Source organism: Streptomyces sp. NPDC050564 (assembly GCF_044457265.1).
In the GTDB taxonomy this organism is placed as follows: domain Bacteria; phylum Actinomycetota; class Actinomycetes; order Streptomycetales; family Streptomycetaceae; genus Streptomyces.
The window spans coordinates 1-115,343 of record NZ_JBITGS010000006.1 but is presented as its reverse complement, the minus strand read 5'-3'; the positions used below and the strand labels follow the sequence as shown (position 1 = coordinate 115,343).

The following is a 115,343-nucleotide window of genomic DNA, read 5'->3' as shown; positions in this document are numbered from 1 at the left end:
CGCGATCAGCTCATGGCCGAGGCAGACGCCGAGCACACCGTGGCGGTGACCGCGGATCACCTCGGCGGTGAGCTCCCGCAGGAACCGCATCTTCGGATCGGTCACGTCCGAAGGGTCACCGGGTCCGGGCCCCAGCACGACCGGCCCCTCGTGCGCGAGAACCGCCTTCCGAAGCCCCGGCTCGTCGTAGCGCCGAACCGTCACCTCCAGCCCACTCGACCGCAGCACATGCGCGAGCATCGCCGTGAAGGTGTCCTCGCCGTCCACGACCAGGGCATGTCCCCGCAGCGAGTCGGCCCGCTCCTGCATACGCAGCCAGAACGGCGCGAGCGAGGCCCGCCGTCCGTCGAGCGCCGCCTGCACACGCGGGTCGTCGCCCAGCTTCGGCCGTACACGCTCCTCGCGGGGCCTGGTCTCCACGACTCCCAGCGCCGCCAGCACCCCCGCCGCCTTCGCATGGGTCTCGGCGACCTCGCTCGCCGGATCCGATCCCCGTACGAGCGTGGCGCCCACCGGCACCCGCAGCCGCCCGTCCGCGTCGATGTCGGCGGTGCGGATGAGGATGGGGGAGTCGAGCGTCTGCGCCCCACCCGCATCCCGTCCCACGAGGGCCAGCGCACCCGCGTAGTAGCCCCGCCCACCGATCTCGTGCCGCTCGATCACCCGGCACGCGTTCTGCACCGGCGACCCGGTGACGGTCGCCGCGAACATGGTCTCCTTCAGCACCTCGCGCACATCCAGTGAGGAGCGCCCACGCAACTCGTACTCGGTGTGCGCGAGATGGGCCATCTCCTTCAGCCGCGGACCGATGACCACCCCGCCCATGTCGCCGACCGTGCACATCATCTTGAGCTCCTCGTCGACCACCATCGACAGCTCCTCGATCTCCTTTCCGTCGGCAAGGAAGGCGAGCAGATCTTCGGGGGTCGGGCCCGTTGCCGGGTAGCGGTACGTGCCGCTGATCGGGTTCATCACGACGGTTCCGCCGGACATCCGGACGTGCACCTCCGGACTCGCGCCGACCAGCGTCCGGTCCCCGGTGTGCACGACGAACGTCCAGTACGCGCCCCGCTCACCGACGAGGAGCCGGCGGAACAGGGCGAGGGCGTCGGCCCGCCCGAACCCCGGGATCTCTCCGTCGTACGTACGCCGGATCACGAAGTTCGCGCCCTCGCCCCGCCCGATCTCCTCGCGCAGCACCCGCCCGACGATTCCGGCGTACTCCTCATCGGCGACGTCGAAGCCCCCGCCGTCGACGCGCACCTCGTGCGACGGCAGCTGGGACAGCGCCTGCTTCAGGGGCAGTTCGTACGTCTCCTCGGGGGTGAGCACCGCGAGGGGCGTGCCGTCGTCACGGACGTCGAAGCCGCGCTCCCGGATCTGGCGATAGGGGATGAGCGCGAGGCCCTCGTCGGGGATGTCGGCGAGGCGCTCGTGAGGGGTGACCGGGCCGAGCAGCACCTCGACCACGTCATGGTCGTGGCCGGGGGTGCGGCGGCGCAGCAGGGCGAACGGACGGGGATCGTCCAGGAGGTCGAGCAGGTTCATCGGTCCTGTTCCTTCTCACTCGGAGAGGAACGGGCTCCGGAAACACCGAAGGCCGCCCCTCGGGCGGCCTTCGCGAAGTCTTGCGTACGCGCAGTCAGTGGGCCGCCGGATGAGCGGTCCACCACCAGTTCTGGATCGAGTGCGCGAACATGCGCCGCACCTTACCCGACGTCGGGGGCCGGGCAACAGCGTGAACCATTCCCGCGCCGCGTTCCTACCGATCGGTCACCGGCCATGGATGGCATGGCCAGGAAACCCGACCGAGGAGAGAGCCATCCACGCAGCACGTTCACCCCAGTTCCGCCGAGGCGGCGCCCGTACGCTCACGGTGCTCGCCGCGGCCGCGGTCCTTGCCGCCGGCGCGCTCGGCCCCGCCGACGCCATCGAGTCCGACGACACCATCACGGTCGCGTACCGCGGCCACGAGTTCACCGTCCCCGCCTCCTGGCAGGTCGTGGACCTGGACAAAGATCCCGATGCCTGTGTCCGGTTCGACCGGCACGCCCTGTATCTCGGCACGCCCGGCGACCAGCAGAACTGCCCGGCGGGAGCCACCGGACGCACCGAGGCGCTCCTCATCCAGCCCGGCTCCGGCGGTGGCAGCACCGTCACCGAGAACCGCACAGCGGGGACGTACCGGGTCACCGCCGACGGGATCATCGTGACCGCCACGTACGGGGAGGACCGTACGAAGATCCAGGACATCCTGGGCAAGGCGGGTCTGCCCGTCGCCGCCGCGCAGAAAGGGCCGACCGCCGGGGCGCCCGAGGCGGCCGCCCTCCCCGCCGACGCGACCTCCTTCCGGGGCGAGGGCTTCGACGCCTGCACCGCGCCCGGTCAGTCGGCGATGGACGCCTGGCGGGACGACTCCGACTACGGAGCCGTCGGCGTCTACATCGGCGGGATCAACCGCGCCTGCGCCCAGACCCACCTCACCGCCGGCTGGCTGCGCAAGCAGTACGCGAACGGCTGGCGGTTCTTCCCGCTGTACGTCGGCCGGCAGCCCACCTCCGACGGAGGCAGCTGCGGGGGCGGCTGCGCGGCGATCACCGACCCCGTGCCGGAGGGCACCGAGGCCGCCGACGACGCGGCCAAGCAGGCGACCGCGCTGGGCTTCGGCAAGGGCACGGTGATCTACGACGACCTGGAGAACTACACCCCCGGAGGCTCCTTGACCAGCCAGGTGCTGGGCTACCTCGACGCCTACACGAAGCGGCTGCACAAGCTCGGCTACCGCTCCGGCGCGTACGGCAACACCTCGTCCCTGGTCACCGACCTGGTGGCCAACAAGAGCCGCGTCACCCTGCCCGACGTGATCCACTTCGCCCGCTGGGACGGCCGGTCGACGACCGCCGACTCGTCCATCCCCGCGAGCCAGTGGGCGAAGCACCAGCGCATCCACCAGTACCTGGGCGACAGGACCGAGACCCACGGCGACGTGACGATCTCCATCGACCGCGACCGGCTCGACGTGGACTAGCCCGATCCCCGCTCCGGGCGGCCGCGAAGACCTGTCGCACGGCCGCTCGGAGCGTCCCCGATCGAGCGCGCCGCGTCTCAATTGATGAGCACGTGAAGGGACGCCCGACACGACCCCGTAATGTTGTGGAGGTGACCGTGAACGCTAAGTCCAGCGCAAGCGCTGGCAACACCTGGCGAAACCTGCCCGCGGCGCAGCAGCCCGAGTACCCCGATGCCGAGGCTCTGCGCGATGTGATCGCGGACCTCGAGTCGTATCCGCCGCTCGTCTTCGCGGGCGAGTGCGACCAGCTGCGTGCCCGGATGGGAGCCGTCGCCAAGGGCGAGGCGTTCCTCCTCCAGGGTGGCGACTGCGCCGAGGCCTTCGACGCCGTGTCCGCCGACCACATCCGTAACAAGCTCAAGACCCTGCTCCAGATGGGCGCCGTGCTCACGTACGCCGCCTCGGTGCCGGTCGTGAAGGTCGGCCGTATCGCCGGCCAGTACTCCAAGCCGCGCTCCAAGCCGACCGAGACCCGCGACGGCGTGACCCTGCCGACCTACCGCGGCGACTCCGTCAACGGCTTCGACTTCACCGAAGGGGCCCGCATCCCGGACCCCGAGCGCCTGAAGCGGATGTACAACGCGTCCGCCTCCACGCTCAACCTGGTGCGCGCCTTCACCACCGGCGGCTACGCCGACCTGCGCCAGGTGCACGCCTGGAACCAGGACTTCGTGAAGTCGTCGCCCTCCGGCCAGCGCTACGAGCAGTTGGCGCGCGAGATCGACAACGCGATGAACTTCATGCGGGCCTGCGGGACCGACCCGGAGGAGTTCAAGACCGTCGAGTTCTACTCCTCCCACGAGGCACTGCTCCTCGACTACGAGTCGGCGCTGACCAGGGTCGACTCGCGTACGGGCCATCTGTACGACGTCTCGGGCCACATGGTGTGGATCGGTGAGCGCACCCGTCAGCTGGACGGCGCGCACATCGAGTTCGCCTCGAAGATCCGCAACCCGATCGGGATCAAGCTGGGCCCGACGACCACGGCCGAGGACGCGCTGCAGTACATCGACCGCCTCGACCCGGAGCGCGAGCCGGGCCGCCTCACCTTCATCGTGCGGATGGGCGCGGACAAGGTCCGCGACAAGCTGCCCGAGCTGGTCGAGAAGGTCACCGCCTCCGGTGCGACCGTGGCCTGGGTGACCGACCCGATGCACGGCAACACCTTCGAGGCGGCCTCGGGCCACAAGACCCGCCGCTTCGACGATGTGCTCGACGAGGTCAAGGGCTTCTTCGAGGTCCACAAGGGTCTGGGGACGCACCCGGGCGGCATCCATGTCGAGCTCACCGGTGACGACGTCACCGAGTGCGTGGGCGGCGGCGACGAGATCTTCGTCGACGATCTGCACCAGCGCTACGAGACGGCCTGCGACCCGCGCCTGAACCGCAGCCAGTCCCTCGACCTGGCGTTCCTGGTCGCCGAGATGTACCGGGACCAGTAGCGGATCAACAGCCGTTTGGGCTGTTACGGCATGTGAAGTGGGGCGCGGATCACATACGATCCGCGCCCCCTCGCACTTTTGCGGTTCCTGAGAGACGGGTAAGGTTAGGTTAGCCTCACCGATCATCGGGATGGCGTGACCTGGAAATCCCGTCGGGAGGTGGACCGCGTGTACGTCTGCAACTGCTTCGGTGTCACCGAGGCGCAGGTGAAGAAGCACGCGGAGGACGGTGCCTGCACCCCTCGCCAGATAGCGTCGGCGTGCAAGGCGGGCACGGACTGCGGGTCGTGCGTCCGCCGGATTCAGGCTCTGCTGGGCCGGGGTGCGTGCCCGCGCCGTGAGCTGGCTGATGAGGGCAGGCCGGTGCTCTCCGAGGTGCGGGTGTCCGCGTCTCTGGATGAAGCCGCCTAGCTCTCCGGCTGCTCGATCACCTGCGCGATGTACAGCGCCTCGCCGAGCTTCTCGATCAGTTCCAGCTGCGTGTCCAGATAGTCGATGTGGTGCTCCTCGTCCGCGAGGATCGACTCGAAGATGTTCGCGGACGTGATGTCGCCCTTCGTGCGCATCACCTCGATTCCGCGCTTGAGGCGGTCGATCGCCTCGACCTCCACCTGCCGGTCGGCCTGGAACATCTCGGTGACGGTCTGCCCCACCCGGACGTGGAACAGCCGCTGGTAGTTCGGCAGGCCCTCCAGGAAGAGGATCCGGTCGGTGAGCACCTCCGCGTGCTTCATCTCGTCGAACGACTCGTGGCGGGTGTATTTCGCGAGCTTCGTCCAGCCGAAGTTCTCCTGCATCTTCGCGTGCAGGAAGTACTGGTTGATCGCCGTCAGCTCGCCGGTCAGCTGCTCGTTGAGGAATTCGATGATCTCGGGGTCGCCCTGCATCGCAGAGGCTCCTTCCAAGCGGGGGACTGGGCAGATTGGGCCGCATCTTCGCACCGGCACAGAAGGTCGTCCAGTAAGTGCATGCTTAGTGGGAGTTGTCCGATTCCGACCAGGGCTGGTCATGTGCACTGTCCCGGGTCTGTCAGGATGGAGTCATGGGTCAGCCGGTGGAGCGTGAATCTGGAGAAGCGGCGCAGTCGGAGCTTCCGCCGGGGCAGCGACTTCAGCGAGGCTGGCCGGTCACGCACTACGGGCCCGTACCCAAGTTCCGCCCCGAACGCTGGGAGTTCAGGGTCTTCGGTGCCACCGCCGACGGCGAGAAGCACTGCTGGACGCATGAGGAGTTCACGGCCCTGCCGTATGCCTCCGTCGTGGCCGATCTGCACTGCGTCACGAAGTTCAGCATGCTCGGGGCCGAATGGGGTGGCATCCCCGCTCGTACGATCCTGGAGATCGCCCCGCCCGCGCCCACCGTCACCCATGTCATGGTCTGGGCCGAGTACGGATTCAGCTCCAACCTCCGTCTGTCGGACTTCGCCTCGGACCGCACCATCTTCGCGACGCACAAGGATGGCGAGCTGCTGACGGCGGAGCACGGCTTCCCACTTCGCCTCATCGTGCCGCACCTCTACGCCTGGAAGGGCCCCAAGTGGGTGCGTGGCGTCGAGTACATGACGGCCGATCGCCGTGGCTTCTGGGAGGAGCGCGGCTACCACAACGTCGGCGACCCCTGGCGCGAGCAGCGCTACTCCTACCAGGAGGAGCCCGGGGACGGCCCCGAGCTCTGACTCCTGCTACGGCCGCCGGTCAGTGGTGGTACTGGTGCACCACCGCGTGTCCCTTGCCGCGGCCGATCATCCACTTGTTGACGGGCGTCGTGACCACGAAGGCGATGGCCAGTGAGATGGCCAGGGCGCCCCAGAACAGCAGGTCGGCCAACTGTGCGTCCATCGCGTCCGGCCACAGAGCGATCACGCCGTTGTCGATCAGCTCCATCACCGCGATGGACAGAGTGTCCGCGGCGAGCGCGACCCGGAACGCCGTCCCGAAGTCGACGCCGGCCTTGAGCACTCCGCGCAGCGTGAGCGAGTAGCCGAAGACGAACGCGAGCACGATCGCCAGGACCATCGTCGGCGCGTTGCCCCAGCCGAACGCGGTGCCGATCACCATGCCCAGCACCTCGCCGATGGCGCAGCCGGTGAGGCAGTGCAGAGTGGCCTGGGCCGCCATGGACCAGGCGACCTTGCCGCCCGTGTCATGGGTGTGTGCGTGTACCTCGTGCTGCGGGTGTGTGTCGTGCTGCGCGTGCGTGTCGTGCTCCATGCTGACCCCCAACGCCGGATGGCGGTTCCTGTCTCGTACAAGACAGGAACCGTATACCCCCTGGGGGTATTCCTCAACGGGGTCAGCCGTCGCGCAGTTTCTTCAGGCGCTCGACATCCGCCGCGTGCCCCTCCTTGCCGCCGGGCGTCTCGATGATCAGGGGTACGCCCTCGGTGGCGGGGTGGGTCATCAACGCACGGAACGGGTCCTCGCCGATGTGGCCGGAGCCGATGTTCTCGTGGCGGTCCTTGTGGGCGCCGACCACATCCTTGGAATCATTGGCGTGGATCAGCTTGAGCCGGCCCTCGCCGACCGTGTCCACCAGCAGGTCGAGGGTTTGATGCATCCCGCTCGGCCCGGTGAGGTCGTGGCCGGCCGCGAAGATGTGGCACGTGTCGAGGCAGACGCCCAGCTTGGGGTGGGCGTCGAGCGCCTCGAAGTACGGCCCGAAGTCCCAGGTCCGGGAGCACAGGGAGGCGCCTTGGCCGGCCGTCGACTCCAGCAGGAGGTACGGGTCGTCGTCATGGGTCAACTCGTCCAGCAGCGGCAGCATGTACCCACGCACCTGCTTGAGGGCGACGGACCGCTCCCGGCCGCCCGTGGCGCTTCCCGTGTGCACGACCACACCCAGGGCGCCGATCTCCCGCCCGCGCCGCAGCGAGTGCCGCAGTGACTCCACCGACTTCTCGACCGTCGCCTCGGTGTGCGAGCCGAAGTTGATCAGATACGGGGCATGGACGTACGCGGGGATCGACCCGGCGGCGCAGGCCGCGCGGAACGCCTCGTCCTGCTTCGGGTTTCCGGCGGGCGTCGCCCAGCCGCGTGGGTTGGCGACGAAGACCTGGACGGTCTCGGCCCGGAGATCGCGGGCGTAGGAGAGGCCGACGGAGTCAAGGCCGCCGGCCACCGGGACATGGCCGCCGACGGGGTTGCGGAGCTGCTTGCTGGTCACACCCATCAGGGTGTCACGTGCGCCAGGGGGCTCCGTCGGCGGACCTCAAGGCCGTGAATCCCTCGGACTCGGCGGACCTCGAAGCCGTGAAGAATCACAGACTCAGCGGATCTCGATGGTGATCGTCGACCCCTTGGGCGCCGTCTCGCCACCCTCCACCGACTGACTCTTGACGTGGTCCCCGAAGAGCCCGAGCAGGCCGCGGTCCTCGTTGACCTTGAACCCGGCGTTCTCCAGCGCCTTCTTCGCGTCGTCCACGCTGTCGCCCACGACATCCGGGACCTCGACCATCTCGGGGCCCTTGGAGACCGTCAGCGTCACCGTGTCGCCGGCGGCGGCCTCGCGACCCGGCGCCGGCGACTGCCCGGCGATCTGGCCCTTGTCGAACTCCGAATTGACCCGCTCCGAGGAGATCTTCACCTTCAGACCCGAGTCCTCGAGCTCCGCCGTGGCGTCCTCCACCGACGAGCCGGTGACCTCGGGCACCTCCACCGGGCTGCCCTTGCTGACGACGAGTGCGATGGCCGAACCCGCGCGGCGCTTGGTCCCCGCTTGCGGGTCCGTACTGATCACAAAGCCCTTGGGCACGTCCTCATTGAACTCCCGGGTGACCATGCCCGCGGCGAGGCCATCGCCCTTCAGCACATCCTTCGCCTTGAACAGGGCGAAGCCCTTGAGATCGGGCACCTTCACCGTCTCCGGGCCGTCGGAGATGGTCAGCGTCACCGAGTCGTTGTCACGGATCCGGGCGCCGACCTCGGGGTCGGTGCTGATGACGGTGCCGCGCTTCACGGTGTCGCTGTACTGGTGCTTGACCTGACCGACGTCGAGCCCGGCCTGCGTCAACCGGTCCTTGGCCTCGGCCTGGGTCTTCGCGAGGATCGGCGGGACCTTGGTGAACTGGCCGGAGTTGATGTACCAGACGCCGGCGCCGAGGCCCAGCGCCAGCACGACGGCGGCGACGATCGCCAGCATCGTGCGCCGGGGTCGCGTGGCACGCCGGGACGGAGCGGTCGGGCCGGACTCGAACCGACTGGTCTGCTCGAACCGGCTGGTCCGGTTGAGGGCGGCGTCCTCGTCGTCCTCGTTCACCGGCAGCAGTCGCGGCACGGACAGCGAGCGCGGGATCACACTCGTACGGTCCTCGGCATTGTCGTGGCCCAGGGCGAGGGCGCCCGGCGGGACGGCGTCCAGCTGCTCGACGGTGAGCTGGGCGCGCGCCTCCAGCGCCAGGCCGAGCAGCGCCACCGCGTCGTGCGGGCGCACCTCGGGATTGCGGGCGGTCGCCGTGGTGACCAGCTCGTCGAGCTCGTAGGCCAGCCCCGGCACCGCGGCCGACGGCGGCGGGACGTCCGCGTGCAGATGCTGGTAGAGCACCTGGGCGGGGGAGTCCCCGGAGTGCGGCTTGTCGCCGGTGAGCATTTCGTAGAGGACGACCCCGCACGCGTAGACGTCGACGCGGGTGTCGGCGGTGCCGTGCTCGATCTGCTCGGGGGCGAGATACGAAACGGTGCCGAGGACGGTCCCCGTCGTGTTCGTCACGGTGTCCACGGCCCGTACGAGACCGAAGTCCGCCACCTTGACCCGGCCGTCGTCCCCTATGAGGACGTTCTCCGGCTTCATGTCGCGGTGCACGAACCCGGCGCGGTGCGCGGCGCCGAGGGCGGCGAGCACCGGCTCCAGGATGTCGAGCGCGGCCCGCGGCTGCAGGGCGCCGCGGTCGCGCAGTACGTCGCGCAGGGTGCACCCGGCGATGTACTCCATGGCCAGATAGACGTACGACCCGTCCGCCCCCTGGTCGAAGACCTGCACCACATTGGGGTGCGCGAGCCGGGCCACCGACTTGGCCTCGCGGATGAAACGCTCGACGAACGAGCCGTCGGCGGCCAGCGTCGGGTGCATCACCTTGAGCGCGAGCACGCGGTCCAGGCGGGTGTCCAGGGCCCTGTAGACCGTGGCCATCCCGCCGACCGCGATCCGTGCGTCAACGCGATAGCGGCCGTCGAGCACCTGCCCGACAAGCGGGTCGTGAAGGGTCGTATCCACGCAGGTGAGTGTACGAGCCGCCACTGTCACGCCGCCCCGTTCAGCCGATACCGGAGCGCGACTGCAGCCGACCTGTGACGCACATCGCACGCGTGCACGGATGCCGAGGAGAGGCCCGCTGCCGCGGGCTCGGCCGCAGACGACCAGGGCGAGATCGCCCTGCGGAGACCCGCACTTCCCAGCCAACCGGAAACGGGGGTGCGTGGGTGGGAGGAGTACCCGCCGCGGCGGGCACTCAGAAGGCGGGCCTCTCCGGATCCAAGCTGGCCAAGCCCTCCGCAGGAGACGACGCCTCGGCGAAGTGCCGCCTAGGAATCCGCCCCGCACGGCGGGCGAGCCGCCCCGCGTCCACCGCGTGCTTCATGGCCTCCGCCATCAGGACAGGCTCCTGCGCCCGCGTCACCGCTGAGGCAAGCATCACACCCGCACACCCCAGCTCCATCGCGAGCGCCGCATCGGACGCCGTGCCGGCCCCCGCGTCCAGAATCACCGGCACGCGCGCGTGCTCCACGATCAACTGGAAGTTGTGCGGGTTCCGGATCCCCAGCCCGGACCCGATGGGCGAGCCGAGCGGCATGATGGCGGCGCAGCCGACGTCCTCCAGCTTCCGCGCCAGGACGGGGTCGTCGTTCGTGTACGGCAACACGATGAACCCCTCGTCGACGAGCGTCTCCGCGGCGTCGAGCAGCTCGATCGGGTCGGGCAGCAGCGTGCGCTCGTCGGCGATGACCTCGAGCTTGACCAGGTCCGTGCCCAGGGCCTCACGCGCGAGACGAGCGGTCAGCACGGCCTCGCCCGCGGTGAAACAGCCCGCCGTGTTCGGCAGCACGCGGATGCCGAGCTTGTCGAGCACGGACAGAACCGAGCCGTGCACGGACGCGTCCACGCGCCGCATAGCGACCGTCGTCAGCTCCGTTCCGGAGGCCACCAGCGCGCGCTCCAGCACATCGAGGCTGGGCGCACCGCCCGTGCCCATGATCAGCCGGGACGAGAAGGACGTACCAGCGAGGACAAACGGATCGTCGGCCATGGGTCAGCCTCCCTGCACGGCGGTGAGGACTTCGACGCGGTCTCCCTCGGACAGGGCGGTGGACGACCACTGAGTGCGCGGGACGACGGTTTCGTTGAGCGCGGCGGCCACGCCGGACGGGGCGGCGGTGAGGGTCGCGACGAGCGTGTCGAGAGCGGTCCCCGTGGTGATCTGCTGCCGCTCTCCGTTGACGAAGATGTTCATGCGGGCTGCTCCGTGAGGGCGGCGGCGCCGAAGCGCCGGGGGGTGAAGGGGCGGGCCACGTCGGGGAGTTCACCGGTGGTCAGGACGTGCGCCATGGCGTCACCGGTGACGGGCGTGAGGAGCACCCCGTTGCGGTAGTGCCCGGTGGCGAGGAGGAGGCCGTCCAGCGCGGTCGGTCCGAGGAGCGGAGCGTTGTCGGGGGAGCCGGGGCGCAGCCCCGCCCGGGTCTCCGTGAGCGGCAGCTCGGTGATCCCCGGCACCAGCTCATGGGCGTCGCGCAGCAGCTCGTACACGCCGCCCGCGGTCACCGTCGTGTCCCAGCCCAGCTCCTCGCTGGTCGCGCCCACGACGAGTTCGCCGTTCTCGCGCGGCACCAGATAGACCTGGCTTCCGCGCACGACGGCGCGGACGGTTCGGTTCAGGAAGGGCGCGTACCGGTTCGGCACGGTCAGCCGCAGTACCTGCCCCTTCACCGGCCGCACGGGCGGCAGTACGTCGTCGGGGACGCCCGCCAGACGACCGCTGAGACTGCCTCCGGCGAGCACGACCTGACCGGCGGCCGGCTCGGTGCCGTCCGTGGTGACGACTCCGGCGGCCCGGCCCCCTACGACGCTCAGCCGCTCCGCCCAGGTCCGGTGGAACACCACCCCGGCCCGCTCGCACGCCGTGACCAGGGCCTTGGCGAGCCGGCGCGGATCGATCTGATGGTCGCCGTCGACCCGCAGACCACCGCGTACGCCGGGTGCGAGCATCGGCTCCAGACGGCGGCACTCGCGCCCGCTCAGCCACTCCGAGTCGAGCCCCGACTGCCGTTGCAGGGTGTGCAGTTCCCGCAGATGCGCGCGGTCATCGGCGTCCAGCGCGACGGCCAGCGTGCCGCACTGGCGGTAGCCGAGGTCCTGGCCCGTCGCCTCGGTGAGCTCGGCGGCGAAGTCCGGATAGCGGCGCGCGGAGGCGAGGTTGAGGCCCAGCAGGGTCTGCTCGCCGTAGTGCAGTTCGGTGACGGCGGCGAGCATCCCGGCCGCGACCTGGGCCGCTCCGCCGCCCGGTTCGGGATCCACCACGGCGGTCGTGAACCCGCGTTGCGCGGCCCGCCAGGCCGTCACCAGCCCGATGATTCCGCCCCCGATGACGAGGACGTCTGACGTACGCGTAGGCGACATGGGCGTCCAGCCCCTCCCTTCGCCGGCATGACCCGGATCAGGTTCGTACGGTCGGAGGCCGTCCCAGCCTCCCTCTCAGCCCGGTGCGTCCGGGCTCCCGCGAGTGCTTTACGTTGGCCACCCTAGCCCGCCGCCACCTGTCTCAGTAAGGGAGCCTCCGCCCATGCCCCGCTCGCTCGACGGCCTCGTCCTCGCCCCGGTCGCAGACCAGGCGCCAGGTCAGGTGGGTACCCGCACCCGGTTCACGTACCACGAGAAGGACGGCGAGATCTGGGCCGAGTACGCGGGTGGCGATGTCGTACGCGGGCATCTCGTGGGTACTCGTGAGAGGGACCGCCTCGACTTCCGGTATGTGCAGCTGAAGCGCGACGGCGGCACCTCGTCGGGGCACTGCGTGTCCCGCGTGGTCGAGCTGGCCGACGGGCGGGTACGCCTGGAGGAGACCTGGGAATGGGAGTCGCAGACGGGCAGCGGGACGAGCGTGGTGGAAGAAGTGGACGAATGAGCGTGGGAGGAGTGGACGTGCACTGTGCAACAGGTCACTGAGCACGTCCCCTGACTGACAAATTGTCAGTTGTCTATGGTGATCAGGTGAGCGAGCAGACGCAGGCGCAGTCGCAGGGGCGTACGGCACGGCGAGTCGTCGTCGTGGGCGCGGGCATGGCCGGCGTGCAGACCGCGGTCGCCCTGCGCGAACAGGGCTTCACCGGCAGTGTGACGCTGATCGGCGCGGAGCCCCATCAGCCGTACGACCGGCCACCGCTGTCCAAAGCCGTCCTGCTCGGCAAGGCCGAGGGCTCCGCCTTCGATGTCGACTTCGAGGCACTGGACATCGAACTGCAGCTCGGACGCGAGGCGCTCGGCCTGCGCCCCGAGGACCATGAGCTGGACACTGCCACCGGGCCCGTGCCGTACGACGTCCTGGTCGTCGCGACCGGCGCGGAACCGATTCAGCTGCCGGGCGCGGAGGGAGTGCCCGGGGTCCATCTGCTGCGCACCCTGGACGACGCCGAGCGGCTTCGTCCCGTCCTCGCGCAGCAGCACGACATCGTGGTCGTCGGGGCCGGCTGGATCGGCGCCGAGTTCGCCACGGCGGCGCGCGAGGCGGGGTGCGCGGTGACGGTCGTCGAGGCCGCCGACCGGCCACTCGCCGGCGCGCTGCCCGCCGAGGTGGCGGCGCCGATGGCGGCCTGGTACGCGAGCAGCGGGGCGTCCCTGCGTACGCACGCGCGCGTGGAGCGCATCGAGCCCGGCGCGGTGGTGCTGGACGACGGTTCCCGCGTTCCCGCGGGCGCCGTGGTCGTCGGCATCGGCGCGCGCCCCGCGACCGCCTGGCTGGCCGGCTCCGGCATCGCGCTCGGCGCCCACCGCGAGGTGGTGGCCGACGACCACCTGCGCACCTCCGTACCGGACGTCTACGCGGTCGGTGACTGCGCCTCCTTCCCGTCGGGAAGGTATGAGAACCGCCTGCTGGTCCACCACTGGGACAACGCCCTCCAGGGTCCGCGCACGGTCGCCGCGAACATCATCGGCGAGGCTCCCGCCGCGTACGACCCCGTCCCGTACTTCTGGTCCGAGCAGTTCGGCCGTTTCGTCCAGTACGTGGGCCACCACGCCCCCGCCGACACGACCCTCTGGCGCGGTGACCCCTCCGCGCCCGCCTGGACGGTCTGCTGGCTCCGCGACACGCGCCTGGTCGCCCTCCTGGCGGTGGGCCGACCGAGGGATCTGGCCCAGGGCCGCCGGCTCATCGAGGCGGGCACCCCGATGAACCCGGAACTTCTGGTGGACCCGTCGAAACCGCTGAAGGCGGCGACGGCGGCGTAGCCGACCCCTCTTCAGCCGCCGGAGGAACCCCCGATTCGGCGGAGCCGGAGGACGTTTCGGCGCGACCGCTGGACGGCGGGGCGCCCCGACCGCGGATTCCGGTGGTGTTTCCGGCAGTGCCGAGCGGCGGAAACCCACCCGATCGCAGGAGCGCGGGACCCCGGCTCCGGCGGGACTCGGGTACCGAGTGTCAGTCCGGGATGGCAGGCTTGTCCCGTGACCGAGATTGACGCAAAGATCGATGCTCTCGTCCCCGCCTGGCTCACCCTCCCCGACATCGCCGAACAGCTCGGCGTCGAGGTGACCCGCGTCCGGCAGCTGGTCAAGGAGGGCCAGCTGATCGCCGTACGCCGTGGTGAGAACCGCGCGCTGCACGTCCCCGCCGCCTTCATCGACGGGGACAAGGTCGTCAAGGGCCTGTCCGGCACCCTGACGCTCCTGCGGGACGACGGCTTCACCGACGAAGAGATGCTCGAGTGGCTCTTCACCCCCGACCCGACCCTGCCCGGCACACCCGCGCAGGCTCTCAGCGAGAATCGCGGCACGGAGGTGAAGCGCCGCGCCCAGGCGCTCGCCGTCTGACCTGACAACCGTCCGGCGTACGGACCACGGCGGTCACCGGCCGAACAGCCACCGGATCATCGTGGTCCGGACGCGCCGAAAGGCCACGGGACCACTGCGGTCCGTACGCGCCGAAAAGCCACCGGACCACCGTGGTCCGTACGCGCCGAAAGGCCACGCGGCCGCCGTGGTCCGTACGCACCGACAACGGGGGATATACGCATGCCCGAGAACGCCGCCACCATCGCACGCGCCCAGCTCGCCGACGCCCGCGTCTACCTGTGCACGGACGCTCGCAAGCGCCAGGGCGACCTCGCCGAGTTCCTGGACGCCGTCCTGGAGGGCGGGGTCGACATCGTGCAGCTGCGCGACAAGGGCATGGAGGCGGCCGAGGAGCTGGAACACCTCCAGGTCTTCGCGGACGCCTGCGCACGCCACGGCAGGCTCCTCGCGGTCAACGACCGGGCGGACGTCGCCCACGCGATCGGCGCCGACGTACTGCATCTGGGCCAGGGCGACCTCCCGGTCCCCGCGGCCCGCGCCGTCCTCGGCGACGACGTCCTGATCGGCCGCTCCACCCACGCCGAGTCCGAGGCCGCGGCCGCCGCCGTCCAGGAGGGCGTGGACTACTTCTGCACCGGCCCCTGCTGGCCCACCCCCACCAAGCCGGGCCGCCACGCACCCGGGCTCGACCTGGTCCGTTACACGGCCTCGCTGGGCACCGACCGTCCCTGGTTCGCCATCGGCGGTATCGACCTCGGCAACCTCGACGAGGTGCTGGAGGCGGGTGCCCGGCGTGTCGTCGTCGTACGGGCGATCACCGAGGCGGACGACCCGGGCGCGGCGGCGGCAGAGTTCGCGAAGCGGCTTCGTCACGCATAGTCATCCGGTGGTCGTGCGGAGCAACCGTCCCGCTCCGCCGTCCGATAAATGTCCGAGGGGTGGACAAGAAGTCGACAAAGCGGACAAATCTCATCGGTTCGGTTGGGGGACCGGCGCCCCCTGGCTAACCTGCGGGTATGGCCCTCGGATCTGCTTCCACCAGGACTGATCGCGCACGCACCGTGCGCGACATGCTCGCGACCGGCAAGAAGACGTACTCGTTCGAGTTCTCCGCGCCGAAGACCCCCAAGGGCGAGCGGAACCTGTGGAACGCCCTTCGCCGGGTCGAGGCCGTCGCTCCCGACTTCGTCTCCGTGACCTATGGGGCCGGCGGCTCCACGCGTGCGGGCACGGTCAAGGAGACCCAGCAGATCGTCGTCGACACGACGCTCACCCCGGTCGCCCACCTGACCGCGGTCAACCACTCCATCGCCGAACTGCGCAACATCATCGGCCAGTACGCGGACGCCGGTATCCGCAACATGCTCGCGGTCCGCGGCGATCCGCCCGGCGATCCCATGGGCGAGTGGGTCCCGCACCCGCGGGGCCTGACCTACGCGGCCGAACTCGTGCGACTCATCAAGGAGTCGGGCGACTTCTGCGTCGGCGTCGCGGCCTTCCCGGAGATGCACCCTCGGTCCGCCGAATGGGACCTGGACGTTGCGCGCTTCGTCGACAAGTGCCGTGCCGGCGCCGACTACGCGATCACGCAGATGTTCTTCCACCCGGAGTCGTATCTGCGCCTGCGCGACCGCGTCGCGTCGGCCGGCTGCGAAACCCCGGTGATCCCCGAGGTCATGCCGGTGACGAGCGTGAAGATGCTGGAGCGGCTCCCGAAGCTCAGCAACGCTTCGTTCCCTGACGCCCTGAAAGAACGGATCCTCACAGCCAAAGACGATCCGGCGGCTGTACGCTCCATTGGCATTGAGTTCGCGACGGAGTTCTGCGCGAGGCTGCTGGCCGAGGGAGTCCCCGGATTGCACTTCATTACGCTGAACAACTCCACGGCGACGCTGGAAATCTACGAGAATCTGGGCCTGCACCACCCACAGCAGGCCTAGACCGGTCGCACCCGCGTACGACAGACTGCGTAGCGGCCACTGGGAGAGGGGCGTACATGGGCTGGACGGTCCTCTATATCGCGTTCGGCATTGTCGCGCTGTGGCTGCTCGGCGAGGTGCTGCTGCAGTACAAGGCGCGGCTGCGCTACCGACTGCTCGCCTTCGTCGGCTTCCTCGGTGTGGTCCTCGGTGTGCTGATGCCCTCCGTGGTCGTCATCGGCCTGGGCGCGGCCGCCTTCGCGGTCGGCCAGACGTACGTCACCCTGTCGTTCCGCCGTGGTTTTGCCCAGGGTTGGGCCCTCAATGGCCGCTCCGCGCCCAGCAAGCGCCGCCGCGGCGAACCGGAGTACCAGGACCCGACGCTGGAGGTCTCCGACCTCGAAGCGACCGACGGCGCCGCCCATCAGCAGGACGACGAGTACGCCGGAGAGGACGACGTCTTCTCGCCCGCGTCGTCCGACCGGTTCATGCCGCAGGGTTCCGGTCAGCCCGCGGCCGCCGAGACCACCGCCGTGTACGAGCCGCAGCCGCTGCCCGACGACACCGGCTCGTACGGCATCTACAGCGGCGCCTCGTACGCGGGCGCCGCAGACCAGTCCTACGCCGGCGCCGCCCAGTCCCAGGACCAGCAGGCCTACGCGACGGCCGGGCACAACCAGGACCAGCAGGCCTACGCGACGGCCGGGCACAACCAGGACCAGCAGGCCTACGCGTACGACAGCTACGCCGGCTACGACCAGCAGCAGTACGCCTACGGCAACGGCCAGCAGCAGTACGCCGCCTACTCCGACCCGTACAACGGCACGCAGACCTACACCGGTACCTCGTACGACACCACGTACGGCGGCGACCAGCAGCAGTACACGCAGCAGCATGGCTACGGTCAGGATCAGTACGCCACCGGCACCTACGGCGGCGAGACCCCGGCCGGCGGTGTCTGGGTGCCGCAGCAGCGCACCACCGACGACCCGTACGGCGGCGAACTCCCGCCCGAGCAGCCCTATCCGTACCAGGGGAACGGCAACGGCACGGGGTACGACGAGCAGTACCGCTACTGAGGCCCGCCGCCTGGACCGCTGAGACCCTCGCCGCCCGGGCGACCGCCGCTCCGGCAGCGCACCGGCATGCTCACTGCGAGCCCCGGAACTCCGGCCCCTCGACGATCAGCCCGGCCACCAGCGCTCCCGACATGCCCGCATGCGGGAGCCCGCCGCCGGGGTGCGCCCAGCCGCCCGCCGCGAACAGCCCCGGCATACGGGTGCCGTTCGAAGGGTGCAGCAGACGGCCGTCCGCCGCGGCGAGCGCCGGGGCGGGCACCGCGCCGCCGTCCGCGCCGGTGGTCTCCGCGATGTCGGCCGGGGTGCGGACCTCGTGCCACAGCAGGCGGTCGCGGAGGCCGGGTATGGCGCGCTCGGCGACGTCCAGGACCCGCTCCACCTCCGACTCGGACACCGCAAGGCCCGAGGGCACGGTGACGGTCAGCGTGGCCGCTTCGTGCTCGGCGTCCGGTACCAGCGCGGGGTCGTCGGGGCGCGACACCATGACGGTGGGCGCGGCCGGGAGTCCCGGGTGCTCACCGAAGAGCCGGCCCAACTCGTCCTCGCGGTCGGCCGTGTGGACCACCGTCCGATGCGCCACGCCCTCGGGCCGGCCACCGCGCAACGCCAGGAGTACGGTCAGCCGGCTCGGCGCCCCGTGCTGCGGCGCGACCTCGCCGGCCCCGCGCAGCGCCGTCCCCGGGACGAGGCTGTCCAGCACGCCGGGCGCCACGCCCGCGACCACGAAGTCGGCGTCCTCGACCGTGCCACCCCCACTGAACGCCTGGGAGGTGCCCCCAGCGAGTTCCACGCCCGCCGCCCGGCCGTCCTTCTCGACGATCCGCTCGACCGAGGCATCGAAGCGGAACTCGACTCTGCGGGCGAGGCACCGCTCGTACACCGCGCGCGCCAACTCTCCTATGCCCCCGCGCACATACCAGGTGCCGAAGGCGTGCTCCATGTAGGGCAGCACGGCTGCGGCGGCCGGGGTGGTGCGCGGATCGAGCCCGCACGCGAGGGCGTGGCTCTCCAGGAGGGCCGCGAGGCGTGGATCGCGCAGCTCCCAGGCGGCGACCTCCGCGAGGGTGGTGGCCCTGCGGGTGCGCAGCAGCTTCTTGTGCGGGACCGAGGGGTAGGGCTCACGGTCGGCGAGCACCTGCCAGTTGGGCCACAGCGGCTCCTCCAGGAGCGGTCGGCGCGTGCGGTCCCAGGCTTCGCGGGCGCGCACCAGGAAGTCGCCCCACCGCTTGCCCGCGCCCGTTCCGAGGGCTTCGTCCAGCGCGGTGACGACTCCGGCGCGCGAGGCGTTCGGCAGGGACACCTGCGTGCCGTCGGCGAAGAGATGCCGGGACGAGGGGTCCACCTGGACCAGCTCGACGCATTCCTCCAGCGGCTGCTTGCCCGTCTTGACGAACAGGTCGCGGTAGACCGCGGGCAGCGGCAGCAGCCCCGGGCCCGTGTCGAAGGCGAAGCCCTCGCGCTCGAAGCGGCGCACCGCACCGCCGTACGTCGCCGCGCGCTCGTACACCACCACCCGGTGGCCCGCGACGGCCAGCCGGGCGGCGGCCGCCATCGCGCCCATCCCGGCGCCGATCACCGCAATTCGTGCCATGCCCGGGACTTTATCGGCCGCCACCGACAGTCCCGTCCGCGGAGGTCAGTCGGATGGTGCGCCCGTCCGCGCCGCCAGCCGTTTCTCCTCCCGGCGCTGCGCCCGGCGGCGCAGGAACCGTCTGATCCGCGAGACGAGGAAGAAGAGCACCACAAGGCCGGCGAGCAGCAGGACGCCCGCGATGACCGCCGCCGCCTCGGGGTGGAACATCGCGAAGGTGAGGATCCCGGCGACGCCGAGATCCTCGGCGGTGCTCATCACGAAGTTGCTGAACGGTTCCGGCGAGGTGTTGATCGCCATCCGTGTCCCGGCCTTGACGGTGTGACTCGCGAGCGCCGTCGAACCGCCGATCGCGCCCGCGGCCAGATCCGAGAGCGAACCACTCTGCCCGGCGAGCAGCGCCCCGACCCAGGCGCCTGCCACCGGCCGGATCACGGTGTGCACCGAGTCCCACACCGAGTCCACGTACGGGATCTTGTCGGCGACCGCCTCGCAGAGGAAGAGAACGCCCGCTGTGACCAGGATCTCAGGGCGCTGAAGGGACTCCGGGACGTCGTCGCTCAGACCGGTCGCGCCGAAGACGCCGAGGAGCAACACCACCGCATACGCGTTGATGCCGCTGGCCCAGCCGCTGGTGAAGACCAGAGGGAGTACGGACACGGACGCGATCGTAACCAGTCGACAACGGTGCGCCCTGGGCATGAGTGCGCAGGACTGAGTATCCGTACCTAGTGAGTGAGATGAGTACCCGCGCGGATGGGCCCGACCTGCGCGAACGGGAGAGTGGAGGCACGGAAGAGGGCGCGGTTCCGGTACCGCCGACACGGGGCGGCGGAACGGATCTCGCGCCCTTGGCCGCTCCTTCCGCCGACACGGTCGGCGGGAGCGAGGCACGGGGGAACCCGGGGGACGACCGAACGGGGGCCCAACGGGGGGTATGGGGAGGCACGGGGGAGTACGGCGAAGCGCCGGTTCGAGGTGGCCCGCGGGGGACGCGGCCACATCGGACCGGCGCTTTCGTACGCGCTGCGCGTCCCGGCTCAGCGGTTGCCGCTGACGCGCCCCTGGAGCAGCCGGGACAGCGCCGCGTGGACGTCGTCCAAGGAGCGCTCCGGCTGGAAGGCCTGCCAGTCCAGGGCGGCCACCAGAACCATGCCGACCAGCGCGGACGCCGTCAGTGGGATGTCGATCTCGTCGCTGAGCTCACCGTTGGCCACACCGTCGCGCAGCACGTCCTCGACCACCGCGACGGCCTCCTGCCGGACCACCATCAGTGTGGACTGCCAGGTCCGGTTGGTGCGCCACAGCTCGGCCACGTACAGCTGGGTGAAAGCCGGGTAGCGGTCGATGAAGACGAGCCCGGCCCGGATCATCGCGTCCAGCGCGTCGACCTTGCTGCCGCCGTTGCGCGCGGTCTTCTCGGCCGCCTCCCGGAGAGAGGCGGTGAGCAGTCCCACGCCGTGCCGCAGCAGCTCTTCGAAGAGGACCGATTTGCTCGCGAAGTTGTAGTAGACCGTGCCCTTCGCGACCCCGGCGCGCTCGGCGATCTCGTCCACCGTGGTGGCGGAGAAGCCCTGTTCGGCGATCAGGGTGACGGCTGCCTCGTAGAGCTTCTGTCGGGTCGCCTCGCGACGGCCGCCGCCGCTCGCCGTGGTGCTGCTGCTTTCCATGGCCCCGATTGTCACAGGAGCCGCTGCGTGGACCGTCACAGGCTCAGCTCCGGGTGCAGCCGGTCGAGGGTCCACACCTGCTTGCGGCGCGCGGACAGGGCGGTGAGCGCGAGGGCGCCCGCCGTGAAGGCCACCAGGACGGCGCACGCCTGCCACACCGGGCCGAGGCCGCCGCCCGTGATGAGCCTCCTGAGGGCCTCGACGACGTAACTCATCGGCAAGAAGGGGTGGATCGCGTTGAAGAAGCCCGGACTGGTCTGGACGGGGTACGTGCCACCCGCCGACGTCAGCTGGAGCATCAGGAGGGCGAGCACGAGGATCCGGCCCGCCGCTCCGAAGCGTGCGTTCAGCCACTGCACGATCGCCGCGAAGCACGCCGTCACCAGGAACAGGAAGCCAACTGCCCCGGCCGCCCGCGCCATCTCCAGGCCGATCGCCCAGTGGAGCACGGACATCAGGGCCGCCGTCTGCAGTACGCCCACGGCGGCCACCGGCAGCCAGCCCGCCAGCGCGATGCGCCAGGCCGAGGCGCTCGCCGCGAGCGCACGCCGGTTGAGCGGCTGGATCAGCATGTACGCCACCATCGCGCCCACCCACAGGGACAGCGGGATGAAGTACGGGGCGAAGCCGGTGCCGTAGTTCGGGGCCTTGTGCAGGTCCCTGGAGGCGAGCTGTACGGGGTCGGCCATGACCTGGGTGCGCTGGTCGCGGTCCTGCTTGTCGTAGTCGGGGATCTGATCGGCGCCGTCGTGCAGTCCGCCGGCGAGCTTCCCGGAGCCGCCCACGAGCTTGTACATCCCCCCGTCGAGGTCGCTCGCGCCCGTCTTCAGCCTGCCGACGCCCGTGTCCAGGTCCGCCGCGCCGGTCTTGGCCGTGCCGAGCCCGGTGTGCAGCTTCTTGCTCCCCTTGGCGACCTTCTCGGCACCCTCGTTCAGCTTGTTGATCTTGGAGACGGCGTCGTCGAGGTCCTCGGAGAGATGCGGTGAGCGGTCGGCGAGAGCCTGGGCCTGTTTCTGGAGCGTGGCCAGGTTCTTGTCGAGCTTTTCGAGATCGCCGTTCTGGTCGTCGATCAGCGTGTTCACGTCGTCGGCGACCTGGGCCACGTCCGCGGCCGCCTCCTTGGCCTTCTTCAGGTCGGGGCACGCGGCGTCGGGGAGCGGCAGGGTCTCGCAGCGCGCCTTGTAGACGGCATTCAGCGCGGTGGAGGCCGTGTGGGCGCTCTTGGCCGCGGCCGGGGCCGTCTCCACCAGGGTGTCGAGGTTGTGGCGGATCCCCGCGGCGGAGTCGGCGACGAGCTGAGCCGTGTCGCCGATCGACTTCTCGTTGTCCTTCAGGAAGGGGCCCACCTTGCCCGCGACCCCGTTGACCTTGTCGGCCAGCGACCGCGTGCCGTCCGCGACCTGCCGCGAACCGTCCTCCAGGTCCCCCGCGCCCTTGTTGAGCTTCTTCAGGCCCCCGGAAAGCTTTCCGCTGCCCTTCTTGGCCTCCTTCAGGCCGTCCGCGAGATCTTTGGAGCCCTTCTTCGCCTTGCCGATCCCGCCCTCGAGCGTGTCGGCGCCCTTGGCGGCCTTCTCGGTCGCCCCGTGGATGTCCGAGAACGAGATGAAGATCTTGTCGAGGAAGGACCGCGAGGTCTTGGTGGAAGCGGCCGTGCGCACCTCGCTGAACACCGTCCGGGAGATCTGCCCGACGATGTAGTTGTTCGCGTCGTTCGTACGCACCTGGAGCGCGCCCGTCTCCGGTGTGTCCCCGGAGCTGGAGGCGATCCGCTCGCTGAAGTCGCCCGGCATGGTCAGCGACAGGTAGTACGTGCCGTCTTCGACGCCCTTACGGGCCTCGGCGGCGCTCACCTCGTGCCACTCGAAGGTGTCGCTGTCGCGCAGCCCCTTGGTGATGTCGTCGCCCGCCGCGATCTTCTTGCCCGCGACGCTCGCCCCCTTGTCGTCGTTCACGAGTGCCACGGGGATGCGGTCCAGGCGGCCGTACGGGTCCCAGAACGACCACAGGTAGAGGGCGCCGTACAGCAGCGGCAGCAACAGGAGCGCGGCCAGCGCGGCACGCGGGAGCTTGCCTCGGCCGAAGCGCCTGAGCTCAAGCGCGGCCAGTTTCGGCGAGCGCATCGGCCGTCTCCTTCTGCTCGTTGTGCTGCTGGTTCTTCTGGGGGTTGACGACGGTGGCGCCCTGGGGGGCCTCGCTGCACACCGCCACGACGGTGGTGCCGGACTCGGTGAGCGACTTCAACAGGGCCCAGGCATCATCCCGTTCGGCGTCGGAGAGCTTGAGGTCGGTGTCGTCGACGCCGAGCAGACCCGGCCGGCCGATGAGGGCCAGCGCGACGGACAGCCGCAGGGCTTCGAGTCGCTCCAGGTCGCGTACGGCGGTCCGGGAGCCCTTGGGCAGGGACTCCTGGTCGAGCCCAGCGGCGGCCAGAGCGGTGTCGATCCGCAGCTTCGCCTCGGTCACTCGCTCGGCGCGAGGTCGTAGCAGTCCCCGCAGCGAACCTCGGAACCGCCGCTGCAGCAGCGCCCGTTCACTCAGGTGCTCCCCGACGGTCAGGGCCGGGTCGAGGTCCGTGACGCCAGGCACGTGTGCGAGCGCGCTCGCCCGGCGCACCGCGGCCATCTGCTTCGGCAGCCTCCCCCCGCCCACGGTGGCCGTCCCCTCGGTCGGCTTCATCCGGCCCGTGAGCGCAAGCAGCAGGCACGTACGGCCGGATCCCGAGGGCCCCTCGATCGCGATCAGCGAGCCGGGCTCCGCGTCGACGAAGACTCCGCGGAACGCCCAGCCGCGGGGCCCCTCGAGTCCGAAGTCCTCGGCCGTGACGCCCAGTCCGTGTGGACTGTCCACAGCTTCCCCATTCCCCTGGAACTACTTTTGAACTGACTGGTCAGTGCAAAAACTAACCCGAACCTACGGTCGAAGCAAAAGACCCGAACCTACGATCGAAGCAAAAGGCCAGGTCAGAACGGATTGTCAGTGGCATACCTCACGATGGGCACATACGGCCACAGTGCCGTCACACAGACGACAGGAGGTTCGTCATGGCCAGCTCTTCCGCAGCCGCCGCCCACCGGCGCCGCGCCACCGGCCCTGCCCCCTCACTGACCGGCCCGGCGAGCGACGTGCACCCCGTGCTGCGCCGGGCCACGGCCCCGCCCGCCGCCCTCGAACTGCTCGCCCAGGCACGCGCCGGACTCGACGAGGCGACGGCCCTCGAAACACCCAACGAGCGGTATGCGACGGCCCACTTGGCCGCCCTGCGCACCGCCGCCGCCGTCCTTGCCGCGCGGGGCCGCCCGGAGCCCACGGCGCGACGCCGGGCCCGGATCCGGAGCGCCTGGGAAGTGCTCCCCGAAATCGCGCCCGAACTCACCGAGTGGAGCGCCCTGTTCGCCTCCGGAGCCACCCGCCGCGCCCGCGCAGAGGCGGGCATCCAGGGCGCGGCCGGCAGCCGCGATGCCGATGACCTGATACGGGACGTGGCGATGTTCCTGCGCCTCGTCGAGCGGATGCTCGTGCTGCAGCCCGTGCTGCCCCAGCCCCGACAGGGTGCGGACCGGGAGGTGCCGGACGCGGGCTGACCGGTGCGGGAGCCGCGCGGCGACGTATCGGCGACCGTGCGCCCACCACGCGATCCGCCGCGTGAGACGGAGGATCGGCCACTGCGGCGGAGGCAATAGGGTGGAGGCGCCCGCGGCCTTCCCACCGGGAGGCCCCGAAGAATGCTCCGCCGTGCAAGAGGCGGTGCCGCGCCGAGGAGTCAACTGCCGTGTCGGACCCGATGCGCCCCCGCGCTTCTCTCCGTACCGCCGTGGTCTGGGAGGTCCTCAAGGACGCCCTGGACCGCCGGGTCAAGGCCACGGGGCGGGAGTCCCTCGACGTACTCGACACCGGGGGCGGCAGCGGCAACTTCGCGGTGCCGGTGGCCCGCCTCGGCCACCGAGTCACGGTCGTCGACCCCAGCCCGAACGCGCTGTTCGCGCTGGAGCGCCGGGCCGCCGAGGCCGGCGTCGCCGACCGCGTGCAGGGCGTCCAGGGCGATGCGCACGGTCTCTTCGACGTGGTCGGCCGTGGTGGCTACGACGTGGTGCTGTGCCACGGCGTCCTGGAATACGTGGACGACCCGGCCGAGGGCGTGCGCAACGTGGTGGACGCGCTGCGCCCCGAGGGAGTGCTCAGCCTCCTCGCCGCGGGCCTGGGCGGAGCCGTGCTGGCCCGCGCCCTGGCCGGGCACTTCAACGAGGCCAGGCAGGCGCTCGATGACCCGGACGGACGCTGGGGCGAGGGTGATCCCGTACCCCACCGCTTCACGGCCGATCAGCTCACCGCCCTGGTCGAGGGCGCCGGCCTTCGCGTCGCTGCCGTACACGGTGTCCGGGTCTTCGCCGACCTGGTTCCGGGGGTGCTCGTGGACACCGAACCGGGGGCCCTGGAAGCACTGCTGAAGCTGGAAGCGGCGGCCGCCGAGCTCGCCGCGTTCCACTCCGTGGCGACGCAGCTCCATGTGCTCGGTGAGGCCCAGGGGGCTGCCGAGGGCTGAGCCGCCTCCCGTGGTGCGCCGCTGATCAGGGGCTTGGCGGCAGATGGAGTACGCCACAGACCCCCCGATCGGGTGCTCGGCGCCGTATGATCGAGGGAGACCGTCCGGCATGACGGACCGTTCGCTGGGGAATGCACGCCCCAGTGGATCGGGGTGCCATGGCGGGTTCCGGTTGGCGAATTGGCGTAGAGGGGCGGGTTTCACGGGGGCGATTCCCTGCCTATCCTGAAGGGGACCCCCGGTCGCCCCGGCGACTGCACGATGAGGAGGACTCCGTGCCGCTCTCGGAGCACGAGCAGCGAATGCTCGAGCAGATGGAGCGAGCGCTGTACGCCGAAGATCCCAAGTTCGCGACAGCGCTTGAGGGAAGCGGGCTGCGTACGTACACCCGACGACGGGTATACCAGGCGGTCGCGGGCTTCCTGGTGGGTATCGCGCTCCTCATGGCCGGAATGGTCGCAGTTCAGATCTGGCTGAGTGTGGTGGGATTCCTCGTCATGCTGGGCTGTGCGGTGCTTGCCGTCACCGGTTGGCGCAAGGCTCCCAAGCCGGGTGAACAGCCGGCAGCGCCCGGCACCCCCGCCGCTCGCCGCCAGGGCCGACAGCGCCGTTCCCTGATGGACCGCATCGAACAACGCTGGCAGCGTCGCCGCGACGAACAGGGCCACTAGCCCTCCGAGCGCCGCAACCGAAGACATCCTACGAGGGGGTGTCCGCCCGACCCGGGCGGACACCCCCTCGCGTATGCCCCGAAGCCCCCGGCGCCGTAGCTGTCTTGTGGTCGCCGGTGCCGTCTCAGCCGTCGTAGCTGTGCCCACCCGTGCCGCCAGGGGCGGCACGGGTGGGCACAGCGGCACCCCGTAAGCGCGGGGCTGCGCGACCCGCCCCTACCCCAGCCACGGCGCGGGGGACCTTCGCTGCAACGGCACCCGGCGCTGGTGGCTGCGCCCACCCGTCCTGCCCCGCGGGACGACTGCCCACAGCGGTAGCGGTGACGGAAGCGCACGCGCACGGCGCCGGCGGTCGACGGCTGCCCCGATGCAGCCGTCGGCGCGCGAGCGGCGAGTGTGGTGGTGGTAAGCCCACGGCCCCCGCCCCGGGTCGGGACAGGGGCCGGAGGACGTTACCCGGCGGTCAGCCGTTCTGGCCCGAAGGGCGGCGTAGCAGGGTCTCCCTTCGGGCCGCCAGGCGGGCCCTGAGCGTCGTCCAGCGGGCCGAGGCGGCCCAGACCACGCGGATGGCCGAGCGGGGCGCGAGGAGGGCGCGCAGGCGGCCGGCGCGGCTCGCGGAGGTGCGCAGGGCGTCCGCAATGCGCCGCGCGTCGTCCGCGAGGCCCGCCACCGGTCGCGGATGCGGTGCGTAGAGCACTTGCTCCACAGCCGCGGCCAGCCGGTGCACCGCGTCCGACGCCGTCGGATCGAGACCGCCGAGACGGACGATCCGCGCGGCGGCCTTGCGCGGCGTCTGCGACTCGTCCGGCGCGATCCCGTAGTCCCACGCCGTATCGGTCACCTCCTGCCAGGCCCCCAGCGTGTACGCCGCCGCGTCCGCATCGGTGCGGCCGTGCCCGCCGAGCCGAACGGAGCGCATCCGGATCCGCCACAGCATCGGCAGCAGCGGCACTCCCAGGATCAGGAGGCCTGCCAAGGCAATCCCAAGGATCTTGAACCACGGCCAGCTGTCGTCGTGGGAACCCACCGCCGCCAGTGAGGACTCGCTCGGGCACGCCTCCAGCTTCCGCTGTTGCGCCGTGCAGCTCTCGCTGGTCGACGGCGCGGCGGAGGGCGCCGTGGAGGACGAAAGCGTCGGCTTCGGCACGTTCGGTACATCGGTGCCGGGTGTGTCCGTCTGGGTGTACTGCGGCACCGTGCCACGGTTCGGGGTGGGCTCGAAGCGGGTCCAGCCCACTCCCTCGAAGTAAAGCTCGGGCCAGGCGTGCGCGTCCCGCAGCCCCACCGACATCGAACCGTCGGCCTGCGGGGTGCCCGGTGTGAAGCCCACCGCCACGCGGGCCGGTATCCCCAGCGTCCGGGCCATCGCGGCCATCGCGAAGGAGAAGTGGACGCAGAAGCCCTCCTTCTCCTTCAGGAAGCGCGCGATCGCGGCGGAGCCGCTGCCGACCTGCACCTGGGTGTCGTACCGGAAGTTGCCGCTGACGGCGAAGTAGTCCTGGAGCTTGACCGCCTGCTCGTAGTGGTTGGTCGAGCCCTCGGTGACCTTGCGCGCGGTCGCCGCGACCACCGGGGGCAACGACCCCGGCACCTTGGTGAACTCGCTCTTCAGCGCCGCCGACGGCTCCGGCGCGCTCGCGAGCTGTGCTGCCGTCGGCTGCACGATCAGGCTCGTGACCTCGTACTGCGCGCCGCGCGTGTTCTGGCCGCGGTCTCCCACGAGCGTGCGCCCCACGGGCTCGTACCGCCAGCTGCCCTTGATCTTCACCTGGCTGGCCGGGTACGGCATCGGGAGCCAGTCCTGCGCGTACCAGTCGGCCGCCGAGATACGGGTCAGGATCGAGGCCCGCTGGACGTCGCTGCCGAGACCGATCGGCGTCGGGAGCGTGTCCGGCACGTCCTGGATGTGCCGCTGGGCGGGCTTCCAGGCCGTGCCGTCGAAGTCGTCGAGGGAGACGATCCGCAGATACAGGTCCTGGGTGTCGTCGGTGTTGGTGCGGTAGGACATGACCTGGCGGTCCTCGTCCACGTTCAAGCTGTCGCGGAGCGAGACCAGCGGGTTCACCGCGGAGATCGTGCCGCCGCCCCCGGAGCCCGTGCCCACGCCCGTCCCCGTGCGGCCCAGCAGACCGCCGTCGAGGGCGGGCAGGCCCAGCGGCACCACCAAGGCGATGCCCAGGGCGACCGCGCCGATGCGCCGCCCGGTGCGAACCGGTGCGACGGCGCCGGTTGCGGAATCGGGGCCCGGTGTGCGGGGCGCCCCGCCGAAGACACGGCCCCACTGAGAGAGCCGGTCGCGGCCCTCGGCCAGCAGCAGCATCAGATAGCCGGCGGCTGCGAGCAGGAACCAGAGCCATGCGGCGCCGCCTCCGGAGAGCCCCGCGGCGACCGAGTACAGCGCGAGCAGCGGCAGTCCGGCGGGGGCCGCGCTGCGGTACGTGACCGCGAGCGCGTCGACCGCGAGCCCGATCACCAGGACGCCGCCGACCAGCATCAGCCGGATGCCGTCGGACAGCGGCGCCGGAATCGAGTACCGCCCGACGTCGTCGGTGCCCGCCTGCAGCAGGACTCCGAATCGGTGGAAAGCCTCGGGGCCCGGGACGATCCCGACGACGGCCTGCTGGCGGGCGAAGGACAGCGTGAGCAGCATCAGCGTCACCAGCGCCTGCACCGCCACGGTCAGCGGCCGGGCCAGCGGAACCCGCCGGGTCAGCGCGCCCACTGCGGTCTGCATCGCCAGCAGGAACGCGGCCTGGAAGATCCAGGTCGCCGGGTCGACCAGCGGCAGCAGGGCGCAGGCAGCCATCAGCGTGGCCGCCGCCGCGCACAGTGCCAGTCGCGCGCGCCCGCTCATGAGCCGTCACCCCCCGCCGTACTCCCCGTCGACGCCATGTGCGTGCGCTGTCGGTCCGCCTTCCGCCACAGGTCGGCGAGCCCCGCCCCCCGCGGCACCATCACGGCGGTCCAGCCCGCCTCGCGCAGCATGCGCAATCGGTCCTCGCTCTGGTCCAACGGGCCGGGGATGTCCGTCGGTTCCCGTACCCAGGTCTCGCTGTCCAGCAGGAAGGCGACGGCCCCGCCGCTGCGCTGGCGCATCTTGCCGAGCACCGTCGCCTGCTCCTCGTCCAGATCGCCGAGGAAGGCGATCAGCAGCCCCTCGTTCCCACCGCGCAGTACGTCGTACGCCCGGGACAGGCCCGTGCCGTCGGAGTGGTCGATGACGGCGAGCGTGTCCATCATCAGCCCGGCCGCGTCCGCCGATTCCTGGCTGGCGCCCGCGAACCCGTCGGCGCCCTCGCCGGGCACCGAGCTGCCCGTGTCGGTCAAAAGCCGTACCGAGAAGCCCCGTTCGAGCATGTGCACCAGCGTCGACGCCGTGCCCGAGACGGCCCACTCGAAGGCCGAGTCCGGGCCCGCGCCCTGGAAGGCGATGCCCCTGGTGTCGAGCAGCACCGTGCAACGGGAGCGCTGGGGCTGCTCCTCGCGGCGGACCATCAACTCGCCGTAGCGCGCGGTCAGGCGCCAGTGCACCCGGCGCAGGTCGTCGCCGTAGCGGTACCCGCGCGGGATGATGTCGTCCTCGCCGGCCAGCGCCAGCGAGCGCTGCCGTCCGTCGCCGTACCCCTTCGCCTCGCCGGTCAGCCGCACCGGCGGCAGCGCCTCCACGCGCGGGATGACCGTCAGGGTGTCGTACGTCGAGAAGGAACGGGTCAGCTCGCACATCCCGAAGGGGTCGGTGAGCCGCAGCTGCAGCGGTCCCAGCGGATAGCGGCCGCGCAGGTCCGAGCGCACGCGGTAGGACACCTCGCGGCGGCCGCCCGCCTCGACCCTGTCCAGGACGAACCGGGGCCGCGGACCGAGCACGTACGGCACCCGGTCCTGGAGCATCAGCAGTCCGGTGGGCAGCCGCGAGACGTTGTCCATCCGCAGATGGACGCGGGCCTCGGAACCGGCGGGCACGCGCGCGGGGGAGAGCCTGCGGCTGCCCGCGACCCGGTAGCGGGTGCGGTACAGCACGGTCGCGCAGACCAGCGGCAGGACCGAGAGGAGCAGCCCGACCCGGAGCAGATCGCTCTGCCCCAGGACGTACGCGCAGATCGCGGCGGCGACTCCGGCGGCCAGGAAGGAGCGCCCGCGCGTGGTGAGTCCGGCGAGCGCGGTGCGCAGCCCGCCCTTGTCCTCCTCGGCGGTGTGCCCCGTGCCCCCTTGCGCCATCACAGCCTCCGGGGCGGCTGCTGGCCGTAGGCGGTGGCGCCGCGGCCCATCGTGAAGCCTGCCTGCTGCTGGGGAGCCGCGGGCACCGGGGTGCGCTGCAGGATCTCCTGAACGACCTGCTCGGCCGTACGACGGTTCAACTGCGCCTGGGCCGTGGGCAGCAGGCGGTGGGCCAGGACCGCCACGGCGAGCGCCTGGACGTCGTCCGGCAATGCGAACTCCCGGCCGCTGAGGGCGGCGGACGCCTTCGCCGCGCGCAGCAGATGCAGCGTGGCACGCGGCGAGGCGCCGAGTCTGAGGTCGGGGTGCGTGCGCGTGGCCGCGACCAGGTCCACCGCGTAGCGCCGCACCGGGTCGGCGACATGGACGGTGCGGACCGCGTCGATCAGCTTCACGATCTCGTGCGCGTGCGCCACCGGCTGGAGGTCGTCCAGCGGGTTCACCCCGCCGTGGATGTCCAGCATCTGCAACTCGGCGTCCGCGCTGGGGTAGCCGATGGAGACGCGGGCCATGAAACGGTCGCGCTGAGCCTCCGGCAGCGGGTAGGTGCCTTCCATCTCGACCGGGTTCTGCGTGGCCACCACCATGAAGGGGCTGGGCAGTTCGTAGGTCTGCCCGTCGATGGTGACCTGGCGCTCCTCCATCGACTCCAGGAGCGCGGACTGCGTCTTGGGCGAGGCGCGGTTGATCTCGTCGCCGATCACGATCTGGGCGAAGATCGCGCCCGGCTTGAACTCGAAGTCCCGGCGCTGCTGGTCCCAGATGGACACACCCGTGATGTCCGAGGGCAGCAGGTCGGGCGTGAACTGGATACGCCGCACCGAGCAGTCGATGGACCGCGCCAATGCCTTGGCGAGCATGGTCTTGCCGACGCCGGGGACATCTTCGATCAGAAGATGCCCCTCGGCGAGCAGCACGGTCAGCGAAAGCCGTACGACCTCAGGCTTGCCTTCGATCACTCCTTCCACCGAACTGCGGACACGCTCCACAGTGGCGGTCAGATCCGTAAGGCTCGCTCGATCGTCATAGGTCGTCACCCGGCCCTCCTCGGCCCGTTCTCGGGCCGACGCCCTGTGCGGACCGGCCCACCCCGAAACACGGACACCACGCGCGAATAGTTCCGCGTGACGCCACACCCGCATTCTTGTTGCCGTTACCGGTTCGTGTCACTCGCCTGTGGATAACTGGCCGCGATATGTCAGGTCTTACGGCCCTTTGGGCGCCGGAAAGCCGGGGTTTTTCGTGAAGAGAGAGTCCCACGAGGCACCGACGGCGGGCGATCGGGGTTCGGCGGAGCCGGTCAGGTGGGGTCGATCTCGCGCAGCAGACCGGTCTTGACGTCGAAGACGAAGCCGCGTACGTCGTCGGTGTGCGGGAGGAACGGCGAGGTCCGCACGCGCTGCATCGACTGCCGTACGTCCTGTTCGACGTCGCGGAAGGCCTCGACCGCCCAGGCGGGGCGCTGGCCGACCTCCATCTCCAGCTCGTGCCGGAAGTCCTCGGTGAGGGACTCCAGGCCGCAGCCGGTGTGGTGGATGAGGACCACGCTGCGGGTGCCGAGCGCCCGCTGACTGATCGTGAGTGAGCGGATCACGTCGTCGGTGACGACGCCGCCCGCGTTGCGGATGGTGTGGCAGTCGCCCAGCTCCAGGCCGAGTGCGGCGTGCAGGTCGAGGCGGGCGTCCATGCAGGCCACCACCGCGACGTGGAGGACGGGACGGGCGTCCATCCCGGGGTCGGTGAAGGCAGCGGCGTACTGCTCGTTCGCCTCGACGAGGCGGTCTGTGACGGCGCCGCCATCGGCTATGGCGCCTTCGGGCTCAGTGGGAACGGATGCAGAAGTCGTCATAGCTATGACGGTACTGGTCACGTGGGGTCCGGTCCTGCTGTGAGATCGGGAAAACAACGTCATCGCGTCCTCTTGTGAGGTAACCCACACGGGTGGCGTAAGTGCACCCTTCCAGGTGATTCTTTCCGATATACCGCTTCGCACGCGTCGGGCCTCGCGACGCGCATGCCGGTTGATTGACCGCGAGACGCCGTGGACTAAAGTGACGCGAAGCGGGAGGCGAGGCTCTCCCTGCTGGTGTTATCCCCCGGAGACCCGGCGATTTTCCGGCGTCTCCCCGCGTGCGCGGCGCGTACGTACGGCTCGGCCTCCTCCCGCTCCCGGTCGGCTGACGCCACTCACCCGGCGCCAGCAGGCCTCCCCTTCTCGAGCGGGCGGGGACCCGGCGGTGCGTACGGGCGCGCCGGACCTGAGAGGGCCCCTTGAGTCAGAGTCGACACGTCCCGGTGATGCTCCAGCGGTGCCTGGACATGTTGGCCCCGGCCCTCACCGAGCCGGGAGCCGTCGTCGTCGACTGCACCCTGGGACTCGGCGGTCACAGTGAGGCGCTGCTCGCCCGGTTCCCCGAGGCCCGGCTCGTGGCCCTCGACCGCGACAAGGAGGCGCTGCGGCTCTCCGGGGAGCGGCTCGCCCCCTTCGGCGAACGCGCCACCCTCGTGCACGCGGTCTATGACGAACTCCCCGACGTGCTCGACCGCCTGGGCATCCCCCGCGTCCAGGGCGTCCTCTTCGATCTCGGTGTCTCCTCGATGCAACTCGACGAGGCGGACCGAGGGTTCGCGTACGCGCAGGACGCCCCGCTCGACATGCGCATGGACCAGACGACCGGCATCAGCGCGGCCGAGGTGCTCAACACCTATCCGGCCGGCGAGCTGGTGCGGATCCTGCGCGCGTACGGCGAGGAGAAGCAGGCCAAGCGGATCGTGTCCGCGATCGTGCGTGAACGCGAGAAGGAGCCGTTCAGCAACAGCGCACGGCTGGTCGAGCTGATCCGTGACTCGTTGCCCCAGGCGGCCAAGCGCACCGGCGGCAACCCCGCCAAGCGCACCTTCCAGGCGCTGCGCATCGAGGTGAACGGCGAACTCAGCGTTCTGGAGAGGGCGATTCCGGCGGCCGTGAAGGCGCTCGCCGTCGGTGGCCGCATCGCCGTGCTGTCGTACCACTCGCTGGAGGACCGGCTGGTCAAGCAGGTGTTCGCGGCCGGCGCCGCCACCACCGCGCCGCCCGGTCTGCCGGTCGTCCCCGAGCGCTACCAGCCCCGCCTCAAGCTGCTCACCCGCGGTGCCGAACTTCCCACGGAGGAAGAGGTCGCCGAGAACCGGCGAGCGGCTCCCGCCCGGCTGCGGGGGGCGCAACGCATCCGGGAGGACGCCGAGTGAGGCGCGGGGAGAGGGAGGGCGCGTGAGCAGGAAACCGGAGCTCAGGGGGCGGGCCGCCCGGCTCGCGCGGCTGCTGCCGGCCGGTGCCGGACAGGCGGCCCGTACCCCCTTCGTCCTGTTGGTCGTGCTCCTGCTCGGCGGCGGTCTCATCGGGCTCCTCGTGCTGAACTCCGCGCTCAGCGAAGGAGCGTTCCGCCTGGACGACCTCCAGAAGGACACCAAGAGCCTCACCGACGAGGAGCAGGCCCTGCAGCGGGACGTGGATGCCTACTCCGCCCCCGACGCCCTCCAGCGCCGCGCCCGCGAACTGGGCATGGTCCCCGGCGGCGACCCGGCCTTCCTCAACCCCGACGGCACCGTCAAGGGCGTCCCGGGAGCCCCCGCCCAGCGGTCCTCCGCATCCACCCCGATGATCCTCGCGCCCGAGGTCCTCGCCTCCGCCCTGAGCCGGCCCCCGAATCCCGCCCCGCAGCCGTCCGCGGCCGCGCCCGCCCTCCAGGCTCCCGCCCCGTCCGCACAGCCCTCCACCAACCCCGGCAGGTGACGGAAGTGTCCGACAGGGAACCGCCGCGCCGCCGCGTGCCCGGCCCCGCCAGGCCCGTACGCCCCGGGGGCCAGCGGCGCCCGGGCCCCGGTGCCCGCCCCGCCCGCCGCCCGAGCCCATCCGGGCCGAGCGGCCCCCGCGTCATCCGGCTCGGCAGTCCCCGCCCCCGCCTGCGCATGGTCAGCCTCGGGCTCACCCTGGTGATGGTCGCCTTCGTCGTACGGCTGCTCCAGGTGCAGGCCGTGGACGCGAGCACGTATGCCGCGAAGGCCGAACAGAACCGGTACGTCGGGCGCACGCTGGCCGCCGAGCGCGGCGGGATCACCGACCGTAACGGCGTCGAGCTGGCGACGAGTGTGGACGCGTACGACATCACGGCCGATCCGACGATGTTCACGACAGAGGCGACGAAGGTGAGCGACGCGCCCGAGCAGGCCGCGGCGCTGCTCGCCCCGATCCTCGGCCAGAGCATGGACGCCGTCGCCGCGAAGCTGAAGGCGAAGAACACCCGCTACACCCTGCTCGCGCACCGCCAGACCCCCCAGGTCTGGAAGCAGATCAAGGACCTGAAGACCACGCTCGGGGCCAAGGCGGAGACGGACAAGAGCACGGTCAACGTCCTCGCGGGAGTCCTCGCGGTCCCGGCCAGCAAACGCGTGTATCCGAACGGTGACCTCGCCGCCGGGATACTGGGCTGGGTCAACGCCGACGGCAAGGGCGGCGGCGGCATCGAGCAGCAGCTGAACAAGGAGCTCGCGGGCAAGGACGGCAAGATCCGCTACGCCCAGTCCGGTGGGCGCCAGGTGCCCACCGTGGGCTCCACCGAGACACCCGCCGTGGCCGGTTCCGACGTCGAGCTGACCATCGACCGGGACATCCAGTGGGCCGCGCAGAACGCGATCACCGAGCAGGTGAAGAAGTCCAAGGCGGACCGCGGGTACGTGATAGTGCAGGACACCCGGACCGGCCAGATCCTCGCCATGGCCAACTCGCCCGGCTTCGATCCGAACGACCTCTCCCAGGCCAACTCCGCCGCCATGGGCAACGCGGCCCTCCAGGATGCCTACGAGCCCGGCTCCACAGCCAAACTCATGTCGATGGCCGCCGTCCTCCAGGAGAACGTGGCCACGCCCGACACACATGTGGTCGTGCCCAACCGGCTGCACCGCGGCGACCGGCTCTTCCAGGACGACATCGACCACTCGACCTGGTACCTGACGCTGAACGGCGTACTCGCCAAGTCCAGCAACATCGGCACCATCCTGGCGACCGGCCAGCTCGGCAAGACACAGAAGGAGGCCAACCGGGTCCTCTACTCGTATCTGCGCAAGTTCGGCATCGGCAGTCACACCGGGCTCGGCTTCCCCGGTGAGACCGCGGGCATCCTCGCGCCCCCCGACACATGGTCGACGTCGCAGCAGTACACCATTCCTTTCGGCCAGGGCGTGTCGATCAATGCGGTGCAGGCGGCCTCCGTCTACTCGACGATCGCCAACGGCGGCGTACGCATCGAGCCGACGCTGGTGCGCGGCACGAGGGGGCCCGACGGCCGCTTCACCCCCGCCGCCCAGCCCAAGAAGACAAGGGTCGTGAGTGAGAAGACCGCGAAGACCCTCGCCCAGATGCTGGAGTCCGTCGTGGACGACGAGCAGGGCACCGGCATCAAGGCGCGTATCCCCGGCTACCGAGTCGCAGGCAAGACGGGTACGGCCAACCGCGTGGATCCGGCCACCGGCAAGTACCACGGCTACACCTCGTCATTCGCCGGATTCGCACCCGCGGACAACCCGCGCGTCACCGTCTACTGCGCCCTCCAGAACGCCACCAGGGGCAGCTACTTCGGAGGCACGACCTGCGGACCCATCTACAAGCAGGTCATGGAGTTCGCCCTGAAGACCCTCCAGGTCCCGCCCACCGGGGCGAAGGCCGCGAACCTTCCCGTCAGCTTCAAGCCGTGATCCACTGCGACCGCACGCCCTGATCAGCCCCCACGCACAACGGACCAGGAACAGCTCGTGACAACGATCACCCCGGCCTCCGGGAACCAGCCCCCGCCGAACCCCTCGCTTCGCTCCGGCGGGGGTGCGCCCGGTACGCTCACCGCCGTGCCACACGCTGATCAGTCCCAAACCACCCAGAAGGGCGTTCCTGTGACATATCCGGGGCCGCCGCGACCGGTTCACGTCTCCGCCACACCCCTCGCGGAACTGGCCGATCAGCTGGGTGCCACCGCGCCGGCGTCGACCCCTGAGGTCACGGGCATCACCCATGACTCGCGGGCCGTGCGTCCCGGCGACCTGTACGCCGCACTGCCCGGCGCCCGCATGCACGGCGCCGACTTCGTGACCCAGGCGGCCGGTCTCGGTGCCGTCGCCGTGCTGACCGATCCGACGGGCGCCGAGCGCGCCGCCGCCACGGGCCTTCCCGTCCTGGTGGTCGACGATCCGCGCGGGCGGATGGGTGAGCTCGCGGCCACGATCTACGGCCACCCCGGGCGCGACCTGCTCCAGATCGGCATCACCGGCACCTCCGGCAAGACCACGACGGCGTACCTCGTCGAGGGCGGCCTGAAGAGGGTCCGCTCCACCGGGCTGATCGGCACGGTCGAGATGCGCATCGGCGACGAGCGGATCAAGTCGGAGCGCACCACCCCCGAAGCCACCGACCTCCAGGCCCTGTTCGCGGTCATGCGCGAGCGCGGGGTCGAGGCGGTCGCGATGGAGGTCTCCAGCCACGCGCTGGTCCTCGGCCGGGTCGACGGCTGCGTCTTCGACATCGCCGTCTTCAACAACCTCAGCCCGGAACACATGGAGTTCCACTCCGACATGGAGGACTACTTCCGGGCCAAGGCGCAGCTGTTCACACCGAAACGCAGCAAACTCGGCGTCATCAACCTCGACGACGAGTACGGCCGCAGGCTCGCCAAAGAGGCCACCGTCCCGGTGGTCACCTTCTCCGCCGAGGGGCACCCCGACGCCGACTGGCGCGCCGAGGACGTCGAAGTCGGCCCCATGGACTCGACGTTCACCGCGGTCGGCCCCAAGGACGAGCGGATCTCCGCCAGGTCGCCGCTCGCGGGCCCCTTCAACGTGGCCAACACGCTCGCCGCGATCGTCGCCCTCGCCGTCGCCGGGCTCGACCCGCAGACCGCCGCCGACGGCATCGCGGCCGTGCCGGGTGTCCCGGGCCGCCTGGAGCGCGTGGACGTGGGCCAGTCCTACCTTGCCGTCGTCGACTACGCCCACAAGACGGACGCCGTCGAATCGGTCCTGCGCGCCCTGCGCAAGGTGACGAGCGGTCGTCTGCACGTGGTGCTCGGCTGCGGCGGCGACCGGGACCGGACCAAGCGGATGCCGATGGGCGCGGCCGTGGCGCGGCTCGCCGACACCGCTGTACTGACCTCCGACAACCCCCGCTCCGAGGACCCCCTCGCGATCCTCGCGACGATGCTCGCCGGCGCCGCCGAGGTGCCGGCGCACGAGCGCGGTGAGGTCCAGGTCTTCGAGGACCGGGCCGCAGCCATCGCGGCCGCCGTCGCCCGCGCAGAGCCGGGCGACACCGTGCTGGTCGCGGGCAAGGGCCACGAGCAGGGCCAGGACATCGCCGGGGTGGTGCGTCCCTTCGACGACCGCCAGGTGCTTCGCGAAGCTATCCAGAAGACCCAGGGATGAACTTGTGATCGCCCTCTCTCTCGCCGAGATCGCAGCAGTCGTCGGCGGGCAGACGTACGACATACCGGATCCGGCGGTACAGGTCACCGGACCGGTCGTCAAGGACTCCCGTGAGGTGGAGTCCGGCAGCCTCTTCGTCGCCTTCGTCGGCGAGCGTGTGGACGGCCACGACTTCGCCGAGGCGGTGATCGAGGCCGGCGCGGTCGCCGTGCTGGCGTCCCGCCCCCTCGGCGTGCCCGCGATCGTCGTCGCGGACGTACAGGCGGCGCTCGGCGCTCTCGCGCGTCATGTCGTCGAACGGCTCGGCGCGACCCTCGTGGCCCTCACCGGTTCCGCGGGCAAGACCAGCACCAAGGACCTGATCGCCCAGGTGCTGCGGAGCAAGGCGCCGACTGTCTTCACGCCCGGCTCGCTGAACAACGAGATCGGGCTGCCGCTCACCGCGCTCAGCGCCACCGAGGAGACCAGGTTCCTGGTGCTGGAGATGGGGGCGCGCGGCATCGGCCACATCCGCTATCTGGCGGACCTCACCCCGCCGAAGATCGGCCTGGTCCTCAACGTCGGCACCGCCCACATCGGCGAGTTCGGCGGCCGCGAGCAAATCGCGCAAGCAAAGGGCGAGTTGGTCGAAGGGCTCCCGGAGGACGGCACCGCGGTCCTCAACGCCGACGATCCCCTCGTACGCGCCATGGCGTCCCGTACGAAGGCCCGCGTGATCCTCTTCGGAGAGTCCGACGAAGCGGACGTACGCGCCGAGAACGTCCGTCTCACGGAGACTGGACAGCCTTCCTTCAGCCTTCGCACACCCTCCGGGTGCAGTGACGTGACCATGCGCCTGTACGGTGAGCACCACGTGTCGAACGCGCTCGCCGCGGCCGCCGTCGCCCATGAGCTGGGCATGTCCGCAGACGAGATCGCCCGTGCGCTCTCCGAGGCGGGCTCCCTCTCCCGCTGGCGGATGGAGGTCACCGAGCGCCCGGACGGCGTGACGGTCGTCAACGACGCCTACAACGCGAACCCCGAGTCCATGCGAGCCGCCCTGCGCGCGCTCGCGGCCATGGGCAGAGGACGTCGTACGTGGGCGGTGCTCGGTCAGATGGCCGAGCTCGGGGACGAGGCGCTCGCCGAGCACGACGCGGTCGGACGGCTCGCCGTCCGGCTCAACGTCAGCAAGCTCGTCGCGGTCGGGGGCAGGGAAGCGTCCTGGCTCCAACTGGGCGCATATAACGAGGGTTCGTGGGGTGAGGAGTCGGTGCACGTGTCCGACGCACAGGCGGCTGTCGACCTGTTGCGCAGTGAACTGCGCCCAGGGGACGTCGTACTCGTGAAGGCGTCCAGGTCGGTCGGGCTCGAACGGGTGGCGCAGGCGCTGCTCGACAGCGGTGCCGAGGGTGAGGTTGCCGCCCGATGATGAAGCAGATCCTGTTCGCAGGTGTCATTGGCCTCTTCCTGACCTTGGTCGGCACCCCGCTGCTGATCAAGCTCCTGGCCCGCAAGGGCTACGGCCAGTACATCCGTGACGACGGGCCGAAAGAGCACCACAGCAAGCGCGGTACGCCGACCATGGGTGGTATCGCCTTCATCCTCGCGACGCTCATCGCGTACTTCATGAGCAAGGTGATCACCGGCAAGCCGCCGACCTTCTCCGGACTGCTGGTGCTCGGCCTGATGGCGGGCATGGGCCTGGTGGGCTTCCTGGACGACTACATCAAGATCGTCAAGCGTCGGTCGCTCGGTCTGCGGGCCAAGGCGAAGATGGCCGGCCAGCTGACCGTCGGTATCGCCTTCGCGGTGCTCTCGCTGCAGTTCGCGGACAACCGCGGCAACACCCCGGCCTCCACGAAGCTCTCCTTCGTCCAGGACTTCGGCTGGTCCATCGGCCCGGTGCTGTTCGTGGTCTGGGCGCTGTTCATGATCCTCGCCATGTCGAACGGCGTGAACCTCACGGACGGCCTGGACGGTCTCGCCACCGGCGCCTCCGTGATGGTCTTCGGCGCGTACACGTTCATCGGCGTCTGGCAGTTCCAGGAGTCCTGCGCCAACGCGACGACCCTGACCAACCCGGCCGCCTGCTACGAAGTACGCGATCCACTCGACCTCGCGGTCGTCGCCTCCGCGCTGATGGGCGCCTGCTTCGGCTTCCTGTGGTGGAACACCTCGCCCGCCAAGATCTTCATGGGCGACACCGGTTCGCTTGCTCTCGGCGGAGCGCTCGCGGGTCTGGCGATCTGCTCCCGCACCGAGTTCCTGATCGCGCTGCTCGGCGGTCTCTTCGTCCTGATCACCATGTCGGTCGTCATCCAGGTCGGCTCCTTCCGCCTGACCGGCAAGCGCGTCTTCCGCATGGCACCCCTCCAGCACCACTTCGAACTCAAGGGGTGGTCCGAAGTCCTTGTGGTGGTCCGCTTCTGGATCATTCAGGGCATGTGCGTCATTGTGGGTCTGGGCCTCTTCTACGCAGGATGGGCAGCCAAGAAGTGACCGACTGGCAGGGCAAGAACGTCACCGTCGCCGGGCTCGGCGTCTCCGGCATCCCGGCGGCCAAGGTGCTGCACGGCCTCGGCGCGGTCGTCACGGTCGTCAACGACGGCGACGACGAGCGCGCCCGGGCCCAGGCCGCGGAGCTGGAGGCGCTCGGCATCACCGTGCGCCTCGGTGACGGCGCGACCCTGCCCGAGGGAACCGAGCTCATCGTGACCGCGCCGGGCTGGAAGCCGGACAAGCCGCTGTTCGCCACGGCCGCCGAGGCGGGCGTCCCGGTCTGGGGCGACGTCGAACTCGCCTGGCGGCTGCGCGGCCCCGACGCCGCGCCCTGGCTCGCGGTCACCGGCACCAACGGCAAGACCACGACCGTCCAGATGCTCGCCTCGATCCTGAAGGCGGCCGGACTGCGCACGGCGGCGGTCGGCAACATCGGCGTCTCGCTCCTTGACGCGGTGCTCGGCGAGGAGAAGTACGACGTACTCGCCGTCGAACTCTCCAGCTATCAGCTGCACTGGGCGCCCTCGCTGCGCGCCCACTCCGCAGCCGTACTGAATCTGGCGCCCGACCACCTCGACTGGCACGGCTCGATGGAGGCGTACGCCGCCGACAAGGGCCGTATCTACGAAGGCAATCGAGTCGCCTGCGTCTACAACGTGGCCGACAAGGCCACCGAGGACCTGGTGCGCGAGGCGGACGTCGAGGAGGGCTGCCGGGCGATCGGCTTCACACTCGGCACCCCTGGGCCGTCCCAACTCGGCGTCGTGGAAGGCATCCTGGTCGACCGCGCCTTCGTCGAGAACCGGCAGAAGAACGCCCAGGAGCTGGCCGAGGTGTCGGACGTCAATCCGCCGGCGCCGCACAACATCGCCAACGCCCTTGCGGCGGCGGCCCTGGCGCGCGCCTTCGGGGTGCCCGCCCAGGCGGTACGCGACGGGCTGCGGGCCTTCGAGCCGGACGCCCACCGCATCGCGCACGTCGCCGACGTGGACGGGGTCGCGTACGTCGACGACTCCAAGGCGACCAACACACATGCCGCGGAAGCCTCTTTGGCGGCGTACGAGTCGATCGTGTGGATCGCGGGCGGGCTGGCCAAGGGCGCGACCTTCGACGAGCTGGTCGCCAAGTCGGCACCGCGGCTTCGGGGCGTTGTCCTGATCGGTGCCGACCGTGCCCTCATCCGGGAAGCGCTCGCGCGACACGCGCCGGAAGTACCCGTCGTCGACCTTGAGCGGACCGACACTGGGGCGATGCTCGCGGCGGTTCAGGAGGCACGGGGGCTCGCTCGCACCGGCGACACGGTGCTGCTGGCCCCGGCGTGCGCGTCCATGGATATGTTCGCCAACTACAACAAGCGCGGTGACGCTTTCGCGGAGGCGGTTCGCGAACTCGACGCCGTCGACGGCTGACCCGGGTCCGCCTCGCCTGACGGCGCCGGGCACACCTGGGAGGGACGCGTGACACGGATCCGGCTGGGGCTTCGTCGGCGGCTATCCGCCGGTGGCACGGCGCTGTGCCGGCCCGTCCCTCCCTCAGTTCCCGACCGGCCCGGGGGGACGCCCGACGGGAAGCCCTCCCACAGCGTGGCAGGTGCCGCCGATGCCCGGTAGCCGCACCGGCCGGCCTCCCGTGCGGCGGACCACCGGGCGGCCCCCCGTCGCCCGGGCGTCGCGCGAGAATCCCGTACGACGCCTCTACATCCGCGCCCGCAAGGCCTGGGACCGGCCGCTGACCGCGTACTACCTGATCCTCGGTGGCAGTCTGCTGATCACCGTGCTCGGGCTGGTGATGGTGTACTCGGCGTCGCAGATCACGGCGCTGCAGCTGTCGCTGCCGGGGTCGTACTTCTTCCGCAAGCAGTTCCTGGCGGCCGTGATCGGCGGGGTGCTGCTGCTCGTCGCCTCGCGGATGCCGGTGAAGCTGCACCGGGCGCTGGCGTATCCGATGCTGGCCGGGTCGGTCTTCCTGATGATCCTGGTGCAGGTGCCCGGGATAGGAGTCGCGATCAACGGCAACCAGAACTGGATCTCCCTCGGCGGCTCCTTCCAGATCCAGCCCAGCGAGTTCGGCAAGCTCGCCCTCGTGCTGTGGGGCGCCGACCTGATCGCCCGCAAGGAGGACAAGCGCCTGCTCATGCAGTGGAAGCACATGCTGGTGCCGCTCGTCCCGGTGGCGTTCATGCTGCTCGGGCTGATCATGCTCGGCGGCGACATGGGGACGGCGATCATCCTCACCGCGATCCTGTTCGGACTGCTGTGGCTGGCGGGCGCGCCGACCCGGCTGTTCGTCGGCGTGCTGTCCATCGCCGGCATGCTCGGTGTGATCCTCATCAAGACCAGCCCGAACCGCATGGCCCGGTTCTCCTGCATCGGCGCCACCGAACCCGGCACCGGCGTCACCTCGTGCTGGCAGGCCGTGCACGGGATCTATGCGCTCGCCTCCGGCGGACTCTTCGGTTCCGGACTCGGTGCGAGCGTGGAGAAATGGGGCCAACTGCCCGAAGCCCACACCGACTTCATCTTCGCCGTCACCGGTGAGGAACTGGGCCTCGCGGGGACGCTGTCGGTACTCGCCCTCTTCGCGGCTCTAGGCTATGCGGGTATCCGCGTGGCCGGACGCACGGAGGACCCCTTCGTGAGGTATGCCGCGGGAGGCGTGACCACCTGGATCACGACCCAGGCCGTGATCAACATCGGTGCGGTACTCGGTCTGCTGCCGATCGCCGGAGTCCCGCTCCCGCTGTTCTCCTACGGGGGTTCCGCCCTGTTGCCGACCATGTTCGCCATCGGGCTGCTGATCGCCTTCGCGCGGGACGACCCCGCTGCGCGGGCGGCGCTCGCGATGCGGCAACCTCGCTTTGGTAGAAAGCGGGCTGCGGTGAGAGGCTCCGTGGGGGCCGCGGGGCCTCGGAGATGGAACACGATGCGACGGCGCGCCGCGGCGCGTTCGTCCGGAGAGCGGTGAATTTCGGTGCATGTCGTACTCGCCGGCGGGGGGACCGCCGGCCACATCGAGCCCGCGCTCGCCCTCGCGGACGCCCTGCGCAGGCAGGACCCGACCGTGGGGATCACGGCCCTGGGCACGGAACGCGGACTTGAGACCCGACTCGTACCCGAGCGCGGATACGATCTCGCGCTGATCCCCGCCGTCCCGCTGCCGCGCAAGCCCACGCCCGAGCTGATCACCGTCCCCGGACGGCTGCGCGGCACGATCAAGGCGGCCGAGCAGATCCTGGAGCGCACCAAGGCGGACGCGGTCGTCGGCTTCGGCGGCTACGTCGCCCTGCCCGGCTACCTCGCGGCCAAGCGCCTCGGCGTGCCGATCGTCATCCACGAGGCCAACGCCCGGCCGGGTCTCGCCAACAAGATCGGCTCCCGATATGCCGCCCGGGTCGCCGTCTCCACGCCGGACAGCAAGCTGCGCGACGCCCGCTACATCGGCATCCCGCTGCGCCGCTCCATCGCCACCCTCGACCGTGCCGCCGTGCGCCCCGAGGCGCGCGCCGCGTTCGGCCTCGACCCCGCGCTGCCGACCCTGCTGGTGTCCGGCGGCTCGCAGGGCGCCCGCCGCCTCAACGAGGTGGTCGAGCAGGCGGCTCCGTACCTCCAGCAGGCGGGCATCCAGATCCTGCACGCGGTGGGCCCGAAGAACGAACTGCCGCAGGTGCATCAGATGCCGGGGATGCCCCCGTACATCCCGGTACCGTACGTGGACCGGATGGACCTCGCGTACGCCGCGGCCGACATGATGCTGTGCCGCGCGGGCGCGATGACCGTCGCCGAACTCTCCGCCGTCGGGCTGCCCGCCGCCTATGTCCCGCTGCCCATCGGCAACGGCGAACAGCGGCTGAACGCTCAGCCGGTGGTCAAGGCCGGCGGTGGCCTCCTTGTCGACGACGCGGAGCTGACGCCCCAGTGGGTGCAGCAGAACGTGCTGCCCGTGCTCGCCGACCCGCACCGGCTGTACGAGATGTCCCGTGCCGCCAGCGAGTTCGGCCGCCGGGACGCCGACGACCTGCTCGTCGGCATGGTGTACGAGGCGATCGCCTCTCGCCGTCACTAGCACCGCATGAGGGAAGGCAGGGAGCGTGGCCGGACCGAACACCGCCGAGCGCGGCGAACGGCAGAAGCTGGAGTCCGGCCCGCCCCGGCCGCCCCGTCTCGGGCGGCTGCGTCGCCTTCGTGTGCTCATCATCCTTTTGATCGCCGCGGTGTTGGGCGGAGCCGCTTCGTTCTGGGTCCTGTACGGCTCGCAGTGGCTGCGCGTGGAACGCGTATCGGCTTCCGGGATGCGAGTGCTGACGGCCGAGCAGGTGCGAGAAGCGGCCGATGTTCCGGTCGGATCCCCACTGATTTCCGTCGACACCGACGCCATTGAGGAACGACTGCGCCAGAAATTGCCCCGAATTGACTCGGTTGATGTCGTCCGTTCCTGGCCGCATGAAATCGGCCTGAAAGTGACCGAACGCACTCCGGTCCTGATTGTCGAAAAAGGCGCAAAGTTCGTCGAAGTGGACGCCAAGGGCGTGCGATTCGCCACGGTTTCCGACGCTCCGAAGGGCGTGCTCACACTGGAATTGGCGGTCTCCCGGTCGGTGGGGCTGCGCCGCTTCGGCACCGACCGGCTGGTGCGCGAGGCGGTGCGGGTCGCCGGCGACATTCCGGCCGCCGTCGCCCGTGACACTCGTACCCTCAAGGTCCGTTCCTACGACTCCATCTCGCTGGAGTTGAAGGGCGGCCGCACCGTCGAGTGGGGCAGTGGCGAGAAGGGTCGCGCGAAGGCCAGGACACTCACCGCTCTCATGAAAGCCGCTCCCGGCGCCCGGCACTTCGACGTAAGCGCTCCCACCGCTCCTGCGTCATCGGGGAGTTGACGCACATCCGCGCAGGCCAGCACCCTGGTTGGGCAGCGCTACGCCTGATCACATAGGGTGAAAAGAAAAACGGGAGGTTCGGCGTGTTCGTTGAACGTGCGCCACTTGTCGACTTAGTGTCCTGTTCGGAAGAGTCCAAGGAACAGACACACTGGTAACCCTAAACTTCAGCGTTAGGGTTCGGGTCGGCGTTCGGACCGTCCCATTCGGCATCAGTCGTCGGATCGCGAGCGTGCGAGGCGACGACACGTAACTCGAGGCGAGAGGCCTTCGACGTGGCAGCACCGCAGAACTACCTCGCAGTCATCAAAGTCATCGGTGTCGGCGGCGGTGGTGTCAATGCCATCAACCGGATGATCGAGGTCGGTCTCAAGGGCGTCGAGTTCATCGCCATCAACACCGACGCGCAGGCGCTGTTGATGAGCGACGCCGACGTCAAGCTCGACGTCGGCCGCGAACTGACCCGCGGACTCGGCGCCGGAGCCAACCCGGCCGTCGGCCGCAAGGCCGCCGAGGACCACCGCGAGGAGATCGAGGAGGTCCTCAAGGGGGCCGACATGGTCTTCGTGACAGCCGGTGAAGGCGGCGGCACCGGCACCGGCGGCGCACCCGTCGTGGCCAACATCGCCCGCTCGCTCGGCGCCCTCACCATCGGCGTGGTCACCCGCCCGTTCACCTTCGAGGGACGGCGCCGGGCCAACCAGGCCGAGGACGGCATCGCCGAACTCCGCGAAGAGGTCGACACCCTCATCGTCATCCCGAACGACCGGCTGCTGTCCATCTCGGACCGCCAGGTCTCGGTCCTCGACGCCTTCAAGTCGGCGGACCAGGTCCTGCTCTCCGGTGTTCAGGGCATCACCGACCTCATCACCACGCCGGGTCTGATCAACCTCGACTTCGCCGACGTCAAGTCCGTGATGTCCGAGGCGGGTTCGGCGCTCATGGGCATCGGCTCGGCCCGCGGCGACGATCGCGCGGTGGCCGCGGCCGAGATGGCGATCTCCTCGCCGCTCCTCGAAGCCTCCATCGACGGCGCCCGCGGCGTCCTGCTCTCCATCTCCGGCGGCTCCGACCTCGGCCTGTTCGAGATCAACGAAGCCGCCCAGCTGGTCAGCGAGGCCGCGCACCCCGAGGCCAACATCATCTTCGGTGCGGTCATCGACGACGCCCTCGGTGACGAGGTGCGGGTCACCGTCATCGCCGCCGGCTTCGACGGCGGTCAGCCTCCGGCGAAGCGGGACAACGTGCTCGGCGCCTCGTCCGCGAAGCGCGACGAGCCCGCCCCGGTGCGGCCCTCCGAGAGCCGCCCGTCCTTCGGCTCGCTCGGCAGCGTCACGCCGAAGGAGGCCCCGGAGCCCGCCCCGGAGCCGGTCGGCGAGATCCAGGTCTCCCCGCCGGTCCCGCCGTCCCGCGCCTACTCGGACAGCGCGGCCGAAGAGCTGGACGTGCCGGACTTCCTGAAGTGATAGGGCAGCGCTCCGAAACGAGCACAGTGAGCGGCGCGCACTTCGCCTTCACCGACCGGTGGGGCGGGGTGAGCGCCGTTCCGTACGAGGAGCTCAACCTCGGCGGAGCGGTCGGCGACGACCCCGACTCCGTACGGACCAATCGCGAACTGGCCGCCAAGGCGCTCGGTCTCGACCCGGCCCAGGTGGTCTGGATGAACCAGGTGCACGGGCCGGACGTGGCGGTGGTGGACGGGCCGTGGGTCTCTTCGGGGATTCCGTCCGTCGACGCGATCGTCACCGTGCGACGGGGGCTCGCCCTCGCCGTTCTCACCGCCGATTGCACACCGGTCCTGCTGGCCGATCCGGTCGCCGGAGTCGTGGCCGCCGCCCACGCGGGACGGCCCGGCATGGTCGCCGGAGTCGTTCCCGCCGCCGTACGGGCCATGGTCGAACTCGGCGCCGAGGCCGACCGGATCGTCGCCCGCACCGGCCCCGCCGTCTGCGGGCGTTGCTACGAAGTGCCGGAGCGGATGCGCGCCGACGTCGCCGCCGTCGAACCGGCGGCGTACGCCGAGACCAGCTGGGGCACGCCAGCGGTCGATGTGACCGCCGGAGTGCACGCGCAGTTGAAACGGCTCGGGGTGCGCGACCGGGAGCAGTCGCCGGTGTGCACGCTCGAATCGGGGGACCACTTCTCGTACCGGCGCGACCGCACCACCGGGCGGCTCGCCGGCTATGTCTGGCTGGACTGATGGGGCATGACGGACCGTAAGGCTCAACTCGCCGAAAATCTGGCGAAAGTGGAACAGCGCATCACGGCGGCGTGCATCGCCGCCGGGCGCAAGCGCGAAGAGGTGACCCTGATCGTGGTCACCAAGACCTACCCCGCGAGCGATGTGCGGATCCTGTCGGAACTCGGTGTGCGTCACGTCGCCGAGAACCGGGACCAGGACGCGGCGCCCAAGGCCGCTGAATGTTCGGATCTGCCCCTCTCGTGGCATTTTGTCGGTCAGTTGCAGACCAACAAGGTGCGTTCCGTGGTCGGTTATGCGGATGTCGTGCAGTCCGTCGATCGTTCCAAGCTCGTCACAGCTCTGTCGAAGGAAGCGGTGCGAGCGGAGCGCGAGGTGGGCTGTCTCCTCCAGGTCGCGTTGGACGCGCAGGAGAGCGGGAGAGGGGAGCGGGGTGGCGTAGGGCCCGGCGGAATCGAAGAGTTGGGCGACCTCGTCGCTCGGGCTCCGGGGCTCCGGCTCGACGGGCTGATGACTGTCGCGCCGCTCACCGGACCGTACGCGGGGCGCCAACAGGCGGCGTTCGAGCGGCTGATGGATTTGTCGACTGTCCTGCGCCGCGCTCATCCGGCTGCGAACATGGTCTCGGCAGGGATGAGTACGGACCTCGAACAGGCCGTGGCAGCCGGAGCGACACATGTACGCGTCGGTACTGCGGTACTCGGAGTCCGACCCAGGCTCGGGTAACGTCGCCAAGAAGTCGGACCACAGCAGAAAATATGGTCATTACCGCCACAGGCGGGCATAACGACCTCGTGGATCGCGGGCACTTGGCAATTCGTCAGCCGATCCACCACAGAGCGGAGGACTCAGAGCATGGCCGGCGCGATGCGCAAGATGGCGGTCTACCTCGGCCTCGTGGAGGACGATGGGTACGACGGCAGGGGATTCGACCCCGACGACGACTTCGAGCCCGAGCTTGACCCGGAGCCCGAGCGGGACCGTCGGCGACACGAGTCGCCACACCAGTCACATCAGACACATCAGTCTCAACGGGACGAATCGGTGCGAGTGGTGCAGCCTCCGGCGCCGCGCGATCCGGTGCCGCATTCCGCTTCGCTCGCCGCGGAATCCGCGCGTCCGGCGCGAATCGCCCCCGTGGCGTCCATCACACAAGAACGTCAAAGCCTGGAGAAGAACGCCCCGGTGATCATGCCCAAGGTCGTGTCCGAGCGAGAGCCCTACCGGATCACCACACTGCACCCCCGGACCTACAACGAGGCCCGTACCATCGGGGAACACTTCCGTGAGGGCACCCCGGTGATCATGAATCTGACTGAGATGGATGACACAGATGCGAAGCGACTTGTCGACTTTGCGGCCGGTTTGGTGTTTGGTCTCCACGGCAGCATCGAGCGGGTGACGCAGAAGGTGTTCCTGTTGTCGCCTGCTAACGTCGATGTCACGGCGGAGGACAAGGCCCGCATCGCAGAGGGCGGGTTCTTCAACCAGAGCTGAGACGCAGGACCGGAATGACGCACGGAAACAGGGGAGAGGGAAGCACGGATCATGAGCGTGGTCGGGCAGGTTTTCTACATCGCGCTGATGTGCTTCCTCATCGTGCTGATCTTCCGGTTGGTCATGGACTACGTCTTCCAGTTCGCCCGCTCATGGCAACCCGGCAAGGCGATGGTGGTCGTTCTCGAGGCCACCTACACTGTCACCGATCCACCGCTCAAGCTTCTGCGGCGGTTCATTCCGCCGCTGCGTCTCGGGGGCGTGGCGCTCGACCTGTCCTTCTTCGTACTGATGATCATCGTCTACATCCTGATCTCCGTCGTGAGCCGGCTGTGAACGATACGGTCTTGCCGAATGCCGACGACTACGTTGAGGTGAAGAGATGCCGTTGACCCCCGAGGACGTGCGGAACAAGCAGTTCACGACCGTCCGCCTCCGAGAAGGCTATGACGAGGACGAGGTCGATGCCTTCCTCGACGAGGTCGAAGCCGAACTGACGCGACTGCTCCGCGAGAACGAGGATCTGCGCGCCAAGCTGGCCGCTGCCACGCGCGCGGCCGCGCAGAACCAGCAGCAGGGCATGCGTAAGCCGCCCGAGCAGCAGGACCAGCAGCAGGGCCCCCCGCAGGGCATGCGCGGTCCGGGCGCTCCCGTGCCCGCCGGCATATCGGGCCCGCCGCAGCAGCAGATGGGTGGCCCCATGGGTGGCCCGCCCCAGCTGCCGAGCGGTGCCCCGCAGCTGCCCGCCGGCCCCAGTGGCCAGGGCGGTCCGCAGGGTCCGGGCCCCATGGGCCAGGGTCCGATGGGCCAGGGTCCGATGGGCCAGGGTCCCGGCCAGATGCAGCCGCAGATGCAGCAGATGGGTGGCCCGATGGGCGGTCCCATGGGTGGCCCCATGGGCGGTCACGGCCCGCAGATGCCGCAGCAGGGCCCCGGTGGCGACAGCGCCGCGCGTGTCCTCTCGCTGGCTCAGCAGACCGCCGACCAGGCGATCGCCGAGGCCCGTTCCGAGGCCAACAAGATCGTCGGCGAGGCTCGCAGCCGCGCCGAGGGTCTGGAGCGCGACGCCCGTGCCAAGGCTGACGCCCTGGAGCGGGACGCGCAGGAGAAGCACCGCGTCGCGATGGGCTCCCTGGAGTCCGCTCGCGCCACGCTGGAGCGCAAGGTCGAGGACCTGCGCGGCTTCGAGCGCGAGTACCGCACGCGGCTGAAGTCCTACCTGGAGTCGCAGCTGCGCCAGCTGGAGACGCAGGCGGACGACTCGCTCGCTCCGCCGCGCACCCCGGCCACGGCGTCCCTGCCCTCGCCCTCCGCGCCCTCGATGGCCCCGGCAGGCGCCAGCGCGCCGTCGTACGGCGGCAACCAGGGCATGGGTGGCGGTCCGGCACCGGCTGCGCCCTCCTACGGTGGGCAGCAGCAGATGTCTCCGGCCATGACCCAGCCGATGGCTCCGGTGCGGCCCCAGGGGCCGTCGCCGATGCAGCAGGCGCCCTCGCCGATGCGCGGGTTCCTCATCGACGAGGACGACAACTGACGGCCTTTAGTACGCCTTAGGCGTCGGCAGCGTTCAGGGCGGGGCCCCCGGATTCCGGGGGCCCCGCCCTTTTGTGCGGTCGTTGGGGCATCTGTACGTGGGTACGCAACGCCGAAGGCCCGAGGCCGCCGGATTTCTGGCGGGCTCGGGCCTTCTTGGTGTGCGTGGGAAGGGCTGGGGTGGGGTTTGTTTCGCCCCCTCCGCCCCTGCCCGTCCCGTATCCGGGGGCTGCGCCTCCAGACCTCCCGGGTTGTGTTTCGGCTGCGGGTGGTGGGGGCTTGTCGCGCAGTTCCTCGCGCCCCTTCAAGGGGCGGCGTGGGCGAGAAGCCCTGGCGCCGCCCCCCAGGTGCTACGCCTTGCGGAGGCGGAACGTCAGGGACAGGGCGTCGTCCGTGAACGGGGTGCCGTAGGTGTCGTCGGCCTCGCCCTGGGCGAAGTCCGTGGCGAGGACTTCGTCGGAGATCAGGTCGGAGTGTTCGGACAGGGCGGCGATGACGGCCGGGTCCGTGGCGGTCCAGCGGAGCGCGATGCGGTCCGCCACGTCGAGGCCGCTGTTCTTGCGGGCCTCCTGGATCAGGCGGATCGCGTCACGGGCGAGGCCCGCCTGACGCAGCTCCTCCGTGATCTCCAGGTCCAGCGCGACCGTCGCGCCCGAGTCGGAAGCCACCGACCAGCCCTCGCGCGGGGTCTCCGTGATGATCACCTCGTCCGGGGCCAGCGTCACCGTCTCACCGTCGACCTCCACCGACGCCGTGCCCTCGCGCAGAGCCAGCGACAGCGCCGCCGCGTCCGTCTCGGCGATGGCCTTCGCGACCGCCTGGACGCCCTTGCCGAAGCGCTTGCCGAGCGCGCGGAAGTTCGCCTTGGCGGTGGTGTCGACCAGTGAGCCGCCGACTTCGGAGAGCGAGGCGAGGGAGCTCACGTTCAGCTCTTCCGTGATCTGCGCGTGCAGCTCGCGGTCGAGCGTCTCGAAGCCCACCGCCGCGACCAGCGCGCGGGACAGCGGCTGGCGCGTCTTCACGCCCGACTCGGCGCGCGTGGCGCGGCCGAGCTCCACGAGACGGCGTACCAGCACCATCTGCTTCGACAGCTCGGGGTCGATGGCGGACAGGTCCGCCTCCGGCCAGGAGGAGAGGTGCACGGACTCCGGGGCGCCCGGCGTGACCGGGGCGACCAGGTCCTGCCAGACCCGCTCGGTGATGAACGGGGTCAGCGGGGCCATCAGGCGCGTGACCGTCTCCACGACCTCGTGCAGCGTGCGCAGCGCGGCCTTGTCGCCCTGCCAGAAGCGACGACGCGAGCGGCGCACGTACCAGTTGGACAGGTCGTCGACGAACGCCGAGAGGAGCTTTCCGGCGCGCTGGGTGTCGTATGCCTCCAGAGCCTGCGTCACCTGGTCGGTGAGTGCGTGGAGCTCGGAGAGCAGCCAGCGGTCGAGGACCGGGCGGTCCGCCGGGGCCGGATCGGCCTCGCTGGGCGCCCAGTTGGAGGTGCGGGCGTAGAGGGCCTGGAAGGCGACCGTGTTCCAGTAGGTGAGGAGGGTCTTGCGCACCACCTCCTGGATCGTGCCGTGGCCCACGCGGCGCGCTGCCCACGGAGAGCCACCCGCCGCCATGAACCAGCGGACCGCGTCCGCGCCGTGCTGGTCCATCAGCGGGATCGGCTGCAGGATGTTGCCCAGGTGCTTGGACATCTTGCGGCCGTCCTCGGCGAGGATGTGGCCCAGGCACACGACGTTCTCGTACGAGGACTTGTCGAAGACCAGCGTGCCGACGGCCATGAGCGTGTAGAACCACCCACGCGTCTGGTCGATGGCCTCGCTGATGAACTGCGCCGGGTAGCGGCTCTCGAAGAGTTCCTTGTTCTTGTACGGGTAGCCCCACTGCGCGAACGGCATCGAACCCGAGTCGTACCAGGCGTCGATGACCTCCGGGACGCGGGTCGCCGTCTGCTGACACTGGGGGCAGGCGAACGTGACCTCGTCGATGTACGGGCGGTGCGGGTCCAGGTTCGACTGGTCGGTGCCGGTCAGCTCCGTGAGCTCCGCGCGGGAGCCGACGCAGGTGAGGTGGTCGTTCTCGCAGCGCCACAGCGGGAGCGGGGTGCCCCAGTAGCGGCTGCGGGAGAGCGCCCAGTCGATGTTGTTGTTCAGCCAGTCGCCGAAGCGGCCGTGCTTGACCGACTCCGGGAACCAGTTGGTCTTCTCGTTCTCCTGGAGCAGGCGGTCCTTGATGGCCGTGGTGCGGATGTACCAGGACGGCTGCGCGTAGTAGAGGAGCGCGGTGTGGCAGCGCCAGCAGTGCGGATAGCTGTGCTCGTACGGGATGTGCTTGAAGAGCAGACCGCGGTTCTGGAGGTCCTCGGTGAGCTTTTCGTCCGCCTTCTTGAAGAAGATGCCGCCTACGAGGGGGACGTCCTCCTCGAAGGCGCCGTCGGGGCGGACGGGGTTCACCACGGGCAGGCCGTAGGCGCGGCAGACCTTGAGGTCGTCCTCACCGAAGGCGGGGGACTGGTGGACCAGACCCGTACCGTCCTCGGTCGTCACGTACTCCGCGTTCACCACGTAGTGGGCTTCCGTCCCCGCCGGGAACTCCACCAGCTCGAACGGGCGTTGATACGTCCAGCGCTCCATTTCGGCGCCGGTGAAGGTCTCGCCGGTGGTCTCCCAGCCCTCGCCGAGGGACTTCTCGACGAGGGGCTCGGCGACGACGAGCTTCTCCTCGCCGTTCGTCGCGACCACGTAGGTGACCTCGGGGTGCGCGGCGACCGCGGTGTTGGAGACCAGCGTCCAGGGGGTCGTCGTCCACACCAGGAGCGCGGCCTGGCCGGCCAGCGGACCGGAGGTGAGCGGGAAACGGACGTACACGGACGGGTCGACGACCGTCTCGTAGCCCTGTGCCAGCTCGTGGTCGGAGAGGCCGGTGCCGCAGCGTGGACACCAGGGGGCGACGCGGTGGTCCTGAACCAGCAGGCCCTTGTTGAAGATCTCCTTGAGCGACCACCACACGGACTCCACGTACTCGGGGTCCATCGTGCGGTACGCGTCGTCCAGGTCGACCCAGTAGCCCATGCGGGTCGTGAGGTCGCTGAAGGCGTCGGTGTGGCGGGTCACGGACTCGCGGCACTTGGCGTTGAACTCGGCGATGCCGTACGCCTCGATGTCCTGCTTGCCGCTGAAGCCGAGCTCCTTCTCGACCGCCAGCTCCACAGGGAGGCCGTGGCAGTCCCAGCCGGCCTTGCGCGCCACGTGGTAGCCGCGCATGGTGCGGAAGCGCGGGAAGACGTCCTTGAAGACGCGGGCCTCGATGTGGTGGGCGCCCGGCATGCCGTTGGCGGTGGGCGGGCCCTCGTAGAACACCCACTCGGGGCGGCCCTCGGACTGCTCAAGGCTCTTGGCAAAGATCTTCTGCTCGCGCCAGAAGTCGAGCACGGCGTGCTCGAGGGCGGGCAGGTCGACCTGGGCGGGCACCTGGCGGTACTGCGTCATCGATCTTCCTCCGGCGGACTTTCTGCCTTCCGTCCGGAGGGACGAGAGCCTGTGCTGCTACCTCGTAGCTGCTGCGGACGCCGTGTGCGGCGCGCTCCCGCGGTACCACCCTCCTTGGCTCCCCGGTGCCCGTGTGCGCCGGTGAGCCCCCTCATTGGGGTCGCGATGCCGGATCTACTGGCCCCTGCGGGGCGTTCTGCCGGCGGCTCCGGGGTGATCTTCGCGTCGCGCTCGCCCCCGGGCTTCCACCGTCCCCGGGTCGCTCTTGGCTGCGTACGCCGCTACTCGTCCCCATCCACGCTTCTCGCTCCGCCCAGTGTACGGCGCCGCGGGGACAGCGGCCGACCGGTTTTCCGGGGTGCCGCGGCGGCCCGCACGGTGACCCGAATGGCGAGGCGCGAGTGTCCGGATCCTGGGACGCCGGGCCCGGCGGATTACCGGGCGGGGAGCTGGGCACAACGCATGCAGGCTTGTCGCGCGGGGCCCGCGGGGCGGTCGAATGGATGGCGTGCCCCGTTGCCGCGGGACAGAAGTCGATTTATCGTCCCAGCACGATTCGCGAGCGAAATCACAATATGTGAAGGGGCCGCGGCCATGGTGGCGAAGAAGACCGCCGTACAGCAGTCGGCGTCCGTCAGATCCACGGGTCCGGCGGCCAAGGACGTGGACGGGAAGAAGAGCGCGCAGGTGGCGTCGGTGACGGGCGCCGCCAAGCCGGTGAAGACGGCTTCCAGGACGGCTTCCGAGGCGGCGACCGAGGCGGCGACGAAGACCGTGAGCGGGAAGACAGCCGTGACGAAGACGGTGAACAAGAAGGCGACCGTGACGAAGACGGTGAACAAAAAGGTGGCCGCTACGAAGACGGTCACCAGGAAAGCGGCCGCTACCAAGGCCGCGACGGCCGACGCGGCTCCTTCGAAGACGGCAGCCACCAAAACGGCCGCCCCCAAAACGGCGCCCACGAAGGCGACGGTTACGAAGACGGTCGTCAAGAAGTCCGACGCGAAGAAGACAGCGGCGGCGAAGCAGGCGGCGGCCAAGAAGGCCGCCGGGACCGGGACCACCGGGTCCAAGGCCGCGGCGACGGGCACCGTCTCGGAGGAGACGGCACCGGTGAAGGGCGCCGGGGCGAAGGGCGGCACCACGAAGAGGGCCGGTGCGAGGAGCGCGGCCGGGAAGAGCACCAGTACGGCCAAAAAGGCGGTCGCTTCCGCGGCCGAGGGCGCGGCCCAGGCCGCGAAGACGACGGGAGCCACGACGGTGGTTGCGAAGAAGACTCCTGGCACGGCCACGGCGGCGAAGAAGCCCACCCCGGTCCCGAAGGCGCGGATCGCGGCCGTGGAGCCCGGCGAGCTCGCGGTGCGCCCCGGCGAGGACCCCTGGACCCCGGAAGAGGTCGCGGAGGCGCGCGCGGAGCTGCAGTCGGAGGCGCTGCGGTTGCGTACCGAGATCTCGTCGTCCGAGCAGGCGCTCGCGGGCCTGATGCGCGACTCCGGCGACGGCGCGGGCGACGACCAGGCGGACACCGGCACCAAGAACATCACGCGCGAGCACGAGATGGCCCTCGCGGCCAACGCCCAAGAGATGGTCATCCAGACCGAGCGCGCCCTGGAGAAGCTCGACGCGGGCACGTACGGACTGTGCGAGAACTGCGGCAATCCCATCGGCAAGGCACGGATGCAGGCCTTCCCGCGCGCCACCCTGTGCGTCGAGTGCAAGCAGAAGCAAGAACGGCGTTACTGACCCCACGGTCGAGCGGAAGCGGGAACGCCGTCACCGAAGGGCGCGGGAGGGCTCCTGAGCGCATGGGGCCCGGGAGGTGTGCCGTACCCTCGTCCTCAGTCAGGAACCTAGGTCGAGGGATTCACTCACGTGGCAGAGGCGGAGCGCATCATCGGTACGCCGGACGTCCCAGGAACGGCGGGGGCCGGTCCGGAGCAGTCCGACGGGAACGCGGCGTCGGGCGACAGGTCCGGATCCCACGAGTCGGCCACAGGCGAGCGGTCCGGTACGGACTCGGGCGCGGACTCCGGAGCGGACGGCACGTCGGCCACGGACGAGCGGCCGAAGGGCAAGCGAAGGATCGCTGTCCTGTTCACGGTCGCCGTGCTGGCGTACGCCCTCGACCTCGTGAGCAAGATGATCGTGGTCGCGAAGCTGGAGCACCACGACTCGATCGAGATCGTCGGGGACTGGCTGAAGTTCGAGGCGATCCGCAACGCGGGCGCGGCCTTCGGCTTCGGCGAGGCCTTCACGGTCATCTTCACGGTGATCGCCGCGGCCGTGATCGTGGTCATCGCCCGGCTGGCGCGCAAGCTCTACAGCCTGCCCTGGGCGATCGCGCTGGGCCTGCTCCTCGGCGGTGCGCTGGGCAACCTGACCGACCGGATCTTCCGCTCGCCCGGCGTCTTCGAGGGCGCGGTCGTCGACTTCATCGCGCCCAAGCACTTCGCGGTCTTCAACCTGGCCGACTCGGCGATCGTCTGCGGCGGCATCCTGATCGTGCTGCTGTCCTTCCGCGGGCTCGACCCGGACGGGACCGTCCACCGGGACTGACCCCGCGGGTGGTGCCCTCCACGGGCACTGATGTTCGGGCGGTGGTCAAGTGGTGTCGGACCCGTCCGGCATACTCGACGGGTGAGCACGATTCCCGAGATCCGTACCCTGCCCGTGCCCGACGGCTTGGAGGGCGAGCGCGTCGACGCCGCCATCTCCCGCATGTTCGGCTTCTCCCGCACGAAGGCCGCCGAGCTCGCCGCGGCGGGGAAGGTCACGGTCGACGGCTCGGTGGTCGGCAAGTCCGAGCGGGTGCAGGGCGGCGCCTGGCTCGAGGTCGAGATGCCGCAGGCGCCCGCGCCCGTGCAGATCGTCGCCGAGCCCGTCGAGGGCATGGAGATCGTGCACGACGACGATGACGTGGTCGTGATCGTCAAGCCGGTCGGTGTGGCCGCGCACCCCAGCCCCGGCTGGTCGGGCCCGACCGTGATCGGCGGTCTCGCGGCCGCCGGATACCGGATCTCGACCTCCGGAGCCTCCGAGCGCCAGGGCATCGTGCACCGCCTCGACGTGGGCACCTCGGGCCTGATGGTGGTCGCCAAGTCGGAGTACGCGTACACGTCGCTCAAGCGTCAGTTCAAGGAGCGCACGGTCGACAAGCGCTACCACACGCTCGTGCAGGGCCACCCGGACCCGACCAGCGGCACCATCGACGCGCCCATCGGACGCCACCCGAACCTCGACTACAAGTGGGCGGTCACGGCCGAGGGCAAGCCGTCGATCACGCACTACGACATGGTCGAGGCGTTCCGAGCGGCGTCGCTGCTCGACGTCAAGCTGGAGACGGGGCGCACCCACCAGATCCGCGTCCACATGGCGGCCCACCGCCACCCCTGCGTCGGCGACCTGACGTACGGCGCGGACCCGACGCTCGCCAAGCGGCTCGGCCTCACCCGGCAGTGGCTGCACGCGGTGCGGCTCGGCTTCGAGCACCCCGGCGACGGGCAGTGGGTGGAGTTCGCGAGCGACTACCCCGAGGACCTGCAGAAGGCGCTCGACAAGGTACGCGAGGAGAGCTACGCGTGAGCGCGTCCCACGGGGCGCAGAGCGGCTCGTACGTGCTGCGGGTGGCCGAGGACGCCGCCGACCGCGAGGCGTGCTTCGCGGTGCGCAAGGAGGTCTTCGTCGGGGAACAGGACGTCCCCGAGGACATCGAGTACGACGCGTACGATGCCGGCGCCCTGCATGTGCTGGCCGTCCGGGAGGACGGGGTGCCGCTCGGCACCGGGCGGCTCCTGTACGGCGAGGCGGCGGCCGTGAAGACCGACGGCGACCCGACGGTCGGCTCGCTCGGCCGGCTCGCCGTGACGCGCGAGGCGCGCGGGCTCGGCGTCGGCGCCGCCCTCGTACGCGCCATCGAGGACGCGGCACGCGCGCGTGGACTGGCGGCGGTGGACCTGCACGCGCAGACGCACGCGCTCGGGTTCTACGAGCGGCTCGGGTACGAGGCTTACGGAGAGGAGTTCCCGGACGCGGGCATTCCGCACCGGGCGATGCGGCGCTCCCTGTAAACCGGGCGATGTGGCGCTCTCTGCAGAGGGGATGCCCGTAGTGGGCGTTCTCCTCCCCCTCTCCCGGGCCCGGCCGAGGGGCTGCCGCGCTGGTCGCCGTCGCGGCGGAAGGAATCGGCGCGTGGCACGCTGGAGGTCTGGCCGCCCTTGATCGCCTAGACCTCGCCGGAGCGTTGACCGTGGATCAGTTGGCCCTGCTGTTCATGCTGCTGCTCGGGGCCGTGGTGAGCGTCCCGGTCGGGGACCGGCTCCGGCTGCCGGCGCCGGTGCTGATGACGCTCCTCGGGATCGTCCTGGCCGTGCTGGACTTCGTACCCAACGTGGACATCCCGCCGGAACTGATCCTGCCCCTGTTGCTGCCGCCGCTGTTGTACGCCTCGGTGCGGCGGACGTCGTGGAGACAGTTCGCCGCCAACAAACGGCCGATCTTCCTGCTGGCCGTGGCTCTGGTGTTCGTCACCACCGCGGCCGTGGCGGTCGTCGCCAACGCGATCGTGCCGGGGCTGCCGATCGCCGCCGCCGTGGCGCTCGGCGCGCTCGTGGCACCGCCCGATCCGGTCGCGGCCACCGCGGTCGCGGGACAGCTCGGGCTGCCGCGCCGACTGGTGTCCATCCTGGAGGGGGAGGGGCTCTTCAACGACGTGACGGCCATCGTGCTCTACCACGTCGCGATCGCCGCCGCCATCAGCGGGACCTTCTCGCCCTGGCGCGCCGGGCTCGACCTCGTCCTGTCCGCCGTCGTCGCGCTCGTCATCGGTCTGGCGCTCGGCTGGGTCGCGAACAGGCTGATGGACCTGCTCGGCGACGCCACACTGCAGATCGGGCTGACGCTGCTCGTGCCCTACGCCGCGTACGTCCTCGCCGAGGAACTGCACGGCTCCGGGGTGCTCGCCGTGCTCACCACCGCGCTGTTCCTGGCGGAGTACGCGACCGACGCCGACGACGTCATGACGCGGCTTGCCGGGTACACGTTCTGGGACGTGGTGGACACGCTCGTCACCGGGGTCGCGTTCGGGTTGATCGGTCTTGAGCTGCACAACGCGATCAGGACGGCGGCCGGGCGGTGGGGCGAGATGCTGGGATGGGCCGCCGCCATCGTGGTCGTGGTGGTGCTCGTACGGCTGGTGTGGCTGTTGCCGGCCACCTGGCTGACCAAGCGGCTGCATGCGAAACGGGACTACGACGAGGAGATTCCGACATCGTGGCGGGAGACCGTCGTGATGTGGTGGTCGGGGATGCGGGGGGTCGCGTCGGTCGCCCTGGCACTGGCGATTCCGCTGAAGATGGAGGACGGGTCGCCGTTCCCGGACCGGGACGAGATCGTGTTCATCGCGTTCGGGGTGATCATGGGGACGCTCGTGCTGCAGGGGCTCACGCTGCCCTGGCTGGTCAGGAAGCTCGGGGTGCGGGCCGACACGGATGTCGAGAAGGCCTTCGAGAAGGAGCTGGCGATTCGGGCCGCGAAGGCCGCCAGGCGCAGGCTGAAGGAGATCGAGGAGGTCGAGGAGCTGTCGGAGGAGGTGACCGAGCAGTTGCTGCGGCGGGCCTTCGACATCGGAGTGCGGATCAGTCCCGACATGGGGGACGAGGAGCGCAGGGAGGCCTACGAGCAGCGGGCTCGGCGGGCCAAGAGGATACGGCGGATTCAGAGCGAGATGATGAGCGCGGCCCGGCACGAGGTGCTGTCGGCGCGGAGTGAGGCGGGGGCGGATCCGGAGATCGTGGACCGGGTGCTGCGACACCTGGACGTGCGCAGCTTGCGGTGACGCCGCGCCGGGCTTCGCCAGGTGCGCTCCACCCGCGCACCGCCCGTTTCCAGTGCGTTGACCCGCGGACCGCCTGTTTCCAGTGGGTTGAGATGGGCGGGTCTCCCGTGAGGGTTCTCGCCGTCGGCGGCTGTCGCTCCTAGGATCGGATCATGGCACGCAACGTGGTGATCAGCGGTGGTGGATCGGGGATCGGCCTCGCGGCGGCGCAGGCCTTCGCGGCCGACGGGGATCGGGTGTTGCTGCTCGGGCGGCGAGCCGAGGTGTTGGAGAAGGCCGGGGTGCCCGGGGCGCTCACGTACGCCGCTGATCTGAGTGATCCGCACAGCGTGCGCGGTGTCGCGGAGTTCGTGGGGGACGAGTTCGGCACGGTGGACGTGCTGGTGCACAGCGCCGGCGGCGCCGGGAATCTGGAGCCGAAGCTCGAGACCGAGGACCCGCTCGAAGCCGTCGCGCACAACTGGACCGTCAACTTCCGACTCAACACGCTGACCGCGGCCCTGCTCACGGAGGCCCTGCGGGAGCGGCTGGCCTCGCCCGGCGGACGGGTGCTGTTCCTGAGCTCCATCGCCGCCTACCGGGGATCCGGCAGCGCCGCGTACGCGGCGTCCAAGGCCGCGTTGCACCCGTACGCCTACGATCTGGCCCGGGAGTTGGGTCCGCGGGGCATCACCGTGAACGTCGTGGCTCCCGGCTATGTCGAGGACACCGGGTTCTTCGGCGGCGAGATCGAGCAGGCCCGGCGGGAGCGGCTCGTCGCGGAGACCTCGACGGGGCGGGCCGGTACGCCCGGGGACGTCGCCGGCACTCTTCACTGGCTGGCGTCTCCGAGCGCCGGACACATCACCGCGCAGGTGATCCAGGTCAACGGGGGCGCGGAACGCGGGCATTGAGCCCCCCTCCCGCTCCGGAAGCCGGGGGAACCGCGGCCCGGCCCCGGTCCGGCGGGAGGGTCAATCGCTACCCGGCCCCGTCCGGCCGGCAAGTCAACCGCGGCCCGGCCCCGTCCGCGGTGGCTCGTACACGCTCCGACCGTGATCCGTATGGGCCGCGGCCCCGTCCGCTCCGTCCGATTCGCCGCGCCTCGCACGCGGTACCCGGCCCGGCGGCAGTGCCGCGTCCGCCGTGTTGACACGGGGGAGCGCGTAGGGGTGCTCCTCGGTCAGCCAGCGGATCATCTGCTCGCGGACCGTGACCCGTACCGTCCAGATGTCGTCCGCGTCCTTCGCGGTGACCAGGGCGCGTACCTGCATGGTGTTGGGCGTCGAGTCCGTGACGGCCAGTCCGTAGTCCCGGCCGTCCCAGGCCGGGCAGGCGCGCAGGATGTCGCGCAGCTTCTCGCGCATCGCCTCCACAGGCGCGCAGTGGTCGACGTGGAAGAAGACGATGCCGGTCATCTGGGGGGTGCCACGCGACCAGTTCTCGAAGGGCTTGGACGTGAAGTACGAGACCGGCATGGTGATCCGGCGTTCGTCCCACGTCCGTACGGTGAGGAACGTCAGTGTGATCTCCTCGACCGTGCCCCACTCGCCGTCCACCACGACGGTGTCGCCGAGGCGCACCATGTCGCCGAAGGCGATCTGCAGTCCGGCGAAGAGGTTGGCGAGTGTGGACTGCGCGGCGACACCGGCGACGATGCCGAGGATGCCGGCCGAGGCGAGCAGCGAGGCACCGGCGGCGCGCATCGCCGGGAACGTGAGCAGCATCGACGCGACAGCCACCACGGCGACGATCGCGGACACCACGCGCTGGATCAGCGTCACCTGTGTGCGCACCCGGCGGACCCGCGCCGGGTCGCGGTGGGCGCTGGCATAGCGGGTGTACGAGGTCTCGACGATCGCCGTCGCGATACGCACCACCAGCCACGCGGCGGACCCGATGAGGATCAGCGTCAGGGCCCGGCCGATGCCGACCCGGTGTTCCATCAGCAGTTTCGCCTGGTCGTACGAGCCTCTGAGCAGGGCCGCGAACAGGACGAGCTGGAAGGGGACGCGGCCGCGGCGGAGCAGGCCCCACAACGGGGTGGTCTCGTGATGCCGGTCGTCGGCCCGTCGCAGCAGGTGGTCCACGGCCCACCCGATGAGCAGCGTGAGCACGACCGAGCCACCGACGACGATCAGCGGTCGCAGTACGTTCTCCATGCCTGAGACCGTAACCGCCCGCGGGTGATGATGAACATGTGATCCTGGGGCGGAAGTGGGTACAGTCGCCGCCCGGCGTTGTCGGTGCCGGCTGGCACCATGGGGCTCATGAACATCATGCTCTTTCACTCGACCTACGGGCTGCGGCCCGCGGTGCGCGCCGCGGCGGACCGGCTGCGCGACGCGGGACACGAGGTGTGGACGCCCGATCTCTTCGACGGGCGCACCTTCGAGACCGTGGAGGAGGGCATGGCCTTCAAGGAAGAGATCGGCAAGGACGAGCTGCTCAAGCGCGCGGTCCTGGCCGCCGCGCCCTACTCCGAGCGCGGCCTGGTGTACGCGGGATTCTCGCTCGGCGCCTCCATCGCGCAGACCCTGGCGCTCGGCGACGAGAAGGCCCGCGGGCTGCTGCTCCTGCACGGCACGTCGGACATCGCTCAGAGCGCGTCGGTGGACGACCTGCCGGTCCAGCTGCATGTCGCCGAGCCCGACCAGTTCGAGACCGACGACTGGCTGAGCGCCTGGTATCTGCAGATGCAGCGAGCGGGGGCCGACGTGGAGGTCTACCGGTATGCCGGTGCCGGTCACCTCTACACCGACCCCGATCTGCCCGACTACGACGAGGAGGCGGCCGAGGCCACCTGGAAGGTGGCGCTCGGCTTCCTCGAGAGTCTGTAGAGCCCTACGACGCTGACAGTCTGTAGAGCCCTACGGCCCTTACACCGGGTCGTACGTCCGCTCCACCTTCTGCGTGCCGCTGCGCGTGCGGTACGAACGGACCCAGGACGAGGTCGCGTTCGGGTTCGTGCGGTCGGAGAGCACGTAGTAGTCCATCTGCGCGCGGTCGGCGGTGATGTCCAGGACGCCGTAGCCGTGACGGTCGGTGTCGACCCAGTGGACGTGCCGGTTCGCCGCGCGGATGATCGGCGCGGCCACGGCCGAGACGGTGCCCTCCGGGACCTTGACGATGTCGTCGAGGTTGTCGGAGGTCACCGAGGTGACCACGAACTCCGTGGCGGCCGAGGCGGACAGCGGGTACGTACCGGCGTCGACCGGCACATCGTTGGCCCAGGCCATGTGGATGTCGCCGGTCAGGAAGACCGTGTTGCCGATCGCGTTCGAACGCAGATGCGCGAGCAGTTCGCGGCGGTCGTCCGTGTAGCCGTCCCACTGGTCGGTGTTGAGGGCGATGCCCTCCTGCGGCAGTCCGAGCAGCTTGGCGAGCGGCTTGAGCAGGTCGGCGGGGAGCGAGCCCACCGAGAACGGCGAGATCATCACCGAGTTGCCGACCAGGCGCCAGCGGGTGTCGGAGGCCTTGAGCCCGGCCTTCAGCCAGTCGAGCTGGGCCCGGCCGGTGATCGTACGGTCCGGGTCGTCGACCGAGCCGCTGCCCGTGGACGCCTGCTGCGAGCGGAAGGACCGCAGGTCGAGCAGGGAGAGGTCGGCAAGCTTGCCGAAGCGCAGCCGGCGGTAGGTGGTGCCCGCGATCGCCGGGCGGACCGGCATCCACTCGAAGTAGGCCTGCTTCGCCGCGGCCTGACGGGCCGACCAGGTGCCCTCGGCGCCCTCGGTGTGGTTCACCGCGCCGCCCGACCAGGCGTTGTCGGCGAACTCGTGGTCGTCCCAGATCGCGACGACGGGCGCCTTGTGGTGCAGCGCCTGCAGATCCGGGTCGGTCTTGTAACGGCCGTGCCGGGTGCGGTAGTCGGCGAGGGTGAGGATCTCGTTGGCGGGGGCGTGCGGCCGTACGACCGTGCCGCGCGCCGCGTACTCACCGGACTTGTACTCGTAGATGTAGTCGCCCAGGTGCAGCCAGGCATCCAGGTCGCCGCGCGCGGCCAGGTGGCGGTAGGGCGAGAAGTAGCCCGCCTCCCAGTTGGCGCAGGAGACCACGCCGAAGCGCAGACCGGTCACGGCGGCGTCGGCGGCCGGGGTGGTGCGGGTGCGGGCGACGGGCGAGTCGGTGCCGCCTGCGGAGAAGCGGAACCAGTAGTCCGTGGCCGGTTCCAGGCCGCGGATGTCCGCCTTGACGGTGTGGTCCGAGGCGGCCGTCGCGGTGGTGGAACCCTTGGCGACGATCGTGTTGAACGCCTTGTCCTTGGCGACGGTCCAGCTGACCTCGGTGTCCGGGCCGAGCCCGGAGCCGGGTATCGCCGCGGCGGTGGGCGTCACCCGGGTCCACAGCAGGATGCCGTCGGGCAGCGGATCGCCGGAGGCGACACCGTGCAGGAAGGCGGGGGCCTCGGCGGCTCGGGCCGGCAGAGCGGCCGCGAGCGGGGCGGCGAGGACGGCGGTGGCGGCCGCGGCCTTGACGACCGTACGGCGGCGCGGGGCGCGGGAGTTGACGGCGCCCGAGGAGTCGGATGATCTGAAGCGACTGGTCACGAGCGATCAGGTTACCGATCAGTACAAGCCAAGAGCGGGCGAACTGACAAAAGTTCGCCCGCTCTTCGAGAGCTGGTCGCTCAACGAGCCCGTCGGCGCAGGTCGGTGCTCGGCGCCCGTTGCCGGTGTGCCGAGGCGCCGGTGGCTCAGGCCTTGAGTGCCGCGTCGATCGCCGTGTTGAAGTCCGCGACCGTCATCGGGGCGTTCTGGCCGTCGGAGCCGGTGAGCTTCTTGCCGTTCATCACCAGGCTCGGCGTGCCGTTGACGCCGTCCTTGTTGGTGTTGAACGTCTCGGACATGGCCAGCGCCCAGGCGTCGTACTTGCCGTCCTTGACGGCGCTCTGGAACGCCGTGTTGTTCTTGAGCGCGCCGACCGTGTCCGCGACCTTGATCAGGTAGTCGTCGCTCTTGAACTTGTCGTCCGTCTCCTCGGGGTGGTACTTCGCCGAGTAGAGCGCAGTCTTGTACTCCAGGAAGGCTTCCGGGCTCACGTTCAGCGCCGCACCCAGGGCGCTCATCGCGTTCTTGGAGCCCTCGCCGCGGGAGCCGATCTTGATCTTGCCCTTCTTGTCGGAGTCGCCGTCGAGGAACGTGCCGCCGATGTACTGGATCTTGAACTTCCCCGCGTCGAAGTCCTTCTTCAGGGTGGAGCCGACCGTCTGCTCGAACTGGGCGCAGATCGGGCAGCGCGGGTCCTCGTAGAGCTTCAGGGTCTTCTTCGCGGTGCTCTTGCCGAGAACGACGGTCGTACCGTTCGTGCCCGTGGTGTTGGCGGGCGCGACGACCTTGTCGCTCTTGATGGACTCCCAGTGGCTGGGCTTGTTGTTCTGCACGACGGCGTAGCCGATGCCGCCCGCTATCGCGAGGACGGCGACGAGGGAGCCGGCCACGATGGCCTGCCGCTTGACCTTGTCGCGCTTGGCCTGGCGCTCGCGCTCCAGGCGCAGCTTCTCACGGGCCGCCGTCTTCGCCGCCTGGCTGTTCCGCTTGCTCATATTGGTGATCTCCCTGGGGACGCGCACATGCCGTACGCGGGATACGTATGGGGGGCTGCTGGTGCTCAGGTGCTGTCGCTCAGCGGATGCTGTCGCCCGGGCGGCCTACTGCAGCTCGGGCGGACTCGTTCACGCGAAAGCGACCGAGCACGGCGGTCCACGCCGTCCCAGGGAGTGCACGAACAGGCGTGTAAGGACGGTGGCCGTACGGCCGGTGGGGCGCGGCAGCCGGCGGGCCGGAGCGAGCCGTACGGTCACCGCGGCGACCGCGATCAGCAGCGGCCGGAAGGTGGCGGCGGCCACGGCGCGCAGCAGTTGGTCCAGGGCCCGCTCGCCGCGCCGCAACCAGGCGGCCGCGAGGAGCCCGACGCCGACGTGCGCGCCGAGCAGCAGCCAGGCGGCGGCCGGGTCGGCGTGCGCGAGCAGGGCCGCCGCGCGGTCGGTGCCGGCACCGGTCACCTGTGCCAGCGGGGTGCCCACATTGCCGCCGCCGCACAGGACGTCGAAGCCGACCGAGCGCAGCGGGCCCGCGACCGGTCCGCCCGCCCTGCCGTAACAGACGTGCTGCCCCGTGGTGAACACGGTGTCGGCGGCCAGCTCCAACGGGATCAGCAGGGCCGCGATCCGCCCGAAGCCGCGCTCGCGGCCGGCCAGGGCGTACGCGATGCCGAAGACGGCGGCGGCGATCGCGGCCACGGTGCTCAGCGGCAGCGGGACCCGGGACAGCAGCACGTGCGACGCGGTGGAGAGCGTCACGACGAAAGCCGTGAACAGCGCCGCGCGCACGGCTCTGAGCGGGGTCCCGGATATGTCCATAGCGGAGGAGAGTCTCCCACGCGCTCCCGTAAGGGTCCCCTAAAGGGTTCCTGTGCGTTACGGGAGCGTTGTGAGTGCGTCGGCGGGCGTGCCTACAGGCCCGGAATCCGGCCGTTGCGGAACAGGTCCACGAAGATCTGGTGGTCCTCGCGCGCGCGTGCGCCGTAGCTGTGCGCGAAGTCCACCAGGAGGTCCGCGAAGCCGTCCTCGTCCGCCGCGATCGCAGCGTCGATGGCCCGCTCCGTGGAGAACGGGACCAGTTCCGAGTGGCCGCTCTCGTCGTCCGCCGCCGCGTGCATCGTGGCCGTGGACCGGCCGAGGTCCGCGACGACCGAAGCGATCTCCTCGGGGTCGTCGATGTCGCCCCAGTCCAGGTCCACCGCGTACGGCGACACCTCGGCGACCAGCTGGCCCGCGCCGTCCAGCTCGGTCCAGCCCAGCCACGGGTCGGCGTGCGCCTGGAGCGCGCGCTGGGAGATCACCGTGCGGTGGCCCTCGTGCTGGAAGTACTCGCGGATCGCGGTATCCGTGATGTGCCGGGAGACGGCCGGGGTCTGGGCCTGCTTGATGTAGATCACCACATCGTTCTCCAGAGCGTCGGTGGCGCCCTCCAGAAGGATGTTGTAGGACGGCAGACCGGCGGAGCCGATGCCGATGCCGCGGCGGCCGACGACGTCCTTGACGCGGTACGAGTCCGGGCGGGCCAGCGACGACTCGGGCAGCGTCTCCAGGTAGCCGTCGAAGGCTGCCAGCACCTTGTAGCGGGTGGCCGCGTCCAGCTCGATGGAGCCGCCGCCCGGCGCGAAGCGGCGCTCGAAGTCACGGATCTCGGTCATCGAGTCGAGCAGCCCGAAGCGGGTCAGCGAGCGGGCGTCGCGCAGCGCGTCCAGCAGCGGGCCCTCGGCGGTGTCCAGCGTGAAGGGCGGCACCTCGTCGCTCTTGGCGCCGGTGGCCAGGGCGTGGATGCGCTCGCGGTAGGCGGCGGCGTACACCTTGACGAGCTCGGTGATCTGCTCGTCGCTCAGCGCCTTCGCGTAGCCGATGAGCGCCACGGAGGCCGCGAATCGCTTGAGGTCCCAGGTGAAGGGGCCGACGTACGCCTCGTCGAAGTCGTTCACATTGAAGATCAGGCGGCCCTGGGCGTCCATGTACGTGCCGAAGTTCTCGGCGTGCAGGTCGCCGTGGATCCAGACCCGGGAGGTCCGCTCGTCCAGGTACGGTCCGCCCCGCTTCTCCTGCTCGAGATCGTGGTAGAAGAGGCCCGCCGTGCCCCGGTAGAAGGCGAAGGCGGAGGCCGCCATCTTGCGGAACTTCACGCGGAACGCGGCCGGGTCGGCGGCCAGGAGCTCGCCGAAGGCGGTGTCGAAGACGGCGAGGATCTGCTCGCCGCGTTGCTCGGCGCTGAGCTGCGGGACCGACATCGCTGGGTGCCTCCTGGTGCAGGTGGTGCGTGACGTGGGGGCGGGCGCGCCGCCCCCGGGGACAAGGTGGTCCGTCCACCTCCAACGGACGACGAACCGCCGGAGTGCCCGGACTCCGTCGACGAAGGTACGCCCTGGGATCCGAGTACCCCGGATGAAGGTACGTGTGATCCCCCGCGGAGTGTCAGTGGCCCGGCATAGACTTCGACGCTGTCCCCCCAGACTGTCCGCAGCCTGTCGCCGATCGTTCTTCTTGGAGGCCGAAACCGTGTCGAAGCCGCCGTTCACGCACCTGCACGTCCACACCCAGTACTCGCTGCTGGACGGTGCCGCGCGGCTCAAGGACATGTTCAATGCCTGCAATGAGATGGGCATGACCCACATCGCCATGAGCGACCACGGCAACCTCCACGGGGCGTACGACTTCTTCCACACGGCGAAGAAGTCGGGGGTCACACCGATCATCGGTATCGAGGCGTACGTCGCTCCGGAGTCCCGGCGCAACAAGCGCAAGATCCAGTGGGGCCAGCCCCACCAGAAGCGCGACGACGTGTCCGGTTCGGGTGGTTACACGCACAAGACGATCTGGGCGGCGAACAAGACGGGCCTGCACAACCTCTTCCGGCTCTCCTCGGACGCGTACGCCGAGGGCTGGCTGCAGAAGTGGCCCCGCATGGACAAGGAGACCATCTCCCAGTGGTCCGAGGGGCTCATCGCCTCCACCGGCTGCCCCTCCGGCGAGCTCCAGACCCGGCTGCGCCTCGGCCAGTTCGACGAGGCCCTGAAGTCGGCCGCCGAGTACCAGGACATCTTCGGCAAGGACCGCTATTTCCTGGAGCTGATGGACCACGGCATCGAGATCGAGCGCCGGGTCCGCGACGGTCTGCTGGAGATCGGCAAGAAGCTCGGCATCCCGCCCCTGGTGACGAACGACTCGCACTACACGTACGCGCACGAGGCGACCGCCCACGACGCCCTGCTGTGCATCCAGACCGGCAAGAACCTCTCCGACCCGGACCGCTTCCGCTTCGACGGCACCGGCTACTACCTGAAGTCGACGGACGAGATGTACGCCATCGACTCCTCGGAAGCGTGGCAGGAGGGCTGCGCCAACACCCTCCTGGTCGCCGAGCAGATCGACACGACCGGCATGTTCGAGGCGAAGAACCTCATGCCGAAGTTCGACATCCCCGAGGGCTTCACCGAGGTCACCTGGTTCCAGGAGGAGGTGCGCCGCGGCATGGAGCGCCGCTTCCCCGGCGGCGTCCCCGAGGACCGCCAGAAGCAGGCCGAGTACGAGATGGACGTCATCATCCAGATGGGGTTCCCGGGATACTTCCTCGTCGTCGCCGACTTCATCATGTGGGCCAAGAGCCAGGGCATCGCGGTGGGCCCGGGCCGTGGCTCGGCGGCCGGTTCGATCGTCGCGTACGCCATGGGCATCACCGACCTCGACCCGATCCCGCACGGTCTGATCTTCGAGCGGTTCCTCAACCCCGAGCGCGTCTCCATGCCCGACGTCGACATCGACTTCGACGAGCGTCGGCGCGTCGAGGTGATCAGGTACGTGACCGAGAAATACGGCGCCGACAAGGTCGCCATGATCGGCACGTACGGCAAGATCAAGGCGAAGAACGCCATCAAGGACTCCGCGCGCGTGCTGGGCTACCCGTACGCCATGGGCGACCGCCTCACCAAGGCGATGCCCGCCGACGTCCTCGGCAAGGGCATCGACCTCAGCGGCATCACCGACTCCTCGCACCCGCGCTACAGCGAGGCCGGCGAGATCCGCGGGATGTACGAGAACGAGCCGGATGTGAAGAAGGTCATCGACACCGCCAAGGGCGTCGAGGGCCTGGTCCGGCAGATGGGCGTGCACGCCGCCGGCGTCATCATGTCCAGCGAGCCCATCGTCGACCACGCCCCGGTCTGGGTGCGGCACACGGACGGCGTGACCATCACGCAGTGGGACTACCCGCAGTGCGAGTCGCTCGGCCTGCTGAAGATGGACTTCCTCGGCCTGCGCAACCTGACGATCATGGACGACGCCGTCAAGATGGTGAAGTCCAACAAGGGCATCGACCTCGACCTGCTGGCCCTCCCGCTCGACGATCCGAAGACCTTCGAACTGCTCCAGCGGGGCGAGACCCTGGGCGTCTTCCAGTTCGACGGCGGCCCCATGCGCTCGCTGCTGCGTCTGATGAAGCCCGACAACTTCGAAGACATCTCCGCCGTCTCGGCGCTCTACCGTCCCGGCCCGATGGGCATGGACTCGCACACGAACTACGCGCTCCGTAAGAACGGCCTGCAGGAGATCACGCCGATCCACAAGGAGCTGGAGGAGCCCCTCCAGGAGGTCCTGGCGGTCACCTACGGCCTGATCGTCTACCAGGAGCAGGTGCAGAAGGCCGCCCAGATCATTGCCGGGTACTCGCTCGGCGAGGCCGACATCCTGCGCCGCGTGATGGGCAAGAAGAAGCCCGACGAGCTGGCGAAGAACTTCACCATCTTCCAGGCCGGCGCCCAGAAGAACGGCTACAGCGACGAGGCGATCCAGGCCCTGTGGGACGTGCTGGTCCCCTTCGCCGGCTACGCCTTCAACAAGGCCCACTCGGCCGCGTACGGCCTGGTCTCGTACTGGACCGCCTACCTCAAGGCGAACTACCCCGCCGAGTACATGGCGGGCCTGCTCACCTCGGTCAAGGACGACAAGGACAAGTCCGCGATCTATCTGAACGAGTGCCGGCGCATGGGCATCAAGGTGCTGCCACCGAACGTCAACGAGTCGGTGCACAACTTCGCCGCGCAGGGTGACGACGTCATCCTCTTCGGGCTCGAGGCCGTCCGCAACGTCGGTACGAACGTGGTCGAGTCGATCATCAAGAGCCGCAAGGCCAAGGGGAAGTACGCCTCCTTCCCCGACTACCTCGACAAGGTCGAGGCGGTGGCCTGCAACAAGCGCACCACCGAATCGCTGATCAAGGCGGGCGCGTTCGACACGATGGGGCACACCCGCAAGGGCCTCACCGCACAGTTCGAGCCGATGATCGACAACGTGGTGGCGGTCAAGCGCAAGGAGGCCGAGGGCCAGTTCGACCTCTTCGGCGGGATGGGCGAGGAGGAGACGAACGAGCCAGGCTTCGGACTCGACGTCGAGTTCACGACCGACGAGTGGGACAAGGCCTATCTGCTCGCCCAGGAGCGGGAGATGCTCGGTCTGTACGTCTCCGACCACCCGCTCTTCGGCCTGGAGCACGTGCTGTCCGACAAGGCGGACGCGGGCATCTCCCAGCTCACCGGAGGTGAGCACGCGGACGGCGCGGTCGTGACGATCGGTGGCATCATCTCGGGCCTCCAGCGCAAGATGACCAAGCAGGGCAACGCCTGGGCGATCGCCACGGTCGAGGACCTCGCGGGCTCCATCGAGTGCATGTTCTTCCCGGCGACCTACCAGCTGGTGTCGACCCAACTCGTCGAGGACGCGGTCGTGTTCGTCAAGGGACGCCTCGACAAGCGCGAGGACGTGCCGCGCCTGGTCGCGATGGAGCTCCAGGTCCCGGACCTGTCGAACGCGGGCACCAACGCGCCCGTGATCCTCACCATCCCGGCGGTCAAGGTCACCCCGCCGATGGTCAGCCGCCTCGGCGAGATCCTCAGCCACCACAAGGGCGAGAGCGAGGTCCGCATCAAGCTCCAGGGCCCGCGCAAGACGACGGTGCTGCGGCTCGACCGGCACCGGGTGAAGCCGGATCCGGCACTCTTCGGCGACCTGAAGGTGCTGCTGGGCCCGTCCTGCCTGGCGGGCTGACCCAAGGAGGAGCGGGCTTACACAGTCGCGGACCGACGTACGCGAGGGGCGCATCCGCCAACGGATGCGCCCCTCGGTGTGTCCCTGGGCTTCAACAGCCCGCGCGCCGGGCCTCAGTTGTGGCCGAAGCGCTTTTGCTGCTTACGGGCAACATCCGCGGGGCTGCCCTGAGCGTGCGTGATCGGCGACTGCTGAGGCTCCGCCGAGGAACGCTGCGCCTGCTCGTGGGCCTGCTCGGCCTGCGAGGCGCGGTTCTGCTGGCTGCCCTGCTTGCGGTTCTTGTTCTTGGCCATGGTGATCTGCCTCCTGGGGGGGATCTAGGGGCCAGGGCCGCGACCAGATTCACATAGGCTGACAACCAACGCATTTCGGAGAATTACCGTGCGTAATAAGGCCTGTCGGGGGGTGTTCTCCCGATACGCCACGCCGAAGATCGAGTTCCGGCCGTTAACCTCCGCACGGTCGGGCAGACTCGAAGGAAGCCCGAAGCAAACCTCCCGGAAACCGGAAAGAGGGTGGACCGCGTGGACCGCTGCATCGTCCTGGTGGACGCCGGGTACCTGCTCGGGGCTGCCGCCAGCCTTCTCGCCGGGGAACCCTCTCGCTCCCGGATCACCGTCGACCACGCCGCCCTCATCCAGGGTCTGCGCGAGCGCGCCGAGTCCGACACGGAGCGGCCCCTGCTGCGCATCTACTGGTTCGACGGCGCCCCCGACCGCGTACCGCAGCCGGAGCACCGCAGGCTGCGCGTGATGCCCCGGGTGACGGTGCGCCTGGGCGCGCTGACCCGCAGTGACGGGCGGTGGGCGCAGAAGGGCGTCGACGCCGCCATGCATGCCGAGCTGACCGAGCTGGCGCGCAACCGCGCCTGCTCCGACGTGGTCCTGGTGACCGGCGACGGGGATCTGCTGCCGGGCATGATGGCCGCCAAGGAGCACGGCGTCGCCGTCCACCTGTGGGCGGTACAGGCCGCGGACGGCGACTACAACCAGTCCGAGGACCTGGTCGCCGAGGCCGACGAGCGCCGCGTGCTCGACCGGGCCTGGATCACCAAGGCCGTACGCGCCAAGGAACTCGGCGGGATCTGTGCGCCGCAGCCCGCGCCGCGCCCCGAGATCGCCGCGATCCTCTCCGCGCCGCTGCCCGAGTCGGCACTCACCACGGCGACCGAGCGTCCCGCGCAGGAGGTCGAGCACCACGCGGCGGCCGAGTCGCAGAACGGCACGGAGGAGCGCGTGCCCGCGCCCAAGGGCGTCCCCACGCCCAAGGACCTGGCCGCGCTGCGTGGCCCCGGCACCCAGCCCGCCCAGCATCCCGCCAGCGCCACGCTGCGCTGGTCCTCCGACAAGGGCTGGATCGAGCGGCCCGGGGGCGCCACCGAGTCCGCGGACGCCGCCGTGCTGCCCACGCTCGCCCAGCTCACCTCCGCCGAGCAGCGGTGGGCGGACCGCGAGGAGGACATCACCACCGTCGGCGGCGATCCGTACGAGGTGGGGCAGGTCTTCGCGCGCCGCTGGATGGAGCGCCTCACCGACCCGAGCCATCTGCAGAAGCTGTCCACGATGTACCCGCGGATTCCGCACCGGGTGGACGGCGAGCTGCTGCGCTACGCGGCCCGCTTCGGCCTGCTCGCGCACAAGGACGACCAGATCGACGAGCACGACCGGTACGCGATCCGGGCGGGCTTTTGGCGCGAGATCGACGTGCGCACGGCGGCGGAACACGCTCCCGCGGGGGAGTGAGCAGGAGCCTGTGCCGAGAGTGAGCCTCAAGCGCTCGCCGGGGCTGCGTCGAGGCCCCGGGCGCATAACGGGGCATCGGACCCCGTACTCTCGTCCTTCGTGAGTACGCGCACGGCACAGGCAGTCCGGAACGGACACAAGGGTGATGTCGTGTGCGCCGTGCGCGGTCTGACCAAGACCTATCCGGCGGTGCGCGGACGCCGGGGCACCCCGGCAACGCCCGAGGTGCGGGCCACCGACGGGGTGAGTCTGGACATCCGGCGCGGCGAGATCTTCGGGCTGCTCGGACCGAACGGCGCGGGTAAGTCGACCCTGGTACGGCAGCTGACCGGGCTGATGCGTCCCGACAACGGCAGCGTGGACATCCTCGGCCACGACATCGTGCGCCACCCGGAACGCGCGGCGCGGATCCTCGCCTACCTCGGCCAGGAGTCCACCGCCCTCGACGAACTGACCGTGTCGCTCGCCGCCGAGACGACCGGTCGGCTGCGCGGCCTGGACCTGCGCGAGGCGCGGACCGAGCGGGACGCCGTACTCGACGAACTGGGCCTCGCGCCGCTCGCCTCCCGCGCCCTGAAGAAGCTCTCCGGCGGACAGCGGCGGCTCGCCTGCTTCGCCGCCGCGCTCGTGGGGGCGCGGCCGCTACTCGTCCTCGACGAGCCGACCACCGGCATGGACCCCGTCGCCCGCCGCGCCGTGTGGTCCGCCGTCGACCGGCGCCGCGCGGAACACGGCACGACCGTCCTGCTCGTCACCCACAACGTCATCGAGGCCGAGACCGTCCTCGACCGGGTCGCCGTCCTCGACAAGGGCCGCGTCATCGCCTGCGACACCCCCGCCGGGCTGAAGGAGCAGGTCGCCGGCGAGGTGCGGGTCGAACTCGTCTGGCGCGAGAGCGCCCCGCTCGAGGTTCCCGAGGTCGCCGCGCTGCGCGAACGCGCCGTCGAGTCGGGCCGCCGCTGGACCCTGCGGCTCGCCCCCGAGGAGGCCCGCGCGGCCGTCGCCACGGTCACCGGAGGCGCCGCCTTCGCCGCCCTCGACGACTTCACCCTGGCCACGCCGAGCCTGGAGGACGTGTACCTCGCGCTCGGGGGCAATACGCAGGGGCTGGTGAAAGCGTGAGCGCGAGGAACGCGGAATCCGTACGGGAAGCTGTACGGAAGCCGCTGGACGCCTTGGGCGCCGCGGCCGGGGAGGCCGCCGTGGGCGTACGGGACTTGCGAGAGGCCGTGGGTGCGCGGGACTCGCGGGCGGCTGTGGGTGTACGGAAGGTGCACCGGTGCGTGGGTGCACGGGATTTGCGGGAGGCTGTGGGCGTACGGAAGCTGCGGGAGGCCGTGGGGACACGGAACTCTGGGGAGGCCGTAGGTGCGCGGAACCAGGGGGAGGCCGTGGGCGTGTGGAACCCGGCGAAGGCCGTGGGCGTTGGGAACAGGACGGCTGCCGTACTGAAGGGGAACAGCTCGACGTGAGTGTCGTACCCGCTGGAGTTCTGCCGGGCAGTGCGCTGCCCGTGGCCGAGGACGCCGGCGATGCAGCGGAGCTGGGGCCGCGCGCGCGGCTGTGGCCGTCGCTGGCCGCCGTGTACCGCGCGCAGCTCTCCCGGGCGCGCGTCGCGCGGATCCCGCTGCTGTTCGTGGCCACCTTCCAGTCCGTCGGGATCATGATCCTGATGCGGGGCGTGGTGGACGGCGGGGGCGAGGCGCGGGCCGTGGTGGCCGGGTCGTCGGTCCTGGTCGTGGCCTTCGTCGCCCTCAACCTCCTCGCCCAGTACTTCGGGCAGCTGCGCGCCAGCGGCGGCCTCGATCACTACGCGACGCTGCCCGTGCCGCCGGCCGCCGTCGTCCTCGGCGCCGCGGGCGCGTACGCGTCCTTCACCGTGCCCGGGACCGTCGCCACCGCCGTCTTCGGCTGTGTGCTCTTCGGTTTGCCGATGGCGCATCTGTGGGTGCTCGCCGCCGTGATTCCGCTCGCGGGCGCTGCTCTCGCCGGGCTCGGGGCCGCTTTCGGGCTGCTCGCACCACGGCCCGAACTGGCCACACTGCTCGGGCAGTTGGGGATGTCGGCGGCGCTGCTGCTGGGTGTGCTGCCGGCGGACCGGCTGCCCACGGTCGTGCAGTACGGGCGTGATCTGCTGCCCTCGACCTATGGGGTGGAGGCCTTCGCGCGGACTTTCGGGGCGCATCCCGACTGGGCCGCCGTCCTCGGTGACCTGGCCGTCTGCGCCGGTGTCGGGGTGGCCTCGCTGGCCCTTGCGACCTGGGCTTACCGTCGGGCAGCCGTCCGGTGACGCGGCTGACAGCCGGGCCTGGCACGATGGCAGTGTGACCGCTCCGCTGACTCCGCCTCCGCCGCCGCATGAACACTCCCCGCACAATGCCTGGCAGGCTTCGCCCGTTCCCGGACACGGGGCTCCGCCCGCTTATCCGGCCGCGTATGAAGCCTCGTACGGACAGGACGGCCCCGGGATGAAGACCGAAGTGCGAGAGGCCGCCGTGATCACCGTGGTGGTGGCGGTCGCCGGGGTGCTGCTCGGGGTGCTGTGGTGGTGGCTGGCGCCGCATGTGCCGCTGATCGCGGACGACAGTGCGGTGTATCTGAAGGACACCGAGGGTGAGCAGGCCATCGGGGTCGATGGAACGTTCACTTTGCTTGCGCTGGGGTTCGGTGCGGTGAGCGCGCTGGTCGTTTTCCTGGTGCGGCGGCGTGGGGGCGTGCCGTTGGTCGTCGCGCTCGCCGTCGGGGGGTTGCTCGGGTCGCTGCTGGCCTGGCGGGTCGGGGTCTGGCTCGGGCCCACGCAGAACGTGGTCGCGCATGCGAAGGCTGTGGGCAAGGGGGTCACGTTCTCCGCGCCGTTGAAGCTCGGGGCCAAGGGGGCGTTGCTCACGTGGTCCCTGGCCGCGCTGGTGGTCCACCTAGGGCTCACCGCCCTGTTCGGGCCGCGGGACCCCGATCCGTACCAGAGCCCGTACGGGGCGCCTCCCGCGCCTCCGGCTGGGTAGGCACCCGGCGCCGGGGCGATCGCGGGCGTTTTTCCGACCCTCCGCGCCCCTGCCCGTCCGTGCCTGGGGCTCTGCCAGGGCCCCGTTCGCGCAGTTCTCCGCGCCCCTTTCAGGGGCGCGGAGCCCCCTGGTACGGGTGAGGGGTCACGCCGGTCGGCGGCCGTGGTTGGAGCGGCCCTTCTTGGTGCGCCACTTGCGTTTCCGTGTTTTCTTCGACATGTCCCTTTTGCTTAACCGAGGACGGGACGGACGTCGAGGGGTCACGCACGGGCGACAGGCGCGCAGACCGCTTCCGTGAGGCTCGCCAGATCGACGGGGGCGAGTTCGACCTCCAGGCCGCGGCGGCCCGCCGAGACGCAGATCGTGGTGTGCGCGGAGGCCGAGGAGTCCAGCACGGTGGGGAGCTTCTTGCGCTGGCCCAGGGGAGAGATACCGCCGCGGACATAGCCCGTCGTGCGTTCGGCCGCCGCCGGGTCCGCCATCGCCGCGCGCTTCCCGCCCACTGCCGTGGCCAGGGCCTTCAGGTCCAGGGAACCGGCCACCGGGACCACCGCGACGACGAGCGAGCCGTCCACGTCCGCCACCAGGGTCTTGAAGACCCGCTCCGGCGAGACGCCCATCGCCTCGGCGGCCTCCTCGCCGTAGGAGGGGTGCGCCGGGTCGTGCTCGTACGCGTGGACCGTGTACGGGACTCCCGCCGCGGTCAGGGCCACCGTCGCCGGAGTTCCCCCGGACTGCTGCTGTTTCTTCGACTTCTTCGCCATCGAGGATTCCGGCCTCAGTTCAGACTCGTCGGGCCGCGCGTCAGGTCCGACGCCGGCAACGACGGCAGATTACGGATGATCGCGGTCTCCGCGCGCAGGAGTTTCAGCTCCTCGCGCAGCCGCGTCGCCGTGTCCGGGGCCTGGAGCAGCCGCTGCTTCGCCGGAATGTCCAGCATCGCGGCAGCCGCGACGAGGTAGGAGACCACCGCCGGTTCGTCCGGCAGGTCCGCGCCGGTCGACAGCGAGCGCTCACGGGCGCCCGCGAGGCGCTTCTGATACTGGCGGAAGGCCCGCAGGACCCCCTCGGCGAGCGCCCCGGCCTCCTCGCCGGGGTCCTCGGGCAGCTCCTCCAGCTCGGCCGTGAGGAAGGCGCCGGACGCGTCCACCGACAGCAGCCGTACGCGTGTCGTGCCCGTCGCCAGTACCTCGAAGCTGCCGTCGGCGCGCTCCCGGATGGTCGCCGCGTCCGCGATGCAGCCCACCTCGTGGAAGGCCTTCGCCGGATCGTCGCCGAAGCCGGCCGCGGGCCCGCGTTGGGGCACGGCGGTCTGGTCCGGCATGCCGGGCGCGGTGGGCGCGACCTCGTGGCCGTCGCGGATGGCGACGACGGCGAACCGGCGTTCGTCCTCGGGGGTCTTGAGCAGATCGCGCATCATGGCGCGATAGCGCTCCTCGAAAACGTTCAGAGGAAGCACGAGCCCCGGGAACAGGACCGAGTTCAGGGGGAAGAGCGGGAGCCGGACGGTGGTCACGACGCGAAAGCCTAATGGTCGCCGGAGCGGGCGCGTCTGTCGTGCCCATTCCGTGGATGCAGGGGCATGCCGGAAGCGACCTCCAGGCGGACACCGTCGCGCAGCTCCAGGAACTGGCCGAGCGGGTCGTCCGACACCCGGTCCCAGGGGAACGAGGTGGCGTACGGACCGATCAGGCGGAGCTGCTCCAGGGCGTCCGTCCAGCGCTCCAGCCGGATCAGCACATAGGTGAGGAGGTTGCGGACCTCCGCGGGCCAGGCATCGGCGGCGCCGTACGTCGCGGAGACCGCGATCGCGAGGTCGGCTGCTGCGTCGAGGCGCTCGCGCGGCACCGCCGCACCGCCGCCCTCGGTCAGATACGCGAAGGCCGCGCGCACCGGCAGCGCCTGCACCAGGGAGCCCGGCAGCGCGTCCTGCGCCGCCCGCTCGGCGAAGTCGAAGCACTCGCGGTGCGAGCCGTACCAGGCGGCCGACAGGTACTGCAGGGCGGCCACATGGCAGCCGTAGTGGTGCGGGGAGCGCCGTACGGCCTCGCCCCACAGCTTCTCGAACTCGGTGTGCCCGGCATGTGTGCCGCGGGCGTGGTCGAGCGCGATCCGCCAGGGGACCGGATCGCGCGGATCGCCCTCGGCGGCGGCGAGGACCAGCGGGCCGACCTGGCGCAGCAGCTCGACGCGGGCGGGCGACTCCCAGCCGCGGCGCACCGCGAGCTCGGCCTTGACGAGCAGCGCGTCCGGGTCGTGCGCCGAGGCTTCCTGCCAGTCCCGGAGCCACTGGTCACGGAAGCGCGCGAACGTCGCGAGGCGCATCGCGTACCGGTCGCGGTTCTCCCACTCGGCGGCCTCTCGCGTGGTGGCGAGCAGCTTGGCGGCGGGGCCGTGTTCGCCGCGGCCCGCCGCGACGAGCGCGGGACCGAGGCGCTCGTCCGGGGCGTCGAGCAGTACCTCGTCGTCGGCGGGCAGTCCGTCGGCGAGGCGCGAAGTGTTCCTGACCATCCGTGCCGTACGGATGAACGCGCGCAGCAGAACCATGGTGAAGACCATTGAAAGCCGCAGGTCGGAGGTGTGCCAGAGGCGTACGGTGACGCTTTCGTAACCGTCGATTGGTTGTATGCCGAGCGGTCAAGGGCGAGTAAAAGGTGACTGTTGTTCACCTGTTCGATATCTGTGCGGAAAGCTGCCGCCTCAGCCGCGATCCGGCCATCGCTTCGGCTGCCCTTCTGCGCGGGGAACTGCTCGCGTCAGCCGCGCCGCAGCAGCCGCGTCGCCCCCGCCGCCACCGTCGTCGCCAGGATCCAGCCGAGGAGGATCACCACCGCGGCCAGCCATTGCCAGCCGCCGCGCAGCTGCCAGAAGCCGACCTGGCCGAGGTCGATCACCGGTAACAGCAGGTCCAGGGCGAACAGCGAGGCGTTCCACGGCGGATGCCCGTCACCGTTGATCGGCGGATGGCTGGCGTGCGAGAAAGCGATCGATGTCGCCGCCCACAGCACCGCCATCCACAGCGCGGCCCGCCCGGGCCGGTATCCGTAGGCGACCGTCCAGTCCTGCGCGTACCCCCAGAGCTTGGCGGCGAGCGGCAGGGTCTCGCGGCGGCGGCGCTGCTTGGCGAGCAGCACCTCTCGCGCGTCCTCGTCCTCTCCGCAGTTGCGCAGCACGGTGGCGAGGCGCTCGTACGGCTCCGGGTTGTACTCGGCGGTCGCCGCCGCCACCCACTCCAGCCGCCGGGTCAGCGGGAACGCGCCCTGCGGTACGAGGCTCTCGTACACGAAGCCGCCCATGTGGAGGCTGCCGGGCGCCGGCCAACTGGACGCGCTGTCCACCAGATTGGCGACCCGCGCGCCCGACAGGACCACCTTGCCGCGCTCGGGTCTCTCCCCGAGGAAGCGCAGCTCGGGCGTCTGGACCCGGCGCAGCGAAAGCTCCTGGTCGTCGTCGAAGACGAATCGGGCCCGCTCGAAGTCGACCGCGTCCCCGAAGCGCCCGTCGTCGAGGCGGATCCCGCCCTGGCACTCGAACTGCTGCACCAGCGTGCCGCGCGCCGGGGTCGTGCCGCTGGTCAGCAGTGGATTGCCGACGCCCGCGGGGGTCATGTAGAGCGTGCGGTTGACGGTGAGCTGGGGGGCGTTCAGGGCGAGCCGCGTGTACGGGTTGTTCAGCTTGCTGCCGCGCAGGCTCAGCGAGACACCGACGGTGGCGCCGCGCAGACTCAGCTCGCCGTGCGACTCCAGCATCTCGGCCTGGAGGTCCTGCCCCACGGTCATGCCGTCGCAGGTGAGCGAGCGCCCACGCCGGTCCCGGTAGACCACGGCCTGGTTGAGCAGCAGATCTGTGCCGATGTGCGCGTCGGTCAGCCGGACGCCGTTGTGGAACCGGCAGCGCGGCAGATGCAGATCGCCCTCGGTGTGCACCCGGGCCGCCTCCAGGCGCGGCACCGAGCAGTCGACCAGGCGCAGGGTCTGGAACCGCGCCTCCGGCAGCAGGATCTCCTTCTCGAACCGGCACCCCTTCATCTCGACGTACGGCACCACGGTGCCGCCCGCGAGGTCGAGGACGTCGGTGATCTGCACGCCGGTCAGTTTCAGGGAGGAGACCCGGCCCTGGAGGGCGGGCGGGCCGTCGAGGAGCAGCCACGCCACGATCCGTGCCCGGACGCTGCGCTCGGGGCCCCAGGGATGGCCTCCGTGCGGATCGTCGACGGTCGTGCTCCCGCTGCGCAGGTCGTACACGCTGCCGTTGCGGAAGGCCTGCCACATCCCGGCTTCGGCGGCGGTCAGTTCGTCCGGCAGGTCCCCACTGCGGATGCCGGCACCCTCGGTCACGGCACTTACCTTCCTCCCCAGCTACTCGCGGGTTTCGTACAACCGTCCAATGCCCGCTCAGTGACGGCCCGAACGCTACTGGTGAAGGGGATCTTCCGCGGAACCGAAGGTGGCCGGTATCAGCCACTCACCAGCCGGAACACGGCGGTGCACGGCGTGGGGTCAGCCACGGTTCCCGGCGTCGGGTCAGGCATGGTTCCCGGCGTTGTATCAGCCATTGATACGGCCGTCCGGCGTCTTATCGCCGTCTGAGAGAATTGGGACCGTGATCTCCCGAATCGATCTGCGCGGCGACGCCCTCCCCGAGGGCTCCGCCCTGCGCGACCTGCTGCCCCGAGCCGACTTCGACGTTCAGGCCGCCCTGGAGAAGGTGCGTCCGATCTGCGAGGCCGTGCATCATCGGGGCGACGCGGCGCTGATCGACTACGCGGAGAAATTCGACGGCGTACTGCTCGAATCCGTACGGGTTCCGGCCCAGGCCCTCGCCGAGGCCCTGGAGCGGCTCGACCCGGCCGTGCGCGCGGCCCTGGAGGAGTCCATCCGCCGTGCCCGCCTGGTCCACCGCGAGCAGCGCCGTACGGCGCACACCACCCAGGTGGTGCCGGGCGGCTCGGTCACCGAGAAGTGGGTGCCGGTCGAGCGCGTCGGTCTGTACGCGCCGGGCGGACGCTCCGTCTACCCCTCCTCCGTGATCATGAACGCGGTCCCGGCGCAGGAGGCCGGTGTCGCGTCCATGGCCCTCGCCTCCCCGCCGCAGAAGGAATTCGGCGGGCTCCCGCACCCCACGATCCTCGCCGCCTGCGCGCTTCTCGGTATCGACGAGGTGTACGCCGTCGGAGGCGCCCAGGCCGTCGCGATGTTCGCGCACGGCACCGAGTCCTGCGCCCCGGCCAACATGGTCACGGGCCCGGGCAACATCTGGGTCGCCGCCGCCAAGCGGTACTTCACCGGCAAGATCGGCATCGACGCGGAGGCCGGTCCCACCGAGATCGCGATCCTCGCGGACGAGACCGCCGACCCGGTGCACGTGGCCTCCGACCTGATCAGCCAGGCCGAGCACGACCCGCTGGCCGCCGCCGTCCTCGTCACGGACTCCCTCCCGCTCGCGGAAGCCGTCGAGAAGGAGCTGGAACCGCAGGTCGCGGCCACCAAGCACATCGAGGACCGGATCGTCCCGGCGTTGAACGGCAGGCAGTCCGCGATCGTGCTGGTCGACGGCGTGGACGAGGGCCTGCGGGTCGTCGACGCGTACGGCGCCGAACACCTGGAGATCCAGACGGCGGACGCGGCGGCCGTCGCGGACCGGGTGAAGAACGCGGGCGCGATCTTCATCGGTCCCTGGGCGCCGGTCTCGCTCGGCGACTACGCGGCCGGCTCCAACCACGTCCTGCCCACCGGCGGCTGCGCCTGCCACTCCTCGGGCCTGTCCGTCCAGTCCTTCCTGCGCGGCATCCACATCGTCGACTACACGAAGGACGCGCTGGCGGACGTGGCGCATCACGTGGTGACGCTGGCGGAGGCGGAGGACCTGCCCGCGCACGGCGCGGCGATCAAGGCTCGGTTCGGTTGGAAGGTTCCTGAAGGCAAGTGACTGGCATCGACGATCTCCCCGTACGGGACGAGCTGCGCGGCAAGTCCCCCTATGGCGCGCCCCAACTCGACGTCCCCGTACGGCTGAACACCAACGAGAACCCGTACCCACTGCCCGAACCGCTCGTCGAGCGGATCGCCGAGCGGGTGCGCGAGGCCGCCCGCGACCTCAACCGCTACCCGGACCGGGACGCGGTCGAACTGCGCACGAAGCTCGCCGAGTACCTGACGAAGACCGGCAAGCACCGGGTCGGCATCGAGAACGTCTGGGCGGCCAACGGCTCCAACGAGGTCATCCAGCAGCTCCTGCAGACCTTCGGCGGACCCGGCCGTACGGCGATCGGCTTCGAGCCCTCGTACTCGATGCACGCGCTCATCGCACGCGGCACGGGCACCGGGTGGATCGCGGGTCCTCGCAATGAGGACTTCACGCTCGACGTCGCGGCCGCCGCACAGGCCATCGCCGAGCACCGGCCGGACGTCGTCTTCATCACCACCCCCAACAACCCCACGGGCAACGCGGTCCCGCCCGAGGTGGTCCTCGCGCTGTACGACGCCGCGCAGGCGGCGAAGCCGTCGATGGTGATCGTGGACGAGGCGTACATCGAGTTCAGCCACGGCGCCTCGTTGCTGCCGCTGATCGAAGGTCGGCCGAATCTCGTCGTCTCGCGGACGATGTCGAAGGCCTTCGGCGCGGCGGGGCTCCGCCTCGGCTACCTCGCCGCGCACCCGGCCGTCGTGGATGCCGTCCAGCTCGTACGGCTGCCGTACCACCTGTCGGCCGTCGCGCAGGCCACGGCGCTGGCCGCCCTGGAGCACACCGACACGCTGCTGGGGTACGTCGAGCAGCTGAAGACCGAGCGGGACCGGCTGGTCGCCGAACTGCGTGCGATCGGGTACGAGGTGACCGAATCCGACGCGAACTTCGTGCAGTTCGGGCGATTCGAGGACTCCCACACCGCCTGGCAGAAGATCCTCGACCGGGGCGTTTTGGTCCGGGACAACGGCGTACCGGGGTGGCTGCGGGTCTCCGCCGGAACCCCCGCGGAAAACGACGCGTTCCTCGACGCGGTACGTGAACTGAAGAAGGAGCAGAGCGCATGAGCCGCGTAGGACGTGTCCAGAGAACGACGAAGGAGACGTCGGTCCTCGTCGAGATCGATCTCGACGGGTCCGGCAAGGTCGATGTGTCGACGGGCGTCGGCTTCTACGACCACATGCTCGACCAGCTCGGCCGGCACGGTCTGTTCGACCTGACCGTGAAGACCGAGGGCGACCTGCACATCGACTCGCACCACACCATCGAGGACACCGCCCTCGCGCTGGGCGCCGCCTTCAAGCAGGCGCTCGGCGACAAAGTGGGGATTTATCGATTCGGCAACTGCACGGTCCCGCTGGACGAGTCGCTCGCCCAGGTGACCGTCGACCTCTCGGGCCGCCCGTACCTCGTGCACACCGAGCCCGAGAACATGGCGCCGATGATCGGCGAGTACGACACCACGATGACCCGGCACATCCTGGAGTCCTTCGTCGCCCAGGCCCAGATCGCGCTGCACGTGCACGTGCCCTACGGGCGCAACGCGCACCACATCGTGGAGTGCCAGTTCAAGGCGCTGGCCCGAGCCCTGCGCTACGCCTCCGAGCGCGACCCGCGCGCCGCCGGAATCCTCCCCTCCACGAAGGGCGCGCTGTGACCGGCCTGTCGAGCATCCTGATCGTCGTAGGACTCTTCCTCCTCGGCGGCATCTACTCCTTCGTCAAGCAGCAGATGCCCAAGAGCCTCATCGTGCTGCTCTCCATCGGCGCCGCGATGTGTCTGGTCGCGGGCGTCATGAGGCTGGAGGTGTGGAATTGAGCGCACCCAAAAAGGTCGTCGTCTTCGACTACGGCTTCGGTAACGTCCGCTCCGCCGAGCGCGCCCTCGCGCGCGCGGGGGCCGACGTGGAGATAACGCGCGACTTCGACACGGCCATGAACGCGGACGGCTTGCTGGTGCCCGGCGTCGGCGCCTTCGCCGCCTGCATGAAGGGCCTGAAGGACGCCCGCGGCGACTGGATCATCGGCCGCCGCCTGTCCGGTGGCCGCCCGGTCATGGGCATCTGCGTGGGCATGCAGATTCTCTTCGCGCGCGGAATCGAGCACGGCGTGGAGACCGAGGGCCTCGACGAGTGGCCCGGCACGGTCGCACCGCTGCAGGCCGACATCGTGCCCCACATGGGCTGGAACACGGTCGAGGCGCCGGTGGGTTCCCAGCTCTTCGCGGGGCTCGACGCCGACGCGCGCTTCTACTTCGTCCACTCCTACGCCGTCCACGACTGGTCCCTCGAAGTCGCGAACCCGGCGATGCGCAGCCCCCTGGTCACCTGGTCGACGCACGGCAAGGCCTTCGTGGCAGCCGTCGAGAACGGCGCCCTGTGGGCCACGCAGTTCCACCCCGAGAAGTCCGGCGACGCCGGAGCGCAGCTGCTGAACAACTGGATCGGAACCCTCTGATGGCTTCGAAGCTCGAACTCCTCCCCGCCGTCGACGTCCGCGACGGCCAGGCCGTCCGCCTCGTCCACGGCGAGTCCGGGACCGAGACGTCCTACGGCTCTCCTCTTGAGGCCGCCCTCGCCTGGCAGAGCGCGGGCGCAGAGTGGCTGCACCTGGTCGACCTGGACGCCGCGTTCGGCACCGGTGACAACCGCGCGCTGATCGCCGAGGTCGCCAAGGCGATGGACATCAAGGTGGAGCTGTCCGGCGGCATCCGCGACGACGACACGCTCGCCGCCGCGCTCGCCACCGGCTGCACCCGCGTGAACCTCGGCACCGCCGCCCTGGAGACCCCCGAGTGGGTCGCCAAGGTCATCGCCGAGCACGGCGACAAGATCGCGGTCGGCCTGGACGTACGCGGCACGACCCTGCGCGGCCGTGGCTGGACCCGCGACGGCGGCGACCTCTACGAGACGCTGGAGCGCCTCAACAAGGAGGGCTGCGCGCGGTACGTGGTGACCGACATCGCCAAGGACGGCACGCTCCAGGGTCCGAACCTGGAGCTGCTGAAGAACGTGTGCGCGGCGACGGACCGCCCGGTGGTGGCGTCGGGCGGGGTGTCCTCGCTGGACGACCTGCGCGCCATCGCCGAGCTGGTGCCCCTCGGTGTCGAGGGCTCGATCGTCGGAAAGGCCCTGTACGCCAAGGCGTTCACGCTGGAAGAGGCCTTGGAGGCGGTAGCCCGGTGAGCGACGTTCGACGCGTCCGGACCGGCGCGCCCTGGGAGGACGCCTTCGGCTACTCCCGCGCGGTGGAGCTGCCGAACGGCCTGGTGCTGGTCTCCGGCTGCACCTCCGTGATAGACGGAGCGATCGTCGCGGGCGACCCGCACGAGCAGGCGGTCAACTCGTTCAACGTCGCGCTCCAGGCGCTGGAGCAGCTCGGCCTCGGCCGCGACGACGTCGTCCGTACGCGCATGTACATCACCCATGCCCGGGACGTGGAGGAGGTCGGGCGCGCTCACAAGGAGCTGTTCGACGCCGTCCGTCCCGCCGCATCCATGATCATCGTCTCCGGCCTTGTGGACCCGCGTCTGGTCGTCGAGGTCGAGGTGGAGGCGTTCCGAGGAGCGCAGTCATGACCCTTGCCGTACGAGTCATCCCCTGCCTGGACGTGGACAACGGCCGGGTCGTCAAGGGCGTGAACTTCCAGAACCTGCGGGACGCGGGCGACCCGGTCGAGATGGCCAAGGTGTACGACGCCGAGGGCGCCGACGAGCTGACGTTCCTGGACATCACGGCGTCCTCCGGCAACCGCGAGACCACGTACGACGTGGTGCGCCGTACGGCCGAGCAGGTCTTCATCCCGCTGACCGTGGGCGGCGGTGTGCGCACCGCCGAGGACGTGGACAGGCTGCTGCGGGCGGGCGCCGACAAGGTCGGGGTGAACACCGCCGCGATCGCCCGGCCGGATCTCATCCGTGAGATCGCCGAGCGGTTCGGGCGGCAGGTGCTGGTGCTCTCGGTGGATGCCCGGCGTACCGAGGGCGGTTCCTTCGAGGTCACCACCCACGGCGGGCGCAAGGGCACCGGTATCGACGCCGTCGAGTGGGCGCACCGGGCCGCGGAGCTGGGCGCGGGGGAGATCCTGCTCAACTCGATGGACGCGGACGGCACGAAGGACGGCTACGACATCGAGATGATCGAGGCCGTACGCAAGCACGTGACCGTGCCACTGATCGCCAGCGGCGGCGCGGGGCGGCTCGCCGACTTCCCGCCGGCCATCGCCGCGGGCGCCGACGCGGTGCTCGCCGCCTCGGTCTTCCACTTCGGGGATCTGCGGATCGGTCAGGTGAAGGAGACGTTGCGGGGAGCGGGACACCCCGTTCGCTGACGTCCGTCTTCTTCAAGCTGACGTCCGTCTTTTTCAAGGGGTGTCGCCGAGCCCCGGTCACTGGGTGGCCGGGGCTTCCTTCTGGGCAGATGTGAAAGGAAAATTGCGCAATTTTTCTTGCGCAATTTTTCTTTCACATCTAGCGTGAGGGTCATGGCAAGCAAGGAGAACCGTCGGATCACCGACATGGGCACGCTCAAGGCGATCGCCCATCCGCTGCGGATGCAGCTGTTCCGTGCCCTGTTCGTCGCGGGCTCGGCCACCGCGTCGCAGTTGGCCGAGCGGGTCGACGAGGCCCCCTCGCTGGTCAGCTACCACCTGCGCAAGCTCGCCGAGCACGGGCTCATCGAGGAGGCCGAACCGCGGAGCGGGGACGGTCGCGAGCGCTGGTGGCAGCCCGCGTCGGACGGTGTGACCGTCCGCGACGAGGACTTCCGGGGCGCGCCCGAGAAGGCGGCCGCACACACCGCGTTCTCCCGGCTCCTCGTCGACCAGCGTGCCGACCTCTACCGGCGCTTCCTGGACGAGCGCCACGCCTGGGGCCCCGAGTGGAGCACCGCCACCGCCGACTCCGAGTCCACACTGCGGCTGACGGCGGCCGAACTGGCCGCGCTCAACGAGGAGTTGCTCACCGTCGTCAGGAAGTACGACGCGAAGGGCCGTGAGGACGAAGCGGCCGGTGACACCGAAGGGCGCGAGAACGTCGCGCTGCACCTGTACGGCTTCCCGTTCCGCGTCTGACTCGGCGTCTGAGAGGACCTGGCTCCGTGACCACGACCGTCATACCTCCGGCCCCCGCCACCACCGGCAGACCCGCCCACCGCGACGGCAACGTCCTGCGCTGGCTCGGCGCCTACGCCTCGTCGATGATCGGCGACAACATCTGCTACCTCGCCCTCTCCTGGGCGGCCGTGCAGTCCGGAACGCCCGCGCAGGCAGGGCTCGTGATGACCGTGAGCGCGGTTCCCCGGGCCCTGTTGATGCTCGGCGGAGGCGTGGTCGCCGACCGGTTCGGGCCGCGGAAAGTCGTCATCGGCAGTGACACCGTGCGCTGCGTCGCCGTGCTCGCCCTGGCCGCACTGCTGTTCGCGACCAGCCCGAGCCTGTGGCTGCTGGCCCTGCTCGCCGTCGTCTTCGGCACCGTCGACGCCGTCTTCATGCCCGCCGTGGGTGCCCTGCCGGCCCGCATCACGAGCCGGGACCAACTCGCCCGCGTCCAGGGCATGCGGGGCCTCGCGATCCGCTGCGCCAACGTGATCGGCGCACCGCTCGGCGGTCTCGGTGTGGCGCTCGGGGGAGCGGCGGCGGCCTTCGGGCTCGCGGGGATGCTGATCGCCGTGTCGGTGCCGCTGCTGATCTCCGTACGGATGCGAGAGCTGCCGGCAGGCGATGTGGACGGGGCAGTCGGGTCAAGTGCCCCGTCGGACACGGGACACACGGGGGTGGCTGCCGACACGGGGCACGCACGCGTGGCCGACGACCCGGGGCACGCACGGGTGGCTGCCGGCACGGGTCACACGCGCGTGGCCGGCGGCGAGGACGGTAGGGACGGTGAGGGTGCCGCACAGGGGCAGCCCGCACGGGCCACCGCCTGGCGGGACCTCCGCGAGGGGCTGCGCTACATCCGGCGCCACCGCGTCCTCGCCCCGCTCATCGCCGCCATCGCACTCGGCGACCTCGGATTCGTCGGGCCGCTGAACGTGGGCCTGACCCTGCTGGCCGACCAGCGCGGCTGGGGCGCGTCCGGGATGGGCTGGGTGCTCGCCGGATTCGGCACCGGCGCGGGGGCCGCCGCACTGCTGCTGACCGTGCGGGGACGGCTGCCGCACGCGGGACGTCTGGCCGCGGTGGCCATCCTGGCGGGCTCGGTCGCGATCGGTGCGCTCGCCTTCGTACCGAATGTCGCGGCGGCCATCGGGGTCGCCCTGCTCGTCGGGCTGCTCGCAGGGCTCAGCGGCGCCCTGTGCGGCGCGCTGCTGCAGACCCAGGCGGACCCCGCCTACCTGGGCCGGGTCAGCGCCGTCTCCGGCATCGTCAGCCTGGGTCTCGCCCCGCTCAGCATGCCGCTGACCGCAGCCGCGATCGGCTGGTGGGGCACCGGCCCCGTCTTCGTCGCCAGCGCCGCGGTCTGCGGCCTCGGCGGGGTCCTCGCCCTGTGCGTCGGACCCCTGCGCCGGGCCGAACTCCTCGCGTAGCGGTCAGAGCCCCAGCTGCTTCGTCTCGTGCAGCTTCGCGATCGCATCCTTGTCGCCGTCCAGCTCCACGTCGGCCACCTTCTGCCGTCCGTATGCGAACAGCAGCAGCTCCGAGGGCTCGCCGGTCGCCGTCACGACCGGCGTGCCCTTGTGCGCCACCACCGTCTGGCCGTTCGGGCGGCGCAGCACCAGGCCGGTCGGGGCGCCGCGGCCGGTCAGCCGGGCCGTGCGCTCCAGCCGGGACCACAGGGCGTCCTGGAAGACCGGGTCCAGCTCCCGCGGCGTCCAGTCGGGCTGTGCGCGCCGTACGTCCTCGGTGTGGACGTAGAACTCGATCGTGTTCGACGCCTCGTCGATCTGCTTCAGCGCGAAGGGCGAGAAGCGCGGCGGGCCCGTACGGATCAGCTGGATCAGCTCCTCGTACGGCTTCTCCGCGAACTCCGCCATCACCCGCTCCAGGCGCGGCGCGAGCTGCTTGATCAGGATCCCGCCGGCGGCGTCGGCGCGGCGCTCGCGGACCACCACGTGCGCGGCGAGATCCCGGGTGTTCCAGCCCTCGCACAGGGTCGGGGCATCCGGTCCCACGGCTTCCAACAGATCGGCCAGGAGGAGTCGTTCACGCTTGGCATGGGTCGACATGAGAATCAGCCTACGACCGACCCACCGGTCCGCCCAGTGGAGGACGGCGCGGACCCGCCGGTGGAGGGAGGCGAGGTCCGGCCTGTGGACAACGGTGAGGTCCGGCCTGTGGACAACCGCGGGGCACGTCCGTGCGGCGCGGCACAATGGCACCCATGACCAGCACGCCTCCGCCCAGCAGCCTGGACCCCGAGATCGCCGTGCGCCTCAAGCGCAGTGCCGACGGGCTCGTCCCCGCCATCGCCCAGCAGTACGACACCGGTGAGGTGCTGATGCTCGGCTGGATGGACGACGAGGCGCTGCATCGCACGCTCACCACGGGCCGCTGCACCTACTGGTCGCGCAGCCGACAGGAGTACTGGGTCAAGGGCGACACATCCGGTCACTTCCAGCACGTGAAGTCCGTGGCCCTGGACTGCGACGCCGACACGGTCCTGGTGAAGGTCGACCAGGTGGGCGCCGCCTGCCACACCGGCGCGCGTACGTGCTTCGACGCCGACGTCCTGACCGTACGAGAGGATGCCGTGTCCGACGTACAGCCCCTGGATCAGTAAGGTCAGCCGCCATGGACCTCGAGACGTTCCGCAAGCTGGCCACCGACCGGCGCGTGATCCCCGTCAGCCGCAAGCTCCTCGCGGACGGCGACACGCCGGTCGCGCTCTACCGCAAGCTCGCCGCCGAGCGCCCCGGCACCTTCCTCCTGGAATCCGCGGAGAACGGCCGCTCCTGGTCCCGCTACTCCTTCGTGGGCGTCCGCAGCCACGCCACCCTCACAGAGCGCGACGGCCAGGCCCACTGGCTCGGTACGCCACCCGTGGGCGTCCCCGTCGACGGTGATCCGCTCGCCGCCCTGCGCGCCACCATCGAGGCGCTGCACACCCCGCACGGCGAGGGCCTGCCCCCGTTCACCGGCGGCATGGTCGGCTATCTGGGCTACGACATCGTGCGCCGCCTGGAGAAGATCGGCCCCGGGGAGCGGGACGACCTGAAGCTCCCCGAGCTGACCATGCTGCTGACCAGCGACCTCGCGGTCATGGACCACTGGGACGGCTCGGTCCAATTGATCGCCAACGCGATCAACCACAACGACCTCGACACGGGCGTCGACGAGGCCTACGCGGACGCCGTCGCCCGCCTCGACGCCATGGAGGCCGACCTCTCCCGCGCGGTCTCGCAGCCGCCGGCCGCGCTGCCGCCCTCCGAGCTCCCCGAGTACACCGCGCTCTGGGGCGGCCCCGACTTCCAGGCGGCCGTCGAGGACATCAAGGAGCGCATCCGGGCGGGCGAGGCCTTCCAGGTCGTCCCCTCCCAGCGCTTCGAAACCCCGTGCGCCGCGAGCGCCTTGGACGTGTATCGCGTGCTGAGGGCGACCAATCCCTCCCCGTACATGTACCTCTTCCGCTTCGACGGCTTCGACGTCGTCGGCTCCTCCCCGGAGGCCCTGGTCAAGGTCGAGGACGGGCAGGCGATGGTGCACCCCATCGCGGGCACCAGGCCGCGCGGCGCCACCGTCCAGGAGGACCAGGCCCTCGCCGACGAACTGATCGCCGACCCCAAGGAGCGTGCCGAGCACCTGATGCTCGTCGACCTGGGACGCAACGACCTCGGCCGGGTCTGCGAACCCGGCACCGTGGAGGTCGTCGACTTCATGTCCATCGAGCGGTACTCGCACGTGATGCACATCGTGTCGACCGTGACCGGGCGGGTCGCGGCGGGCCGTACGGCCTTCGACGTGCTGACGGCCTGCTTCCCGGCGGGCACCCTCTCCGGCGCACCCAAGCCGCGCGCGATGCAGATCATCGACGAACTGGAGCCGTCCAGGCGCGGGTTGTACGGCGGCTGCGTGGGCTACCTGGACTTCGCGGGCGACTCCGACACCGCCATCGCCATCCGTACCGCCCTGCTGCGGGACGGCACCGCGTATGTGCAGGCCGGCGCCGGAATCGTCGCCGACTCCGACCCCGTCGCGGAGGACAACGAGTGCCGCAACAAGGCGGCGGCGGTGCTGCGCGCGGTGCACACGGCGAACCGACTCGGGCAGTAGACGGCCAACTGCCCTCGGTACTGGGACGAGGCTCACGTGAACCCCGGGTGACGGTTCGCCCGGGGTTCAGGCGATAGTGGAGTACGTGACTGGTGTCCCTCACCCCCGATCCGAAGCCGCCGGGCCCGCCCGGTCCGGCCGCCGCAGCCTCGCTGTCGCCCTGCTGGCCGGCGCGCTCGGCGCGGCCGTGGCCCTGCTGTCCACCCGGCAGAGCTGGTCGGAGGGCACCGCGACGGTGGCCGGCGGCGCCTTCCCGCTGACCGCCAAGGGCAGCGACGTCACGGGCGTGCCCGCGGCGCTCGCCATAGTGGGCCTCGCCGCGCTCGTCGCCGTCTTCGCCGTACGCAGCTCCGGCCGCCTCCTGGTCTCCGCGCTGCTCGCGCTCTCCGGCGCGGGCACGGTCGTCGCGGCCGTGCTCGGCGCGAGAGACAGCTCGGCGCTCGACGAGAAGGCCGCGGCGGCCTCCGGTAACACCGCCGCCACCGCGGACGCGCTCAGCCACACCGCCTGGCCGTATGTCACGGCCGCGGGCGGGGCGCTGATCCTCCTCGCCGGACTGCTCGCGCTGCGCTACGGGCGGCTGTGGCCCGCGATGTCGGGCCGCTACGAGCGTGACGGGACGCCCCGGCCGCGCAAGGCCAAGCCGGTCGACCCGGACCGCCCCGAAGATCTCTGGAAGGCGCTCGACCGCGGCGAGGACCCGACCGGGCCGGACCCGGCCGGGACCTAGGGGCTGTCGTTTGGATCCGGCCGGGGCTCGAGGGACCGGTTCGAAGGTCCGGCGCAAGGGACTTAAGTCCTGCCGTACCCGCGTCCCCAGGGTCCTTCGCCCCAGGACTTACGTCGTGACTTGGCGGAACCGACGCGCTAGCGGAGACCCCCCGCTCACAGCCCGGGCAGTTGTACGGGACAATGGACATCGAGTGTCCGACTCACACACGCACACAGCAACGAGGAGCAAGTCATGGCGGGCAGCAGCCACGGTCACACCCCGGCCGCCTGGACCGGTGTCATCATCGCCTTCATCGGTTTCTGCGTGGCGGGTGCCTTCATGGTGATGGCCAACCCGCTGGGCTTCTGGGCCGGCATGGTCGTCGTCGCCCTCGGCGGTGTCGTCGGCATGGCGATGCGGGCCGCGGGCCTGGGCCAGCCGAAGACCCAGCACGCGCAGCCCGCGCGCCCGGTCCGCGAGACCGTGGGCGCCGAGAGCTGATCGCCCCCAGCGCTTCGTGAGAGGCGGTCCCGGCGCAGCTGCCGGGGCCGCCTCTCCCGTGTGCACGGCGGGCGCGGTGTGCGGGGGAAGGGCAGAATGCGTGGGGTGAACGCAGAAACTCAGAGGGTGACGTGGGCCGCGGGCCCTGTCGTGCTGCGGCGGCTCGGCGTCCCCACCGGGGTGCTCGCGTCCGTCGTCGGCGGCTTCGCATACGTCGGGGCCGTCGACCCCAATCAGCCCGGGCACTACCCCGTCTGCCCGCTGCTGCGCTTCACGGGCCTGTACTGCCCCGGCTGCGGCGGTCTGCGCAGCGCGCACGCCTTCGTGCACGGGGACTTCGCGGCGGCGCTCACCGACAACGCGCTCGCCGTCGCGGGATACCTGGTCTTCGCGGTGGTGTGGACCGTCTGGGCGGTCCGCTCGGCGCGCGGCCGGCCGGTGCGGCTGGATCTCGGGCCGGTCCACCTGTGGAGCGTGGGCGCGTTGGTTCTGGTCTTCACCATTGTCCGGAACCTACCGTTCGGCGGCTGGTTGCATCCTTGATCAAGTGGCAAATGTCCAGGTAGTGGGACCGGCGTCAACCGGATGCGAGGGCTACGCCTTCCTCCGGATACCATCGCAGTGACCCGTCTTTTCCGTCCGAGGCGGTGAAACCGGGTCAGCTGCTCAACCGCTTCAACTGTCCACCGCAGGGAAGGGGGCCGCTCGCGTGAGTGTGCTCGACGAGATCATCGACGGAGTCCGTGCCGACCTCGCGGAGCGGCAGGCGCGCGTCAGCCTCGACGAGCTCAAGGAGCGCGCGGCGAAGGCTCCGGCTGCCAAGGACGGAGTGGCCGCGCTGCGTGGTGACGGCGTCAAGGTCATCTGTGAGGTCAAGCGCTCCAGCCCGTCCAAGGGCGCGCTCGCCGCGATCGCCGACCCGGCCGCGCTCGCCGCGGACTACGAGGCGGGCGGCGCGGCCGTCATCTCCGTCCTCACCGAGCAGCGCCGCTTCGGCGGTTCGCTCGCGGACCTGGAGGCCGTCCGCGCCCGCGTGGACATCCCGGTCCTCCGCAAGGACTTCATCGTCACGTCGTACCAGCTGTGGGAGGCCCGTGCGTACGGCGCCGATCTCGCGCTGCTGATCGTGGCCGCCCTCGACCAGTCGGCCCTGGAGTCCCTCATCGAGCGCGCCGAGTCCATCGGGCTCACGCCGATCGTCGAGGTGCACGACGAGGACGAGGCCGAGCGGGCGGTGGACGCGGGCGCGAAGGTGATCGGTGTCAACGCGCGCGACCTGAAGACGCTGAAGGTCGACCGTTCGACCTTCGACCGCGTCGCCCCCGAGATCCCGGCCCACATCGTCAAGGTCGCCGAGTCCGGTGTCCGCGGACCGCACGACCTGATCGCGTACGCCAACGCCGGCGCCGACGCGGTCCTGGTGGGCGAGTCGCTCGTCACCGGTCGCGACCCGAAGACGGCGGTCTCCGACCTCGTCGCGGCCGGGGCCCACCCCGCGCTGCGCCACGGACGGGACTGACCCGCAGGTGCCCACGCCGCCCCCCGCCGCTCCCCGTCCGGGCCCGAGCCCCGACGGCGGCTCGGCGTGCACGGGGGCGGCCGCGCCCGGTTTGGGCGCCGTCCTGGTTCCGGTCGCTGCGGCGGCCAGAGATCCCTATGCCCGCCTTGCCCGCGGCTGTCGTCCGCGAGGGTGCCGGGCGCCCGCACGGCGGGTGCACGGGCGCCGGGTTCGCTATGTCATCGGGGATGAGCCGGGGCAGGTCAACGGCATGCGATGGCCCGAGCGCGTACGCGCGCTCGCGCCCTGTGCGGCCCAGTTCACCCTGCGGGTGGGCTGAGCCGAGTCCGGCACCGTCGGTCCACGCCGTGGGGCTTCTCGCCGTCGCGGTGGAAAGGACTGCCTGCGTCCACCCGTCGACGGCTCTGCCGCCTCGCGGGGAGGGGCGGTCAGGCGAGGGTGGCCCCCAGGCGGGGCCCGGTGCCGGAGGCGTTCGCGTGCGTACATGGCTAACGTGACCCATGTCCGACCTGTAACCGGGGCTGTCGCCCCTGCGAGGTAACCGCATGCCCAGCGAGTTCTTCATTCCCGACCCGGAGGGTCAAGTCCCCAGCGCCGAGGGCTACTTCGGCGCGTTCGGCGGCAAGTTCATCCCGGAGGCGCTGGTCGCCGCCGTGGACGAGGTCGCAGTCGAGTACGACAAGGCGAAGGCGGACCCCGAGTTCGCCCGCGAGCTCGACGACCTGCTCGTCCACTACACCGGGCGCCCGAGCTCACTCACCGAGGTGCCCCGGTTCGCCGAGCACGCCGGTGGCGCCCGCGTCTTCCTCAAGCGGGAAGACCTCAACCACACCGGATCCCACAAGATCAACAACGTGCTCGGCCAGGCCCTCCTCACCAGGAGGATGGGCAAGACCCGCGTCATCGCGGAGACCGGGGCCGGTCAGCACGGCGTCGCCACCGCCACGGCCTGCGCGCTCTTCGGCCTCGAGTGCACCATCTACATGGGCGAGATCGACACCCAGCGCCAGGCCCTCAACGTCGCCCGCATGCGCATGCTCGGCGCCGAGGTCATCGCCGTGAAGTCCGGCAGCCGCACCCTCAAGGACGCCATCAACGAGGCGTTCCGGGACTGGGTCGCCAACGTCGATCACACCCACTACCTGTTCGGGACCGTCGCCGGACCCCACCCCTTCCCCGCCATGGTCCGCGACTTCCATCGCGTCATCGGCGTGGAGGCCCGGCGGCAGATCCTGGAACGCGCCGGACGACTCCCGGACGCCGCCATCGCCTGCGTCGGCGGCGGATCGAACGCCATCGGCCTCTTCCACGCCTTCATCCCGGACACCGACGTGCGCCTCGTCGGCTGCGAGCCCGCAGGGCACGGCGTCGAGACGGGCGAGCACGCGGCCACGCTGACGGCCGGCGAGCCCGGCATCCTGCACGGCTCTCGGTCGTACGTCCTCCAGGACGAGGAGGGCCAGATCACCGAGCCCTACTCGATCTCGGCCGGACTCGACTACCCCGGCATCGGGCCCGAGCACTCCTACCTCAAGGACAGCGGCCGCGCCGAGTACCGCGCGGTCACCGACGACGCGGCCATGCAGGCACTGCGCCTGCTGTCGCGCACCGAGGGCATCATCCCGGCGATCGAGAGCGCCCACGCGCTCGCCGGGGCCCTGGAGGTCGGAAAGGAACTCGGCAAGGACGGGCTGATCATCGTCAACCTGTCCGGCCGCGGTGACAAGGACATGGACACGGCCGCCCGGTACTTCGGTCTGTACGACACCGGCGCCGACGCCGTCGTCGCCGCGGACGCCGACAGCGAGAACGCCGAGATCGAGGGGGACGTGAAGTGAGCGGCAACATCCAGCTGTTGAGCGACACCCTCGCCGGGGCCAAGGCGGAAGGGCGGTCCGCCCTCATCGCGTATCTGCCGGCCGGCTTCCCGACCGTCGACGGTGGCATCGCTGCCATCAAGTCCGTCTTCGAGGGCGGCGCGGACATCGTCGAGGTCGGTCTGCCGCACAGCGACCCGGTCCTCGACGGTCCCGTCATCCAGACCGCCGACGACATCGCGCTGCGCGGTGGCGTGAAGATCGCCGACGTCATGCGGACGGTGCGCGAGGCGTTCGAGGCCACCGGCAAGCCCGTCCTCGTGATGACGTACTGGAATCCGATCGACCGCTACGGCGTGGAGCGCTTCACCGCAGAGCTGGCGGAAGCGGGCGGAGCGGGCTGCATCCTGCCCGACCTGCCCGTCCAGGAGTCGGCGCTGTGGAGGGAGCACGCCGAGAAGCACGGCCTCGCGACCGTCTTCGTCGTCGCGCCCAGCAGCAAGGACGCCCGGCTCGCCGAGATCACCGCGGCGGGCAGCGGCTTCGTGTACGCGGCCTCGCTGATGGGCGTCACGGGCACCCGGGAGTCAGTGGGGGCCCAGGCCCAGGACCTGGTGCGGCGCACCAAGGCCACCACCGAGCTGCCCGTCTGCGTCGGCCTCGGTGTCTCCAGCGCCGCCCAGGCCGCCGAGGTGGCCGGCTTCGCCGACGGAGTGATCGTCGGCTCGGCCTTCGTGAAGCGGATGCTGGACGCGCCGGACGAGGCGGCGGGCCTGGAGGCCGTGCGGGCGCTCGCGGCCGACCTGGCGAAGGGCGTGCGCGGGACGGCGTAACGCGGGATCCGTATAAGCACGTAACGGACAATCCGCTCACTCGAACGGGTGGACCTGGGACCGGGGAGGCGCGCTGCGCCTCCCCGGTTCGTTCTGCCGGATGTGAGCGAGAAGAACCGTGACGGAAAGCGCACCGCCCGCGAGCGGCTTGCGGTCGAGCGAGAGAAGCAGAGGGCCGCGGAGAAGCGTCGGCGGGCGTTGATCGTAGGGGCGTCGGTGGTCTGCGTCCTGGGCCTGGCCGCGGTGGTCGGCGTGTTGGCCGCCAACTCCGGCAAGAGCAAGAAGAGCGACACATCGGGCCCGCTCGTGTCGCCCTCGGGGGCGATCGGCAAGGACAGTCTCGCGATCCCCGTCGGCAAGGACGGCGCCAAGTCGACCCTCACGGTGTGGGAGGACTTCCGCTGCCCGGCGTGCCAGGCCTTCGAGGCCCTGTACCGCCCGACGATCCACGAGCTGGTCGACTCCGGTCAGCTGAAGGTCGAGTACCACCTCGTCACGCTGATCGACGGGAATCTGGGCGGCACCGGCTCCCTCCGCGCCGCCAACGCCGCGGCCTGCGCCCAGGACGCCGGGAAGTTCACCGCGTACCACGACGTGCTGTACGAGAACCAGCCCAAGGAAACCGACGACGCCTTCGCCGACAACAGCAAACTCATCGAGCTGGCGGGCAAGGTCGACGGCCTGGACACCCCGGCCTTCCAGAAGTGTGTCAACGACGGCACGCACGACAGCTGGGTCGAGAAGTCGCAGGCCGCCTTCAAGAGCAGCGGCTTCACCGGCACGCCGACCGTGCTCTTCGGCGGCAAGAACATCTACTCGGACCCGACGATGACCCCCGCCAAACTGAAGCAGATGGTGGAGGCGGAGAACAAGGGCTGAGCCCTCCGCCGCCCTGGCGCCCCCGACCGTCGGCAGCTCCGGGGGCGCCGCACGTTATGGACCCGTTGCCGGGCTGCTTGCCGTGGGTGGTGTCCGGCACGGTAGCGTCGACCTTGCCATGGAACTTGCCTTCATTCCCAGCCCGTCGCGCGGTGTGCTGCATCTCGGCCCCATTCCGCTGCGCGGCTACGCGTTCTGCATCATCATCGGCGTCTTCGTAGCCGTCTGGCTCGGCAACAAGCGCTGGGTCGCCCGGGGAGGGCGGACCGGCACGGTGGCCGACATCGCGGTCTGGGCCGTGCCCTTCGGCCTCGTCGGTGGTCGGCTCTACCACGTGATCACGGACTACGAGCTGTACTTCAGCGAGGGCCGCGACTGGGTGGACGCCTTCAAGATCTGGGAGGGCGGGCTCGGCATCTGGGGCGCGATCGCGCTCGGTGCGCTGGGCGCGTGGATCGGGTGCCGCCGCCGTGGCATCCCGTTGCCCGCCTGGGCCGACGCCGTCGCGCCCGGTATCGCGTTCGCGCAGGCGATCGGACGCTGGGGCAACTGGTTCAACCAGGAGCTGTACGGCAGGGCGACGGACGTTCCGTGGGCGCTGCACATCACGTCCTCCACCGACGGGCGGGTGCCGGGGTACTACCACCCGACGTTCCTGTACGAGTCGCTGTGGTGCATCGGTGTCGGCTTCCTCGTCCTGTGGGCCGACCGCCGCTTCAAGCTCGGCCATGGGCGGGCGTTCGCCCTGTACGTCGCCGCGTACTGCGTCGGCCGCGGCTGGATCGAGTACATGCGCGTCGACGACGCCCACCACATCCTGGGCCTGCGTCTGAACGACTGGACCGCGATGGGTGTCTTCCTTCTCGCGGTGCTGTACATCGTCATCTCCTCGCGCCGTCGGCCGGGGCGGGAGGAGATCGTGGAGCCCGATGCGGGCGCCTCCGGCGAGGGTGACAGCGAGGGTGAGCGTGGGGAGGACGGCGACGGCGTCGAGCTCGACAAGCCGGCTGCTGCCGAGCCCGAGGGGGCGGTCGAGTCGGCCGAGTCCGCCGAGTCGGTCACCGAGGACGAGGCCGAGTCGGTCACCGAGGACGAGGCCGAGTCGGCCAAGAAGAGCTGACTGACGGCTTTCGGTACATCGAAGGGGGCGCCGCGTCCTGGAACGCGGCGCCCCCTTCGCGTGCCCCTGCGGTGGCTGGGGGCTTGTCGCGCAGTTCCCCGTGCCCCTTCAGGGGTGCGGGGAACTGCGCGATCTTTTGAGCGGGGGTCTGGGGGCGCAGCCCTCAGGTACGGGAATGGGCAGGGGCGGAGGGGGCGAGAAAAGCCGGCGGTGGGAGGGTCAGCTCAGACGGCGGGCCAGGGCCAGGGTGCGGTGGGCGCCGACTACCACCGCTGCGTCGATGAAGCGGCCGTCGGGCAGGGCCTGGGCGCCCGGGTCGTTGGCGGCGGCCTTCACGATGGCTTCGGCGGAGTCGATCTCCGCCGGAGTCGGGAGGTAAGCCCGCTCGATGATGGGGAGCTGGCGGGGATGGATGGCCGCGCGGCCGAGAAAGCCCAGGGCGCGGCCGTGGGCGCAGGACGCGGCGAGACCCTCCACGTCGCGGATGTCCGGGTAGACGGACTGGACCGGCGGCGGCAGCCCCGCCGCGCGGGCGGCCACGATCACCCGGGCGCGCGACCAGTCGAGGCCCGCGTCGTCCCGTACGCCCAGGTCGGCCCGCAGATCGGTTTCCCCGATGGCGATGCCGCGCAGTGCGCGGTGCGACGACGCGATGGCGAAGGCGTGTTCCACCCCGAGGGCGGTTTCCAGGAGGGCGTACACGGGAATCGCCCCACCCTCCGCGGGGGTGGCGCCCTCCGCGACCCGTACGACGTCGGCCGGCGAGCTCACCTTGGGCAGGCGGAGACCGGACAGGCCGGGGAGCGGGGCCAGGCTCTTGAGGTCGGTCTCGGCCAGGGGGCTGTCGAGGGCGTTCACGCGGACGTGGACCGGCACGGGCGGCGGCTCGGACAGGAGATCGGCCGTGGCCGCGCGGGCGTACTCCTTGCGGGCCGGGGCGACGGCGTCCTCCAGGTCGACGAGGACGACGTCGGCCCCTGAGGCGAGAGCCTTGACCACGACCTCGGGGCGGTCCCCGGGGACGTACAGCCACGTGAGGGGGAACTCCGCGGTCACAGAGCACCCTCCGCTCGCAGGGCGGCGATCTCGGGCCCCGTCAGGCCGATTTCGGCGAGCACCGTCTCCGTGTCCGCGCCGTGCGGGCGGCCCGCCCAGTGGATCGCACCGGGGGTGGCGGAGAGCCGGAAGAGGACGTTCTGCATGCGCAGGGGGCCCAGGTCGGGGTCGTCGATCGTGGTGATCGTGTCCAGAGCCGCGTACTGCGGGTCGGTCATGACGTCCCGTACGTCCTGGATGGGGGCCACCGCCGCCTCCGCCTTCTCGAAGGCCTCAAGGACCTCGGCCCGGGTGCGGCGGGCGATCCAGGCCCCGACCGCCCCGTCGAGGATGTTTGCGTGGCGCGCCCGGTCCGCGCCCGTGGCGAACCACGGTTCGGCGATCAGGTCCGGGCGCCCGACCAGCCGCATCACCCGCTCGGCGATCGACTGCGCCGACGTCGAGACCGCGAGCCAGGAACCGTCCGCCGTGCGATAGGTGTTGCGGGGCGCGTTGTTCGCGGAACGGTTGCCGGTGCGCGGCTGGACGTGGCCCAGTTGGTCGTACCAGATCGGCTGCGGGCCGACGACGGTCAGGATCGGTTCGATGATCGCCATGTCGATCACCTGGCCCTCGCCGGTGCGGTTGCGGGCCGTCAGCGCGGTCATCACCGCGTACGCCGTCGCCAGGCCCGCGATCGAATCGGCCAGGCCGAAGGGCGGGAGAGTGGGTGGGGCGTCCGGCTCGCCGGTGATCGCCGCGAAGCCGCTCATCGCCTCGGCGAGCGTGCCGAAGCCGGGGCGGTGCGCGTACGGGCCGAACTGGCCGAAGCCGGTGACCCGGGCGAGGACGAGTCGTGGGTTGGCGGCCGACAGCTCCGCCCAGCCCAGGTCCCATTTCTCCAGGGTGCCGGGACGGAAGTTCTCGATGATCACGTCGGTGGTTTCGGCAAGCCGCAGCAGGGTCTCGCGGCCGCCGGACTTCGACAGGTCGAGCGTGATCGTCCGCTTGTTGCGGCCGAGCAGCTTCCACCACAGGCCGACGCCGTGTTTCGACGGGCCGTGGCCCCGGGACGGGTCCGGCTTGGCCGGATGCTCGACCTTGATGACCTCCGCACCGAAGTCGCCGAGCATGGTGGCGGCGAGCGGTCCGGCGAAGAGGGTCGCCAGGTCGAGGACGCGCAGACCGGTGAGCGGGCCGCTCCGTTCGGGGTGCCCGCTCATGAGGTGTGCCGCGGGTGCTGCGTGTGCTGCGCCGCCTGGGCGTCGATCTCGGAGCGGTACGGCATCGAGGACGACGCCCCGGGCCGCTGCACCGACAGGGCGGCCGCCGCCGACGCCCATACGAGCGCCTCCGGCATCTCCCGGCCCTCGACGAGCGCCACCGCGAGGGTGCCGACGAAGGTGTCGCCCGCGCCCGTCGAGTCCACGGCGGTCACCCGGGGCGCGGGCACGGTGAGGGGCGCGGCACCCCGGGCCGCGTACAGGCTGCCCGCGGCGCCCAACGTGACGACGACTTCCGGGACTTGGTCGAGCAGGGCGGCGGCCGCCTCGCGCGGGTCGGTGATGCCGGTGAGCGCGGCGGCCTCGTGCTCGTTGGGCACCAACAGGTCGATGGAGGAGAGGAGCTGGGGTGGCAGGGGCTGGGCGGGGGAGGGGGTGAGGACCGTACGGACGCCGTGGCGGCGCGCGGCCTCGGCGCCGGCGACGACCGCGTCCAGCGGGATTTCGAGCTGGAGCAGCAGCGCGTCGGCGGTGGCGATGAGGGTCTCGTCGCCGGGGGCGAGGGCCGTGACGGTGCCGTTCGCGCCGGGAATGACGACGATCGCGTTGCCGCCCTCGTCGTCGACGACGATGTGCGCGGTGCCGGACGGGCCCTCGGTGGTGCGCAGATGGTCGGTGTCCACGCCCGAGTGCTCCAGCGTGGACCGGAGCTGGCTGCCGAAGCCGTCCGCGCCCACAGCTCCGATCAACGAGACGTCGGCGCCCGAGTGTGCCGCGGCCACCGCCTGGTTGGCGCCCTTGCCGCCGGGGACCGTACGGAACTCGCGTCCCGTCACGGTCTCTCCGCGCTGTGGGGCCTTGGCGACGTACGCGACGAGGTCCATGTTCGTGCTGCCGAGTACGGCGATGTGGGTCATGGGCGACGGGTCTCCCGGTGCGTGAGGTGGGCGAGCATGTCGAAGCCGATGCCGTTGAAGTCGGCGATCGAGGTGGCCAGTCGGTTCTTGAGGGGGCTTGTCCAGTGGTCGGGGAGGGCGCCGGGGTCACCGGCGAGCAGGCCCGCGATGCTGCCGGCCGTGGCGCCGTTCGAGTCCGTGTCCAGGCCGCCCGACACCGCGCGGCAGATGGACCGGGTGAAATCGCCGTCCGCGTGGGTGAGGGCGGCGGCGATCAGGGCGGTGTTGGGGATCGCGTGGACCCAGTGGTAGGCGGAGTGAGTGGTGTGCAGTTCGTCGACCACGGTGTCGAAGTCGGCTGTCGCGCCGGCTAGTTGGACGGCGTGACGGATCGCCCGGGCGAGGCGGGAGGCCGACGGGACGACGGTGAGGCCGGTGCGCAGGCAGGCGTGGACGTCGCTCGCTCCGGTGGCCGCCTCGGCGATGGTGGCCGCCGTGAACATCGCCGCGTAGACGCCGTTGGCGGTGTGGGTGAGGGTGGCGTCGCGGTGGGCCTGTTCCGCGGCGGCGGCCGGGTCGCCGGGGTTCGTCCAGCCGTGCAGGTCGGCGCGGATCAGGGCGCCGATCCATTCGCGGAACGGGTTGCGATGGCGGGCCGTGCGTGGGGGTTCGATGCCGCTGAGGAGGTTGCGGTAGGCGATGCGTTCCGCGGTGAAGGTGCGGCCGGCCGGGAGTTCGTCCAGCCAGAGGCGGGCCACGTCCGTGGTGGTGAAGGTCCTGCCGTGGCGCTGGAGCAACAGGAGGTTGAGGAGCGGGTAGTTGAGGTCGTCGTCCTCCGGCATGCCGTCGATGTTCTCGGCGAGGGAGGTGGGGGCGGAGCGTTTGTTCCACGGGTACGTGTGCAGGAGGTCGGCGGGGACGCCGCGTGCGGTGAACCATGCGCGGAGGGGCCAGTTGCCGGTGGCTCGTGCCAGGTCCCGGATCCCTTGCAGAGGGAGCTTTTCTACGGGTTTGCCCAGGAGGCAGCCGGCGGCTCTGCCCAGCCAGGCCGCTTCCAGGCGGGCCTGGGTGGGCGCGGAAGTGGAGGCACTCGCCGGCGCGTCCAGGGTGCCGCCATTCCTCGGGACGGCTGCCGCCCCGGCGGCACGATTGCCCGCAGGTCGGATGGGCCAGTCGGGACAGTGGGCCTTGATCCCGCTCAGGTCCGTCGGTTCCTGGTCCGTCAATCTGCTGGGCAGGTCAGCCAGTTCGTCCAGGAGGTCCTCCGCGAGGACACGGAGGTACCGGGTCGCCGGATTCATCGACGCGCCGGCGCGAAGGGGGGCCTGCGGGCCGCCCGCCGCTCGCCAGCGGGTGGCGATGGCGCCCGGCTCGCGGCCGTCCTGGGAGGCCTGGTGGAGTTCGTGGCCGAGGAGGTCCTCCGGTTGGACCCAGGTCAGTCGGAGCATGGTGTTCCCGTCAACGCCGCGTACGCCGACTCGTGGGCGCGACGGCGGCGTACGTCCCGTTCGAAGACCTCGCGGGTGACCTCCGCGAGGGTCCGCGCCGGGGCGTCCAGGTCGAGGCGGCTCGACTCCGCCACGGTCTTCGCCCAGTCGTGGGGGACCTGGGAGCCGAGGGCGCCGGCGAGGGCGCCGGACATGGTGGCGATGGAGTCGCAGTCGCGGCCGTAGTTGACCGAGCCGAGGACGGCATGGCGGTAGTCGCCGCCGGAGACCACCAACATGCCCAGGGCGATGGGGAGTTCCTCGATGGAGTGAAGACGGGACGGGCGGCGGGCGCCTAGGGACGGGGACCGGTAGTCGGGGCCCACCGTGTCGTAAGGGGCCACCGCCTCTCGTAGTGGACCCAGTGCCGACTCGAAGTCCGTATGCCGGGCGGCGACTTCGCAGACCGCCTGGATGGCCGAACGCGTGCCGTCCTTCGCCAGGGCCAGACAGGCGGCCACGACCGAGTCCGGGGTCGCCCCGGGTGCGCAGGCCGTTGCCACCGCTGCCGCGAAGATCCCCGCCGCCTCACGTCCGTACGAGGACTGGTGTGCGCCCGCGATGTCGAGCGCCTCGGCGTACGCGGCCGTGGGGTTCGCCGCGTTGACCAGGCCGACCGGGGCCATGTACATCGCGGCGCCGCAGTTGACGATGTTGCCGGTGCCTGCCTCGCGGGGGTCCATATGGCCGTAGTGGAGGCGGGCCACCAGCCATTTCTCCGCGAGGAAGATCCGCTGGAGGGGGAGGGCCTCGGCCTCCAGTTCGGGGATCCAGCGGGGGGTGCCCATGAGGTCGGGGACCAGGTGCTCGGCGACGGCGTACGCGTCGAGGTGGTCGCGGACGGTGGCGTACACCCGTACCAGCGCATGGGTCATCAGGGTGTCGTCGGTGACGTGTCCGTCGCCCTTGTGGTACGGGGCGATGGGGCGGGCCGTACGCCAGCGGTCGCCGTTCCAGGGGCCGACGATGCCGTGCACGCGGCCGCCATGACGTTCGGTGATCTGCTCGGGGGTGTACCCCTCGACGGGGCCGCCGAGCGCGTCGCCGACAGCGGCTCCGACGAGGGCTCCGGTGATCCGTTCGTCGAGGGTTCCTGTTCCTTCTCCTTTGGGCGTCATGCCCGAATCATCCCTCTGGGCTGGCCAGTTCCGTCGCTTCCAAAAGATCGGCGAGTCCGATGAGGTCGGTGCCGGTGAGGCGGGGCAGCGCGCAGCCCGAGAGGGTGCGGCAGGCGTCGCGCCAGGCGGCAGGGATCGCGTCGCCGCCGCCGAGCGCGCCGGTGAGCGCGCCCGCGAGCGCCGGGGCCGAGTCGGCGACCCGGGACAGACACGCGGCGGCGGGCACCGCCTCGGCGATCCGACCGCGCGCGGCGGTGGCGAGGGCGAGGGCGACGGGGACGGTTTCGGCGGCCGCGATGCCGTAGCTGTAGACGTGGTCGACGATCTGGTGCTCCAGCAGGGGGACGAGGGCGAAGGTGCCTTCGCTGTCGCGGGCGAGCTTGATCGCGTGCCGGGCGTTGCGGCCGATCTCCGTCGACTCGGGCAGTTCGCCGAGGGCGGCGTCCACGCAGACGTCGACCTCGGCCCCGGTCAGGGCGAGGGCCAGCGCCGAGGCCATGGCGCGGGCACCGTGCACGCCGTCGCCGTCCTGGGTGTACCGGGCGTCGAACTCGGCCAGTTCCGCGGCGAGTCGGGGGTCGCCCGGGTGGGCCACGGCGAGAACGCAGGCCCGTACGCAGGCCGCGTCGTCGAAGTAGTGCGGATTGTCGTGGCCGGTGGCGGGCGGGCGCAGTCCGGTGGCGAGGTTGCCGAGTCCGGCCCGCACGGAGATCCGGGCGCGGAGGGGGAGCAGCGCGGACTCGACCTCGGGGGCGCGCTCGGCCGCGGCCGCGACCTCGCTGGCGATGGCGTTCCACGACAGGTCGATGGACGCCCGCATCCGCCGCTCCCGGCTCAGGTCCCCGAGGGCGCTGCCCTCCCCGCCCCGCAGCACGGCCTCCGCCGCGAACGCCGCCCACTCCGCGTCGTCCGAGGGGCCGAGCCGCAGCGGCTCCGGCGGCTGGTTCAGCGCGATCGGCACGGGCAGCGTCGTCGTCGCGTTCTGCTCCGCGAACGTGTCCAGCTCCCGCGTCAGCCGCCGCGTCCACTCGGGCATCCGCGCGGCCCGATGCCGCGCGGCGGGCCACCCGGCGGCGTCACCTGCGGCGAGCCCGAGGAGCAGCCCCTCGATACGGCGGGGGCGCGTACGGAGTACTTGCGCACGGAGAGCCGGGGAGAGCCCCTCGGCGGGGGGTGTCGCAGTGCGGGGCGCCGCGGTGCTGGGCTCGTTCGTACGAGGCTCGGCCGAGGGCGGCGTCGTCGTGCCGGGTGCCGCGGTGCTGGGCAGGTCCGAGGGGGGCTCCTCCGTGCGGGGTGTTGCCGTGCGGGGCGCCGCGGTGCCGGGCTCGTTTGTACGCGGCTCGGCCGAGGGCGGCGTTGCCGTGCCGGGTGCCGCGGTGCTGGGCAGGCCCGAGAGGGGCCCCGTTGTGGGGGGTTCCGCCGGGCGGGGTGTCGTGGCGCCGGGTGGCTCGGCGAGGGATTGCTTCGTGTGGGGTGTCGTTGTGCCCGGTGGCTTGGCGACGGGTTTCCTCGTGCGGGGTGTCGCCGAGGGGGATGTCGTCGTGCCGGGTGGCTCGCCAGCGGGTTGCTTTGTTCGGGGTTCCGCCGAGGGGGGTGTCGCCCCGCTGAGCATCTGGGCGAGGGCGTCCCTCGTGCGGGGCTTCGCGGAGCGGGATGCCGGCCTGCTGAGCATCTGCGCGAGGGCTTCCTCCATGCCGGATTCCGCCCAGCGTGACGTCATTGTGCCGAGCGCCTCCGTGAGGGGCTCCTCCTCCCCGGGCTCCTCCGTCCCCGGTCCCGCCGTGCCGGGCTCCTCCGCTCCCGGCCCCGCCGTGCTGCCGGGCTCCGCCGGGGCCGGCCCCGGCGCGCCGGGCTCCGCTGAGACCGGTCCCGGCGTTCCGGCGTCCACCGCGGCGCCAGCCCCCGCGCCAGCCCCCGCGCCGGCGCCCGCGCCGGTGCCCTCCCCGGGTTCGTCCCCGACCAGGCCGGGCCTCACGGTCGTACCTCGTCGTCATCGGTGGCGAGTACGTAGGCGTCCGCTACGGGAAGTACGTTCGCCGGTGCGTAGGGCCGGGCGAGCGTGTCCGGGGTGGGCAGCAGGCGGCCGCCCGGGCCGGGGACCGCCCACTCGCCCCCCGGATCCCGCACGAAGCCGGCGCCACCCCCACCCTCACCCCCACCCGCACCTCGCACGAGCCCCCCGGCCGCCCACTTCCCGTCGTCCCCGGGCGACAGCAGTTCCGCCACGTCCAGTACGTGGTGGCCCTCCATGGAGGGCAGGCAGCTGCCCCGGGCCGGGCCGATCGCCGCTGCCCAGGCGGGTGGGATCGACGAGGCGCCGCGTGTGGCGCCGGCCAGCGCGCCCGCGACCGCCGCCGTCGTGTCCGCGTCGCGGCCCATGTTCACGGCGGTGAGCACGGACTCGGCGAAGGCGCCGTCGGCGGCCGCGTACGCGCCGAAGGCGAGGGCGACGGCCTCCGGGGCGAGGTCCGTCCAGGGGTAGCCGCCGATGACGACCGCGGAGCGGACCGCACGCTCGCCGCGATGGGCGACGGCGACCGCCCGGCGCAGGGAGCGGGCCGTCCAGGAGTCGTCCGGGATCACCGCGAGCGCGGAGGCGACCACCGCGATCGTGGGGGCGCCCGCCATGGCCGCCGCGACTCCCGCCGCGACCGCCTGGCCGCCGTAGATGCCCTCGCCGTCGTGGCTCACCGAGCCGTCGATCGCCACGAGCCGGGCGGCTTCGGCGGGTCGGCCGGCCGCGAAGACGCCGAAGGGCGCCGCGCGCATGGCCAGGCCGTCACTCCAGGCGTGCCGGTGTTGCGCCGAGATGGGGGCGGCCAGGCCGCGGCGCAGGTTTTCCAGCGTGCCGCGCTCGCTGAAGCCCGCCCCGCGGAACGGGCCCTCGTCACGGTCCGCGATCCACTGGTGCCAGGCCGACTCGACATGGGCCACGGTGAGCGCCGAACCGTGCCGGGCCAGCAGCAGGCCCGAGAAGATCGCGTACTCGGTGTCGTCCGTCCCGGCCGGGTGCTCGTCGACGTACCCCGTGATCCGGCCCCACTTCGCACGGATCTCCGACGGCTTCATGTTCTCGGCGGGCGCGCCCAACGCGTCCCCGACGGCGAGTCCGAGCAGCGCACCGCGCGCCCGTTCGCGGAGATCGGCGGCGTCCCCCGGCGCCGGGACCGAGGGAATGCAGGCGATGGAAGCCATACGTGCCTCTCCTCTCAGGGCCCCTGTCAGGACGCGGAGCTCAGTGCTCGGAGCTCGGCGCGCGGAACCCTTTGCGGATCTGTCCCACCTTGGCGGTTGACAGGAGCCTCGCGGGCCGTGACGTCACCCGGTCGACATCTGTGCAGAGATCGACACGGATGAGCGTTGCCACGTAAAGCCGCAGGTAAGCCCAGCCTTTCCTTGCTGGCGAGAGGGAAATGAAAAGCGTAAGTTCAGTGTTGTCGAAAAGTAGAACTCGTCCAAAGTTAGCCTTACCTTAGCAACCTGGGGGACCCGCATGGCCATCATCGAGACCGAAGCGACACTGCACGAGGCGCACCGCGACAATCACACCCACCGTGATGTCAACGGCGGCTGGCTGCGCCCCGCGGTGTTCGGCGCGATGGACGGCCTCGTCTCCAACCTTGCCCTCATGACCGGCGTCGCCGGCGGATCCGTCTCCCATCAGACCATCGTCATCACCGGGCTCGCGGGTCTGGCCGCGGGTGCCTTCTCCATGGCTGCCGGCGAGTACACCTCCGTCGCCTCGCAGCGCGAACTCGTCGAGGCCGAACTCGACGTGGAGAGAAGGGAGTTGCGCAAGCACCCCAAGGACGAGGAGCGCGAGCTCGCCGAGCTCTACCAGGCCCGTGGCGTCGAGCCCGAGCTCGCGCTGGAAGTCGCCAGGCAGCTCTCCCGCGACCCCGAGCAGGCCCTGGAGATCCACGCCCGCGAGGAGCTCGGCATAGACCCGGGCGACCTGCCCTCCCCGACCGTCGCCGCCGTGTCGAGCTTCGGATCCTTCGCGCTCGGCGCCCTGCTCCCCGTACTGCCGTTTCTGCTGGGCGCGACCGCCCTGTGGCCCGCGCTGCTGCTCGCGCTGATCGGGCTCTTCGCGTGTGGCGCGGTCGTGGCCAAGGTGACGGCGAGGTCCTGGTGGTTCAGCGGGCTGCGGCAGCTCGCCCTCGGTGGTGCCGCGGCGGGTGTGACGTACGTCCTGGGCAGCTTCTTCGGTACGGCCGTAGGATGATGCATCGAGCACCTATGCAAGGGACTGCATAAGTAGCCGTTACTCGGCGGTTTCGATTCCTTAACCACCGGGCATGAGCCGTAAGCGCCGCGGGCAATGACGCCTGCTCCGCACCACTCGTAGCGGGCGACGAAGCCTGCCGCGAATCGGACCGACGGTCACTGATCTGTCCGCTAGGTCCCCTAATTTCCACCGCTGCGCGCGGTACCCCGCCGCGCCCCTGCGGTGTCCGCATGTTGGAACGCGGTATCCGGTTCCCGAGAATCGCTCCATCATGTAACCTGCGTGAAATTTTGCACCCCCAGCAGAGGGCCAACGTCGTCCCTCGGCAGATGTCATATGCCACGACGACGACGGGAGAGCCGATGCGTACGCCGCGCCAGCCGTCCCAGCACTCCACGAACGGCCAGAACTGGTCTTTCATGGATGCTCGCCCTGCTGCGCAGGGTATGTACGACCCCCGCAACGAGCACGACGCCTGTGGCGTCGGCTTCGTGGCCACCCTCACCGGCGAGGCGAGCCACGCGCTGGTCGAGCAGGCGCTCACGGTTCTGCGCAACCTGGAGCACCGCGGTGCCACCGGCTCCGAGCCCGACTCCGGCGACGGCGCCGGCATTCTCTCCCAGGTCCCCGACGCCTTCTTCCGCGAGGTGGCCGGATTTGAACTACCCCAGGCCGGTGCGTACGCGGTAGGTACCGCCTTCCTGCCCGAGGACGGCGCCGACGCCGCCGTCTCGCAGATCGAGACGATCGCCGCCGACGAGGGCCTCACCGTCCTCGGTTGGCGCGAGGTCCCGGTCGCCCCCGAACTCCTCGGCGCCACCGCCCGCTCGACGATGCCCGTCTTCCGCCAGGTCTTCGTGACCGACGGTGAGTCGGCTTCGGAGGGCATCGACCTCGACCGCAAGGCCTTCGTGCTGCGCAAGCGCGCCGAGCGCGAGGTCGGCGTCTACTTCCCGTCGCTGTCCGCGCGGACCATCGTCTACAAGGGCATGCTGACCACCGGCCAGCTGGAGCCCTTCTTCCCGGACCTGTCCGACCGCCGCTTCGCCTCCGCGATCGCGCTCGTGCACTCCCGGTTCTCCACCAACACCTTCCCGAGCTGGCCGCTCGCCCACCCGTACCGCTTCGTCGCGCACAACGGCGAGATCAACACGGTCAAGGGCAACCGCAACTGGATGCGGGCCCGCGAGTCCCAGCTCGTCTCGGACCTCTTCGGCGACAAGGGCCTGGAGCGGATCTTCCCGGTCTGTACGCCGGACGCCTCCGACTCGGCCTCCTTCGACGAGGTGCTCGAACTGCTGCACCTGGGCGGCCGTTCGCTCCCGCACTCCGTGCTGATGATGATCCCGGAGGCGTGGGAGAACCACGACTCCATGGACCCGGCCCGGCGTTCCTTCTACCAGTTCCACTCCACGATGATGGAGCCCTGGGACGGTCCCGCCTGTGTCACGTTCACCGACGGCACCCAGGTCGGCGCGGTCCTCGACCGCAACGGTCTGCGCCCCGGCCGCTACTGGGTCACCGACGAGGGCCTCGTCGTCCTCGGCTCCGAGGTCGGCGTCCTGGACATCGACCCCGCGAAGGTCGTCCGCAAGGGCCGCCTGCAGCCCGGCAAGATGTTCCTCGTCGACACCGTCGAGCACCGCATCATCGAGGACGACGAGATCAAGGCCGGCCTCGCCGCCGAGAAGCCGTACGCCGAGTGGCTGGAAGCCGGCGAGATCGAGCTCTCCGACCTCCCCGAGCGCGAGCACATCGTGCACACCCACGCCTCGGTCACGCGTCGCCAGCAGACCTTCGGCTACACCGAGGAGGAGCTGCGCGTCATCCTCGCGCCGATGGCCAAGGCCGCTGCCGAGCCGATCGGTTCGATGGGTACGGACTCGCCGATCGCCGCGCTGTCCGAGCGCCCGCGGCTGCTCTTCGACTACTTCACCCAGCTGTTCGCGCAGGTCACCAACCCGCCGCTGGACGCGATCCGCGAAGAGCTGGTCACCTCCCTGCGCTCCTCACTGGGCCCGCAGGGCAACCTCCTCGAGCCGACCGCCGCTTCGTGCCGCTCGGTCACCCTGCCCTTCCCGGTGATCGACAACGACGAGCTGGCCAAGCTCATCCACATCAACGCCGACGGCGACATGCCCGGCATGAAGGCCGCGACCCTCTCCGGCCTCTACCGGGTCTCCGGTGGCGGTGACTCGCTCGCCGCGCGCCTCGAGGAGATCTGCGCCGAGGCCGACGCCGCCATCGAGAACGGCGCCCGGCTCATCGTCCTGTCGGACCGCCACTCGGACGCCGAGCACGCGCCGATCCCCTCGCTGCTGCTCACCGCGGCTGTCCACCACCACCTCATCCGCACCAAGCAGCGCACCCACGTGGGCCTGCTGGTCGAGGCGGGCGACGTCCGCGAGGTCCACCACGTAGCGCTGCTCATCGGCTTCGGCGCCGCGGCGGTCAACCCCTACCTGGCGATGGAGTCCGTCGAGGACCTGGTCCGCGCGGGCACCTTCCTGCAGGGCATCGAGTCCGAGCAGGCCATCCGCAACCTGATCTACGCGCTCGGCAAGGGCGTCCTCAAGGTCATGTCCAAGATGGGCATCTCGACCGTCGCCTCCTACCGCGGCGCCCAGGTCTTCGAGGCCGTCGGTCTCGACCAGGCCTTCGTCGAGAAGTACTTCAACGGCACGGCCACGAAGATCGGCGGCGCCGGTCTCGACGTCATCGCCAAGGAGGTCGCAGCGCGTCACGCCAAGGCCTACCCGGCCTCCGGCATCGCGCCCGCGCACCGTGCCCTCGACATAGGCGGCGAGTACCAGTGGCGTCGCGAGGGCGAGCCGCACCTGTTCGACCCGGAGACGGTCTTCCGCCTCCAGCACTCGACGCGCTCCGGCAGCTACGACATCTTCAAGAAGTACACGGACCGCGTGAACGAGCAGTCCGAGCGCCTCATGACGCTGCGTGGCCTGTTCGGTTTCACTTCGGACCGCCCGGCGATCTCGATCGACGAGGTCGAGCCCGTCTCCGAGATCGTCAAGCGCTTCTCGACCGGCGCCATGTCGTACGGCTCCATCTCCAAGGAGGCGCACGAGACCCTCGCCATCGCCATGAACCAGCTGGGCGGCAAGTCCAACACGGGTGAGGGCGGCGAGGACGCGGACCGGCTGTACGACCCCGCGCGCCGTTCGTCCATCAAGCAGGTCGCCTCCGGCCGCTTCGGTGTCACGTCCGAGTACCTGGTCAACGCCGACGACATCCAGATCAAGATGGCGCAGGGTGCCAAGCCCGGCGAGGGCGGCCAGCTGCCCGGTCACAAGGTGTACCCCTGGGTCGCCAAGACCCGGCACAGCACCCCGGGCGTGGGCCTGATCTCCCCGCCCCCGCACCACGACATCTACTCCATCGAGGACCTGGCTCAGCTGATCCATGACCTCAAGAACGCCAACCCGCAGGCCCGCATCCACGTGAAGCTGGTCTCCGAGGTCGGCGTCGGCACGGTCGCCGCGGGTGTCTCCAAGGCCCACGCGGACGTCGTACTGATCTCCGGTCACGACGGTGGTACGGGTGCCTCCCCGCTCACGTCGCTGAAGCACGCGGGCGGTCCCTGGGAGCTCGGCCTCGCCGAGACCCAGCAGACGCTGCTGCTCAACGGCCTGCGCGACCGGATCGTCGTGCAGACCGACGGCCAGCTGAAGACCGGCCGTGACGTCGTCATCGCCGCGCTGCTCGGCGCCGAGGAGTTCGGTTTCGCCACCGCGCCGCTCGTCGTCTCCGGCTGCGTCATGATGCGCGTCTGCCACCTGGACACCTGCCCGGTCGGTATCGCCACGCAGAACCCGGTGCTGCGCGACCGTTTCGCCGGCAAGGCCGAGTACATCGTGAACTTCTTCAAGTTCATCGCCGAAGAGGTCCGCGAGATCCTCGCCGAGCTGGGCTTCCGCTCCATCGAGGAGGCCGTCGGCCACGCCGAGACCCTCGACGTGGCGCGGGCCATCGACCACTGGAAGGCGCAGGGCCTGGACCTGTCCCCGCTCTTCCACGTGCCCGAGCTGCCCGAGGGCGCGGTGCGCCACCAGGTCATCGGGCAGGACCACGGCCTGGAGAAGGCGCTCGACAACGAGCTGATCAAGCTCGCCGCCGACGCGCTGGCCGCGGACTCCGCGACCGACGCCCAGCCGGTCCGCGCGCAGGTCGCGATCCGCAACATCAACCGCACGGTCGGCACCATGCTCGGCCACGAGGTGACGAAGAAGTTCGGTGGCGCGGGTCTGCCCGACGACACGATCGACATCACCTTCACGGGCTCGGCGGGCCAGTCCTTCGGTGCCTTCCTGCCGCGCGGTGTCACGCTGCGTCTGGAGGGCGACGCCAACGACTACGTCGGCAAGGGCCTCTCCGGCGGCCGGGTGATCGTCCGTCCCGACCGGGGCGCCGACCACCTCGCCGAGTTCTCGACGATCGCGGGCAACACCATCGCGTACGGCGCGACGGGCGGCGAGCTCTTCCTGCGCGGCCGCACCGGCGAGCGCTTCTGCGTCCGCAACTCCGGCGCGACGGTCGTGTCCGAGGGCGTGGGCGACCACGGCTGTGAGTACATGACCGGCGGTCACGCGGTGGTCCTCGGCGAGACGGGCCGCAACTTCGCGGCCGGTATGTCCGGCGGCGTCGCGTACGTCATCGACCTGAACCGCGACAACGTGAACGTCGGCAACGTGGGCGCCGTCGAGAAGCTCGACGACACCGACAAGCAGTGGCTGCACGACGTGGTGCGCCGGCACGCGGAGGAGACCGGCTCGACGGTCGCCCAGAAGCTCCTCGCCGAGTGGTCCGTCTCCGTGGACCGCTTCAGCAAGATCATCCCCAGCACGTACAAGGCAGTGCTCGCCGCCAAGGACGCCGCCGAGCGAGCCGGACTCCCCGAGTCCGAGATCACCGAGAAGATGATGGAGGCGGCGACCAATGGCTGATCCCAAGGGCTTTCTGAACCACGGCCGCGAGGTCGCCAGGACCCGCCCGGTCGACGAGCGTGTCAAGGACTGGAACGAGGTCTACGTTCCGGGCTCGCTGCTCCCGATCATCTCCAAGCAGGCCTCGCGCTGCATGGACTGCGGCATCCCGTTCTGCCACAACGGCTGTCCGCTGGGGAACCTGATCCCCGAGTGGAACGACTACGCGTACCGCGAGGACTGGTCCGCCGCGTCGGAGCGCCTGCACGCCACGAACAACTTCCCGGAGTTCACGGGCCGCCTGTGCCCCGCTCCCTGCGAGTCGGCGTGCGTGCTCGGCATCAACCAGCCCGCCGTGACCATCAAGAACGTCGAGGTCTCGATCATCGACAAGGCGTGGGACACGGGCGATGTCGCCCCGCAGATCCCCGAGCGCCTGTCGGGCAAGACGGTCGCGGTCATCGGGTCCGGTCCCGCCGGTCTCGCCGCCGCCCAGCAGCTGACCCGGGCCGGCCACACGGTCGCGGTGTACGAGCGCGCGGACCGCGTCGGCGGCCTGCTCCGCTACGGCATCCCCGAGTTCAAGATGGAGAAGCGGCACATCAACCGCCGTATCGAGCAGATGCGCGCGGAGGGCACCCGCTTCCGTACCGGTATCGAGATCGGCCGCGACCTCAAGGCGACGGACCTGCGCAAGCGGTACGACGCCGTGGTCATCGCCGCCGGTGCGACGACGGCTCGTGATCTCCCCGTCCCCGGACGGGAGTTGAACGGCATCCACCAGGCGATGGAGTACCTGCCGCTGGCCAACAAGGTCCAGGAGGGCGACTACGTGGCGCCCCCGATCACGGCCGAGGGCAAGCACGTCGTGGTCATCGGCGGTGGCGACACCGGCGCGGACTGCGTGGGTACCGCCCACCGCCAGGGCGCGGCCTCGGTCACGCAGCTGGAGATCATGCCGCGCCCGGGCGAGGAGCGGAACCCGGGCCAGCCCTGGCCGACGTTCCCGATGCTCTACAAGGTCACCTCCGCGCACGAGGAGGGCGGTGAGCGGGTCTACTCCGTCAACACCACCCACTTCGAGGGCGACGAGGACGGCAACGTCCAGTGGCTGCACCTCGTCGAGGTCGAGTTCGTCGACGGCAAGCTGAACCAGAAGCCGGGCACGGAGCGCAAGATCCCCGCCCAGCTGGTGACGCTGGCCATGGGCTTCACCGGCACGGACGTCGAGAACGGCGTGGTCTCCCAGTTCGGCCTGGAGCTCGACGCGCGCGGCAACATCGCGCGTGACGCCGAGTTCGCGACGAACGTCCCGGGCGTGTACGTCGCCGGTGACGCCGGCCGCGGTCAGTCGCTGATCGTCTGGGCGATCGCCGAGGGCCGCTCGGCCGCCCGTGGCGTCGACCGCTTCCTCACCGGCGCCAGCGACCTCCCGGCGCCGATCCGCCCGACGGACCGCTCGCTGGTGGTCTGACCCCCCTGGTCTGACCTCCCGTACGTGACCTGACAGTCACTCAAAAACGTCCCGTACAAAGGCGTACGGAACAACCACGGCGCTCGCCTTGTCCCCGACCGGACGTTGGCGGGCGCCGCGGCCTTTTCGTCAACTCACCTTCAGGCCCTGGAACTGCACCGTGGCATCTCGGTGTACGCGCCCACCTTGCCCTGGGTGTAAGGGCGTTCGGTGTCGGTGAAGGTCACCAGCAGGCGCGCTCGCCGAGTTCACGCGGGCGAGCCCGGCCAAGCCGGCGCTGTGGACCACCCCGCACTGTGCGGGATCCGCCGCCGGCTACAAGGTATTCAGTTGGTGGGCGCGCCGAGAGGCGCTACCGGGTTTCATTCGCAGTGCATCGGGCTTCAGGACTCTGCTGAGGAAGGCGTGATTCGAGCAGGGCTGCGTCTGTGCTCGCCCTATGACACCGATGCCCGTTACGGGATCAAGCGCGGCTCGGGCTGGACCGGCTACAAGGCGCACCTGACGGAGACCTGCGAGCCGGACGCGCCCCATGTGATC

The 115,343-nt window shown here is 70.6% G+C and carries 101 protein-coding genes, 1 pseudogene and 1 riboswitch (1 of these 103 running past the window's edge); of the genes and pseudogenes, 65 read left to right on the top strand and 37 right to left on the bottom strand.

All coding sequences use genetic code 11. From position 1 onward, the window contains the following. Both ACIBK0_RS11670 and ACIBK0_RS11665 read right to left on the bottom strand, forming a co-directional pair. Positions 1-1,548: the 5' portion of an anthranilate synthase family protein gene (locus ACIBK0_RS11670; protein ID WP_399078232.1), read on the bottom strand. The gene continues 333 nt to the left of window position 1, outside the view; the window shows 1,548 of its 1,881 coding nt (coding positions 1-1,548); its start codon is at positions 1,546-1,548; the stop codon falls past the left edge of the window. 94 nt (positions 1,549-1,642) lie between these two features. Next, positions 1,643-1,699: a trp operon leader peptide gene (locus tag ACIBK0_RS11665; RefSeq protein WP_076973970.1), complete on the bottom strand. Its 57-nt coding sequence runs from the start codon at positions 1,697-1,699 to the stop codon at positions 1,643-1,645. Between the two features lie 87 nt (positions 1,700-1,786). Here ACIBK0_RS11665 and ACIBK0_RS11660 point away from each other — a divergent pair, with 87 nt between their 5' ends. From ACIBK0_RS11660 to ACIBK0_RS11650, 3 genes are all read left to right on the top strand, one after another. Continuing rightward, a complete protein-coding gene (locus ACIBK0_RS11660) occupies positions 1,787-3,028 on the top strand; it encodes a glycoside hydrolase domain-containing protein (protein WP_399078230.1) in 1,242 nt (413 codons plus the stop codon). A 131-nt stretch (positions 3,029-3,159) separates the two neighbouring features. Continuing rightward, entirely contained in the window at positions 3,160-4,512 is a 1,353-nt protein-coding gene (locus tag ACIBK0_RS11655) for a class II 3-deoxy-7-phosphoheptulonate synthase (protein WP_399078228.1), read from the top strand. 168 nt (positions 4,513-4,680) lie between these two features. Further along, entirely contained in the window at positions 4,681-4,923 is a 243-nt protein-coding gene (locus ACIBK0_RS11650) for a bacterioferritin-associated ferredoxin (protein WP_399078687.1), read from the top strand. Here ACIBK0_RS11650 and bfr read toward each other — a convergent pair. Then, positions 4,920-5,399, bottom strand: a complete 480-nt coding sequence (gene bfr, locus ACIBK0_RS11645; RefSeq protein ID WP_399078226.1) for a bacterioferritin — start codon at positions 5,397-5,399, stop codon at positions 4,920-4,922. The two genes, ACIBK0_RS11650 and bfr, sit on opposite strands and share 4 nt — an antisense overlap. A 155-nt stretch (positions 5,400-5,554) precedes the next feature. Here bfr and ACIBK0_RS11640 point away from each other — a divergent pair, with 155 nt between their 5' ends. After that, on the top strand, positions 5,555-6,187 hold the full coding sequence (locus ACIBK0_RS11640) for a sulfite oxidase-like oxidoreductase (RefSeq protein WP_399078224.1): 633 nt from the start codon (positions 5,555-5,557) through the stop codon (positions 6,185-6,187). Between the two features lie 19 nt (positions 6,188-6,206). Here ACIBK0_RS11640 and ACIBK0_RS11635 read toward each other — a convergent pair whose 3' ends face one another. The 6 genes from ACIBK0_RS11635 to thiO form a co-directional block, all read right to left on the bottom strand. After that, positions 6,207-6,722, bottom strand: coding sequence for a DUF4396 domain-containing protein (locus ACIBK0_RS11635; protein WP_399078222.1), 516 nt, complete (start codon positions 6,720-6,722; stop codon positions 6,207-6,209). 82 nt (positions 6,723-6,804) lie between these two features. Beyond that, positions 6,805-7,680 (bottom strand): deoxyribonuclease IV, encoded by an 876-nt coding sequence (locus ACIBK0_RS11630; RefSeq protein ID WP_399078220.1) that lies wholly within the window; start codon positions 7,678-7,680, stop codon positions 6,805-6,807. Between the two features lie 96 nt (positions 7,681-7,776). Further along, complete coding sequence (pknB, locus tag ACIBK0_RS11625; protein ID WP_399078218.1) at positions 7,777-9,720, bottom strand: Stk1 family PASTA domain-containing Ser/Thr kinase; 1,944 nt, start codon at positions 9,718-9,720, stop codon at positions 7,777-7,779. A 235-nt stretch (positions 9,721-9,955) separates the two neighbouring features. Continuing rightward, positions 9,956-10,750, bottom strand: a complete 795-nt coding sequence (locus tag ACIBK0_RS11620) for a thiazole synthase (RefSeq protein ID WP_399078216.1) — start codon at positions 10,748-10,750, stop codon at positions 9,956-9,958. 3 nt (positions 10,751-10,753) lie between these two features. Continuing rightward, positions 10,754-10,954, bottom strand: a complete 201-nt coding sequence (gene thiS, locus ACIBK0_RS11615; protein ID WP_399078214.1) for a sulfur carrier protein ThiS — start codon at positions 10,952-10,954, stop codon at positions 10,754-10,756. Continuing rightward, complete coding sequence (gene thiO / locus ACIBK0_RS11610) at positions 10,951-12,117, bottom strand: glycine oxidase ThiO (RefSeq protein ID WP_399078212.1); 1,167 nt, start codon at positions 12,115-12,117, stop codon at positions 10,951-10,953. Before thiO ends, thiS begins: the two co-directional genes overlap by 4 nt. Beyond that, positions 12,115-12,228: riboswitch (TPP riboswitch) on the bottom strand. It overlaps the preceding gene by 3 nt. 52 nt (positions 12,229-12,280) lie before the next feature. Between thiO and ACIBK0_RS11605 the strand changes: the two genes are divergently transcribed. The 6 genes from ACIBK0_RS11605 to ACIBK0_RS11580 all read left to right on the top strand — a co-directional run bounded on the left by ACIBK0_RS11605 (position 12,281) and on the right by ACIBK0_RS11580 (position 17,506). Further along, positions 12,281-12,622, top strand: a complete 342-nt coding sequence (locus tag ACIBK0_RS11605; RefSeq protein WP_399078210.1) for a hypothetical protein — start codon at positions 12,281-12,283, stop codon at positions 12,620-12,622. 86 nt (positions 12,623-12,708) lie between these two features. Then, positions 12,709-13,944 carry an NAD(P)/FAD-dependent oxidoreductase gene (locus tag ACIBK0_RS11600; protein ID WP_399078208.1) on the top strand — a complete coding sequence of 412 codons (1,236 nt, stop codon included), beginning with the start codon at positions 12,709-12,711 and terminating at the stop codon, positions 13,942-13,944. A 216-nt stretch (positions 13,945-14,160) separates the two neighbouring features. Further along, complete coding sequence (locus tag ACIBK0_RS11595) at positions 14,161-14,526, top strand: Rv2175c family DNA-binding protein (protein ID WP_028803215.1); 366 nt, start codon at positions 14,161-14,163, stop codon at positions 14,524-14,526. Between the two features lie 201 nt (positions 14,527-14,727). Further along, positions 14,728-15,387 (top strand): thiamine phosphate synthase, encoded by a 660-nt coding sequence (thiE, locus tag ACIBK0_RS11590; RefSeq protein WP_399078205.1) that lies wholly within the window; start codon positions 14,728-14,730, stop codon positions 15,385-15,387. 137 nt (positions 15,388-15,524) lie between these two features. After that, on the top strand, positions 15,525-16,448 hold the full coding sequence (gene metF / locus ACIBK0_RS11585; protein ID WP_399078203.1) for a methylenetetrahydrofolate reductase [NAD(P)H]: 924 nt from the start codon (positions 15,525-15,527) through the stop codon (positions 16,446-16,448). A 56-nt stretch (positions 16,449-16,504) separates the two neighbouring features. Then, positions 16,505-17,506 (top strand): hypothetical protein, encoded by a 1,002-nt coding sequence (locus ACIBK0_RS11580; RefSeq protein ID WP_399078201.1) that lies wholly within the window; start codon positions 16,505-16,507, stop codon positions 17,504-17,506. Between the two features lie 70 nt (positions 17,507-17,576). On the opposite strand, the gene ACIBK0_RS11575 is transcribed toward ACIBK0_RS11580, so the two are convergent. The 5 genes from ACIBK0_RS11575 to ACIBK0_RS11555 all read right to left on the bottom strand — a co-directional run bounded on the left by ACIBK0_RS11575 (position 17,577) and on the right by ACIBK0_RS11555 (position 23,614). Continuing rightward, entirely contained in the window at positions 17,577-19,097 is a 1,521-nt protein-coding gene (locus ACIBK0_RS11575) for a phytoene desaturase family protein (protein ID WP_399078199.1), read from the bottom strand. Between the two features lie 45 nt (positions 19,098-19,142). Further along, complete coding sequence (locus tag ACIBK0_RS11570) at positions 19,143-19,757, bottom strand: DUF4126 domain-containing protein (RefSeq protein ID WP_399078197.1); 615 nt, start codon at positions 19,755-19,757, stop codon at positions 19,143-19,145. Positions 19,758-20,137: 380 nt separating this feature from the next. After that, positions 20,138-20,767 (bottom strand): TetR/AcrR family transcriptional regulator, encoded by a 630-nt coding sequence (locus ACIBK0_RS11565; RefSeq protein WP_399078195.1) that lies wholly within the window; start codon positions 20,765-20,767, stop codon positions 20,138-20,140. A 35-nt stretch (positions 20,768-20,802) separates the two neighbouring features. After that, a complete protein-coding gene (locus ACIBK0_RS11560) occupies positions 20,803-22,887 on the bottom strand; it encodes a YhgE/Pip family protein (protein WP_399078193.1) in 2,085 nt (694 codons plus the stop codon). Then, positions 22,859-23,614, bottom strand: coding sequence for an ATP-binding cassette domain-containing protein (locus tag ACIBK0_RS11555; protein WP_399078191.1), 756 nt, complete (start codon positions 23,612-23,614; stop codon positions 22,859-22,861). Before ACIBK0_RS11555 ends, ACIBK0_RS11560 begins: the two co-directional genes overlap by 29 nt. A 194-nt stretch (positions 23,615-23,808) precedes the next feature. Here ACIBK0_RS11555 and ACIBK0_RS11550 point away from each other — a divergent pair, with 194 nt between their 5' ends. From ACIBK0_RS11550 to ACIBK0_RS11540, 3 genes are all read left to right on the top strand, one after another. Next, positions 23,809-24,348: an SAV_6107 family HEPN domain-containing protein gene (locus ACIBK0_RS11550; protein WP_399078189.1), complete on the top strand. Its 540-nt coding sequence runs from the start codon at positions 23,809-23,811 to the stop codon at positions 24,346-24,348. 188 nt (positions 24,349-24,536) lie between these two features. Further along, a complete protein-coding gene (locus ACIBK0_RS11545; protein ID WP_399078187.1) occupies positions 24,537-25,307 on the top strand; it encodes a methyltransferase in 771 nt (256 codons plus the stop codon). A gap of 275 nt (positions 25,308-25,582) precedes the next feature. Next, positions 25,583-25,978 carry a DUF3040 domain-containing protein gene (locus tag ACIBK0_RS11540; RefSeq protein ID WP_399078185.1) on the top strand — a complete coding sequence of 132 codons (396 nt, stop codon included), beginning with the start codon at positions 25,583-25,585 and terminating at the stop codon, positions 25,976-25,978. 463 nt (positions 25,979-26,441) lie between these two features. Here the strand turns inward: ACIBK0_RS11540 and ACIBK0_RS11535 are convergent, their stop codons facing one another. The 4 genes from ACIBK0_RS11535 to ACIBK0_RS11520 form a co-directional block, all read right to left on the bottom strand. After that, positions 26,442-28,832 carry a DUF3488 and DUF4129 domain-containing transglutaminase family protein gene (locus ACIBK0_RS11535; RefSeq protein WP_399078182.1) on the bottom strand — a complete coding sequence of 797 codons (2,391 nt, stop codon included), beginning with the start codon at positions 28,830-28,832 and terminating at the stop codon, positions 26,442-26,444. Then, complete coding sequence (locus ACIBK0_RS11530; protein WP_399078180.1) at positions 28,829-30,193, bottom strand: DUF58 domain-containing protein; 1,365 nt, start codon at positions 30,191-30,193, stop codon at positions 28,829-28,831. The genes ACIBK0_RS11535 and ACIBK0_RS11530 overlap by 4 nt, the downstream gene beginning before the upstream one ends. Continuing rightward, positions 30,193-31,230: an AAA family ATPase gene (locus tag ACIBK0_RS11525; protein ID WP_399078178.1), complete on the bottom strand. Its 1,038-nt coding sequence runs from the start codon at positions 31,228-31,230 to the stop codon at positions 30,193-30,195. Before ACIBK0_RS11525 ends, ACIBK0_RS11530 begins: the two co-directional genes overlap by 1 nt. A 263-nt stretch (positions 31,231-31,493) precedes the next feature. Beyond that, on the bottom strand, positions 31,494-32,105 hold the full coding sequence (locus ACIBK0_RS11520) for a beta-class carbonic anhydrase (RefSeq protein ID WP_399078176.1): 612 nt from the start codon (positions 32,103-32,105) through the stop codon (positions 31,494-31,496). 359 nt (positions 32,106-32,464) lie between these two features. Between ACIBK0_RS11520 and rsmH the strand changes: the two genes are divergently transcribed. The 16 genes from rsmH to ACIBK0_RS11440 all read left to right on the top strand — a co-directional run bounded on the left by rsmH (position 32,465) and on the right by ACIBK0_RS11440 (position 50,221). After that, positions 32,465-33,421 carry a 16S rRNA (cytosine(1402)-N(4))-methyltransferase RsmH gene (gene rsmH / locus ACIBK0_RS11515; protein ID WP_399078174.1) on the top strand — a complete coding sequence of 319 codons (957 nt, stop codon included), beginning with the start codon at positions 32,465-32,467 and terminating at the stop codon, positions 33,419-33,421. Between the two features lie 22 nt (positions 33,422-33,443). Further along, positions 33,444-33,965 carry a septum formation initiator family protein gene (locus ACIBK0_RS11510; RefSeq protein ID WP_399078172.1) on the top strand — a complete coding sequence of 174 codons (522 nt, stop codon included), beginning with the start codon at positions 33,444-33,446 and terminating at the stop codon, positions 33,963-33,965. 5 nt (positions 33,966-33,970) lie between these two features. Continuing rightward, complete coding sequence (locus tag ACIBK0_RS11505; protein ID WP_399078170.1) at positions 33,971-35,923, top strand: peptidoglycan D,D-transpeptidase FtsI family protein; 1,953 nt, start codon at positions 33,971-33,973, stop codon at positions 35,921-35,923. A 192-nt stretch (positions 35,924-36,115) separates the two neighbouring features. Continuing rightward, a complete protein-coding gene (locus ACIBK0_RS11500) occupies positions 36,116-37,636 on the top strand; it encodes a UDP-N-acetylmuramoyl-L-alanyl-D-glutamate--2,6-diaminopimelate ligase (RefSeq protein WP_399078685.1) in 1,521 nt (506 codons plus the stop codon). Positions 37,637-37,640: 4 nt separating this feature from the next. Then, positions 37,641-39,047, top strand: a complete 1,407-nt coding sequence (gene murF / locus ACIBK0_RS11495; protein ID WP_399078168.1) for a UDP-N-acetylmuramoyl-tripeptide--D-alanyl-D-alanine ligase — start codon at positions 37,641-37,643, stop codon at positions 39,045-39,047. Further along, entirely contained in the window at positions 39,044-40,117 is a 1,074-nt protein-coding gene (mraY, locus tag ACIBK0_RS11490; RefSeq protein WP_399078166.1) for a phospho-N-acetylmuramoyl-pentapeptide-transferase, read from the top strand. The genes murF and mraY overlap by 4 nt, the downstream gene beginning before the upstream one ends. Then, the gene (murD, locus tag ACIBK0_RS11485) at positions 40,099-41,526 is read left to right on the top strand and encodes a UDP-N-acetylmuramoyl-L-alanine--D-glutamate ligase (RefSeq protein WP_399078164.1); all 1,428 of its coding nucleotides are present in this window, start codon (positions 40,099-40,101) and stop codon (positions 41,524-41,526) included. The genes mraY and murD overlap by 19 nt, the downstream gene beginning before the upstream one ends. Positions 41,527-41,716: 190 nt before the next feature. Then, positions 41,717-43,081: a putative lipid II flippase FtsW gene (ftsW, locus tag ACIBK0_RS11480; protein WP_399078162.1), complete on the top strand. Its 1,365-nt coding sequence runs from the start codon at positions 41,717-41,719 to the stop codon at positions 43,079-43,081. 6 nt (positions 43,082-43,087) lie between these two features. Then, a complete protein-coding gene (gene murG / locus ACIBK0_RS11475; RefSeq protein ID WP_399078160.1) occupies positions 43,088-44,179 on the top strand; it encodes an undecaprenyldiphospho-muramoylpentapeptide beta-N-acetylglucosaminyltransferase in 1,092 nt (363 codons plus the stop codon). Between the two features lie 25 nt (positions 44,180-44,204). Then, positions 44,205-44,990, top strand: a complete 786-nt coding sequence (locus tag ACIBK0_RS11470; RefSeq protein ID WP_399078158.1) for a cell division protein FtsQ/DivIB — start codon at positions 44,205-44,207, stop codon at positions 44,988-44,990. A 275-nt stretch (positions 44,991-45,265) separates the two neighbouring features. Continuing rightward, positions 45,266-46,456, top strand: coding sequence for a cell division protein FtsZ (gene ftsZ, locus ACIBK0_RS11465; RefSeq protein WP_399078156.1), 1,191 nt, complete (start codon positions 45,266-45,268; stop codon positions 46,454-46,456). 26 nt (positions 46,457-46,482) lie between these two features. Then, on the top strand, positions 46,483-47,190 hold the full coding sequence (gene pgeF / locus ACIBK0_RS11460) for a peptidoglycan editing factor PgeF (protein ID WP_399078153.1): 708 nt from the start codon (positions 46,483-46,485) through the stop codon (positions 47,188-47,190). A gap of 6 nt (positions 47,191-47,196) precedes the next feature. Further along, positions 47,197-47,916, top strand: a complete 720-nt coding sequence (locus tag ACIBK0_RS11455; RefSeq protein WP_399078151.1) for a YggS family pyridoxal phosphate-dependent enzyme — start codon at positions 47,197-47,199, stop codon at positions 47,914-47,916. A 129-nt stretch (positions 47,917-48,045) separates the two neighbouring features. After that, positions 48,046-48,687 carry a cell division protein SepF gene (locus tag ACIBK0_RS11450; protein ID WP_399078149.1) on the top strand — a complete coding sequence of 214 codons (642 nt, stop codon included), beginning with the start codon at positions 48,046-48,048 and terminating at the stop codon, positions 48,685-48,687. Between the two features lie 51 nt (positions 48,688-48,738). Further along, the gene (locus tag ACIBK0_RS11445) at positions 48,739-49,023 is read left to right on the top strand and encodes a YggT family protein (protein ID WP_261706878.1); all 285 of its coding nucleotides are present in this window, start codon (positions 48,739-48,741) and stop codon (positions 49,021-49,023) included. 46 nt (positions 49,024-49,069) lie between these two features. Then, entirely contained in the window at positions 49,070-50,221 is a 1,152-nt protein-coding gene (locus ACIBK0_RS11440) for a DivIVA domain-containing protein (RefSeq protein WP_399078146.1), read from the top strand. Positions 50,222-50,570: 349 nt separating this feature from the next. Here ACIBK0_RS11440 and ileS read toward each other — a convergent pair whose 3' ends face one another. Further along, complete coding sequence (gene ileS / locus ACIBK0_RS11435) at positions 50,571-53,708, bottom strand: isoleucine--tRNA ligase (RefSeq protein ID WP_399078144.1); 3,138 nt, start codon at positions 53,706-53,708, stop codon at positions 50,571-50,573. Positions 53,709-54,302: 594 nt separating this feature from the next. On the opposite strand from ileS, the gene ACIBK0_RS11430 reads away from it, so the two are divergent. From ACIBK0_RS11430 to ACIBK0_RS11405, 6 genes are all read left to right on the top strand, one after another. Then, positions 54,303-55,451, top strand: coding sequence for a TraR/DksA C4-type zinc finger protein (locus ACIBK0_RS11430; RefSeq protein WP_399078142.1), 1,149 nt, complete (start codon positions 54,303-54,305; stop codon positions 55,449-55,451). Positions 55,452-55,580: 129 nt separating this feature from the next. Next, positions 55,581-56,264, top strand: coding sequence for a signal peptidase II (gene lspA / locus ACIBK0_RS11425; protein ID WP_399078140.1), 684 nt, complete (start codon positions 55,581-55,583; stop codon positions 56,262-56,264). A gap of 81 nt (positions 56,265-56,345) precedes the next feature. Next, complete coding sequence (locus tag ACIBK0_RS11420; RefSeq protein WP_399078138.1) at positions 56,346-57,290, top strand: RluA family pseudouridine synthase; 945 nt, start codon at positions 56,346-56,348, stop codon at positions 57,288-57,290. Beyond that, positions 57,287-57,775, top strand: a complete 489-nt coding sequence (locus ACIBK0_RS11415) for a GNAT family N-acetyltransferase (protein ID WP_399078136.1) — start codon at positions 57,287-57,289, stop codon at positions 57,773-57,775. Before ACIBK0_RS11420 ends, ACIBK0_RS11415 begins: the two co-directional genes overlap by 4 nt. Before the next feature lie 179 nt (positions 57,776-57,954). After that, entirely contained in the window at positions 57,955-59,541 is a 1,587-nt protein-coding gene (locus ACIBK0_RS11410) for a Na+/H+ antiporter (RefSeq protein WP_399078134.1), read from the top strand. A 152-nt stretch (positions 59,542-59,693) separates the two neighbouring features. Further along, positions 59,694-60,434, top strand: a complete 741-nt coding sequence (locus ACIBK0_RS11405) for an SDR family NAD(P)-dependent oxidoreductase (RefSeq protein ID WP_399078132.1) — start codon at positions 59,694-59,696, stop codon at positions 60,432-60,434. Between the two features lie 93 nt (positions 60,435-60,527). Here the strand turns inward: ACIBK0_RS11405 and ACIBK0_RS11400 are convergent, their stop codons facing one another. After that, complete coding sequence (locus ACIBK0_RS11400; protein WP_399078129.1) at positions 60,528-61,682, bottom strand: mechanosensitive ion channel family protein; 1,155 nt, start codon at positions 61,680-61,682, stop codon at positions 60,528-60,530. A gap of 108 nt (positions 61,683-61,790) precedes the next feature. Here ACIBK0_RS11400 and ACIBK0_RS11395 point away from each other — a divergent pair, with 108 nt between their 5' ends. Beyond that, entirely contained in the window at positions 61,791-62,360 is a 570-nt protein-coding gene (locus ACIBK0_RS11395) for a dienelactone hydrolase family protein (protein WP_399078127.1), read from the top strand. 39 nt (positions 62,361-62,399) lie between these two features. Here ACIBK0_RS11395 and ACIBK0_RS11390 read toward each other — a convergent pair whose 3' ends face one another. From ACIBK0_RS11390 to ACIBK0_RS11375, 4 genes are all read right to left on the bottom strand, one after another. After that, a complete protein-coding gene (locus ACIBK0_RS11390; protein WP_399078125.1) occupies positions 62,400-64,067 on the bottom strand; it encodes an alkaline phosphatase D family protein in 1,668 nt (555 codons plus the stop codon). Between the two features lie 146 nt (positions 64,068-64,213). Beyond that, the gene (locus tag ACIBK0_RS11385; RefSeq protein ID WP_399078123.1) at positions 64,214-65,062 is read right to left on the bottom strand and encodes a thioredoxin domain-containing protein; all 849 of its coding nucleotides are present in this window, start codon (positions 65,060-65,062) and stop codon (positions 64,214-64,216) included. A gap of 129 nt (positions 65,063-65,191) precedes the next feature. Then, positions 65,192-65,878, bottom strand: coding sequence for a hypothetical protein (locus tag ACIBK0_RS11380; protein WP_399078121.1), 687 nt, complete (start codon positions 65,876-65,878; stop codon positions 65,192-65,194). Between the two features lie 92 nt (positions 65,879-65,970). After that, positions 65,971-67,299, bottom strand: a complete 1,329-nt coding sequence (locus tag ACIBK0_RS11375; RefSeq protein WP_399078119.1) for a DUF2252 domain-containing protein — start codon at positions 67,297-67,299, stop codon at positions 65,971-65,973. Between the two features lie 268 nt (positions 67,300-67,567). On the opposite strand from ACIBK0_RS11375, the gene dnaE reads away from it, so the two are divergent. After that, on the top strand, positions 67,568-71,107 hold the full coding sequence (gene dnaE, locus ACIBK0_RS11370) for a DNA polymerase III subunit alpha (RefSeq protein WP_399078117.1): 3,540 nt from the start codon (positions 67,568-67,570) through the stop codon (positions 71,105-71,107). Between the two features lie 113 nt (positions 71,108-71,220). On the opposite strand, the gene ACIBK0_RS11365 is transcribed toward dnaE, so the two are convergent. Then, complete coding sequence (locus ACIBK0_RS11365; protein ID WP_399078115.1) at positions 71,221-71,400, bottom strand: hypothetical protein; 180 nt, start codon at positions 71,398-71,400, stop codon at positions 71,221-71,223. Positions 71,401-71,631: 231 nt separating this feature from the next. On the opposite strand from ACIBK0_RS11365, the gene ACIBK0_RS11360 reads away from it, so the two are divergent. From ACIBK0_RS11360 to ACIBK0_RS11345, 4 genes are all read left to right on the top strand, one after another. Further along, positions 71,632-72,849 (top strand): NYN domain-containing protein, encoded by a 1,218-nt coding sequence (locus tag ACIBK0_RS11360; protein ID WP_399078113.1) that lies wholly within the window; start codon positions 71,632-71,634, stop codon positions 72,847-72,849. 150 nt (positions 72,850-72,999) lie between these two features. After that, entirely contained in the window at positions 73,000-73,971 is a 972-nt protein-coding gene (locus ACIBK0_RS11355; RefSeq protein ID WP_399078683.1) for an ABC transporter ATP-binding protein, read from the top strand. A 346-nt stretch (positions 73,972-74,317) separates the two neighbouring features. Further along, the gene (locus ACIBK0_RS11350) at positions 74,318-75,139 is read left to right on the top strand and encodes an ABC transporter permease (RefSeq protein ID WP_189187726.1); all 822 of its coding nucleotides are present in this window, start codon (positions 74,318-74,320) and stop codon (positions 75,137-75,139) included. Between the two features lie 34 nt (positions 75,140-75,173). Continuing rightward, entirely contained in the window at positions 75,174-75,851 is a 678-nt protein-coding gene (locus tag ACIBK0_RS11345; protein ID WP_399078111.1) for an AAA family ATPase, read from the top strand. A 260-nt stretch (positions 75,852-76,111) separates the two neighbouring features. On the opposite strand, the gene ybaK is transcribed toward ACIBK0_RS11345, so the two are convergent. From ybaK to ACIBK0_RS11325, 4 genes are all read right to left on the bottom strand, one after another. Further along, positions 76,112-76,615 (bottom strand): Cys-tRNA(Pro) deacylase, encoded by a 504-nt coding sequence (gene ybaK, locus ACIBK0_RS11340; RefSeq protein WP_399078109.1) that lies wholly within the window; start codon positions 76,613-76,615, stop codon positions 76,112-76,114. A 14-nt stretch (positions 76,616-76,629) separates the two neighbouring features. Further along, positions 76,630-77,367, bottom strand: a complete 738-nt coding sequence (locus ACIBK0_RS11335) for an LON peptidase substrate-binding domain-containing protein (RefSeq protein WP_399078107.1) — start codon at positions 77,365-77,367, stop codon at positions 76,630-76,632. Positions 77,368-77,378: 11 nt separating this feature from the next. After that, a complete protein-coding gene (locus ACIBK0_RS11330) occupies positions 77,379-78,410 on the bottom strand; it encodes a hypothetical protein (RefSeq protein ID WP_399078105.1) in 1,032 nt (343 codons plus the stop codon). Positions 78,411-78,607: 197 nt separating this feature from the next. Continuing rightward, the gene (locus tag ACIBK0_RS11325) at positions 78,608-80,188 is read right to left on the bottom strand and encodes an oxidoreductase (protein WP_399078103.1); all 1,581 of its coding nucleotides are present in this window, start codon (positions 80,186-80,188) and stop codon (positions 78,608-78,610) included. Between the two features lie 265 nt (positions 80,189-80,453). Between ACIBK0_RS11325 and hisD the strand changes: the two genes are divergently transcribed. The 10 genes from hisD to ACIBK0_RS11275 all read left to right on the top strand — a co-directional run bounded on the left by hisD (position 80,454) and on the right by ACIBK0_RS11275 (position 88,338). Next, positions 80,454-81,779 (top strand): histidinol dehydrogenase, encoded by a 1,326-nt coding sequence (hisD, locus tag ACIBK0_RS11320; protein ID WP_399078101.1) that lies wholly within the window; start codon positions 80,454-80,456, stop codon positions 81,777-81,779. Beyond that, the gene (locus ACIBK0_RS11315; protein ID WP_399078099.1) at positions 81,776-82,882 is read left to right on the top strand and encodes a histidinol-phosphate transaminase; all 1,107 of its coding nucleotides are present in this window, start codon (positions 81,776-81,778) and stop codon (positions 82,880-82,882) included. Before hisD ends, ACIBK0_RS11315 begins: the two co-directional genes overlap by 4 nt. Further along, positions 82,879-83,472: an imidazoleglycerol-phosphate dehydratase HisB gene (gene hisB, locus ACIBK0_RS11310; RefSeq protein ID WP_189187718.1), complete on the top strand. Its 594-nt coding sequence runs from the start codon at positions 82,879-82,881 to the stop codon at positions 83,470-83,472. Before ACIBK0_RS11315 ends, hisB begins: the two co-directional genes overlap by 4 nt. Then, a complete protein-coding gene (locus ACIBK0_RS11305) occupies positions 83,469-83,633 on the top strand; it encodes a hypothetical protein (protein ID WP_189187717.1) in 165 nt (54 codons plus the stop codon). The genes hisB and ACIBK0_RS11305 overlap by 4 nt, the downstream gene beginning before the upstream one ends. Continuing rightward, the gene (hisH, locus tag ACIBK0_RS11300) at positions 83,624-84,271 is read left to right on the top strand and encodes an imidazole glycerol phosphate synthase subunit HisH (protein ID WP_399078096.1); all 648 of its coding nucleotides are present in this window, start codon (positions 83,624-83,626) and stop codon (positions 84,269-84,271) included. Before ACIBK0_RS11305 ends, hisH begins: the two co-directional genes overlap by 10 nt. Next, positions 84,271-84,999, top strand: coding sequence for a bifunctional 1-(5-phosphoribosyl)-5-((5-phosphoribosylamino)methylideneamino)imidazole-4-carboxamide isomerase/phosphoribosylanthranilate isomerase PriA (gene priA / locus ACIBK0_RS11295; RefSeq protein ID WP_399078094.1), 729 nt, complete (start codon positions 84,271-84,273; stop codon positions 84,997-84,999). The genes hisH and priA overlap by 1 nt, the downstream gene beginning before the upstream one ends. Then, positions 84,996-85,391, top strand: coding sequence for a RidA family protein (locus tag ACIBK0_RS11290; RefSeq protein WP_399078092.1), 396 nt, complete (start codon positions 84,996-84,998; stop codon positions 85,389-85,391). Before priA ends, ACIBK0_RS11290 begins: the two co-directional genes overlap by 4 nt. Next, positions 85,388-86,143: an imidazole glycerol phosphate synthase subunit HisF gene (gene hisF, locus ACIBK0_RS11285; RefSeq protein WP_399078089.1), complete on the top strand. Its 756-nt coding sequence runs from the start codon at positions 85,388-85,390 to the stop codon at positions 86,141-86,143. The genes ACIBK0_RS11290 and hisF overlap by 4 nt, the downstream gene beginning before the upstream one ends. Before the next feature lie 153 nt (positions 86,144-86,296). Then, positions 86,297-86,884 carry an ArsR/SmtB family transcription factor gene (locus ACIBK0_RS11280; protein WP_399078087.1) on the top strand — a complete coding sequence of 196 codons (588 nt, stop codon included), beginning with the start codon at positions 86,297-86,299 and terminating at the stop codon, positions 86,882-86,884. A 26-nt stretch (positions 86,885-86,910) separates the two neighbouring features. Continuing rightward, positions 86,911-88,338, top strand: coding sequence for an MFS transporter (locus ACIBK0_RS11275; RefSeq protein ID WP_399078085.1), 1,428 nt, complete (start codon positions 86,911-86,913; stop codon positions 88,336-88,338). A 3-nt stretch (positions 88,339-88,341) separates the two neighbouring features. On the opposite strand, the gene ACIBK0_RS11270 is transcribed toward ACIBK0_RS11275, so the two are convergent. Next, positions 88,342-88,977 (bottom strand): TIGR03085 family metal-binding protein, encoded by a 636-nt coding sequence (locus tag ACIBK0_RS11270; protein ID WP_399078083.1) that lies wholly within the window; start codon positions 88,975-88,977, stop codon positions 88,342-88,344. Between the two features lie 155 nt (positions 88,978-89,132). Here ACIBK0_RS11270 and hisI point away from each other — a divergent pair, with 155 nt between their 5' ends. From hisI to lgt, 11 genes and pseudogenes are all read left to right on the top strand, one after another. Further along, positions 89,133-89,531: a phosphoribosyl-AMP cyclohydrolase gene (gene hisI / locus ACIBK0_RS11265; protein ID WP_399078081.1), complete on the top strand. Its 399-nt coding sequence runs from the start codon at positions 89,133-89,135 to the stop codon at positions 89,529-89,531. Between the two features lie 11 nt (positions 89,532-89,542). After that, positions 89,543-91,021 (top strand): anthranilate synthase component I, encoded by a 1,479-nt coding sequence (locus ACIBK0_RS11260; protein ID WP_399078079.1) that lies wholly within the window; start codon positions 89,543-89,545, stop codon positions 91,019-91,021. A 76-nt stretch (positions 91,022-91,097) separates the two neighbouring features. Continuing rightward, positions 91,098-91,751: a TIGR02234 family membrane protein gene (locus tag ACIBK0_RS11255; RefSeq protein WP_399078077.1), complete on the top strand. Its 654-nt coding sequence runs from the start codon at positions 91,098-91,100 to the stop codon at positions 91,749-91,751. Between the two features lie 234 nt (positions 91,752-91,985). Further along, positions 91,986-92,234, top strand: a complete 249-nt coding sequence (locus ACIBK0_RS11250) for an HGxxPAAW family protein (protein ID WP_399078075.1) — start codon at positions 91,986-91,988, stop codon at positions 92,232-92,234. Positions 92,235-92,330: 96 nt separating this feature from the next. Further along, on the top strand, positions 92,331-92,777 hold the full coding sequence (locus ACIBK0_RS11245) for a DUF2752 domain-containing protein (protein ID WP_399078072.1): 447 nt from the start codon (positions 92,331-92,333) through the stop codon (positions 92,775-92,777). A gap of 166 nt (positions 92,778-92,943) precedes the next feature. Beyond that, on the top strand, positions 92,944-93,753 hold the full coding sequence (gene trpC, locus ACIBK0_RS11240) for an indole-3-glycerol phosphate synthase TrpC (protein WP_399078070.1): 810 nt from the start codon (positions 92,944-92,946) through the stop codon (positions 93,751-93,753). A 7-nt stretch (positions 93,754-93,760) separates the two neighbouring features. After that, positions 93,761-94,072: a tryptophan biosynthesis modulator TrpM gene (gene trpM, locus ACIBK0_RS11235; RefSeq protein WP_399078068.1), complete on the top strand. Its 312-nt coding sequence runs from the start codon at positions 93,761-93,763 to the stop codon at positions 94,070-94,072. A gap of 226 nt (positions 94,073-94,298) precedes the next feature. Further along, the gene (gene trpB, locus ACIBK0_RS11230) at positions 94,299-95,591 is read left to right on the top strand and encodes a tryptophan synthase subunit beta (protein ID WP_399078066.1); all 1,293 of its coding nucleotides are present in this window, start codon (positions 94,299-94,301) and stop codon (positions 95,589-95,591) included. Beyond that, a complete protein-coding gene (gene trpA, locus ACIBK0_RS11225; protein WP_399078064.1) occupies positions 95,588-96,403 on the top strand; it encodes a tryptophan synthase subunit alpha in 816 nt (271 codons plus the stop codon). Before trpB ends, trpA begins: the two co-directional genes overlap by 4 nt. 102 nt (positions 96,404-96,505) lie before the next feature. Continuing rightward, positions 96,506-97,282: a DsbA family protein gene (locus tag ACIBK0_RS11220; protein ID WP_399078062.1), complete on the top strand. Its 777-nt coding sequence runs from the start codon at positions 96,506-96,508 to the stop codon at positions 97,280-97,282. Between the two features lie 118 nt (positions 97,283-97,400). Next, a pseudogene (gene lgt / locus ACIBK0_RS11215) lies at positions 97,401-98,210 on the top strand (prolipoprotein diacylglyceryl transferase); the annotation flags it as partial. 411 nt (positions 98,211-98,621) lie between these two features. Here lgt and ACIBK0_RS11210 read toward each other — a convergent pair. The 7 genes from ACIBK0_RS11210 to ACIBK0_RS11180 all read right to left on the bottom strand — a co-directional run bounded on the left by ACIBK0_RS11210 (position 98,622) and on the right by ACIBK0_RS11180 (position 107,356). After that, positions 98,622-99,458 carry an HpcH/HpaI aldolase/citrate lyase family protein gene (locus ACIBK0_RS11210; protein WP_399078060.1) on the bottom strand — a complete coding sequence of 279 codons (837 nt, stop codon included), beginning with the start codon at positions 99,456-99,458 and terminating at the stop codon, positions 98,622-98,624. Continuing rightward, a complete protein-coding gene (locus ACIBK0_RS11205; RefSeq protein ID WP_399078058.1) occupies positions 99,455-100,660 on the bottom strand; it encodes a CaiB/BaiF CoA transferase family protein in 1,206 nt (401 codons plus the stop codon). The genes ACIBK0_RS11210 and ACIBK0_RS11205 overlap by 4 nt, the downstream gene beginning before the upstream one ends. Next, complete coding sequence (gene rbsK, locus ACIBK0_RS11200) at positions 100,657-101,577, bottom strand: ribokinase (RefSeq protein WP_399078056.1); 921 nt, start codon at positions 101,575-101,577, stop codon at positions 100,657-100,659. Before rbsK ends, ACIBK0_RS11205 begins: the two co-directional genes overlap by 4 nt. Then, a complete protein-coding gene (locus ACIBK0_RS11195; protein ID WP_399078054.1) occupies positions 101,574-103,004 on the bottom strand; it encodes an ADP-ribosylglycohydrolase family protein in 1,431 nt (476 codons plus the stop codon). Before ACIBK0_RS11195 ends, rbsK begins: the two co-directional genes overlap by 4 nt. Further along, complete coding sequence (locus ACIBK0_RS11190; protein WP_399078052.1) at positions 102,992-104,161, bottom strand: ADP-ribosylglycohydrolase family protein; 1,170 nt, start codon at positions 104,159-104,161, stop codon at positions 102,992-102,994. The genes ACIBK0_RS11195 and ACIBK0_RS11190 overlap by 13 nt, the downstream gene beginning before the upstream one ends. 7 nt (positions 104,162-104,168) lie before the next feature. After that, complete coding sequence (locus tag ACIBK0_RS11185; RefSeq protein ID WP_399078680.1) at positions 104,169-105,272, bottom strand: ADP-ribosylglycohydrolase family protein; 1,104 nt, start codon at positions 105,270-105,272, stop codon at positions 104,169-104,171. Positions 105,273-106,132: 860 nt separating this feature from the next. Next, complete coding sequence (locus tag ACIBK0_RS11180; protein WP_399078050.1) at positions 106,133-107,356, bottom strand: ADP-ribosylglycohydrolase family protein; 1,224 nt, start codon at positions 107,354-107,356, stop codon at positions 106,133-106,135. A gap of 298 nt (positions 107,357-107,654) precedes the next feature. Here ACIBK0_RS11180 and ACIBK0_RS11175 point away from each other — a divergent pair, with 298 nt between their 5' ends. The 3 genes from ACIBK0_RS11175 to ACIBK0_RS11165 all read left to right on the top strand — a co-directional run bounded on the left by ACIBK0_RS11175 (position 107,655) and on the right by ACIBK0_RS11165 (position 114,803). Next, on the top strand, positions 107,655-108,386 hold the full coding sequence (locus tag ACIBK0_RS11175) for a VIT1/CCC1 transporter family protein (protein WP_399078048.1): 732 nt from the start codon (positions 107,655-107,657) through the stop codon (positions 108,384-108,386). Positions 108,387-108,751: 365 nt separating this feature from the next. Then, on the top strand, positions 108,752-113,350 hold the full coding sequence (gltB, locus tag ACIBK0_RS11170; RefSeq protein ID WP_399078046.1) for a glutamate synthase large subunit: 4,599 nt from the start codon (positions 108,752-108,754) through the stop codon (positions 113,348-113,350). Further along, entirely contained in the window at positions 113,343-114,803 is a 1,461-nt protein-coding gene (locus ACIBK0_RS11165; protein WP_399078044.1) for a glutamate synthase subunit beta, read from the top strand. Before gltB ends, ACIBK0_RS11165 begins: the two co-directional genes overlap by 8 nt. Positions 114,804-115,343: the final 540 nt, after the last annotated feature.

Coding starts and splice junctions, on each gene's coding strand:
- bfr (WP_399078226.1), bottom strand. CDS start 5,399: ATGCAGGGCGACCCCGAGATCATCGAATTCCTCAACGAGCAGCTGACC.
- ACIBK0_RS11245 (WP_399078072.1), top strand. CDS start 92,331: ATGCGTGGGGTGAACGCAGAAACTCAGAGGGTGACGTGGGCCGCGGGC.
- ACIBK0_RS11455 (WP_399078151.1), top strand. CDS start 47,197: ATGACGGACCGTAAGGCTCAACTCGCCGAAAATCTGGCGAAAGTGGAA.
- ACIBK0_RS11260 (WP_399078079.1), top strand. CDS start 89,543: ATGGACCTCGAGACGTTCCGCAAGCTGGCCACCGACCGGCGCGTGATC.
- ACIBK0_RS11250 (WP_399078075.1), top strand. CDS start 91,986: ATGGCGGGCAGCAGCCACGGTCACACCCCGGCCGCCTGGACCGGTGTC.
- ACIBK0_RS11635 (WP_399078222.1), bottom strand. CDS start 6,722: ATGGAGCACGACACGCACGCGCAGCACGACACACACCCGCAGCACGAG.
- ftsW (WP_399078162.1), top strand. CDS start 41,717: ATGCCCGGTAGCCGCACCGGCCGGCCTCCCGTGCGGCGGACCACCGGG.
- hisF (WP_399078089.1), top strand. CDS start 85,388: ATGACCCTTGCCGTACGAGTCATCCCCTGCCTGGACGTGGACAACGGC.
- ACIBK0_RS11560 (WP_399078193.1), bottom strand. CDS start 22,887: ATGCGCTCGCCGAAACTGGCCGCGCTTGAGCTCAGGCGCTTCGGCCGA.
- ACIBK0_RS11430 (WP_399078142.1), top strand. CDS start 54,303: ATGGTGGCGAAGAAGACCGCCGTACAGCAGTCGGCGTCCGTCAGATCC.
- ACIBK0_RS11400 (WP_399078129.1), bottom strand. CDS start 61,682: ATGGAGAACGTACTGCGACCGCTGATCGTCGTCGGTGGCTCGGTCGTG.
- ACIBK0_RS11440 (WP_399078146.1), top strand. CDS start 49,070: ATGCCGTTGACCCCCGAGGACGTGCGGAACAAGCAGTTCACGACCGTC.
- metF (WP_399078203.1), top strand. CDS start 15,525: ATGGCCCTCGGATCTGCTTCCACCAGGACTGATCGCGCACGCACCGTG.
- ACIBK0_RS11270 (WP_399078083.1), bottom strand. CDS start 88,977: ATGTCGACCCATGCCAAGCGTGAACGACTCCTCCTGGCCGATCTGTTG.
- ACIBK0_RS11190 (WP_399078052.1), bottom strand. CDS start 104,161: ATGACGCCCAAAGGAGAAGGAACAGGAACCCTCGACGAACGGATCACC.
- ACIBK0_RS11165 (WP_399078044.1), top strand. CDS start 113,343: ATGGCTGATCCCAAGGGCTTTCTGAACCACGGCCGCGAGGTCGCCAGG.
- ybaK (WP_399078109.1), bottom strand. CDS start 76,615: ATGGCGAAGAAGTCGAAGAAACAGCAGCAGTCCGGGGGAACTCCGGCG.
- ACIBK0_RS11575 (WP_399078199.1), bottom strand. CDS start 19,097: ATGGCACGAATTGCGGTGATCGGCGCCGGGATGGGCGCGATGGCGGCC.
- ileS (WP_399078144.1), bottom strand. CDS start 53,708: ATGACGCAGTACCGCCAGGTGCCCGCCCAGGTCGACCTGCCCGCCCTC.
- ACIBK0_RS11375 (WP_399078119.1), bottom strand. CDS start 67,299: ATGTCGGTCCCGCAGCTCAGCGCCGAGCAACGCGGCGAGCAGATCCTC.
- priA (WP_399078094.1), top strand. CDS start 84,271: ATGGCTTCGAAGCTCGAACTCCTCCCCGCCGTCGACGTCCGCGACGGC.
- ACIBK0_RS11520 (WP_399078176.1), bottom strand. CDS start 32,105: ATGACGTTGTTTTCCCGATCTCACAGCAGGACCGGACCCCACGTGACC.
- ACIBK0_RS11180 (WP_399078050.1), bottom strand. CDS start 107,356: ATGGCTTCCATCGCCTGCATTCCCTCGGTCCCGGCGCCGGGGGACGCC.
- ACIBK0_RS11630 (WP_399078220.1), bottom strand. CDS start 7,680: ATGGGTGTGACCAGCAAGCAGCTCCGCAACCCCGTCGGCGGCCATGTC.
- thiE (WP_399078205.1), top strand. CDS start 14,728: ATGCCCGAGAACGCCGCCACCATCGCACGCGCCCAGCTCGCCGACGCC.
- ACIBK0_RS11175 (WP_399078048.1), top strand. CDS start 107,655: ATGGCCATCATCGAGACCGAAGCGACACTGCACGAGGCGCACCGCGAC.
- murD (WP_399078164.1), top strand. CDS start 40,099: ATGGGCAGCCAAGAAGTGACCGACTGGCAGGGCAAGAACGTCACCGTC.
- ACIBK0_RS11365 (WP_399078115.1), bottom strand. CDS start 71,400: ATGGCCAAGAACAAGAACCGCAAGCAGGGCAGCCAGCAGAACCGCGCC.
- ACIBK0_RS11205 (WP_399078058.1), bottom strand. CDS start 100,660: ATGAGCGGGCACCCCGAACGGAGCGGCCCGCTCACCGGTCTGCGCGTC.
- hisI (WP_399078081.1), top strand. CDS start 89,133: ATGACCAGCACGCCTCCGCCCAGCAGCCTGGACCCCGAGATCGCCGTG.
- ACIBK0_RS11620 (WP_399078216.1), bottom strand. CDS start 10,750: ATGGCCGACGATCCGTTTGTCCTCGCTGGTACGTCCTTCTCGTCCCGG.
- mraY (WP_399078166.1), top strand. CDS start 39,044: ATGATGAAGCAGATCCTGTTCGCAGGTGTCATTGGCCTCTTCCTGACC.
- ACIBK0_RS11280 (WP_399078087.1), top strand. CDS start 86,297: ATGGCAAGCAAGGAGAACCGTCGGATCACCGACATGGGCACGCTCAAG.
- ACIBK0_RS11195 (WP_399078054.1), bottom strand. CDS start 103,004: ATGCTCCGACTGACCTGGGTCCAACCGGAGGACCTCCTCGGCCACGAA.
- ACIBK0_RS11565 (WP_399078195.1), bottom strand. CDS start 20,767: ATGGAAAGCAGCAGCACCACGGCGAGCGGCGGCGGCCGTCGCGAGGCG.
- ACIBK0_RS11395 (WP_399078127.1), top strand. CDS start 61,791: ATGAACATCATGCTCTTTCACTCGACCTACGGGCTGCGGCCCGCGGTG.
- ACIBK0_RS11445 (WP_261706878.1), top strand. CDS start 48,739: ATGAGCGTGGTCGGGCAGGTTTTCTACATCGCGCTGATGTGCTTCCTC.
- ACIBK0_RS11605 (WP_399078210.1), top strand. CDS start 12,281: ATGCCCCGCTCGCTCGACGGCCTCGTCCTCGCCCCGGTCGCAGACCAG.
- hisB (WP_189187718.1), top strand. CDS start 82,879: ATGAGCCGCGTAGGACGTGTCCAGAGAACGACGAAGGAGACGTCGGTC.
- ACIBK0_RS11405 (WP_399078132.1), top strand. CDS start 59,694: ATGGCACGCAACGTGGTGATCAGCGGTGGTGGATCGGGGATCGGCCTC.
- ACIBK0_RS11550 (WP_399078189.1), top strand. CDS start 23,809: ATGGCCAGCTCTTCCGCAGCCGCCGCCCACCGGCGCCGCGCCACCGGC.
- ACIBK0_RS11660 (WP_399078230.1), top strand. CDS start 1,787: ATGGCATGGCCAGGAAACCCGACCGAGGAGAGAGCCATCCACGCAGCA.
- ACIBK0_RS11330 (WP_399078105.1), bottom strand. CDS start 78,410: ATGGTCTTCACCATGGTTCTGCTGCGCGCGTTCATCCGTACGGCACGG.
- rbsK (WP_399078056.1), bottom strand. CDS start 101,577: ATGACCCACATCGCCGTACTCGGCAGCACGAACATGGACCTCGTCGCG.
- ACIBK0_RS11385 (WP_399078123.1), bottom strand. CDS start 65,062: ATGAGCAAGCGGAACAGCCAGGCGGCGAAGACGGCGGCCCGTGAGAAG.
- ACIBK0_RS11380 (WP_399078121.1), bottom strand. CDS start 65,878: ATGGACATATCCGGGACCCCGCTCAGAGCCGTGCGCGCGGCGCTGTTC.
- ACIBK0_RS11530 (WP_399078180.1), bottom strand. CDS start 30,193: ATGGCGCAAGGGGGCACGGGGCACACCGCCGAGGAGGACAAGGGCGGG.
- ACIBK0_RS11535 (WP_399078182.1), bottom strand. CDS start 28,832: ATGAGCGGGCGCGCGCGACTGGCACTGTGCGCGGCGGCGGCCACGCTG.
- ACIBK0_RS11640 (WP_399078224.1), top strand. CDS start 5,555: ATGGGTCAGCCGGTGGAGCGTGAATCTGGAGAAGCGGCGCAGTCGGAG.
- ACIBK0_RS11450 (WP_399078149.1), top strand. CDS start 48,046: ATGGCCGGCGCGATGCGCAAGATGGCGGTCTACCTCGGCCTCGTGGAG.
- ACIBK0_RS11580 (WP_399078201.1), top strand. CDS start 16,505: ATGGGCTGGACGGTCCTCTATATCGCGTTCGGCATTGTCGCGCTGTGG.
- gltB (WP_399078046.1), top strand. CDS start 108,752: ATGCGTACGCCGCGCCAGCCGTCCCAGCACTCCACGAACGGCCAGAAC.
- trpB (WP_399078066.1), top strand. CDS start 94,299: ATGCCCAGCGAGTTCTTCATTCCCGACCCGGAGGGTCAAGTCCCCAGC.
- thiO (WP_399078212.1), bottom strand. CDS start 12,117: ATGTCGCCTACGCGTACGTCAGACGTCCTCGTCATCGGGGGCGGAATC.
- thiS (WP_399078214.1), bottom strand. CDS start 10,954: ATGAACATCTTCGTCAACGGAGAGCGGCAGCAGATCACCACGGGGACC.